This window comes from Pseudarthrobacter sp. GQ63 (genome assembly GCF_059758765.1).
Genome location: NZ_JCAXEF010000004.1, coordinates 230687 through 343111, shown reverse-complemented (window position 1 = coordinate 343111; position 112425 = coordinate 230687). Strand labels below are relative to the sequence as shown.

The following is a 112425-nucleotide window of genomic DNA, read 5'->3' as shown; positions in this document are numbered from 1 at the left end:
CTTGGTGCCGTGATAGAAGGGCCCGGAATCGGTTGGGCCGGTTGGGGTGTTCTTGAGCGGGTGCAGGAAGGCCGCGGCATCCGTTGCCACCCGCTCCGGGCACTCCCACAGGACCAGGTGCCCGGCGTCGGGATAGACCGTCAGCACGGCTCCAGGAATCCGCGATGCCAGAACCTCCTGGTCCTGCCGTGGCAGCAGGTCATCCTGGCCGCCGTAGAGGATCAGCGTAGGCGTCCGGACGGCGCCGGCTTCGGTGGGCGGGGCGGCAGCGGTCAGCCCGGCCAGGATCTTCTTCCACACGTGGGCAGGCATCCGGACGCCGTCGCGCACCCGCTCCTCCAAGTACCAGTTCGGAACAGGCTGGTGCAGGGTGAACCAGGAGAGCGATGACCGGACCCAGTCCTCATCGATGGGATCGGCCAGCCGGTCCACCTCCTCGGCGAAGGCCGGCAGTCCCTGCAGGCTCAGCGGCGACCCCACCAGGACCAGCCCGGCCACCCGCCCGGGATGCGATGCAGCGAGCTGCTGGGCCACGTAACCGCCGCTGGAGGAACCGAGGACAAACGCCGTCTCCACCCCGGCTGCGTCCAGGATGGCCGCCGCGTCCTCCGCCTGTTCCGCCAGGGAGTAGCCGCCCACGGGTTTGTCCGCCTCGCCCTGGCCGCGGAGATCCGGTGCATAGACCCGGAAGCCGGCCAGCCCGGGCAGCAGGCGGTCGAAGCAGCGGCGCGATTCGCCCCACGCATGCAGCAGGAGCAACGGTGCCGCGCCCGCGTCGCCCTGGATCAGGCACGGCACCGTGATGCCGGTGCGGAGGGCCAAGTTCCGGACCTCGGATTCCATGGCATCAGGGTACGCCGGGTGCTTGAAAGGAGCACGAAATCGGCCCACCGCTTAGGCACGCAGGCTTCGAAACCAGCTGGCAATCCGCGGCCTATTGACTGCCTGCAGGCGGAGGAATAGTTTCTGCGATAGCGGGGTCCAACACCCCGTTTCCACGGAATGAAGGGCCGGATCTGGGCCGCTCCTGCACCGCGAATACAGGAGGAAAACATCATGCCGAAGTATTTGTTTGAAGCCACCTACGTTGGCCAGGGAATCAAGGGGCTCATGCAGGAAGGCGGCACCAAGCGGCGTGAGGCGCTGGTGGAGGCCCTCAAGTCCGTGGGCGGAACGCTGGAGAGCTTTTACTACGCCTTTGGCTACTACGACGTCCTTGGCGTTTTTGAGGCGCCGGACGATGCAAGTGCCGCCGCCCTGTCGCTGCTGATCAATTCGAGCGGGAACGTCAACGTCCGTCTGAAGCCGCTCCTGACGGTGGAGGATCTGGACGAAGCCGCCAAGAAGACGCCGACCTACCGGGCGCCTGGACAGTAGGGCGCCGGGACGGTAGGGGAGCCGGGCAGACGAGCCAGCAGGCCGCCGTCGTACATTTACGACGGCGGCTGCCTTAGTGTCCGGAGGAGCGTGTGGCCCTGGTGTGCGGGGGCCTGTCCTTCAAAAGGACAGTCGCGGCGATAACGCCCCCGGCTGCGACGAGGGCCAGCGGGCTTTGCAGGATTGTGCCCAGGATGGCGAGCCCCGAATCGGACACGGGCCTCGACGCCGCAAACAGGCAGGCAACGTCCATCGCGAAGGCGGCCGCGTAGCCGGCGCCGAAGCAGACGAGCAGTGCGGGCGTCCTGTAGTCCTTGGTAAATGTCCTCACGGCTGCGTCGTAGGCAAGGTATTTGAGGCCGACGATCGTGGGGGCGAAGGTCAGAACGAAGAAGACGTCCAGATCCTCCGGGAATTCCCTGAGCGGAACGTTCGCGTCTCCCTGGTAGACACCGGCTGAGTGAAACCACATGCTGCCCACCTGTGCCGAGATCAGCAGGAACGAGACCACGGCGTACCTCAGCGCTGTTCCACCCCGGGTCATCCCTAAAGCCATGGCTTAGTATGGCACTTGGGGCAAGGGCAGTCCGTCACCCGGCCAGCGGGCCGCCGTCGTGAATTGACGACGGCGGCCCGGGCGGCGTGGCCGGCCCGGCGCCAACCTGTTGGTGGGCTCAGGAAACCTGGTCTACCGCAACCACAATCTTGCCGCGGGTGTGCCCTTCCATGTTTGAGCGGAAGGCGTCCGCGGCCTTGTCCAGCGGGAAGACCTCGGCAACTTCCACACGGATATTCCGGCTGTCCACCAGATCGGCCAGTTCCTGAAGGTCGGTTCCCACGGGATTGACCCACATCCAGTCGCCCCCGTGCTGTTCCACTTCACTGTCCGCGATCGAGGCGTGCCGGCCTCCCTCGGCCAGCACCGCCAGTGTGGCGTCGAGATTCCCGCCCACAAAGTCGGCAACAACGTCCACGCCGTCCGGGCGCAGTGCCCGTACGCGGTCCGCGAGCCCGTCCCCGTAGGCAACCGGCTCGGCTCCCAGGGAGCGGAGGAATTCGTGGTTCTTCTCCGAAGCTGTGGCAATAACACTCGCGCCGAGGGCCACCGCGATCTGGATGCCAAGGGAGCCCACGCCTCCGGAACCGCCGTGGATCAGGACGGTTTCGCCTGCTTTCAGGCCCAGCCGGTTGAGGACCTGGTAGGCGGTCAGTCCGGCCAGCGGCAGCCCTGCCGATTCGTTCCACCCGAGCGAGGCCGGCTTCCGGGCCAGGAGCCGCTCCGGCAGCGCGATGTACTCGGCAAAGCTTCCGCCGTGGACGTAGTCCTTGCGGCCGTAGGCGATGACCTCGTCGCCGGGCTGGAACTGCCGGGCATCGATGCCCACCGACTCCACTACCCCTGCCACGTCCCAGCCGGGGATGGCGGGGAACTCCAGGTCCATGACGGCGTCGAGTCCGCCGGCCATGATCTTCCAGTCCACCGGGTTCACCGCGGCAGCCTTGACCTTGACCAGGACCATGCCGGGCCCCACTTTTGGCATTGGCTGATCGCCGAATTCGAGGACGTCCGGGTTTCCGTAAGTGTTGTAAGTAATTGCCTTCATGACTGCCACAACGGCAAGGCTGCGCTTCGGTATTCCGGTTGCCCGCGCAAGGTGGCGAACCGCACGCGGCGATGGACGGGCAGCGGAGCAGGCCTGGGATTCCGTACCGCGGCGAGGGCGCGAGACCGTAAACTCGGGGTCATGTCTTATGGGGGGACGCCGGCTCGGCGCATAGGAGTGTTCGTGGTTGCGGCCGTTCTGGTCATGCCGCTGGCGGGGTGTGAGTACAGCGGCCCGGACGAGCCGCCGGCACCGTCGTCCCCGCCGCCCGCGACGCCGTCGGGCGCGTCCTTCAAGGACAACGTCAGCGAAGTGGCCCGTTTGCTCGAGGCGTCCCCTACGGACCCCGGCATGCCGTCGGAGGCTGAACCCGCGGGGAAGCTGTCCCTTGACCTGGCGCCCGGAGACTATCTGGTCACCGGCGCCTGCGCAGGGGTGTACGGGGCCAAGCTCACCCTGATGAAGGCTGACGGCGTCCCGGAAGCGTCCAGCTTTGAGTGCACCTCCACGCTGGACCGCTTTGTCAGGCACGACGGCGGGCCCCTCACCATCAGCGCCGTGCCGCCCACGGGCAGGCCGGCAGCAACGGGCGTCAAGGTGCAGGCTAACCCTGAACGCAGGCTTTCGGAGCTCGAAGACCTTTCAGACTGGGCAGCGCAGCAGCTGCAACCGCCTGTGCCCGGCGAGCTGCGGGGCACCGGCAGCGGGAATACCACCACCACCGCCGGCGTGGCGGCCGCACCGGGGCAGTACGAACTCCAGCTCGTGTGCGCCGGACTGCCGGTAGCCGAGCTGTCCGTCTCCACCTGGAAGGGAGCGGAAGTCCTCGCCCCCGTGTCAGTCCCTTGCGGCGGGAGCATGTTCAAGGCACCCCTGGTGCTGCCCACCGAGGGGGCCAACCTCACGATGGGACCCGGTGGCCTGGACAGCTGGTTCGCCTACCGGCTCGTCCCCACAGGCCGCCCCTGAACCCAGCTCGGGGGCCGCGGACCGGGCTGGGCGTAGGGTGGGAGGCGGACGAAAGGAGCATTTCATGAAGAAAATCCTCATGGTACTGACCAGCGTTTCTGAGATCGGCGATACGGGAGAGAAGACCGGCTACAACGTGGCCGAGGCTGCGCATCCCTGGAAGGTGTTCAAGGATTCGGGGCATTTCGTCGACTTTGCGTCCATTCAGGGCGGCCAGCCCCCGCGCGACGAGGTGGACACGAAAGATCCCATCCAGGTCGCCTTCACGGAGGATGAGACCACGCGCGCCGGCCTCTACAACACGGCCCGCGTGGACGTCGTTGATCCGGAACAGTACGACGCCGTCTATCTCGTGGGCGGCCACGGCACCATGTGGGACTTCCCGGACAGCGAAGGCCTGCAGAACCTGGTGGCCAGCGTTTACAACAATGGCGGCTTGGTGGGCGCGGTCTGCCATGGGCCGGCCGGCCTGCTGAACGTGGAGCTGGAGAACGGGCTCCGCCTCGTGGAGGGCCGCAAGGTGGCCGCCTTCACCAATGACGAGGAGGTGGCTGCGGGCAAGGACAAGGTCATTCCGTTCTTCCTGGCAGACCGGCTGGAGGAGCAGGGCGCCACGCACGTCTCCGCCGGTGTCTTTGAGGAAAAGGTTGTAGTTGACGAGCGCCTGGTGACCGGCCAGAATCCGGCCTCGGCTGCCGGCGTGGCCAAGGAGATGGAGAAGCTCTTCGCAGTGGTCATCCACCAGGAAAAGGCCGAGGAACAGCACGACGCCGAGGCGCTCCGGGCCGAGAAGGACGCCGTCAAGGCGGCTGCCGCCGCCGAAGCTGAGCAGTAACACCAGCAGGCACTGAAAACTGACGGCCACCCGGATGATGGGGTGGCCGTCAGTTTTACGTCCGGGCGGCGGCAGCCGGGGTGCAGCCCTAGGCTTGGCCTATGTCTACAGATGATGAGAAGGACCCTCCCGTCCCCGCTGACGTTGAGGGCAAGATCCCCAAAAAGGTCCACGACAAGCCAGTCACGAAAGACCGTGAGGCAGCCGCCGACGAACCCGAGGACTAATAAGTCCCGCTGCAGAGCGGATACGGGAGCCCTGGCGCGACGTACCTGCGTGCCAGGGCTTTTCTGTGTTTGGGCGCACGACGGCGGCGCACGGGTTGGGTGCCGCCGAGACAGCGGGCCTGGGGGCTTAGCAACGGGCGGCTGTTACGTCCGTTTGTCCGCTACGAAGGGTCGGCGAACTCGAGTCCGCGCTCTTTCAGCGCGGCTTCGAGGAGTCGAATTGCTCTGGGTCCCACGCCATGCAGGGCGAGCAGCTCACCAGGACCGTGCGACGCCACCTGCGCCAGCGTCGTGATGCCTGCCTGCAGCAGGGCGCTGTTGGCCGGTCGGCCCAGGGGAGGCAGGTCCCCGATCTGTGCCGGCGTGTCTCGGGTGCTCATGGGAAACAGGGTATCGGCGCCGGGATCAGCAGCATCAAAGAGTCCCGCATCAGGCCTTGAGCGGTTGGGGCCGACCGCCCTACAGTGACAGCCAACGACCACTTCAGGAGAGACGCCATGTCCCTTGTCCGCGTACATAACTTCTCGGTCTCCCTCGACGGCTTCGGCACCGGCGAAGGCCAGCAACTGGACGCTCCCTTCGGCCACGCAGGCACGCGGCTGATGGAGTGGGCCTTCGAGACCCGGACCTTCCGCGCCATGGGCATCCATGGGGAATCAGAGGGATCCTTCGGTATCGACGAGGCTTTCGCCAGCCAGTGGGGACCCGGGGTCGGCGTCGAAATCATGGGGCGCAACAAGTTCGGTCCCCAGCGCGGTCCCTGGGAGAACGAGGACTGGAAGGGGTGGTGGGGCGATAACCCCGTGTTCCACACTCCTGTGGTTGTCCTGACACACCATCCCCGGCCGGTCCTCGAAATGGAAGCCGGAACAACCTTCCATTTTGTCGACGCGGACCCTGCCTCCGCCCTGGAACAGGCCCGGGCCCTTGCGCCCGGCATGGACGTCAGGATCGGCGGCGGCGCCAGTACGGTCCGGCAGTTCCTCCAGGCCGGCCTGATAGACCACATGCATATCGTCCTCGTGCCGATCCTTCTGGGCCGGGGTGAACGGCTCTGGGACGGCCTCGAGGGCCTCGAAGAACGCTTTGACATTGAAGCGAGCCCTTCCCCGTCCGGGGTGGTGCATCTGGTCTTCACCCGCCGCGCGGTGGTTTAGGCGGGGCTCGCTTGCTCGGGTGACGTAGCATGCCGTTCAAGCCCAAGCCGGAATAGAGACGGACACAAAGGGATGTTCTGAAGTGATCCGTCAGTCGGCCACGAAGGTTCCTTGGGCGCCGGCGTCGATCCAGTGGTGCAGTGCGGAGAGGTCATCCAGTGAGCGGATGACCGCCCACTCGGCACCGAGTGCGCGGGCAATCCCGCTGGAATCCACTTCGGGATCAGCACTGGCTGGGTGCCGTGGTGGATCACGGCACACCTGTATCCTGACAATGCAGGTTGAACGGCTCCAGCGGCCATCAACCAAGCTCGGTTCGCGGCCGGATGACAGTCCGGAATCCTGGGCCGTCGCCCTCTATGTCGTGGATTACCGCCGCAATCGTCAGTCGCCGATCGGCTCCTCTGACGCATGGAATGGACCTTTATCAGTACCGACACGCCAGCTCCCGTTGGAATCCCGACAGACCCCAATCCCGCGCACACAGCTGCGGTGGAGCAGCCCGCCCTCGTGACCTGGGTCGAGGCTGGTGTGAGCATGACCGCGCGATGGCGTTCGGCGAACGGCAGGCCGGCGCCGGGGCGCGTCGAAGTTGTCTCCGACTCACTTACGGCCGATGATGCGATCCGGATGGCGTCACAGGGGATCGCGATGCTCTGGCACGGCGACTTCCACAACGCACGGCAGATCCTCAACGCGCTGGACCGGCGGATAGGCGCCGGAAAGAAACAGACCGCACAAACTCCGGCCGAAAAGTTCTACCGGCATCGCCAGTCCCGCTCGCATCGTGCACGCATCCTCGGCCTGCTGCTGATTCCCCTTGATCCGGGCCCGGTGGTTCCGCTGCGCCGCGCACCGGACATCCGGCAGGCCGCCGTTGAAGCGTACGGTGATATCGGCGAATCTTCCGTGGTGTCCCTGCATGAGCTCGTCGGGGCAATCGGCGCCCACGAGTGGCGACGGAATGGCGTCTACGTCGATGCCCTGCAGGGCCGCATCCACCCGCACTACGGCACGTTCTTCCCCACCCGAAGCGAGTACGTGGAGCTCGTGGCCGCCGCTCCGCTGCCGTCTGACACGCTGGCGTTCGACGTTGGAACCGGCACGGGGGTGCTCGCTGCCGTCCTCGCACGCCGTGGCGTCCACCGCGTGATCGCGACGGACAATGAGCCGCGTGCCATCGCCTGCGCCGCTGAGAATTTCCGGAACCTCGGCGTCCAGGACCGTGCTGAGGCCGTCCTGACCGACATGTTCCCGCCCGGGCGGGCACCGCTCATCGTGTGCAATCCGCCCTGGATTCCGGCCACGCCGCATTCCAGCCTGGACAGCGCCGTCTATGACCCCGGGAGCAGGATGCTGTTCCGCTACCTGAACGAACTCTCCGACCATCTCGAGCCGGGTGGTGAGGGCTGGCTTGTCCTCTCCGACCTGGCCGAGCACCTTGGCCTGCGGACGCGTGAGGACCTGCTGGCCGCCATCACGGCGGCCGGGCTGAAGGTGGTGGAACGGCTCGACACCAAGCCAACGCATCCGAAGGCGTCAGACCATAACGATCCTCTCTTCGAGGCGCGCGCAGCCGAGGTCACGTCCCTCTGGCGGCTTGTTCCCCGCATGTTTTGAGTAGCCGAACCGGGGCACTTTGACACGGACACGCCGTGGATTGCGCCGTTTCGGGGCCGTGCCAGCGTCAATGTGCCCCACGACGGCGTCCTGCCAGGTGTTCGGCGGCAGGCCGCTGGGGAAGCCCGGGCCTGAGCTGCGGCCTAGTTATCCCGCCACCGCCGCCTTCGCTGCCTGCGAGGCCTGCATCCACTCGCTCAGCCACGGTGCCCGGACACTGGACGTGATACGGCAGTCGGCCACGAAGGTTCCCTTGGCGCCGGCGTCGATCCACTCCTGCAGCGCAGACAAGTCCGCAAGAGACCGGATGATCGCCGACCCCGCACCCAACGCGCGGGCAACACCGCTGAAGTCCACCTCGGGGATCAGCATGGGCTTCTCGGTCAGGCCCTGCGAACCGTACTGGTGGATCTCGGCCCCATAGGCGGCGTCGTTGTAGATCACCACAATCGCACTCCGGGCCGCACCGATGAGGGATTCGAGGTCCGCCAGGCCCATCAGGAAACCGCCGTCGCCGGAGGCGAGCACCAGGGTGCGGCCGTCCTCCAGCGCGCGGGCTGCCCCGACGGCGCTCGCGAGTCCCAGCCCGATGGACTGGAAGGCGGTCCCCACCATCACCAGGTCCTGCGGCCGCGGGATGTTCCAGTACATGGGTGCCCAGCCGATGAAGTGCCCGCCGTCCTGGACCACCGTGCGGCGTTCCGGCAGCACGGCATCCAGGGCCGTGGCCAGGGCGCGCGGGTCCAGCCGCCCGTCCGGGGTCTCCTCAGAGCCCGGGTGGTGCCCCGGGCCGACGGCCAGACGCCGAGAGGCTTCCGCCCGCCAGCCTTCCGCCGCAGCCTCGCCATCCAGCAGTTGGAGCAGACGCGAAGCAGCTGTCTTCGCGTCCGCGCTGACGAACAGGTCCACCCGGGGGTGCGTCGGCTGCAGGCCGGCGTCGATCTGGATCACCGTGCTGTCCGGGCCGAGCAGGTGCCCGAACCGCATGGTGAAGGGGCTCAGGCTCGCCCCGGCCACCAGGACCACGTCCGCCTCGCCCATGAGCCCGGCCGCGGGGTCGGTGCCGAAACCGCCGGCCACGCCCAGGTACCCCTCGCCATTGAGGAGGTTGAGCGCCAGGGCGGTTCCGGCGGTCAGTGCGCCGAGCCGGTCGGCGAGCTCGCGGAGCTCCGGGCCGGCACCGGCGAGGTGCGCACCGCGGCCGGCGAGGATCAGCGGCCGCCTGGCACCGGCGAGCAGGCGGGCTGCCTGCCCAAGGCCGCCGTCGACGTCGTCCGTCACCTTCGGTGCGTGCGTCGCCGGAAGGTCCTCGTCCGCAGCCTCGAGAGCCGCGAGGTCGTAGGGAATGGCAAGGACGACGGCGGTGCGCGTGGTGAGTGCGTACTCCACCGCCTGCCGGGTGATGGCGCCCGCGGCGTCCCGGGTGACCGTGAAGGTGGCCGCGCCAAGGCCCGCGGCGATGGCCGCCTGGTCCACGTCCTGCGGCCGGGCACCGCTGGTGGGGGCGTCGCCGGTGACCAGCACCACGGGGATCTGCGCCTGGACGGCCTCCGCGAGGGCGGTGAGCGCGTTGGTGTAGCCGGGGCCGTAGGTGGAGGTGCCCGCGGCGAGCCGTCCCGACGCACGGTAGTAGGCGTCGGCGGCGGCGATGGCGGCGCCCTCGTGCCGGACGGGAGTGAAGCGGAGGCCCTGCTTCTCCGCGGCGTCCAGGAAGTAGACGTTGCCATTGCCCATGACGCCGAAGACGTCGCTGACATAGCTGCTGAGAACCTGCGCCACGCGGCCGGAGACGGTGAGAGTAGTCATGCAGGAAGCGTGGGGCCTGCATTCCACATTTGCAATACCCACGGATACTGCTGGGACTTTTGGCAGCATGAATCGGGAGAAGTGACAAAATGCCCAAAGATGGTGCACGTCACCCGCGCTTACTCCGACGTGCGTGATTCCTGCTCGGACAGCCGGCTGATGAGCCCGTCGTAGCGGGGCGGCATGAGTTCCATGACGGAGATGGCGGTGCTGGTCCGCTGGATCCCGTCGATCTCCAGAATCTGGTTGGTGATGCGGTAGAGGTCGGCGGTGCCGCGGGCCACTACCTTGGCCATGAGGTCCGCGTCCCCGGTGGTGGCGTGCACCTCGATGACCTCCGGGATGGCGGCGAGCCCGCTTTCCACCGAGCCGAACCGTGTCTGGCTGATTTCGAGCGAGAGGAAGGCCATGAGCTCATAGCCGAGTGCGGCGGGGTCCAGCCTGCGGCTGAAGGAGCGGAGGGCTCCGCTGCGCTCGAGCCGCGCCAGCCGGGCGTGGACGGTGTTGCGTGCGACGCCGAGTGTCCGGGAGAGTGCCAGGGCGCTGGCTTCGGGGTCCTTGTCCAAAGCCAGGATGATGCGGCCGTCGAGCGAATCGAGGGTGCGAGAGTTCGCGATGGTCATATTTTCACCACAGATACTAGAAGTTGAGCAGAAGTCCCAATGGCTAGAGCGTATCTTGCAATGTGGGCCGGGTCACTTCCATAGTCAGTCGTCATGACCGCTGAACAACTCCTGGCCGCTCCCGCCACCGCGCTGCCCACCCTTCGTGGCGCCGTCGCCGGCCTTCCGTCCTACGTCCCCGGCCGGCGCAGCGCCGGCGCGGACGTCGCAGCCCTCGCCAGCAACGAAAGCCACTACGAGCCCCTGCCCGCAGCCGTCACCGCGGTGGCCGAAGCGGCGGGTAGGATGAACCGCTACCCGGACATGGCCGCCGTCGAACTCCGCGAACGGATCGCCCGGCACCTTGACGTCGTCGCAGACGAGGTGGCAGTGGGACCCGGCAGCGTGGGCGTCCTCCAGCAGATCATCACCGGCCTGTGCGACGCCGGGGATGAAGTGATCTTCGCGTGGCGCTCCTTCGAGGCGTACCCCATCCTGGTGGGGCTGGCAGGCGCCCGGCCGGTCCGCATCCCGCTGGACCACCTTGAGGGCCATGACCTGGACGCCATGGCCGCCGCCGTCACCGACCGCACCAAAGTCATCCTGCTCTGCACCCCCAACAATCCCACCGGCGTGCCGATCAGCCACGACCGCATTGAGGCCTTCCTGCGCGCTGTCCGCTCGGACATCCTGGTGGTGATTGACGAGGCCTACGTGGAATACGCCGAAGCGGGCAGCGGCCCCGATTCCCTGGCGCTCTACCGCGAATACCCGAACGTCTGCATCATGCGCACCTTCTCCAAGGCCTACGGGCTGGCCGGCCTGCGGGTGGGCTACGCCGTGGCCGCACCCGCGATCGCCGAGGGGCTGCGCCGGACCGCCCTTCCCTTCGCCGTGAGCGCGCTGGCCCAGAAGGCGGCCGTCGCATCGCTGGACGCGGGGGAGGAGATGGCAGTGCGGGTCGCCGCCGTTCGGCAGGAGCGTGCACGGATGGCCGCTCAGCTGGAGGCCCAGGGCTGGAAGCTGCAGCCGAGCCAGGGCAACTTCCTCTGGATCCGTGCCGATGAGGTCCTCCTGGCGACGCTGGTCGAGGCGTTCGACCGCGCTGGCATCATGGTCCGGGCGTACCAGGGCGACGGCGTGCGGATCACCGTTGCCGATGCCGCCTCCAACGACCGCGTGCTCCGGCTCCTGGCAGCCCACGCGGCCTGAACTTTTCTCCCCAACAGTTACCAACACCTAAGAGGAATCCCCATGGAACAACAGACAAAGACGTCTGCCCGCGCCCTCGGCGCGGCCCTCAAACCCCGCCAGCTCACCATGATGGGCCTCGGCAGCGCCATCGGCGCGGGCCTCTTCATCGGCTCCGGCGCCGGCATCCAGGCCGCTGGCCCGGCCGTGCTGATCTCCTACCTCGTGGCGGGCACGCTCATCATTCTGGTGATGTGGGCACTTGGCGAGATGGCTGCGGCCAACCCGGACAGCGGCGCCTTCTCCGTCTACACCGCCAAGGCTTACGGGCCGGTGGCCGGCGCCACTGTGGGCTGGCTCTGGTGGATCCAGCTCGTGGTGGTCATCGCCGCCGAAGCCCTCGGTGCGGCAGGGCTGCTGGCCACCATCTTCCCCGCGCTGCCGGTATGGCTGATGGCCTTCGTGTTCATCGTGGTGCTCACCGCCGTGAACCTCACCAGTGTGAAAAACTTCGGCGAGTTCGAGTTCTGGTTCGCCCTGCTCAAGGTGGCGGCCATCGTCGCGTTCCTGCTGGTGGGCTTCGCACTGCTCTTCGGCTTGGTGCCCGGCGTGCAGTCGCCGGGCCTGTCCAACTTCATGGGCGACGGCTTCGCGCCGAGCGGTTTTGCCGGGATTGCCACGGCACTGTTCGTGGTGGCGTTCGCGTTTGGCGGCACCGAGATTGTGTCCGTGGCTGCAGCTGAGACAGCCGAGCCGGCCCGGAGCGTGAAGAAGGCAGTGCGCACCGTGCTGTGGCGCATCCTGGTGTTCTACATCGGTGCCATCTTCATCATCGCGGCCGTGGTTCCGGTTGGTTCGGAGGGGCTGAAGAGTCCGTTTGCTGCCGTGCTGGAGGCCGCCGGCATGCCCGGTGCGGCCACGGCCATCACGCTGGTGGCCGTCGCGGCACTGCTGTCAGCACTCAACGCCAACCTCTACGGCGCCTCCCGGATGGCGTACTCCCTTGCAGAGCGGGGTGAAGCACCTCGCGTGCTTGCTGCCGTGTCCAAGGCGCGGGTCCCGGTGGTCGCGGTCTTGGCCAGCGTCGCCTTCGGCGTTGTCACGGTGGTGCTGGAATTGGCTTTCCCCGAGATGGTCCTCGGCGTCCTGCTGAACATCGTGGGGTCGACCTGCCTGCTGGTGTGGACGTCCGCGCTCCTGGCCCAGCTCGCGCTGCGCCTCCGCGCCGACCGTGAGGGGACAGAGCTTCCGCTGCGGATGCCCGGCTTCCCGTGGCTCACGTGCTTTGGCCTGCTCATCCTCGCGGCGATCTTCACGGTGGGCTTCATCGGCGAGGACTCCCGTCCCCAGTTGCTTAGTACTTTCGGGCTCGTGGCTCTGCTGGCGGTGGGGTGCTGGTTGAATCAGCGGTCTACAAAGGTTGCGCTCGTGACTGAGGCGTCGGACGCTCCGACGCGTGTCGAATCTTCTGAGGGGGACAAGCAGCCGGTGCTCATCGACTGATACCAGCTGCCCGAACGGCTTCCTTGCTCGGGTCACATCAAGGGCGCGTCCGGCTTTAGCGGGGCGCGCCCTTCGGTTTCGACCCGACCGGTGGCACTGCCCGAAGAAGCGGGCGTATCCGTCAGCCGGTCCGCTCCAGCCTCCTGGGTCAGGGCGGAGGCCACCGCCACTATGGCAGCCTTCATGTAGCCATTTCGAGAGCAGAAGGCGCCGTGTTACGCGGCTGCTGTACGACGCGGCCGTTGAGCGGGGCTGGAGTGCGTCTGACGTTGGCGAGGTAAGGGCCGGCCATCCATCCGGGGACTGCGAACTCGTACCGGGCACCGGTTCTTCCGTGGCTTGAGTCCTATGCGGGAAGCCTTGATCGGGCCAAGTTAAATCCCGCGACGAATTGGGCGCGGGTATTGCCTAGGGGGAACGAAATTGGCTGGTCTTGCAGGAGTGGAAGGCTGGCGTCTCGCAGTGGCCCGGCAAGCAGTGCGTAGAGGTTCGTTTTCACAACAACGACACCTGCGGGATGAAGCGTGACAGCGCGTCCAATGCATCCTGGAATGGCTTCCTTCAGGACTCGCCGCCGCTCGGCTCTGCCCAAACCATTTACCGGAGATGATGCCAGATCAATGAGGAAAAAGCCGTCATCGCGGAGACGTTCCAGCCAGGGGCGCTTTCCGCTTCGCTGCAGGTCCGCGTTCGACGTTCCGTACATAGCTTCAACCACTCCACGGAACAGGTTATCCGGACCAAGCCGGTCTGCGGCGTAGAAAAAATTCCGGGCCGAGACGTCACCGCCGTCGGCCGGGGCGCTCTCGGCGATCATCAGCAACTTCACGCGGTCAGGCTTCCACTGGCTGCGCAGTTGGGCATACCAAGGCTCTTCATCCGTCACGCATTCTATATTCGGACGGGCATGAGAAAAGTTCAAGGTTTTGCAGTCAAACCGAGAAAGTAGTCAGGACTATTCATCCACCGCTGTCCGTTAGTCGAGCGGGATTTGTCATTTAGGGCATGACTAAAACTGTGGTTCTATATCCAAGTTACATTTCTAGCATTGGGGAATTTTGGACATCGAGTTAGTTTCACTAGTCGTAAACCTGGTAACTGCACTTTCGGCCGTGGCGGGTGTTGTTCTTGCCACTGTGCTTGGCAGTCGGGCAATAGCGATAGCGTCTGAAACAGTAGAACGGGCCTCCTTGGACTACGCGGCCGGGCGGGCGGACCTAATAACGCAATCCAGAGTCGCCTTGTTTGAGGCAATGGCCGAGCTAAAAGCAGCCATGCACGTATTTTGGAAGGAGGATCCGCGGAAGCTGCTGGATGCAGATCCAGGATCTAGTCGGGCCAAGGAGTTGATCCAGCAGCGAAATGCGGCCGAAGTTGAGACGCATCGAGCAATGTACAGGCTGCAGGGCGCTGCTGAAAGGCTCAGGGAGGTGTTGCCGTCGGCAGAAATTATCGAGCGTGAGCGCAGCTGGAAACCCGGCGCAGGTCACGGCACAGTTCAAGGAGTGCGTGCACCGATCGGTGTTGATATGCCGGCCGCATTGGAGCTCGTCAGACTTTACGAGCGCGGCGCTATGGCACTCTACTTGTCGCTAGTCGTAGACAACCGATATGCAGACCCAAAGCGGGATCCAGATGTTTTCATGAAGGACTTCCTCACTGAACTGCACCTGTACGACGCAGATGAGGGACAGGCTTCATGGTTGCCCCGGGTGCAGGCTTGGCTTGCGAAGCAGCTGTCTGTTATTTCAGATCAATGCACTCCTGAGATCATTGCTATCAACTTCGTTGAGTCATTCCTGGACAGAGAACTGGCTGAAGCAGTTCACGCTGTTACTGATTCAGTACTTTCAGAAAGTCGTGCCGGAGTAGTTGTCCGCTCGTAGGAAAGAGAGGACCTTCTTTCATCTGAGGCTGGGGCTATCTGCGGGAGTCGATCCTCTCGGACGCCGCGATGACCCAGCCGTGCGAGGGATAGATGCTGACTCATGTTGCTAGTCGCTGGGGGACGTTTCGGTTCGGCGGGGGATGCGCTCGTTTCTTACTACCTCTGGTTGGTCCATCGCCCCACCTGGTTCGAGAGGTTTCAAGCCGCGGACCCTTGAACAGATTTCCTCAACTTCACAGGTCAGAGATGTCCGCAGGTCTATGAGGTGTTCTTGGTACCGATCCGGCTCGCGTCCGGATTTGCTCAAGTGCCTGTTGCACTCAACGAGCATCTTTGAAAGTAGAGGGCTCGTACTTGAGCGCGGAGGAAGGCTGTTTCGGGCGGTGCGGATTTGCTCACGCACCTCGAGCACGCTGGAACTTGTGTGTTTGTAGTCGTCTAAGTCTGACGCGCCAGCCACAAACTTAGGAGCAGAGGCGCGAAGAGCCCGTCTGTGATGGAGATCGTGAATCAGGTTTGTCAGAACCTGCTTCTCTGTTCGTCTTTGCTGGACCAGAAAGGTGCCGTATGCGATAGCGACAGTTAAGACTGCCCCGATGACAGTAACTAGGACGTCTGGCCAAAAAGTATCCCACATTCCTCAGATTATGCAGTGCGCCAGAGGGGTTCCCCGGTGTGACAGGCCGCGACGGTCTTCAGGATTTGGCTGCAAGGCCTCGTCCCACAAGCTCAAGCTCCTACCTGAGCGCCCGGTTCCCCGGCATCCCCATCGGCGTCTGGATCGTGGGCTTCATCGTCATCACCACGCTGCTAAACATCCTGGGCATCAAGGTGGCGGACAAGGCCAACTACGTGCTGATGGCGTTCCAGCTGCTGGTTCTCGTGTTCTTTGTGGCGCTGGCCATCGGCAGCGTGGTGTCCGTCAACGGCGCCGGGGGACTGGCCAGCGGGCAGCCGTTCTTCAACAGCACCGCCAGCTTCGCCACTATCTCCGCCGGCGCGGCCATCGCCGCGTACTCGTTCCTGGGGTTCGACGCCGTCACCACCCTCACCGAGGAAACCATCAACCCGCGCCGCACCGTGCCGCGCGCCATCATGCTGGTTGCCCTGATCGGCGGCGGCATCTTCGTGGCGGTCTCCTACGTGAGCCAGCTGGTCCACCCCGGCGGCGTGTTCGAGGACTCGGCCTCCGCGGCCAGCTCCCATCGCCCTGCAGATTGGCGGGCAGCTGTTCGGCGCCGTGTTCCTGGCAGGCCTGGTGGTGGCGCAGTTCGCCTCCGGCCTCGCCGCGCAGGCCAGCGCCTCCCGCCTGCTGTATACGACGGGCCGCGATTCCGTCCTGCCCAAGGCGGTCTTCGGCCGGCTCAGTGAGAAGTTCCACACCCCGGTGGCGAACCTGGTGGTCACCGGCGTCGTGGGCCTGATCGCGATCTTCCTGGACGTGGCCACCTCGACGTCGTTCATCAACTTTGGTGCCTTCACCGCCTTTACGCTGGTGAACGCCGCGGTGGTGTTCCACTATGTGCGCCAGCGCCGGGCCGGGCAGCAGCTGAACCCGGTGTCCTACGTGGTGGTCCCGGTGGTCGGCGCCATCATCTGCGCCTACCTGCTCTCCCGGCTGGACAGCAACGCCATTACGCTGGGGGTGTCCTGGCTGGTGCTGGGCGTGGTGGTCCTGGCTCTGATTACCCGCGGCTTCAAGGCCTCGCCGCCGGAGATGACGGCCACGGAGAAGGCGACGGTCGAGGCGGCCGCCTGACCCTGACAGTTTGTAGTGTGGCCGGGCCCGAGGGAAGGAACAGCCGTGAGGATTGCGCTGGGGCAGCTGGAGTCGGGCGCCGACGTCCGGGCTAACCTGGCCGCGATCGAACGGTTCGCCGCCGAGGCAACGCGCGACGGCGCAGAGCTGGTCGCCTGCCCTGAGTACGCCACCTACGAAAAAAAGAAGGTCGACGCGACGTTCCACGGCGTACAACACGCTGGTGGTGTCCGGGCCCGACGGCGGCCGGCTGGCTTCCTACCGGAAAATCCACCTTTTCGACGCGCAGGGCTTCGGGGAGTCCACGTTCATCAAGCCCGGCCCGTCCACCGACCCGGTGTTGTTCGAGCATGGGAGAGTGCGGTTCGGGCTGATGACCTGTTACGACCTGCTGTTCCCGGAGCTGGCAAGGTCACTGGCCGACGCCGACGCGCAGGTCCTGCTGGTGTGCTCGTCCTGGGTGCCGGGGAGCACAAGACCGAGCAGTGGCTGGCGCTGAACGCAGCCCGTGCGATCGAGAACAGCCTGTACGTGGCGGGGGTGTGCCAGGCGCCGCCGGTCTCGGTGGAGCGGAGCGTGCTGGTGGACGGATGGGAGTTAGCGAGGCTGGCCTTGGGCTGGCTGCTGGTGTTCGGATGGTGGGGGTCTCGCCGGAGACGGTGGACCGGGTGCGGGAGTCGTTCCCGATGTTCCGGCAGCGGCGATTGTAAGGGGCGCTTTGCACTTTCCCTGTGACAGCATCTACATCCCCGTGCGGGCGATCAGCGTAAGGATGCAATGGTTAATTCTCAAAAGGACAAGCGCCGTCACTAGTGGTATCTAGATTCTGGGAAGCCTGATTTTCACGTTGACCACGCGACAAATCTCAACGAGATTGTCGAGTCCGTCTCCGGCTCCATATACCTTGACAGCCCCACCGCCATCGTGCAGATCACTCGCACCGCCCACTCGGTCGCCGAACAGCATGTATGCCGATTTTTCGTTATTACGCGCGCTCATCCAGACGATCCCATGGACGCCATCCACGCCATGAGCTGCTTCTGCCCACGGACGGGTCTGGGCGTAGTAACGAGAAGGTGACGCGGTTAGCTGCCCCGGTGATGTTCCCAATCGTGTAAGGCCGAGCCCCTTGAAGGAGACAAGACGCAGGTCACGGCCAATCGTCACACGACTCAATACCTTGTCGACGTAGTCCGTGGAGTCGATCATGCTCCCTCTGACCTTGTCATGGAGGATGGTCTCCGCAATGGCACATTCTTCGTTTTCTCCCAGGTAAAGGACTGGCACGTGGCTGGGACTTCCGAAAAATGAGAACCGTGAGTGCTTGGCGTTCACGCCACCGGGGTGGAAGGCAGCGCCAGGGTACTTGTTGTCATGCACACGCCAAAGTACAGTTCCGGCCGTCAAAGTCTCGATAATTGGGTCAAAAGGGTCCGGTGGTACCCCTGGCCCGCCCCTCACCAGGAGTGCCCTCCGAGGTCGTAGTGCGCCGCGGCGAGGACCCCCTCAGGGTCCGTGCGAAGTCTGTCTACCGGCCGAGCGTCGTCCTCAAGCATTCCGGTAGGGGCGCAAAGCCAGAAGAGCAAGTCTTCATGGGCAACCCCGCGCTCATCTGCGATGCGGATCAATTCAGGAACGACAGCAAGAACCCCCATGCCGTCGAACTGGAACCTGGGGAAGCGGACTGCTTGCTGGCCACGCCGTATGTAGCCCAAAAGCTTCCCCTTGGAACGCAGGTTCGAAGCCAAGGTTCGGCTCCGCTTCTTGCCCAACTGCTCCGCAACACCGCCGCTGTCGAGCCATCCGAACTCATCCTCGATAGCACGGAGATCCTGTTCCTCCTCTGCCAGGGCGTATGCCACCTGAGGGGAGACAGCGGGGCCTTTCTTGGCAGCAAGGGATGGCGCCAACGCAGCCATCGAGACCGAAAGTTGGCTGACTAGCCGACCAGCCGCCTGCGTAGCTTTGACCAAGGCGGGCTCTTCCGCCACAACTTCAATGACTTGGGGAACACCGATAACAGCTCCATCTACGATCTCGGCCTTGAACGCTTTCGCATTTACCGACCTTGCTGCGGCATCGAAACCGCCGGTCTCCGCGAGCCCTGCAAATGCAGATTGGATCGCCCCGTGGAGATGCAGGACGTAGTCACGCCCTGTATTTAGCGGCGACTCGTGCACCGGTTTTAAAACTTCGTCGTGCACAGCGGCCAGGACCTTGGTGCCGTCGGCGAGTGCTGTCTCGGCGGAAACGTCGCCGTCTTCCACAATGAATGCAAGGACGGACCTACGCTCCGGCTCCGACGCGTGCCCCGTACGGCTTTCATCCGGGGGAGTTAGCATACGGTTCATACACGCATACTAGCCGTTTCTTCTGTAGCTGTCGACGGATGTGAGACGACCTGGTAAAGGTGCGTTGCCTTGTCCGTGGTGTGGGGGAGGGGGTGGCCCGCCGTGCGTTCCCCTTGGTGTTATCCAGCCCCCGCAGCCTTCGCCGCCCGCGACGCCGTCAGCCAGGGCGCGGACGCTGGAGGTGATGCGCAGTCGGCCACGAAGGTCCCACGGGCGCCGGCGTCGATCCACGCCTGCAGCACGGAAAGGTCACCTAGCGACCGAATAGCAGCCGACTCCGCGGCCAAAGCCCGGGCAAACCCCCATTGAAGTCCACTTCGGGGATCAGCATCGGCTTCTCGGAAAGACCTTGCGCGCCGCAGCCTCGGGGCGGACATTGCAGCCCTCGCCAGCAACGAAAGCCACTATGACCCGCTGCCCGCAGCCATCACTGCGGTGGCCGAGGCGGCGGGCAGGATGAACCGCTACCCGGACATGGCCGCCGTCGAACTCCGCGAACGGCTCGCCCGTCACCTGGGCGTCACGGCCGAGGAGGTGGCGGTGGGGCCCGGCAGCGTGGGCGTCCTCCAGCAGATCATTACCGGACTGTGCGATGCCGGGGACGAGGTGGTTTTCGCGTGGCGCTCCTTCGAGGCCTATCCCATCCTGGTGGAGCTGGCAGGCGCCCGCCCGGTCCGCGTCCCGCTGGACGCCGCGGAGGGCCATGACCTCGACGCCATGGCCGCCGCCGTCACCGGCCGTACCAAGGTGATCCTGCTCTGCACCCCCAACAACCCTACCAGCGTGCCGATCGGCCACGGCCGCCTCGAGGCCTTCCTGCAGTCCGTCCGTTCTGACGTCCTGGTGGTGATCGACGAGGCCTACGTGGAGTACTCCGACGCCGGCAGCGACCCGATTCCCTGGTGCTCTACCGCCGATACCCGAACGTCTGCATCCTGCCAGTTCTGGAAGCGCCGGAACGTGCCACGGAGCCCGGGTTGATTCACTGAATCTTGGGATACCAACGCGCCTCACGCGTTCGATGCACGAGGAGGGTTGCTCCGGTCTGACCTAGCGCGCCTTCCGCCGTGAGTTGCCGAGATGGACTTGTTGAGCATGGAAGCGGGTGTTTTCGTCGTAGCCCGCCTGTTGGGGAAAGACACGGGAGAAGCTGTGCCGCGCTGCAACTCCTAATAGCTATCATTTTGAGGAAACACACGGACCGGTCCGATGCCGGTGTAGACCAATCAAGTTGCGAACCGCCGCCTCAGCGCTGCGTTCAGAAGCTGTGGCAAGACGCGGGGGATGATGACTTTTTCATTGATCGATATGGGAACTGCCTATCGAAAGGCAAAAGTTGATTTGTATTACTCGACAAATCCTTCCCTCGAACGCGTGGCCGCATATGAGGCCGACCTTGAAGGGAGGCTGACACACTTACTCCTACGGATCAACGGAGAATCAGAGTCATGGGTCCACGAAGCAGATTTTGTTGGCTCCTTTACTTTCCTTCCCAAGTCGGTTCGCTTCACTCAGGACGAAAAGTTTCTGGGTGGCGCGAAGTTCTCCAATCCGAGGGCAGCATGGACAAGGAAATGTAACGAAGCGCGGGCTGCCGGATGGGATCGCCCGGTGGCAGAATTTCGACTTACGGCTGAATGCAGCATTGATTTCCATGTCCTTTCCTCGCTTTGGATTTCAAAGGTGGGGCATAAGTTTGACCAAAAACTATCGTCATCGGCCTATGGAAGTCGGCTGCGCAGAAGACGCGACAAGGAGCTTAATTCGCTATCCTTAGGATCTTTTGCTCCTTACCTTGCGCCATTTCAGAAATGGCGGAATAACGGTCTTCGAGCGATGCGTTCGGCGTTATTGGATGCCAAGAAAGTCGTTGCTCTAACAGCGGACGTCACGTCCTTTTACCATCATCTAGATCCAAGCTTTCTGCTTGGAAGTGATTTTCAAAGAATGCTTAAGATTGAGCTATCACCAGTGGAACATAAGCTCAACAGGCTGTTTGTTTCGGCGCTAAGAGCATGGGCGATGCAGTCGATGTTAGGAAGAGGCTTGCCTGTTGGCCTTCCCGCGTCTGCGGTAGTAGCTAATATGGCCCTAATCGAACTTGATAGGATCGTAGAGAAGGAGCTGGTGCCGCTTTACTACGGCCGTTACGTCGACGACATTATGCTTGTCATGGAGAATAGCTCGGAGTTCGCAAGTTCCGCCGAACTGTGGGAATGGATCTTCAAGCGAGCTGACGGAAAGTTGAAATGGATCGACAATGGAGCACTTGACCATGCGGCGGAGAATAGCGTAGCTTTCGAATCCTCCTATTTGCAGGGTAGCGAAATTCATTTTTCGAATGATAAAAACCGTGTATTTCTGCTCGAAGGCGAGTCAGGCCTGGTCATGGTCGAGTCAATCGCGCGTCAGGCTTATGAGCGAGCAAGCGAATGGAGATCCTTGCCGAGGCTCCCTGAAAAGGCGAGTACCGTGGCCACGGACATGGTTGCTGCAACCCAAACAGATGGCGATATAGCCGACAGTCTGCGGAAGGCTGACTCGTTGACCATGCGGCGGGCGGGGTTCGCACTCAAGCTTCGGACGTTCGAAGCCTATGAACGAGACCTTGAACCGGCCAGTTGGGAGATGCATCGTCAGGCCTTTTATCGCGCCTTTATCGATCACGTGCTGGTTCTGCCTAACTTCTTCGATCTTGCGATATACCTACCGCGAGTGGTTCGGCTGGCTACAATTTCGAAAGACTTTGACTACCTCGCGGAAATCGTCCGCACTCTTGTAGGACTTTACCGCGAGGTGAAATCCGAATGCACTGTGGTAGTTAAAGGCGATCGAGAATCGAAGGCGATTGAAGCTGATGTTCTCACGAGTTGGAGGGGTCATCTTTTTGATTCCGTAAATGAAGCCGTTATCTCTGCCTTCCCGACACGGCTTTCTTCCACTGAAGAAGCGAATTGGATCAATGAGTTTTCTGCGGCGGACTTTGAGAGCTTGGCAATCAAAAACTGGAGTATCACGGACCTTCAGAAGGCCCAGGCGCGGCTGTTTGATCATGATTTAGCCCACGTTCCGCGCCGTTTTGCAAGCCTCCCAGAGGAGTTAGTCTCGCGCAGGGGGATACCTACGGATCCGCCGTGTCATCTGATCGATGCCTCGTTGTTGCTTCAGCCCGAGGTCGCGGACGGCTTGGCGTCAGTCGGCATATGGCTAGGGCTGGAGGGGCGGGAAATGTCGATCGGGCTTGCCTTCGCAACCCGGCCCTATAATCTGGCTGAGATATATATGTTGGCCCCTGATCCATTCGGTGAGAGCTGCCAGCAGGCATTGAATGACGCCGTTCTCGCCATCAGAGGCTTCCAAATTGCGGACAAGATGCCATACAAGTTGGAGGAGACTCTTCCGGCTCATCCCGAGACAATCATAGTTCAAAGTAACCGCCGCTCCGATAAGAAAAAGGTTGCCTTGGGGAGTTGGAAAACTCACTATGACAGCTGGACCGCTTCGGTAATGAAGTTTCCGGATCCAAATTTGGACCGCTACTCCCGTTTGACGGAATTGCTCAACCATGTCATATCTCAATCTAATGGCGTCCATTACCTGGTCCTCCCGGAACTGGCGATGCCGGCGCGATGGTTTGTCCGGATCGCTCAGAAGCTCCAGGCCCGTGGGATATCTCTCATATCCGGGGTGGAATACTTGCATCAGAAACCGGGCCTAGTTCACAACCAGATTTGGGTCTCATTAGTTCACGACGGCCTGGGATTTCCCTCGATGATGATTTACCGCCAGGACAAGCAACGTCCGGCTCGGGGGGAGGAAAAAGAACTCCATCGACTTCGCGAACTAACTCTGGAGGCCAGAACCAGGTGGACCTCGCCACCCGTTATCAGGCATGGGGATTTTTCATTTGCCTTGTTAGTTTGCAGCGAGCTGACAAATATTAAGTATCGCGCGAGTCTGAGTGGACATGTCGATGCTCTTTTCGTTCCCGAGTGGAACAAGGACATTGGTACCTTCGATTCGCTTGTCGAGTCTGCCTCCCTCGACATGCACGCCTACATCATTCAATGTAATGACCGTCAGTACGGTGACAGTCGGATTCGTGCACCCTACAAAGATTCTTGGAGACGGGACATCGTCAGGTTGAAGGGTGGAAGTCGCGACTATTGGGTAGTTGGTGAAATTGATGTTGAGGCACTAAGGCAGTTTCAGTCCAGCCACAGATCACCCGATGTTCCGTACAAGCCTGTTCCGGACGGGTTTGTAATGGCTCCTCACCGCAGTCGCCTACCTATGACTGGAGTACATACCTCACCCATGGGGGATTCACAGGCCGTAGGAACTGGCACCTGGATCTGAGTACCGCTTGGAGAGGTTGCAGCTGCATATTGACCCAACCCGCTCTGAATGGAGATCGGGGACAGGGCATTGGCTAGCAAGACCTGCCAGGATTTGAGGTCCGGTTCATTTCTGTATAGCCATCCGTCGAGACGGCGCACTCTGTCTCTTGTCCTGTGCTGCCTCCGTGCTGATCCTCGAGTCATTCAACTGCCGGTGTTGCCGTTTCCCTTCCAGCGGGACCGAGACATCCGGAAGGCAGTCTCGTGGGCTCCCACCCCGGGGCATGATGCTTGGCCGGTGGAAAGGGGGTGATTCCCCTTCCGCTGGCCGGAAGATCGACGCTGGAAGGCCGACTTAAGGGCGCGGTTTGAGCGTTTGTGGTTGAGCTGCAGCTATTAGACCTTCTGAAGATCACGCTGGCATTCAAGCTTCATGCCGGAGGAATGTCACTCGGCGTAGTCAGTCTCATCAATTACGCTGGCGCAGTGACTAGTTTCTTTGGGGGATTGGCAGCGGAGCGGCTGCCCGAGGGCCTGTATGAACTGCTCAACACGGATGTGCTCGGTGACCACCTGAAGCAAGAGCAAGGACTCCAGCCAGTCTTCGCAGACATAGAGGACGAAGACTCCCCGGACGTGCTCGCCCGCCACGTCGCCGACGCCGTCCGGCGAGCCCTCGCATCAGCTAAACCCACCGATCGCGTCACCCTCGCGAACAAGCTCCTCCAGGAACTGAACAACCGAGACCGCATCGCGCCGGGTCCAACCCAGCTCCAGTCTCTCCATCGCCCAGATGTCCTCAAGCGCCGGCAACTCCGCCGGCCCACCACCAGGTTGTCCGACTCCGCTCTTCTCACCAACAGCAAGGACGACCCCAACCTCGCCGCGGAACTCCGGGCCGAGATGGAGTCCGCCGACACAGTGGACCTTCTCTGCGCCTTTGTCCGCTGGACCGGTCTCAGGCTCCTGGAGTCTGCCCTAGAGCAACTCAAGGAGCGCGGCGCAAAGCTCCGCGTCATCACCACGACATATATGGGTGCCACCGAACGCCGCGCCATTGACGAGCTCGTCAACAGGTACAGGGCCGAGGTGAAGATCAGCTACGAAACCCAGGCCACAAGGCTGCATGCGAAGGCCTGGCTGTTCCGCCGTAACACCGGATTCGACACCGCCTACGTAGGCAGCTCCAACCTGAGTCAGGCAGCGCTGCTCGACGGGCTGGAATGGAACGTCCGCCTCAGTTCCGTCGCAACCCCCGCCCTCCTGCAGAAGTTCGAGGTCACCTTCGACAGCTACTGGGAGCAGCGGGCTTTCCAAAGCTATGACCCGGAGCGCGACGGCGAAAAGCTGGAGGCCGCGTTGGAACGGAACGGCGGCCGCCGCACCGCGGCGCCGAATGCAACTACCGGCCTTGAGGTTCAGCCGTTTTTGCATCAGGAGGAGATGCTGGAGGACCTGGAAGCCGAGCGGCTCAAGGGCTTCAGTCACAACCTCCTGGTCGCGGCCACGGGCACCGGCAAAACGGTGATCGCCGCTCTGGACTACAAACGGCTAAGCGAAACTGCCGGCCGCGACCTCAAACTACTCTTCGTCGCCCACCGACAGGAAATCCTGAAACAAGCGATGCGCACCTACCGCGATGTCATGCAGGACGGCGCCTTCGGTGAACTCTATGTGAGGGAGCTCAAGCCGCAAGAGTGGAAGCACATCTTCGCGTCCGTCCAGTCGCTGTCCTCCCTTGGCATCGAGCAGCTGGAACCGGACTTCTTCGACGTCGTCGTCATCGATGAGTTCCACCACGCCATGGCCCCCACCTACCGCCGCCTTCTCGACCACCTCAAGCCGCAGCAACTCCTCGGCCTCACTGCCACGCCTGAGCGCGGCGACGGCGTCGACGTCGCCAAGCAATTCTTCGACGGCCGTACCGCCAGTGAGCTGCGGCTCTGGGACGCGTTGGATGCTGACCTGCTGGTGCCTTTCCACTACTTCGGCGTCTCGGACGACGTTGACCTTAGCCAGCTGGAATGGAAGCGCGGCAACTATGACACCAGCCAGCTCAGCAACCTCTACACCGGGAATGACGCCCGGGCCGCCAAGGTCATCCGCGAACTCAGGGACAAGGTCACCAGCACCGACCAAATGCGCGCCATCGGCTTCTGCGTCTCCGTGCAGCACGCCCGCTACATGGCCGAGGTCTTTAACCGCGCGGGCATCGCCTCGGTAGCCGTAGACGGCACCACTGACAACGCTGACCGCGAGGAAGCCCTCAGACGCCTGGGTAAGCGGGAGATCAACTGCATCTTCGCCGTCGACCTCTTCAACGAAGGCCTGGACTTGCCGCAGGTGGACACCATTCTGCTGCTCCGGCCCACGCAAAGTGCCACGATCTTCCTCCAGCAGCTGGGACGCGGGCTGCGCCGTGCGGAGGGCAAAGCGGTGCTGACGGTCCTGGACTTCATCGGACAGCAGCGCCGTGAGTTCCGCTTTGATCTGCGCTACCGGACGCTGACGGGTTACGGGCGCAAGGAGCTGGAGAAGGCTGTCGAGGATGAGTTCCCGTACCTGCCGTCCGGCTCCCAGATCGTGTTGGACCGGGTGGCACAGAAGGTGGTGCTGGACAACATTAAGGCACAGCTCCGGTTCAACCGGGCACAGCTGGTCCGGGATATTGCCTCGTCCGCCGAGACCGAGCTGGAAGCCTATTTCGAGCGGTCGGGGAACAACGTTAAGACGATCTACCGTTCCACCAGGGACTCGTGGACCGGCTACCTCCGCCAGGCAGGGTTGATCGAGGGGTTCTCGCCCCTGGAGACCGTGCTTCATGGGAAAATTGAGGAGCTGTCGGACGCGGAGGAAAAGAAGCTGCTGGGCCGCATGGCCGCGCTGATTCACGTGGACGATCCGGAACGTGCCGCCGCCTATTCCATGCTGGTCGCCGCTGACGCCCCCCGCTACGCGGAGCTCGGCATGCGCGAGCAGGCTTTTGCACGCATGCTGTTCTACACCCTGTGGGATGACGGCGGCGGATTCAAAACGTACGACGACGGCCTGGACCACCTGCGAGGCTACCAGTTTGTGTGCCGCGAGATCCGCCAGGTGGTGAACCTGGGAGTGGCCGCATCGAAACACGCAGCGAAGAGTCTTGGCGCAGGGCTGCAGCACGTCCCGTTGCTGTCACATGCAACGTATCGGCGAGAGGAGGTTCTGGCGGCGCTGCAGTACGGTTCGCTGGAGCAGGGCAAGAACGTCCAGCACCGCGAGGGCGTTGCATGGTGTCCTGCAACTTCCACAGACGCCTTCTTTGTCACCCTCAACAAGGACGACAAGAAGCACTCGGCAACCACGATGTACAAGGACTACGCGATCAGCCCCGAACTGTTCCATTGGGAATCGCAGAATGCGACCTCGCCTGGCAGCCCGACGGGGCGCCGCTATCTCGACCGGGCCTCGCACGGATCGAAGATCCTGATATTCACGAGGGACAAAGCCGACGACGAGACCGGACTGACAGTTCCGTATACCTGCCTGGGGCAGGTGGACTATGTGCAGCACGTGGGTGAGAAGCCGATCTCGATAACGTGGAAACTGCATCGGCCGATGCCGTCAGATGTATTCGCGACGGCGGCGGCGGTGGCACTTTAACCGGAGCACTAGACCTGTTATGAGCGAGACGAAGAGTCCGACTAACCGTGCCATGCCAGCTAGGCTTTCGAATGGATCAGTGACAACCACAAGGAGGACGTTATGAGCCCTGAAAATGAATTGCTTGCGGCCTACAGCGCGCAAGCCACGGATGTATCGAAATTTAGGCGTGACGTTGAGGAAATCGTGCGTAGCTACCGGCACAGCTGGGATATTTTCTCGGAGCTGATACAGAACTCGGTAGATGCTGTACGGCGCCAAGCGCCGGCGGGAACGTCAAATTTTGTAGGCACCCTGGACATCAAAGTAGAGACTCAGCTGCAGAAAATAACTGTTTCCGACAATGGGTGTGGTTTGTCGCGTGAAGCGCTGATTGGAGCCTTGGCACCTGGGCGTAGTTTCAAGACTGTCGGGCAAGACTACGGCTATAAGGGGTATGGGCTTACTTTCGTTCTATATGCGTCCTCCTCGTTCTACATCCGGTCAGTACGGGACGGCAAAGCTTCGGCATTGCGCGTCACCGGCGCGATCGACTGGCTGGCGTCCGGTTCTGCCGAAGAGGCAGAACTGCCGCCCGTACAATGGCTCTCCATTGATCAGGAGACAGCTGAAGCAAACGGAACAACGGTTTCGGTGACGTTGAACTGCGGTGCCTATCAATCAAAATTCCGGGCACTTAGTGCCCTTGACCACATGTTCGAGTGGGCGCAAAAGCCCAAGGCCCTTGAATATGTTCTTCGACTGCGTACCGCAGTCGGAAACGCCGCGGGCATATTTAACCGTGTGTCCACGCCCAAAATCAATGTGGCAGCGACAGTAGATACTCATCCACCAACGCAAATACCCTATCTTTACCTGTTGGCAGATGAGTCTGAATACGTCTCAACAAAGTATTACGGCGAAGTAAGTGAATACCTCCAGGCCTACGAGGACGGCTCCCTATCGAGGGAAGCGAAGTATTACCGCGGATTACGGCATACCTACACAAACAGGAGGGTAGGGTCACAAGCACCTATAAATTTCAATGCGGCGGTAATAGTTTGTGGGCGAACCGGTATGAGCAGGCTCGCAAGCGAGTTCGGTGTAACCGCGGAGTTAGAGAATTACAACGAACTTCTTCTCTCTACCGGCGTTCAGCTTGCTCTCGGTGACATGCCCTTGGGAATATCGATTGAAGACTGGCAATCGTACGGTCATGACATGGCAAGATACTTTGTTCTTATTAATGCGGACCTAGGATTGAGTGACCAACTCGACAGTGGAAGAAAAGGCATCAGTCGATATTTTGCGACGGCAATGGTGAAGGATTTGTTGGTGTGTTTCCGGAATAAAGATCTTGGTTCGGGGGAACGCAAGATTAGTCTTCAACGCCTTTCTCAAATGATGACCGAGCCGGATAGTGAGGGAACCGCGAATATCACGCAGCTCGCTGAGCGTGTTGACGAGCGTAGGAGGAGGAATGCGGTACTTGCAGTCGACAGCCTGTTGAAATTTGTGCCAGAAGATGAAAACGAGGTCGTAGTACTCTTTACAGACCTTGTAGCCAGAGGATCCCTGCCAGGTTATGAAGCCGTTGTAGTCAGCCAAGGAACCATGTATGACGCTGCCATGCGGTATGCGCTGCCGCGGGCGCACCCTTTCTTCCATTATTCCGCGCACCCGCTGGGGCTGGGCGACCTTGCCAAGCGGCGAGCGGAGGAATCAGACGAGGACACTTACACCTGGAAAGACACTAAGGGTGCAGACTGGTTCGTTGTCGAATTCAAACCCTATGTACAAGACTTAGTAAGCAACCGTAAACAGCGTCTCGAAGAAATCGATCTACTTATCTGCTGGGACTATGACGAGAATTGGCTGGAGCTGCACGCCGCGTCGATAGATTCAGTTCGAAAGGACGCGAGACTGCTCTATGGCGTTACACATCGACTTAATTATGACGGTAGTACATGTGATGTCATCGTTTTGAAAGCAGTACTGGATAGTCATGGCCCCGTGCCGCAGGCTTGAGCTATCAGTAGCTAGCTCACTGAGGCCGTCGTCTTATTCGGCGAGAACTGACTGAATCGGGGATGTGGGCGGCCAAGACAGCTCACATCCCCGTCAGACAGGCACTTGCAGCTAGGTTTCGTTCAAATTAATTCTTAGAGAACCACTGAAAAGATCCTCGATGTTGCGTATTTCTTGGGACAACAACATGCTCAGCCCCCTATGTATGTGGGCTGAAAGAGCGGCATCGTAGCTCTCAAATCCGTCTTTCAACGTCCGGACCTGAATCAGCGACCTGTAGATTTCCTCATATACACCACCGAATGTTTTCCAGGACATTTCGATATTGGAATCAGTGACAATGGGGGAGCGGGAAGGGGCAGTTTCATCTCTCAGAGAAACACAAAACGCCCATCTGCAAAGCACATTCCAATTTTGTATGCCGGTATGGCGCTTGAGTCGAATAAGCTGATCGCGCCCCGACTGTGATATACGTACGGAATCAAGCGACATCAGATTCCTCCAGGTCCCACCAGTAGCCATCCTCAACAGTCGTTGAACCAGTGCTGGCATTGTTAGAAAGGACGTAGCTCCGGCTTATCGATCCGGACATTCGTCGCATCAAGTGTTCATCAATTTCTTGGTCAGTACTCAGTAGGAGCACTTGGTTGCCAGCAACAGGGAAGTAGCGGTCTACGAGGTTTGTTCGATGCTGGCTGTCGAGCCGGCCCAATGGGGTGTCGATGACCGTGGGCAGCCTGTGGCCTGCGACTCGTGCGAGTCCCCATAGGAGGGCGACAGCTAAGAGCTGACGTTCTCCTGCGCTCAACCGGCTAGATGACATCTCCTCGCCGTCAAAATCAAACAGCACGATTCGGCCACTGGTCGGGTCGATTTTCAGATCTCGTACCAGAGAATCCTTCCGCATGAGCCGCCGTAGACTGTCGAGAGTTGCAACCTCGATCCTGCCCAGGTGCCGCTCCGTCAGGCGTTCAGCAAGGACTACAAGCGTTTGCCTGACGCGCTCCGAATGCTCTAGGACGCGCCTTACGTCGTCGGTTTGCACATTGAGCTCAATTCTTTCCGCCTCGGCAATAGCCAGGCGTGAATCCAAGGAGTCGAGAGCGGCGACGCCCCGTGCATGCTCATCCTGTAGAAAATGCATCTTCGCCTGACTCTTCAGGAGTTCCTCCCGACATGCGTTCACGTCATGAATGCGGGTGGCCATAGTTGCGTCATCAGGGACGCCAGCTAGTTGACCATCTACCTCGTCGAGTTCGCGTTTCAGTCTATCGAGGGCAGCCAGGCGCTCATCGTTTACAGGTCCCGCCTCTAGAAGCCTAGTTTCAAGAGAGGCCAACTGCGCGCGTCCGGAACTAGAGAGCTCTGTGAGTGGAAGGGCATCGGCTTCAACTTGCCGGCTACGGCGGTCGGAGTCGAGGGCCGCCTTGAGAAGTTCCTTGATGTCGGCTGGCATCTTTGAAACGATTTCTCTATCTCGAGTTTCAAGGATGCGAGAGACGCGGGCGGCTAAACGTTGGTCGTCGTCTCTTTCCACCTGCGCCGACAAGTCTCGCAGCTGATGCAACAAGTGGACGAGGGGATAGCTGCCCGCAGCGGTTTCCAGAAGAAGTTGGCGTGCTTGGACTATTTCGCGTTGAAGTCTTTCTTTAGTATCGCCCAGTTCCTTCCTGCGCAGAAACAGCTCGCCGCCATCTGCTTCAAACTTCTGCTCGGCTGCGGCAAGCAGTTTCTGGGCGCTACGTACGTCATTGGATGCGGCGGCGAGGGCTTGGGCGAGGCGGTCTAACTCGGCGCGTCCTACTTCTCGTTCGGTCTCGATCCTTCGCAACGCCGCTTCTGACTCGAGGTTAGAACCGAGAGTGGGTTGGCGTCGCTGCAGGACCTTTAAATCGGCCCGCAGCTGTTTTATTGTGCCGATGCCCAGAAGCGAATCGATCGCAGACCGAACCACAGTCGCAGCGGTGTCAGGATCGGCAAGAGATTCAATTTTCTCGCCGTCGAAAAGAAAGAGGCTTGCTATTTCCAGCGGAAGGATTTCTTCAACATGTTCAGCCCAACTCTCCGACAGCGAGCGGTTGTACTTCCCATCCAGGAATACATTTACGGATTCATCAAGCGACGAGTTGCGAACCCGCCATGACCGTTCGACCCGATACTCCTTTTCAAATCCTTCATGGTCAATCCTGAAAGTAAGGGAGATTTTCGAACCCTGCGATGCTGGGACACCGCGACTGATGCTTTGACGCAAAAATGTATCCCAAGCAAGGTTGCCTCGGTTGGAAAGTCGCGCACGGCGTCCGTAAAGTGCCAGGTGGAGACTGTCAAGCAACGTTGTCTTTCCGCAGCCGTTCATACCCCCAATGAGAATAACGGGCCTAGACTTCTCAGTTCGTAGGTCAAGGGTTTGTCGCCCGCGATACACGCCGACGTTCTCGATGCTGAGTTCACTAAAAAACATGATCTAACCTTGCCTCGCTTTCTGAGGATTCAGCTGGGTGCTCCACGGAAAGCGCGGCGGATGAGCCGTCATCCGTCGTGATCGTAAGTCTGCCCCTACGAATGTCCTTGGCGTGTCTGAGGGCGCGGGCCCTGTCTGTGGCATCTTCCTCACCCTCGTAGAAAGCGCGACGAACGGACTTCTCGAGCTGGTCGTACAACCCCGCTCGTCGGGCCATTGTGCGGTGGCTCCGCTCAACTGCAACGAGCGAACGAGTCATCTCAAAGTGCAGCCTGTCGTCTCCACAGATTTCCTTCAGAATCTCGACGTCGTCACTTGCGAGAACCATATTTTCTTCGAGAGGTCTGCCTGGGAACTCCCGGCCGGTGACTTCCTGGTAGATCCGCGGCAATGAGTCTTCGATCTCGTGTTTCTCGAAGACCCAAATCCGTCGGATTTCGTGGAGCTCGGGAATAGTTATGAGCTCAATGTCCACTGTCGAGTCGGGGCCATGAGTGCGCACCCACTCCTGAGCCTGCAGTAGTTTACGAAGCCAGTTCTCTCTAGCGTCCTGCGTGTATGGGCCAGGCACGGTTGCATCGTGGAATGGCGTCACGTTGCCAGCCATCCGCCGGAAGTCGCGCAGGGGCCGGTCATCGACAACATCCAGTTCGTTGCGGAGCTCGAGGAGAGGAAGCATCCATTCTTTTTCTTCATCGTTCTGGATCATTGCCGTCATCGACTTGTCCTTCTCGACGAGAGTGCATGTCCAGCATCCAAACCGCGAGTCCCCGCAGCTGGGCGTGGAGGAGTCGACGACCAAAGGACATTCACCGTCGGCACTGGCCCCCTGGTACATGGTGAGCAAGTCCTTGTTTGGGTAGCCCCACTGGTTAGCCACCTGCATCAAAAAGAGCCACACGTCGTCGTTCGACCAGTCCTCAACAGGGCTGTAGACGAGGCTGCCGGGCAGACTCCCGTTGGGGGAGAGGCGATCTCTCATCCGGCCCTTTTCGTGTTTCATCATGGATGCTGCACGGGCTGAGCTCTCGGCTTTTCTCGTGCCCAGGACGAGAATGGCCTCGCCATATTGCTTGATCTGACTCTTGATGAATTTGTTAGACGGCTTGATCTTGAGTCTGTCCGTGCACCAGCGGAATTTAGGCCGTGGAGCTGGGTAGCCCTTTCCCGCAAGGTTCACCCAAAAGGTGTCCTTGATCTCTGGGGTTAGTCGGTGGGGCTGGACAGGAATTCCCTGTTCTTGAGCTGCCCGCTCCATTGTTGTAAGCGACGAAGTTACCCACGATGCCACGATTGGATTTTCTACCAGGGTATCGGTGCTGATGACATGGACGGTCTTGGAGCGCTTTTCGATGGGCAATCCCTTTAGGGCGAGCCAAACAAGCTGGAGGACGGCCGTCGAGTCCTTGCCTCCGGAGTAGCCAACCACCCACGGTGTGTTGTCTTCCTGGTAGAGATTCTGAATTTCCGCCACCAAGTGATCCACCGCGGTGTTGAGCGTGCGGCCTCCAAACGGAAGGCTAACGCTGACCTTGCTCATCGAGCTCCTTCTAGATAGTTGTCTTCGGCTCGTTGCTCGTCTGGAGTCAGTGCGATGCCTAATTCGGTCTTAATGAGGTTGGTCGTCAGAATGACGTTGTTCGTTGATTTCGAGACCCGGCCGCCGATCATGGCACGGCCTTCCCACATTCTCGAGTTTGATCGGCGCCAATCGATACCATCTAGCTTTTGGAGTGAGGGGACCCAGTCGTCCTTCTCCCTGCTCTGTTTAAGGAGAACATTCCCAACTTTTCCTAAGGCATGAAGCACAATGCCATGACTATGAAGGTACTCGGTTCGTATTTCGCCAGCTGACACTGATCTATCGCTGACTTGTTGCCATTCTGGAAAATGCCGGGCCACTTCTTCCCAGTACGTCCTGGCCAATGCAGCCGCCGTGTCGATGGAGTCGACCTCCACCCCTGCGAAGAGGCTGAGGGTGGCGTTGTAGAGCGCCGAAAGTGTAAAGAGTTTTCCTGAACGAGGCGAAAGATTGCTTTTTTCCGTTTCGACGACACCGCGAAAAAATGCCGATTTCAAAACCACGAGGCGAACGACCGCAGATTCATCGTCGCGGTGGTCGTAAAGGACCCCGATGCTTTTGGCAGGCCTGATCGCATGCCTGTTCAAGTCCGCGAACATCTGCTGAGACCGGCTCAGGCCTTCATCTCCAAAGATTACGATCGGTATCGTCTCTTCCATAAGGGTCGGATCAATGGCCATTGCATCCTCTATTGCGGCACGCCGGTGTTGTCCGTCGTTGATGAGGAAACGGGCGTCCATTGCAATGCTGAGCACCCCCAGACGGTTTGTGTGACCGGCGTCGTCCTGGACCGCTTCGAATGCCATTTCTCCATCAATGCTGGCTGTCAGCGCGCTGAACACATAGTCATGCCTGTTGTCTACGATGTACTTCGTGAGTCCGGGCACTCTATTCCTGTTGAGCGCACGCTGAGCTCTAAGTTCTGCGGGTACTGGCTCCTCGTCGAAGAGGAAGAGCTTCGGTAAGTGTCGGAGCGGACACATGATGACGTAAAACTCCCTACCCGCCTGGATACCCCTCATCGCAGGGAAGGAAATGCTGAAGCCACCGCCTGTACGGGCTGAGGACGAACGCCTTGAGGAAGCCATGACCCGAGTCTAGTACGTCACCGAGATAACATACAACAACCCAAAATTTAACGTACAAAGCGTTATTGCGGGTAGAATCCAAACATGACAGCTTACCTGGATTATGCCGCGACCACACCTGTGTCGTCTCGAGTGGAAGCGGTTGTGAGCCATTTCATGCGCGAAGAATTTGGTAACGCTGGTTCAAGGACCCACACGTGGGGAAACGTTGCGAAGAAGGCCGTAGCAGATGCCCGGTCCTACATCGCCCAGTCGATAGGCGCGGGGCCCGATGAACTCATCTTTACTTCCGGCGCTACAGAATCAAACAACATAGCTCTCCTAGGGTTGGCGGCTCACGGTCACTCCACGGGACGAACTCACATTGTCTCGTCCGCAACCGAGCACAAGGCTGTATTGGAACCTCTGCAACACTTGGCTAGGAACGGGTTTGAGGTTGAATTCCTCACGCCTCAGCCTGATGGACGCCATCTGGCTGACGACGTTATGGCGGCTGTACGAGAAGATACCCTTGTCGTGTCACTCATGCATGTCAACAACGAAACGGGCGTAGTGCAGCCCGTGTATGAGCTCGCGAAACGATTGAAGGGTACGTCCACGTTCTTCCATGTCGATGCTGCACAAAGCTTCGGAAAAGTGCGACACAACGAGCTGGCGTCCGCCATAGACATGATCAGCTTTAGCGGCCACAAGATCGGTGGGCCTAAGGGCGTTGGCGGTCTCGTGATCCGCAGACGTGGCTGGGCCTCCGTCCCGCTGCAACCGCTCATGTTTGGGGGAGGGCAGGAACGCAAGCTCAGACCAGGCACTCTCCCGGTGCCACTCATAATGGGACTCGCCGAGGCGCTCAAGGAACGCCTCGAAGATGCCGAGGAATGGACTCGTGAGACGCTCCTGTTCCGTGAGCGGCTTACGACCCTGGTCGGCGAACTTAGTGGAGCCGTCAATGGAGCTTCTGAACCTACAGCTCCCCATATATTGAATGTATCGTTTCCCGGAGTGGATAGTGAGGCCTTGGTGTTGACGCTCCAAGATCTCATCGGCATCTCAACCGGTTCCGCCTGCACGAGCGCTAGTTATGCTCCGAGTCATGTTCTTGAAGCCATGTCTATCGGTAGGGAGCAGATCGATGGTTCGATCCGTTTTTCCTGGTGGGGAAATCCCGCTGTTGATCTACATGATCTGCGGAAACGGATCAGGGCCCTCCAGTCCTAGCGACCGAAACAACTCATCATGACGCCGTCAGTCGATCGTGCCCGCACCGCCATGACGAGAGTCAATTTGTCGCGACCGATGGCTGCAGTAATCGGGGACGGCATACTAAGGGACGACGGAACTGTATTCGATTTCGGATGTGGGCGGGGCTATGACGTCCGGACGCTTCGGGCACTTGGTTATACCGCAGAAGGATGGGACCCGCATTTCCGGCCGAATGTACCTCTAAGAGCTGCTGACGTGGTGAATTTGGGGTACGTGGTCAACGTCATCGAGGATCCTGCCGAGCGAGCCAGCACCTTGCGTCGAGCTTGGAACCTTGCAACAAGAGTCCTTGTCGTCTCGGGTCGCTTGATATGGGAGGCCCGCGACCTGGTGGGGAAACGTTTTGGTGATGGAATCCTGACCAAGATAGGTACGTTCCAAAAGTTCTTTGAGCAGGCGGAGCTTGCTAATTGGATTGCTTCGACTCTCGAAGTCCGTCCGCTGGCCGCAGCTCCCGGGATTTTCTATGTCTTCCGGGATTCGGCGGCGGAACAAGACTTTCTAAGTAAGAGGGTCTACAGCTACCGTCCCAGAATCCAGGTAGATCCTCGGACGACGTATGAGCAACATGCTGATGATCTGGCCCCATTGTTGGCCTTCATCACCGCCCATGCGCGTCCGCCCCGACTAGGTGAGCTCCCGCAAGCGGACGCGGACCAAATTTGTGTTGCTATGGGCTCCCTTCGGGCTGCTTCCAGCCTGATTCTGCAGATAATTGCGGAGGCTCAATGGGAGGAATTAGTCAAACGGCGGCGGGAAGAGCTACTCATCTACGTAGCGCTCTCTCGGTTCACTTCCAGGCCCAAGTTCATGGAGCTGGGACGCGAGCTAGCAGGAGATCTCCGTGCTTTGTTCGGATCATACCGTCAGGCGTGTCTACAAGCGGACAAGCTGCTTTTGGCGGCGGGAAACCCGGTAACCGTGTACCTAGCTGCGCGCGGGTCGAGCGTTGGAAAGCAGACGCCGACTGCACTGTATGTTCACGCCTCGGCACTGGGCGAGTTGCCAGCGGTACTGCAAGTCTACGAAGCATGCGCGAGGATTCTTTCTGGAAATGTAGCGACAGCCAACGTTCTCAAGCTGTCAGTGGTCGAGCCCCAAGTGTCTTACCTCTCATACCCGTGCTTCGATAGGGACGCCCACCCCGTTCTCGAAACAGCAGTAACTGTGAACCTGCGCAGTCTGAGCGTTAATTTCCGCGACTATAAGAGGTCGGATAACCCGCCGCTGCTGCACCGAAAAGAGGAGTTCCTCGGATCGGGAGATCACCGGCGAAAGCTCTACAGCCGCCTCACCCGTTCAGAAATTCGCGCAGGACTCTACGACCACCCTGAGCAAATCGGACATCTGAAGGGGTGGGCGGCAACCCTGAGCAAGGCTGATGTGAGGTTAGCCGGACACCGTCTCGTCAGATTGCGCTAGTCGGAACCACGTAAGGCGACCTTTTCCACCCTCGGCCCAAACCCGGCTATCCCCAAGTTACCCCGCTTAACAGCTCGTCGACCGACACCGGTTTGGCACCACTGTCGTCCGCGAACGCCTCAATTACGAGGTCGATAACCACGAGAGCGGCCGGCTGGTGTCGAACATTGACCTGCTCCTGGATATACTCCAACCCACCGTTTGCGTACTCCTCGAAGATCTTGAAACGCTCGTCCATCCGCGAGTCGTCCATGATTTCCGGATCGTCGGTCACCACGTTGGCAGCGATCATGTTGATGAGCGTGTCGCTGAATCCCGGCGCCATAAGTACTTCGCTGCGGATGGGATCTCCTGATGCAGCGGTAAACGGTACCCTCCGTTCTTGACGGAAGCCGACGGCAGCCGCGAAGAGAAGAATGTCGCGGTATGTTGGGAACTTGCCTTCAGTCTGAAGTTCAAGCATGAGAGCCTCGTGCTGTTGCGGCCGGCGGGCCCGGACTTCACTGGGTAAGGTCGTCACTTGATCACCTTTAGCTCGGAGTGGTCGGAATCGGCCGACCGTATATAGGGATACGACATGCCCTCAAGCTCGATGTCATCGGACACGCTGCCTGCCGCCGTGGTGTGCGTCTCTATGACACCAAGATGACTGACATAGGGTAGAAGCTCAGTGACGACCTTACCGAGGCCTTGGCTCTTGCTGACTAGGACGACGAGCTGCGGTGCCATCCTCGCAAGCGCCCGAGAAACCGCCTCCTGATAGTCCTGATCCAGTGATCCGAAGGCCGCATCCATAACAATCGGGAAGGTCCCTGCGTCCTCGGCCGCTGTTCCCTCTGCCCGGCGTTCCTTTCGAATCTCACGCGCGAGCTTCGAGACAGCGGCGACAAAACTCAGGCTCAAGATTTGGTTCTCACCCGTCGACTTCGGCACGGGCAGTTCGACACCGTTGACATTCTTGTGGAGCGTCAGCTCGAAGCCCTCGCTGAGCGTTGGGATATGTGCCTGGTGGGTGATGGTTGCAAACACGGACTTGAGCTCTGCATCGAGACGGAGTCGCATGTCCTCCTCGCGGATCGCAAGGATTTCCTCGAGTGCCCGCTTGACGGACTGCACGAGGTCGGAACGGGAGCGCGCCTTGCTCGCTAACTCGTCTGTGACCTGGGCGCGCGACCGTTCCTTGGTCTTTTGATCGATCTCCTTGCCCAGGCGGGCAAATTCAGTCTCTACGGCACCTTTGCGCTGGTTTTTGATAGCGATACGGCCCTCAAGGTCCATGCGCTTTGTCTCCAGGGCTTGGACATCTTCCTGCCGACTGTCCTTCAGCTTGCCGTCAAGTTCGGATTTTCGCGCTTCGAGTCGCGCGACGCGGTCCCGCTCAATCTCGATGCGGTTAATCAGGTTGGCGAGGCCGTCGCGCAAGCCTTCCCGCGCGTCGGCAAGCGGGGCGATCTGGCCACTGACACGCTGCCATGCGGTCTCAACCGCCTGGAGGCCAGCCCGTTGACGCCACTCCTTCACGTGATTCCACGACTCTGAGTGTTCGGCGAGCGGCGTACCACAGATACAGGCGCCGTCATTGAGCAGCTTATCCACGAACTCGCGCTTCAGGGGTGCCGGCAGGGCGCCCTTCTGATATAGGCTATCCGCCATTGCCTTGGTCTGCAGTCCTAGGGTGTCGGTAAATGCTTGAAACCCTCGCGTCGCCACCAGGGTGGCACGCTCGACCAGTGCGGCTTCGCGTGCGGCTCGGGCATCGGTTAACTCACTGGTGACCGCATCGCGCTCTGCCTGGATGGGTGCCGCTTCCGCATGCTGGCGAAGCAGATCAGTAGTGCGATCGCGCTCCTCATCGAGAGTGGCGAGGTCACCCTCGATGAGTTTGAGCTCGTCCTTAGCCTTCGTCTGCTGATCGGTTAGTTTGTCGATGGCATCTTGGATGGCGCTCGCAGTATCGCCACCGTGCTTCTTGAGCTCGTCGGTAAGCCGCCGGTTCACCTTAGGGAGATGGGCGATGGCACGCTCGACCTGTTCAAGGTCGAGCAACACCTTGATGTCCTTCTGGACTTCCGCATAAGCGCCCTTCTTTACGAGGTTCTCTATGCGCTCACCGTTGAAGAAGAAGAATCTGCTCACCCCGACTGGCAGGATACTAAGGATGGTTTCCTGCGGCGCCTGGCTAGCTTCGGAGGACCCATCAGCTCGAGTTGTCCACAACCGAAGTTCCGTAGTGATCGGTCCTTGATTGTCGGATTCCTTGCGAAGAGTTGCTCTGCGCACGAGACGGTGATCCTGGCCATCATGGTCGAACCACACCTCGACGGCGACGTCTACTGAGTCACCGATTGCCAGCGATCGCCACACGCTGTCCGTAACGATGCGGTCCTGCTGCTCGACGTCATCGGACATATTCCCGTACAGCCCCCAAGTGAAGGCGTTCAACAAAGTTGTCTTGCCGGCACCATTGGCACCGAACAGCAGCGTAACCGGCTTGATAGCGTCCGAGGCTAATGGGAAGGATTGGGTGCCTTTGAACTGACGAAAATTCGTCAGGGTAATCGATTGCAGTTTCACGTAATGATCTCCTTTACTGCGGCCAGCAAATCATCGGTTGCGTCGTAGGCCGTGAGGTGGAGCTTCGCGCGCTCGATCTCCAGGACGCGCTTGAGAAGGGCCCGCTGCTCATTACTCAGTTCTTCCAAAACTTGTTTTTCGGTACGTCCCTGACTCACTGTGACTCTCCCTTATTGCGGTTCTCGTTCATCGCCCCTCCTACATATCCATGAGCTGGTAACGCTCCTTGAGCGGTCGCAGCACCTGCAGTGTCGCTTCGTAGTTTTCGGACAACTTGCCGAACTCGTTGGCCCGCTCGAGCTCTCGGACGAGCAGCGCCCGTTCGACGTTATAGTTGATGCTCGTGCCCGCGGGCGGAACCGCGAGGTAGTCGAGAATCACGGCGCGCTCCTTGCCCTCGGCCAATCGCAGTAAGCGACCTCGGCGCTGGATGAACTGCCGAGGATTGCTGCTGCTGGCAAGGAGGTAGCCGATGCGGGCATCTGGAATGTCAACCCCTTCATCGAGACAGCGCATCGCGACGAGCGCTCGGAGGTCATCGCCCGCACCGAAGCGGCGGAGTAATACGCCGCGCTCCGGTCGCGGCGTCTCGGAGACATAGGAGTGTGCAGACAGGTGCAGCTGATTCCCAACGAGATTCATCACTTCGTCGATCTGCTTCGGACCGGGTGGCTGGCCAGATTCCGCTGGCCGTCGCCCTTCCGCGCAATATATGAGCTGGAACCAGGCGTCGCGCCTTGCGTCAAGGTCAGCGCGAATCGCATTTAGCTTTCCCTCTGCATGGCCTAGCACCCCCGCACGTTGACGCAACAAAAAGCCGAGCGCGGAATCCGGGTCGGCGTCCTTGAGATTATCGCCAGCGCCGATCCGTGTCGCGATCTGCGCCGACAATTCCACGTAGAGGCTCGTTTCGATATCGTTGAGCTCGACCAGACGAGGCAGATATTCGTAGCGCGTCAGTGCACCCATCTCAATGGCCTTGCCGAGCCCCAACTCGAAAACAATCGGACCAAAGTAATCGATCAGGGAATCCGTGCCTTCGTCATCGAACCAACGTTCAGGTGTCGCCGAGAGCGCGAGTCTATAGGTCGCCTTGGGAGGAAGCGACGAGCGGTACGTGGACGACCCCAGGTTGTGCGCCTCGTCCGCGACGATCAGGAGGGGTTGTGTGATGCGCGACAATACAGACTGGAACTTCTCACCCGCGAACGATGCGTTCGTGGCGACGAGGGCTACAACTGGACGCTGTCCCATACGTGCCGCAGCTAGCTGCTCCTCGACTATCGGCAGCCACTTTTGGCTGGACTCGTAGACAGCGATGGGTTTAACGCCGAAGGCTTCGACCTCGATCATCCATTGATCGACGAGGTGAGTCAGCGGCGCTACAATGAGCAGCACCAATGGCTGTTCACGTTGACGGAGCGCGTTCGCGAGTTGTGTAGCGCCGATCATTGCGGTCTTGGTCTTGCCCGTCCCCGTTGCCATCTTGAGGATCCCGCGGCCCTGGCGGCTGAGCCAGCGCGTGACTGCCTCACGCTGGTAGTCACGAACGGTAATCGAACCCGGGATCGCTAGCCGGGAGGCTTCGCTTACCTTTGTAGGCTCTGGTGTCAATGCGTTGTCCGTGCCCGGGAGAGCGCTGCTCGGTCGCTCATTCCCGAGCATAATGAGGCGGTCGCGAGCGACGTCGGAAATGCGCTCCACGGAGAGGTGCGGCGTCTGGTTCGACCACAAGGACTGGAAGTCGGCTTCGAGGCGGAGCGCTCGGGTGCCGTCGCCGGCAACCCAACCGCGATACACCTCGACCGACTCAAAGTTGGCCATGAGGCCGCCATAGGTCTCATTGCTACTACCGGTGAACCCGATGAGGTCACCTAGCTCGTCTCGGAAGATTCCTATTTTCTCGTGGTAGATCCCAACACGGCCTTCCTGCTGTACAAAAGCGAGTTTGATGTCCAGACGCCCTTCGGCGATCAACCGTCCGAGAAGCCCGAGCCCATCGAGAATAGTGTCAGGCTGGTCCTGTTCGAGTTCTCGTAATGTGGCTCGCTCAAGCACGGCCCGCAAGTCGTACCCGCGTTGGATGTCTACAAGATCATCTTCGTTTAGGTGCGGCGAGGCGATGAGCCGCATGGAGCCTCCACGCTGTGCGAAGGCCTCGATGCCGCGGGCGTAGAGCGCAAGGCTGGTCGAGGTGAAGTATCCGACAGCCCGGCTGTAGCTCGACGCCACGGTGAACGAGGGTACGAAGAATGTCTGCACAACATCTTCGTGGTCGCTGCGGTAGCGGTCATTGAGAAGGAGCGACCGGAGGCCCCTGGGCGCACTGGTCACAACAGTCCAAGAATCTCATCGACGTCCGCGCTGTGCCTGGACTCGGTCGGAGTGTACCCGCTCTCCAGATACTCGCGGATGGATAGCAAGAGTTCGGCGACGTCGTTGTCTCCGCGCTCACGGTAGCCGCCTATGAGGCTGGAGACGGGGGAGTCTGCGGGCAATGTGAGAGCTCGGGCAAGGGCAGCACGTGCTTCTTTACGGTCGAGGGTTGGTGGCGCGCCAACGAGCGAGAGCGCGTCCGCGAGTGGATCTGCTATCAACTGCCGAGTTTGCTCGAAGGTGAAGCTGCCATCGTCGTGGATCACGAGGAACACTTCGCTGTCGGCTGCAACGTCCTTCTCCATTAAGAACCGCCGAATGGTGCCGAAGGAGGGTTGCAGGCCAGTCCATGCCACCGCTTGCGGCCCGAGGGGGGAGTCGAGTTGCCGCGTCTCTCCAGCACTCAGGTTCAGGATAGTTGCAATGGCCTGCGGCGCGACTGAGCCGCTACCTCGTAGATGATCAGTTGAGATTCGAACTCGGTATGCCCAGGCGCTGGGGCGGCGGAACAGTCGTCGAGTCCGCTCGGGCGCTCGTCGTGCTCCTTGCTCGACGGTGGCAAGCTGGACGACTCCTCCGGCGGTCACAAAGGGGGCAGCTGCCGCGTACGCAGCAACGCTGCTGCCACTCACGCTGTACCTGGCTGTGATGTATTCAATTACGTCAGCGAGCTTGGCGCGCCCACCTCCCTGAGCGACCAGCTCACGGATGATCGATCGGATCCCTGAGTAGGCGTCCATGCCCCACTCCTTGAGGGCCCACCGGTCCCGGTCGACACGTTCGAAGCGATCATCGCTGGCAAGGGCATTGCTCAGGGAGCGTGCGCTCCGGTCGAACACAAATCGATCGACGATCTGCTGGGCGCCAAGCGGTGATCCCTCGATTGAAAGCAGCGCGGCTGCGTAGTCACCGACCGACTGCGTGCGGGAGAGAACGAATTCACGCTCGACTGTGTAGCCGCAGTGGGTAATCCACGAGGCGGTCAGCTCCGCCAATTGTTCGGGGTGGCTGGACTGGATGAGGTTAAACTCATCGAGCCGAACAACCCCATATTGGTTAGCCCGCTCCTGGAGCAAGGTCTGCGTGATGGCCTCCGCTGCAGTCATCGTCGGCGCGACGCACCAGCCGTCCCTAATCTCATAGGCCTCATCTAGGCGATCGAGGACCCGCCACGCAGGTTGGCTGACAGTCTCAACAATTCTTCCCAACGCGGGGATGAGTTCGAGGAGTTCGTTTAGCGGTCGAATTGTGCCGATCAGGGCGTGTGCGTATGCAGCAGCGGCGGCCAGTTCGCCTCCCTCACTGATGAAGGCAAGCATCGTGCCGCGTGCCTTGGCTTCAATCTGACGGATACGCTCACGGGTGACTTGATGCTCGCGCGCCAGTCGGTCTAGAGTCGCAGGCTCGTCGGCGAAGAGACGTCGAGCCAGAATCCGAGCTGCGCGACCGTCGAGCATGCGCAGAGCATCGTCGAAGCGCCTGGCGATATCTAGTTCGAGCCCGCCCTCAGTAAGTATTTGGTCAGCGGACAGGCTTTCCAGCCGCTTGCGCGCCTTCACCACTTCATCCGGGGTGCCGGGCGGTAGGGAGTTACTGAAGACCGCTTGATCGGGCAACCCAACGGTCGCGAACCATGATGCGACCTGGGTCAGATCGTCGTTGAGCGCCCATATCCAATCAGGCAGACGAAGCTTGTTGTTGGGGAGGACTACCGCGGCCTCGAACCTCTGGTTATCCGCCGGCGCCGTCGCCGAGGGTGTCGCAAAAGATGTGGTCAGGTCTGCCAGCGTCTGCAGGATGACGTCGACCGTGCCGACACCCACTTGGCGCCAGCTCATCACGTCGTCGACGCTTAGCACCATTAGGTCGCCTGATCGCCCGCACTCGAAGCGGGTCAACGCATTGATCGCACGTACTGGCAGGTTTTGTCGCAGCAAGTCAATGTCAGGGGGAAGCCCGGGAAAGATCGATCCGATCGTCCAGTGCGACAGACGTTGCATCGCCAGATCGGCGATCTGCACGAGGTAGTCTCGCCTATCGGCCTGGCCGGTATCATTGATTGCCCGATTGCACCATAGGGAGTCAACGAGCCCAGCTGCGCTGGACAGCCAAGGAAAGGCCTCGCCCCACGTACGCGGTTGTAGGTCGTCGAAATCGATCTCAGTCACCAGTCCTCCCCCTTAACGAATGTCTGTCCTCCATGGAGCGATCGGATCTGACACGACACTTGCCTATCAGGACTGGTGCAATGAGGTTAGACAGCCGGAGCCTGGCCGTGAGGGCCATGCTTTTGTTTATGATCGTCACGAACCGGATTCGAGTCAAATGGTCGAGCCAAATTGTCCGGTTCCTGGACTCGGTGAGTCCAACATGACGCTCGGCGAGGGAACTCGGCGTGTCGACACCCAGTGAAACGGCCTTGAATTCTGCGACTCTTGTGGTGCCCTCGGCAGCTCTTGAGCGGTCCTGTCCTACCGCCAGCGCACTGTGAGTACACCTTCAGCGGTGCCGAGCCGCTAAGCTCACGATGTCTTTATGAGCGAGGAGTCTAATGGGGGGCGGAGAGCCGCATGGTTGACGATGGCGTGCAGTACGAGTTCAAGGAAGTGCGTGCGATACGCGGCACTGAAGGTAGGACCACAAGGAAGTGGCAGGATTCCGGCTGGGAACTTGTTACCCAAGAGCCGGGGCCGCTGTTGCAGTCGAAGTAAACTTTCCGCCGCCCGAAGCCGAAGGTGCAGTGGCGCCTAATGGCGGTGTTGGGCGGTACCGTCCTTCTCCTGGCCATCGTGGGCAGCGTTGTCGGCGCGTTTCAGGGAGGCGGCGATGCGCCCGAGGCAACCTCACCATCGACCGAGGTCGCAGTCGCGCAGAGCCAAAAGCCCTCCGAAGAACCGGTCACGGAACCGAAAGAGTCTGAGCCCGAAGTAGAAAAATATGCATATCAAGGACCGCAATACGAGATCGTCGCTGTAGATAGAAACCAAGGCCCAGCCAAACTGAACCAATACTGGGTCTACACGAGCAAGTTCGATTATTCGACGGATGAGTACAAAGACCAGATCAAAATGATCATCGCGGATATCGCCTATTCCGAGGGCACAGACAAATTCCTCGTGGAGATTGTCACAGACAAAGAAATAGCTCAAGCCGAGTCGCCGTCCATGTACCAAAATTTCATCGAGGAGCATGGGATGGACTACGCCATACATACCATTCCCCAAAAAGAAAAGACCGACTGGGTCGCATCCTATACAGGTGGGTTCGACCCCGACACGGGGGAAGCAAGCGGTTCCGCTAACGCCTATGAGGTTATTTGGTTCATCGCTGCCGGCGCTGAGATCGAGAAGTGGAAACCTGAAATCGCGGTTTGATATCCCCTTGCTCCGGTTTCAACGGAAGCGAGGCGACTCAGCCATAACTAGTAGGTGTGAGAGTTGGGTTACGAAGTTGGGGCAGGACAAGGAGTTGGCCGCAGCCGGGCGGATCCTTTTCCGGGCGAGCCGCGTTATCCATTCTGACCCTGTGCGTGGCTCCGGTTGCCTTACTGATCCTGTCCGCTCACATATCGACCGGGGACCGGACAAGCTACGGGGTAGTGATTCAGTGCGACCCCGAGCTTCGACGCCAATGCCTTGCAGACAGCACAGACATACGCGCATTCGCACAGTCGAGCAACGTCATGCGCACGTCAAGATCGCGGACATTGGGCGGGAACTGCCTCGGCATAGTCACTGACTTTCTCAACGAAGTCGGCGTTTTAAACTCGGAGCGTTTCAGCTTTGCTGATTTCGTCGCCAACGACATGCCAGAAGCGCCAGGAAAATGTCCATGGGCTAGGGAAGGATTGGCCCATGACAACTCGCATCCCCACCGCACTAGCGGAAGCCCTCGATGGCGAAGCCCGGCCGCAGAGCCCATTTCCTTGGACCAAGCAGCCGTGGCTAGACCAAATGCACGACCTCCCGGACGTTCTGTCGCTCCTCGATCGTCTTCCCACCGACGTGAGCCGGCTGTCAACCCGAGATGCGGTCGCAGTAGAACTGGATGCCGGCAGGGTTTTCCCTGCATTCATAGCGGCGATGGTGTGGGGATGGGGCACCACAGCTGGCATGGGTGCGCTGCGGACGCGCTGGATACTCACTCAGACCAAGGCTAAGGGCACGAACGCGGTCTCGGAACCGGTGGATCCCTCAGTCGTAGGCCGGCTGGAAGCAGGAGCCAGGTCTGTGCGCGCAGACGGGGCCACTGAGGCTTTCCGGTTGATGAACAACGAGGGCCGCGTCCTCCACCTAAGGTCTTCCTACTTCACCAAGTGGCTGTACTTTACCTCAGCCGTCGACGGCCCTGATGATCCGAAAGCCGCCGCGATCTTGGACGACCGGATCATCGGGTGGCTCAAGGACCACGCTGGGGTGTCCCTAGAGAAAAACCACACCGATTCCTATGGCGACTACTTAGATTTGCTCGCAAGCTGGGGAGAGTCCCGCGGTCGAACGAGAGCGCAAGTCGAAACCGAGATCTTCAGGCTGGCGACAGGACGCGGGTGAGATGTCTGAGTAAGCCAGCCTACTTACTTCCAGCAGCGGCTCGTGCACATGCCGCGGCCTCTATATGTAGGGTGAGCCGCCAGAAACGCGCCCTCGGCTCAGGTGCAAGCTAAGACTGTTGACGCTTTGGCGTCATATTTATCGCGTACGGAAGGTAAGTCCTTTGGCAATTGATCTAAGGTGTTCCACCTGCCACACCGATGAACACATCGTGCTCGTTGAACGGCTCTCAGGAACGCAGAAGAAGCTTAAGTGCGAGCACTGCGGACACATGTGGCTCCGCGGCGAGCCTGAGCGGAAGAAGGTCCCCCGGCCAACACTCGGAGACATCAAGAAGGGGTTCCCGAAGCCCGGGGACGTCGATCCCGGGAAGCTTGCACGGGTTAACTAACTAGAAGCTGAGTTTCTCAAGAGGGAGCCTGAGCCTGAGCCGAACGTAGCCTCATACTGGGCCAAGTACCAGCAGATCTTCAGCGCCGAGGGCCTGCCCACTGCGCACCCACGGGACCTCAAAGATTTTGCCAACTCCAATGTCGGCGCCAATCCAGGAAACATGTCCGTCTTCAACGAGTCGTGGAATCAGCTGGGGCCGGAAGTTGGCGCTGAACGGGTCCGCAATGTAGTCGAGTATCTGCTTCGCGGCACATCTCCTGTCGAACTGGAGGACCGCCTCAGTATCCTCATCACAGATACCAAGTCCTTTGGGATGAAGGGTTTCAAAGAGTCGCTCCTCACAAAGGTTCTATGCATCGTCTACCCCGACAGCTACCTGACAATTCTCAAGTACACCGGGGAGGCCGGAAAGCGGGAAATCACACGCTTACTTTGGGGCTTGGAGTTGCCCGACCCGGAGAATGTCGATTGGACCATTGGACGCCTCATCCTCTGGAGCAACGACTTGCTGCTTGTACTTCTTGGCGGCGGCTTCCGGCACCAGCAGCACGCTTCCCAATTCCTGTGGTGGGCTAAGGACAAGGCCTAGATGGAACGGCTCTGCCAGCGGATATTTAGCTGGGCTTGGTTTTAATGGCATTCCCGACCTTGAATGCCCGGCCCTGTCCGGACGCTCTGCATTCTCTGACCAATAGTCACCAATTCTGGCGGCAGCGGCATTTGATGAACAGCATCAAGGTGGGGATCAACCACCGGGCAGCACGGCGGCCACCTCAACCCGTACCCCGGCGTCCCGGAACTTCTGCACCTGGACGGGGTTTGCGCCGTCGTCCGTCACCAACGTCCACGGCAGCGCAAGCCGTGCCCAGGCGTGGAAGGGCCGGAGGCCGAGCTTTGATGAGTCAGCCAGCACGTAGACCTCCCGGCCGCGCCGGGCCATGAGTTCCTTGAGTCTGGTTTGGGCGTGGTCGGCTTCGCAGATGCCGTCTTCGGCGGTGACGGCGTCCGCGCCCAGGAACACGCGGTCGAAGCTCATCCGCTCCAGGGCCGCCTCGGCCAGCGGTCCCACGAAGCTTTGCGAAAGGCTGCGCAGCCGGCCTCCGAGGCAGTCCACCTCGATGCCCTCGGACTCGGCGAGTTCCTGCATGGTGTTGATGCCCGGCGTTGTCACGGACAGCTTTTCGAACCCGCGCAGTTCGTGGGCCAGGGCACCCACGGTGGAGCCGGCGTCGAGCAGGATGTTCTCCCCGGGGACGATCACGGACGCCGCCCAGCGGGCGATCGCATGTTTCTGCTCGAACGCCTCGCCGGTGCGCTGCCGCAGCGACGCCTCCGGGTGCGCGCCCAGGGCCATGGCCCCGCCGTAGGTGCGGGCCAGCCGGCCCTGCCCGTTCAGCAAAGCCAGGTCCCGGCGGATGGTGGACGCCGTCACCTCGAACCGGGCGGAGAGTTCCTCAACGGAGGCAAGCCCGGTGGTCACGGCAAGGTGGTAGATCTCCTCGCGCCGCGCGTTTGCGCTCAGCATTCCCGGTCTCCTTCCCGTGGCAGTGGTAACCATGCTAGTTCCGGCCCCCGCCCAGTCCCCGCAGCAACGCCTACACGGCGACGGCGGGCCGGGTGGCCATCTCGGCAGCCTGGTGCAGCGCCTCCACCATGGACCGGGAATCGGCGATCGCCTTGCCGGCGATGTCGAACGCGGTGCCGTGGTCCACGGAGGTGCGGATCACCGGCAGGCCCACCGTGATGTTCACGCCGGCCTCGATGCCCAGCACCTTCACCGGCCCGTGCCCCTGGTCGTGGTACATGGCCACCACCAGGTCGTAATCGCCCCGGCCGGCCAGGAAGAACAGCGTGTCCGCCGGCAGCGGTCCCACCGCGTTGATCCCGTCCGCCTGCGCGGCCTTCACGCCCGGCTCGATCTTCTCCGCTTCCTCGCCCTGGCCGAACAGGCCGTTCTCGCCGGCGTGCGGATTGATGGCGCACACGCCGATCTTCGGGTTCGGGATGCCCGCGCGGACCAGCGCCTCGTGGCCGCGGCGGATGGTGCGCTCCACCAGGTCCGGGTTGATCTTGCGGATCGCATCCATCAGCCCGATGTGGGTGGTCACGTGGATCACCCGGATCTTGGGCGTGGAAAGCATCATGGACACTTCCTCCGTGCCCGTCAGGTGCGCCAGCAGCTCGGTGTGCCCGGGGAAGATGTGCCCGGCGGCATGCAGCGCCTCTTTGTTCAGCGGCGCGGTGCAGATGGCCTGCACCTTCCCGGCCATCGCCAGCTCACTGGCCACCCGGATGTACTCGTACGCGGCGTGCCCGGCCACGGCGGAGAGCTGCCCCCACGGCAGGTCCTCCGGCAGCAACGCCAGGTCGATCACGTTCACCCGGCCCGGCGTGAACACGGCATCCTCCACGTCTTCGATGCTCTGGATATCCGCATGGATGCCCAGAACGTCCGCGGCCTGGCGCAGGCGCAGAGCGTCGCCGATCACCACAGGCCGGCACTCGGCGTTGCTCTGCGGATCCAGCACGGCGGCCACCACCACCTCCGGCCCCACACCGGCGCCGTCGCCCATGGTCACGGCGACGTAGGGGAGGGCGTTCTGCTCGGTCTTGATTGCTTCGGTTGTCATGGGTGCTCCAGAGGGTTGGTCTTGAGGGGAGAAATTGGTGGCGGGAGCCTGCGCGGTCAGGCCGCGGCGCTCCCGGATTTCGTCGTAAAGCTGCAGGAGGGCAAGGTCGTCGCCGAAGCTGCCGGGCTTGGTGCCCACCAGCGTTCCGTCGTCCGCGCGGCTGAGCACGGCCCCGTGCTGCACGGCCGCGAGCGGTACCAGCCGGTGGAGGCCGACGGCGTCCAGGACTTCCCGGGCCGTCTCACCGCCGGTGAGGATCAGGTCTGCTGGTGTCGCGTTCGCTGCCTCGGCGGCAAACCTCGACAGGGCCTGCACGATGCGGGCTGACCCAGACGGGTCCACTTTTGAAGCGGCCAGTGTGACGGCTACGCGGTGGCCTGCCCGCAAATCCGTTGAAACCTGGGCCAGTTGGGGAGCGTAGGCCCCGCTGGCTCCTGCGTACTGCGGGTGCAGCCTGACTACTGTGAAGCCCTGGGCTTCGAGTGTTGCCAGCTGCGCCTGCGCGGTTTTGGATGCGGATCCGACGACGGCGAGCACCGGCGTGGCAGCTGCCTGCGCTTCTGCGGCGGTTGCGCCCGTTTGTGCCCCGGGTTGCGCAGTTCGCGCAAGGCGGGCTGAGAGGCGCTCTGCAAGAACGTCAGCCGTTCCGCCGGTACCCACCAGCACAATGCGCCGGTCGCCGGCCTGGAAGTCCAGCTCCAGCAGGGCGTCCACCACGGACTCCAGGTCCTGGACGGTTTCGCCGTCGGCCACCACCAGCGCGGGCTGGTCCGAGTCCAGCAGCATGGCCAGTCTTGCGGCCGGCGACCCGGACCGCACCTCGGCCAGGCTCACGGTCTGCACCGAGGAGGGATCCTCAGGGCGCAGCAGTGAGGGGATGTCCGCCGGCGGGGCCGACTGCTCTGCCTGCCACAGGTCCGTCTCCGCCAGGGGAGTCCCGGCAACCACAGGGCGGCCGTCAACGACGGACCGCTGCAGCTGGGGGAGTGCGCCCGCAACAACGGCATGGAAGCCAAGCCCTGCCAGCGCGGAGACTTCGGCGCGGACGTTGCCACGCCACTGCGAGTCGATCTTCTTGAACAACACCTGCGCAGTATCGGCGTCGGGGCCGGCGAAGGCTTCCTTGACCAGCGCCTCGGCAGCAGACTCAGCAAGCCCGCGGGAATGCGTATCGCTGACCACAACGTCGGTGCCGGGCCCCGCAAAGGAGGTGCCGGCGTCGTGCGCTTCCGGAACAGTGGAAGTACCCAGCAGGACCTGGGCACTCAGCCCGTGCTGCACAAAGCAGGAGCCAACCTCGGCGGCGCCGGAGAAATCGTCGGCCTGCACAAATACGGAAGCCACGTTGCTCCTCTCGTCGTCGGCTGGGGCCCGCGCTGTGGCGGGATGCATTCATCATGACATGATTGCGCTAATCACGCTAGAAGGGCTGCGCAATTTGCGCAGGAGTGGCAGGTTATACCACCCGGTGAGTGTTCCTTGCGAACCGCCCGACGCCTCGTTTCAGCGTGTGTTTTGGACAAGCATCAATTTCCGGACAGTTCGGGCTTGGTCTTCGTACACTGGGGTTCATGGTCTCCCGTATCAGCGAACTGGTCCTGAATTGTGCCGATCCGGAACTCCTGGCCGGGTTCTGGTGCGGGGTTCTCGGCTATGTAGAGCTCGACCGGGAGGACGGTGCCATCGAGATCGGCCCGCCGGGCGCCGGGTTCGGCGGCCTGCAGCCCACCATCATCCTGAGCCCGAGCAGCAACCCGCGGACCGGACGCCTCCCGTTGCACATTGATGTCAACCCGGTGGACAGGGACCAGGACCCCGAGCTGGAACGCCTGCTTGCCCTTGGGGCCCGCCCGGCCGACGTCGGGCAGGCCGGCAGCGAGCAGTGGCACGTCCTGGCCGACCCTGAAGGCAATGAGTTCTGCCTCCTGCGCAAGCGGCTTGACCCCTGACCGGCTACGGAAGCGGCTGCCTCTCGCCGACGGCAACCGCACCGTCAGGCGGGACGTCGGTCCGCCGTCGCCGTTCCAGCCGCAGCTCCTGTCCCGGCGAAGGGATCCGTGCGCCCTTGGCGCGGTTGCACCGGCTGCAGGCGGCCACAAAATTCTGCAGGCTGGTGGATCCGCCCTTCGACCAGGGATAGAAGTGGTCGCCATGCTCGGCCGGGCCAGAGCAGCGGCGGCCAAAACCCGTCTCCATCTCGCACACGCCGCCGGCCCGCGCCATCCCTGCGCGGCGCTGCTGGCGGGTGAAGCGGCGCACTGGATCCCGCCGTCGAACGTCCCGTGCGTTGATAACGGCTGCGGCAATGATGAGGACGACGGCGGCAGCGCCAGGGAGTGTCACCGCGGCTGTCACGCGGTCCAGCATGGAACGGAGAACCCCGGCCGCCGTAGACACTCCAGACCCGGCGCCGGCATCCGCCTGCGACATGAGCGAGAGAATGGCCGAGCCGAACAACCACAGGGTGACAGCCGTGAACAAGAGGCGGAGGCCCAGCCGTGCCCAGTAGATGCGTTTCAGTTCCGGCATTCGGATGTCCCCCAACTTGTCCGCAGACCATGACACTGTCGTCCCGGGTCTAACGAGATCGTACAGCCGTGATCTTCCAGACGGGCTTATTCGCGGTAGTTCAGGGCGTCGAACTGCTCCTGCCAGTGCGACTTCTCGCCCTCCACGTACCGCCTGTGCGACGTGTTCCATTTGGGCCATATCTCGGACGCAGCCTTGCTGTCGGACTCCGCAACCCCTGGGGCGCGGGTTACCTGCGGTGGGGGTGGCGCCAGGTGTACGTTCCGGTTGGGGCCAGCGGCGGTTTTCCTCTGTACGCTCGGCCGGCTTTTTCCTCCAATGAGCAGGTGCGCGAGGTTCGCAAGCCCTACTACCAGGCCGAACGCCGCCCAGAGGATACCGACCAGGACCAGGGCACCCAGAAGGACGCCAATCCACAGCAGCAGCCCGATCGCAGGAAACAGGAAGACCATGGCCGGTTTCTAAAGCGTCTCGGGGACCGGGCGCCCGGGAAAGAGCGTCGAGTACTGTTTCCGGTACATTCTGCGCCCAATAAGGCGGTAGCCCAGGCGGACCGGCGCGGGGATCTCTTTGAACAGTTCCTTCCGGTCTGCGGGCGGATTCGTGGCCAGCACCATCCCCAGATAAGTGACCAGGAATTTCTTGTCGAACTGCTCAATGCTGTGCTGCCCCAGTCCGTCCATTTCCTTCTCGGTCATCACCCTGTCCACCACGGGCATCACCTCCGTGACCTCCCGGCGCAGGTGCACTTTGAGGATTGCCGAGAGGTCCTCGTAGCGCGCGGCCAGTTCCGCAGCGGAATCTGCATCCGGGGCCGCCATCCAGCGCAGGCGGATGGGCTCGATGCCTTCGAGCCGCTGGGTGACCTGCCGGTGCTGCTCCAGCATCTGCGCCACGTGCAGCGCGCAGGCCGGTGCCCGCTGGCCCAGCTGCGGGTACATCAGCAGGTCCTCGCCCTCGTGGTGGATGTGGAGTACCTTGTCGAAGTTGCCGAGGACTTCCCCCACATAGGCGGAGCGGGCAGTGTCGCCAGGTTCCACGGAGCGCACCAGGCCGGGCGCCTCGTCGTACGCCCACAGGAAAAAGCGGTGTATGCGCCGCATGCCCGCGGTTCCGGTGCACAGGACGGGTCCGGGCGGCAGTGGAGGTGCGGTCTCGCCGGGCTGCATTGTGAAGAAGTCGGTCATTGGAGGGGCCCCTAACGGCGGTCTAGCGAGACCAGGACCTCTCCCCGGGAGCATTTTATCGCTTGCACCAAAGCCGAACAATGGTCCGGACCAACCGCAGGAGCGGCCCCGGCAGGCGTATTCCGGGCGGAGGGGGTGCCCTTGACACCCTGTCCATGCCTGAGAATTATCAAAAGTGCCGGTGCACCTGGTTGTCCCTCGCAGGACGGCCTGCGGGCCGGCTTCATGGAGGGTTACCGAATGCAGCCAGCACTCCCGCGACGCGAGTCCTTGCGGAGCATGGCCGCAGCCGCTGCAACCCTCGTGGCCGTCTCCGTTGCGGGGTGTACCGGCCCTCCACGGCCGCCGGACCAGCCGTCCCCCGCTGTGTCGTCCCCGTCTGCGACCCCCACGGCAGCGCCTCCAACGGCAACCCCGCCACCTTTTGATGGCCAGCCTCCCTTTCCCTTGGGAGATGTTCGGATCGCTGCTGTGGGCGACATGAACGGCGTCAGGACCTATGCGCCCGGCAGCCCGTCCGGCCGGAACGCTGCGGCGATCACGCGGCTGGTGCAAAACAACGAGATTGACGCGTTCCTGGGGATCGGGGACTTCCAGTACGACGCCGCGTACTGCGACGACTATGTGAAGTACTGGACGAGGCTCTGGGGTGGAACGATGCCCAAGCTGTACTGGGCATCCGCCCCGAACCACGACTGGAAACCGGGGCGCAACGAAGACCTCGACGATTTCATGAATGGCCAATGCCCGGGGTCTTCTGCCAAGGCGGCCATCAACCATGAGCGCGGATTTATCGAAAACGGGCAGCCATACTCGAAGGACTTCGGGAACTGGCATTTCGCGTTCCTGTCCTCCGCGCACTGGCGGTACAACCCGGCGCGGGCCCAGGCATTGACAACGTGGCTGGACAGGGACCTTGCTGCTGCCAAGGCTGCGGGCAAGCACCTGGCAGTGGTGCACCACGAGCCGTACTTTACGTCCAGCACGGACACGCATAAGCGGAACCTGGACCATAAGCCGTGGATCGACGTGATGTGGAAGCACAGGGCCCGCCTGACGCTGTCCGGTTCGCAACACAACTACGAACGGTCGTGCCCGGTAAACAACGCCGACCAGTGCGTCAGCGACGGGATGACGGCATTCCAGGTTTCCACGGGAGGCGTCGGGCTCCGCCCCTTCACCAACAGCCCGCGGTACATCGTGAAGCGGTTCAGCGACACCCACGGGTACCTTCGGCTGACACTGAGGGCCGACGGCTCATTTGACTGGGAGTTCGTTCCAACGTCGGGATCGAGCACGGACGCCGGGACGCGTTCCGCACCGCAGTAAACCAGGGAGTACGACGGCGGTGCTGCCGCCGGCTTTGCGCGGGCGGTGACGCCAGTCCTGCCGGCGTGGGACACTTCGGCCATGGGCATCGAACAGTGGTGGACGGAGCTGCAGCCATCGACGCGGCAGTGGCTGATCAACAACAACGGCGATGAGGTGCCGGCGGCAGTGGTGGCCGAGATTGCGGAGGCAGGCGGACCAGCCAGCGACGATTCCTGGTGGGCCGGCCAGGATGAAACCCCGGGGCATTACTTCCCCGACGACGCCATCGACTGGGTTGAGGCGACCGCGAACGGGTAGGAGCCCGGCTAGGATCACGGCCCCTGTTTCGGGACCAACGGCACATCCCTGCCGCCACAGTGTCCATCAGACTGGAGACGGCACGATCGGAGGTTCAGCTATGACTGTTTTAGTTGCCTATGCCAGCGCGATGGGCTCGACGCAGGAGATAGCCCAACACATAGCGGACCGCATGGCGTCTTCGCTGGACGGCGTCGAGTGCCGTTCCGTGGACGAGGTGGAGACCGTCTCCGGCTACGACGCTGTTGTAGTCGGCAGCGCCGTTCACAATCAGTCGTGGCTGCCCGCGGCCGATCAGTTCTTCGCCCGGCATGCGCCTGAGCTCGCTAACCGGCCCGTCTGGGCCTTTAATGTGGGGATGGCTGATGCGCTGCCGAAGCCGTTCCGCAAAAAAGGCGCGGCGCTGCAACAGGCACGACTGGCAGGAGTCCTGCCCCAGGACGTGCCGCTTCGCGGCCACAGAATGTTCTCCGGCGTCTACAAGGCGGACCAGATGTCGACAGCGCTGCGCACCCTGTTCCGGCTCACCGGCGGCCGCTTCGGAGACTTTCGGGACTGGACCGCTATCGACGCCTGGGCCGATGACATCGCGGCCCAGCTCGCCAAGCCTGCCTCGCCCACGTCCCCGGGCAGTGCCAGTGCATAACGACGGCGGGCGGCGCGCCGCCGTCGTGCCCCTTAGGAATGGTGACGTGCGCGCCCGCCTGCGCTCTAGGAAATCTGCAAACCGCCGTTGATGTCGTAGGTGGCCGCGGTGATGAAGCCGGCGTCCTCGCCCATGAGGAATGACATCAGAGCAGCCATGTCGTTCACGGTTCCCACGCGGCCCACCAGGATGTCCTTGGACATCTCCTTCTTCCGCTCGTCCGTCAGCGTGCCGCCCATGATGTCCGTGTCCACGGGCCCCGGAGCGATGCAGTTGACGGTGATGCCGTGCTCGCCCATCTCGCGGGCCAGGGCGCGGGTGAAGCCGATGATGCCGGCCTTGGCGGAGCTGTACGCGACCTTCGAATAGGTGCCGCCGCCGCGCTGGGCGGAGATGGAGGAGATGCTCACCACCCGGCCAAGTTTCCGGTCAATCATCCCGCCCAGGACACGCTGGGTTACCAGGAAGGTCCCGGTCATGTTGATCGCGAAGACCCGCTCCCAGCCTTCCTTGGTTTCCTCCATGAAGGGCCGCGGCGAGCTGATGCCGGCGATGTTGGCCAGCGCCACGATGGGAGGCAGTTCCGCCTCCACGCGGCTGACGGCAGCATCGATGGACGCCTCGTCCGAGACATCCGTCTTCAGTCCCAGCGCCTGCACGCCGTGCTTGTCCCCGATCTCCTTGGCAGCGAGCGCCGCTGCTTCGCCGTCGATGTCCAGGATGGCGATGTTCCAGCCCTCGCGGGCCAGCCTGTCCGCAGTTGCGCGGCCAATGCCGCGCTCCGAGGCGGCGCCGGTCAGGACGGCCGTGCGTGCAGCGGGAAAAGTGGTGGTGTCAGTCATGCTGGTTCAACTCCTGTGTTGGATTCCTTGGCTTTGATGAAGCGCGCGTAGTCGTCGTAGGTCTGGTTGATGTGCTCGTCCATGGCCTTGCGGGCTGTTTCCGGCTCGCCAGTGGCAATCGCCGCCAGGACCAGCCGGTGGTGCTCCAGGGCATGGCGCTGGACTTCTGGGAACGCCGATGTTTCCCGGCGGGTGGTGTAGAGCAGGTGGCCCAGCTGGCCCAGCAGCGCCGGGAGGAACGGGTTCGCCGAAGCCCTGAACACCACGTTGTGGAAGGCTAGGTCCGCCAGGGTCACGGCGTCCAGGTCGCCGGCCTCGTGGGCCGTTTCCAGGTCCGCAATGGCCTTCTCCATGGCGGCAAAATGCTCGGCCGTGGCGTGCCGGGCGGCGAGCTCGGCCGCCCCGGTTTCCATGATGCGGCGGACCTCGAGCAGCTTCAGCGCTGCCTCGTCAATCCCGGTGCCGCGGGCGGCTGCCCGGAGGATGGCCTCCAGCCCCGTCCATTCCTCGGGCGGGTTCACGTAGGTCCCCAGGCCGCGCCGCACCGTCACGATGTTCTGGGCCTGCAGCGTCTTCAGCGCCTCGCGGACCGTCAGCCTGCTGACATCGGCGGCTTTGGCGATCTCCGCCTCCGCCGGCAGCGACGACTGTGGAGGAAGGTCGCCGGAGAGCACGCGTTCAAGGAGCTCGGCGAAGACTGAGTCCGCTAGTGTCTGGCGGCTCACCGGCATCCCTCCTCCATTGGCTTGTCAGATGTCTTATGTCCGGATAGTGTGGCACCCGTCACTCGACGGAGTCAATTCCAACCGGCACTGGCGCCATTCGAGGAGAGCCGGGCAGCGCGCCCGGGCTCTTGTCCCCAAGGAGTACATCAACGTGGATATACAACTACTACTTGCGCTGGTACTGGGCATCGCGACCATCGTCGTGCTCGTACTTCGCACCCGGCTCGACGCGTTCGTCGCGCTGCTCATCGCCGCCCTTGTGACCGGCCTCGTGGCCGGCCAAAGCCCCCTCGACATCGTCAAGGCCATCACCACCGGCTTCGGCAACACCCTTGCCTCGATCGGCATCGTGATCGGCCTGGGTGTGGCCATCGGCAAGATCCTCGAAGTTTCCGGCGCCGCCAACGCTCTGGCCCTGGCCTTCCTGCGGCTGTTCGGCAAGGGCCGGGAGCCCTGGGCCATGGGCACCGTGGGCGCCCTGGTGTCCATCCCGGTCTTCTGCGATTCCGGCTACGTGATCATGAACCCGCTGGCCCGCTCCATCGCACGGGTCAAGCGCGCCGGCTACGTGACGCTGGCCCTGGCACTGGGCGTCGGCATGACCCTGACGCACCACCTGGTCCCGCCCACCCCCGGCCCCCTGGCCGTCACCGGCCTGCTGGGCGCGGACCTGGGTGCTGTCATCCTCACCGGCCTGGTGTTCACCGTCCTGCTCCTTCCCATTGCCGTGACCTACGCCAAGTGGATGGGACCCAAGCTCGAAAGTTCCGTCACCGAGGAGGTCCGCGAGGCCGTCTACGGCCGCGCCGCACTGGTGGGTGCCGCTGAAGGATCCCACCACGGCAGCACCGGAACAATGACCGACGACGCCGCCTCCGCCCCTTCGCAGGAGGACCTGCCGGACGATCCCGAGCTGGACCTTGGCACCCCGCCCGAGGGTGCCAAGCCGCACCGCGTGGGCGCGTTCCTGGCCTCCCTGCCCCTCTTGATCCCGCTGCTGCTGATCGTGCTGAACACGGTCACGGGCGCCATCGACCAGAACGCCCAGGGTGTTGTGGGCGGCACCTACGAGCCGTCCGCCTGGGTTGTTCCCTTCGCCTTCATCGGCAACCCGGTGATCGCGCTGATCATCGGCGTCCTGCTCGCCGTCTATGTTCTGCTGCCGCGGTGGACCCCGCGCAGCCGGGTCCAGGGCTGGTTTGCCGAGGCTGCCGCGTCGGCCGGCCTCATCCTGCTGATCACCGGTGCCGGCGGAGCGCTGGGACAGGTTCTCCGCAGCTCTGGCGTGGGCGACGCCCTGGCTGAAGCTATTGCCGCCACGGCCCTGCCCGCGTTCCTTGTGCCGTTCCTGGTGGCCACGCTGGTCCGGCTGGCTCAGGGCTCGGGCACGGTGGCTATGATCACCGCCGCCTCCGTCACCGCGCCGCTGGTGGGCACGCTGGGCATCGATCCGCTGGTGGCAGCCATGGCCTGCACCGCCGGATCCATGATCCTCAGCTACTTCAACGACTCGTACTTCTGGGTGGTCACCCGGTTCACCGGGCTCGAAGGAACTGCAGCGCTCCGCGGCTGGTCCGGCATCACCACCGCTGTATGGGCCGGATCCATCCCGCTGCTGTTCATCCTGAACCTCATCCTGGGCTGAGCCGCTCCACACAGTAGGACTGGCTGACGAAGAGCCGTGAGGGCCTGGGCCCGGTTGTGAACCGGGCCCAGGCCTTTGGACTCTGGGCCCACGGGGGACTTGCCGGGCACAGTGGAACGTGACCCCATCCGGCCAGGGAAGAAGGCGCCATGCCCCGCACATCTGTCCTCACCGGTGCTGCCTCGGGGATCGGGAAGGCAACCAAGGACCTGCTTGAGCAGCGGGGCGAACGGGTCATTGGGGTGGACATCCACGACGCCGAGGTGGTGGTGGACCTTTCCACCGCTGCAGGACGCGCGGCCCTGGTCCAGGAGGCAGGCAGGATCAGCGGCGGATCCATCGATGCCATCTACGCCGTTGCCGGCCTGGCCGTCCCGGCGCCCGCCACCGTGGCCGTGAACTTCTTCGGGACGGTGGCCACCCTTGAAGGCCTCCGCCCCCTTCTGGCGGGATCGGAGGCTCCACGGGCCGTCCTCGTTTCTTCGATGGCCGCCCTCCTGCCCAGCGACGGAGAGCTCGTTGACCTGCTGACCGAGGGGGATGAGCCCGCTGCCATGGCCCGTGCCGAGGTCCTGGCCAGTGATCCGGCAACTACGGGGCGGCTGATTTATGCTTCGACCAAGCTGGCGCTTTCCCGGTGGGTCCGCCGCGAGGCTGCCACGGCGGCGTGGGCCGGGTCCGATATCCCGCTGAACGCCGCAGCGCCCGGCATCATCGCCACTCCTATGACAGCCGACCTCATCGCCACCGCGGAAGGGCGGGAGCAGCTGCTGCACGTGGTCCCGATGCCGCTGAACGGCATCGCCGAGCCCATCGTCGTGGCACGCCTGCTGGCGTGGCTCAACAGCGAGGAGAACACGCACCTGTGCGGGCAGGTCATCTACGTCGACGGCGGCAGCGACGCCGTCCTGCGGGGCGACTCCGTCTGGTGATCCGGGCGCCCGGTGTCCGGACCTAAGTCCCTGTTCCGGAGGGCAGCTCCGGCGTAGCTTCAAAGTAGGCGCCGGAATCAAGCGTCCGCACCAAGGGAGCATCATGACCAGGCCCATACCAAGGCTTTCGGCATTCAGCGTTTTCACCTTCGGCGCCCTGGTCATCCTCACAGGCTGCTTCGGCCCGCCGGCCCCGGCGCCCACGAGCACCACCGCAGCCCCCACTACGACGGCGGCACCCACCACCAACGCCGCCGCACCAACCACGACGGCGAGCCCCACCGCGGCGACCAGCCCGCCCGTGGCCCCGCCCTCCACAGCCGCGGCCCCGACGTCGTCCGCCCCTGCCAGCCCGCAGCCCACGGAGGAACCTGCCCAGCCCGGACTTCCGGAGCAGGTGGCCCCGCTGACCATCTACTACGTTGCCGTGGACGACAACGGCGTCTCCGGTCCCTTGATCGGCTGCGGCGACAGCCTCGTCGCCACCACCACGGCACCGGTCCGCTTCACGGACCAAGTGCGTCCCAGCATCGAGACCCTGCTCGCGAACAAGAGCCGCAACGTCGGCCTCTCGGGGCTCGTGAACGTCCTATACCAGTCCAACCTCAGCTACACCGGCGGGGAGCTGACCGGCAGCACCATCACCATCTACCTCGCCGGGCAGTTCATGCTGGGCGGTGTGTGCGACATCCCACGTGCGAAGGCGCAGCTGGAGTACACGGCCATGGCCGCGGCCGGGGCTACGAGCGCCCAGGTGTTCGTCAACGGCCGCCCCATCGACGAGGTACTGAGCCTCAAATAGTGCACGCACAGGCGCAGGGAGGTGGCCGTGGTGAGCTGGGACCTGGGCATTGCCGGCCTGGGACTGCTTGCGGGCATGTCCCTGGCATTCGGCCTGATCGCACACTGGATCGTGGGCAAACGCCTGACACGGTGGTTGTGGCTCTTCGCGGCGGTGGCCTATTTCGCCGCGGGAACCCTGGTCAGCGAAGTCTGGTTCGGTTGGGCGACCGAGGTGGAGTTGCAGCCGAACATCGACGGACTGTCCTTCGATGAAGTGCAGCTGGTGACCCTGACGGGCCTGGTGGCCGCCCTCATCACCCGGTTTGTGGTCCGGCGGAGGCCGCCCACCGGGCGGCGGGCGCAGAAGCCTTCACGCTGACTGAACAGAGGAGGCGGGACGGCCAGCAGAAATGCTTGCCGCCCCGCCGTCGTACTTTTGGGACAAGTTACCCCCGTGCCTGCAGCCCCGGAACCCCGTCCTGGATGGTGAAGGAGGCCTTCGTCGAAACCGGTGCGCCCGGCGTCGTGACGTAGTCCAGCGTGCGGAAGTCCGCGGTCATGGCGTCCCGCGTGATCTTGGTGTTCACGTAGCCGCGATTGTCGTTGAAGAACTTCAGGTGCTGATTCCACGCCATCACGGGGTCCGTGGTGGAACCGGTGCCGTTGCCGGTGGAGGTGATGGACGTGCACACCAGCTCCGAGCCCACCACGGGCGAGGCAGGATCCTTGTAGTCCACCTTGAGGTCGTTGGCCCAGTTGCGGTGCACATCGCCGGTGAGCACGACGGCGTTGCGCACCTTCGCGTCCAGCCACCCCTGGGTGATGCGGCGGCGTGATGCGGCGTACCCGTCCCAGCCGTCCATGGAGACGTCGTCGATCTCCAGTGCCTGCGCGCGGTCCCGCTCGGCGAAGAACACCTGCTGGCCCAGGATGTCCCACCGCTGGGTGGAGTTCCGGAACCCGTCCAGCAGCCACTTCTCCTGCTCCGCGCCGGTGATGGTCCGGTTCTCCGCGAGGCGTTCGGCCACGTTCTTCTTCCAGCCGTCGCCGGCGAGCTGGTCGTCCCGGTACTGCCGCGTGTCCATCATGTGGAAGTTGGCCAGCTGGCCCCACTGGATGGTGCGGTAGATCTTCATGTCGAACCCGGCCGGCACGGAGGATCGCCGCAGCGGCATGTTCTCGTAGTACGCCTGGAACGCGGCGGCGCGGCGCTGGCGGAACCGCTCAGTGGTGTCGTTGAGCTGGCCGGCGTCCCTGTTCTCTGGGATTTCGTCCGCCCAATTGTTGTCCACCTCGTGGTCATCCCACACCACCAGCCAAGGCGCCACCGCGTGCGCTGCCTGCAGGTCGGCGTCGGACTTGTACTGCGCGTGCCGCTGCCGGTAACCCTGCAGCGTGGTGGTCTCCGGGCCCTGGTGGTCGCGCGGATTGCCGCCGCCGATCACGTAGCTGTCCTTCTTGTACTCGTAGAGGTAGTCACCCAGGTGCAGCACCAGGTCCGGCTGGTCCTCGGCCAGGCGAGTGTAGGCGGTGAAGTAGCCGTGCTCGTACTGCGAGCAGCTGGCGAACGCCATGGCCAGCGCGGCCGGCGTCTCGTGCGGCGCGGGGCTGGTGAGCGTGCGGCCCACCTGGCTGAGGTGGCGGCCGCTGCGGAAGCGGTAGAAGTATTCGCGGCCGGGCTTGAGGCCCTGGAGCTCCACGTGGACGGAGTGGGCGGTTTCCATCCGGGCGTGCTCGACGCCGCGGGCTACTACGGTGCGCATGCCCGCGTCTTCAGCCACTTCCCATGCCACGGGGACCTGGCGTGCGGGCATGCCGCCGAGGCCGTCCTCGGCCAGCGGGTCCAGCGCGAGGCGCGTCCAGATCACGAAGCCGTCCGGCCACGGTTCGCCCGACGCTATGCCGAGCATGAACGGATCGGTGCGGAGGCCGGCGTCGTCGGCTGTGGAAACGGCGACGGCGGCACCCGGCAGGGCGGCGACGAGCCCGGCACCCAGGCCGGCGGAAATCAGGGATCTGCGGGAGATGTTGTCCATGCGTTCGAACCTAGGGACGCCGGTTGGACAGGTCCTGAGGGGAATATGAATGAGTGGTTAACTGCGTGACAAGAGATGTAATTTGTCCGGAACCACTCGGCTTAGTCCACATCTCCACAAAGGGCCCTATCCAGCCAAGGCTGCGAGGAGCAAACTGACGGGATGAAAAGACTCCTGACGGCCGGTTTCGCGGCGGCGGCGATGGTGCTGGGCGGCATCACCCTGGCAGCCCCCGGTACTGCTGCCGGACCCTCCCACATCGCCGGGCACATCATGGTCAAGTTCCGCGACCACGCCGCGGCGGCTGCGGTGCTGCGCGGGTACGGCCTCAGCGACGGACCCGAAATCGGCGGCACCGGCGCCCGCCTGATCAAGGTTCCGGCCGGGAAGGAACTTCAGCTGATTGAAGCGTTGGACCGCAATCCTGCCGTCGACTACGCGGAGCCGGACGAGGTGGTTACGCCCGCGTCAAACGACCAGTACTTCAGCCGCCAGTACGCCCTCAACAACACAGGCCAGTCGTTCACGAACACCGCCGGCACGCTGACTATCGGCGCGGGCTCGGCGGACGCTGACGTGGATGCCGTGGAAGCGTGGGGCGTCACGCAGGGCGCCGGCGTCAGGGTTGCCGTCCTCGACTCGGGAGTCGCCAGCGACAACCCGGACATCGCACCGAAGGTGGTGGCACGAGCCAACTTCAGCGGTGCCAGGACCGGCGAGGACAATTACGGCCACGGCACGCACGTGTCCGGAACTGTTGCCGCCACCGCCGGCAACACCATCGGCGTCGCCGGGGTGTGCCCGGGGTGCAGCATCCTGGACGGCAAAGTCCTCAATGACAGCGGCGTCGGATCCAGCTCAGGCCTCGCGAACGGGATCAACTGGTCCGTCAATAACGGGGCGAAAGTGATCAACATGAGCCTTGGGGTGCGGGCGTCACGCACTCTCGAAACAGCCGTCAACAACGCGTGGAACAAGGGCGCCGTGCTGGTGGCCGCTGCCGGGAACGGCGGGAACCAGACCAAGATCTATCCGGCCGGGTATTCCAACGTCATGGCCGTCGCCGCCACGGACAACTTCGACGCCAAGGCATCCTTCTCCACCTACGGGGCAAGTTGGGTGGACATCGCCGCCCCCGGCATCAACGTCTACTCCACCTTCCCGAACCACAAGTTCTACCTGGGAACACAGAACAACCGCTCGCTGGGCTACGACGTGGGCAACGGCACCTCGATGTCCTCCCCGATTGTGGCTGCCACCGCCGCGCTCGCCTGGAGCGTCAACCCCGGAGCTGACAACAAGGCCATCCGGGAGAAGGTCCAATCAAGCGCCGACAAGATCTCCGGCACCGGCACCTACTGGGCCAACGGCCGCGTGAACGCGAACAACGCAGTCCAGCTGTCGCAGCCTGCAGGTTGAAAGCTAGAACCCAGTTGTCCGTCCGCGGCGGAGGTTTTTCAGGTGGAGGTAGGCCATCAGCACCAACAGGGGAGTGTGGATGGCCGGCAGGTTGTGGGCGAACCACCGGGGCAGGTAGATGTCCGTGACTGAGCCGGACTCGGCGCCGTACCGCTTGGCCAGGCCAGTGAGGGGGCAGCGGAACCCGTTTCCGGCGAACACCAGGGTTTCGGTGGTGACCACTGCCGCGGCCAGGCCAGCACGCTTGTCGGTGCGCCCGGCCAGGCCGGTGATGAGCAGATAAACAACGCACGACTCAATCGACAGCCACGCCAGGGTGTGGACTGCCTTGATGGCGACGACGGCAGCATGGTTGGTCTTTGTCCCATTGCCGGCAGCCTCACGTTGCTGCAACCGGGGTGTCCTGCTCACCCCTGCAACTTCCCACGTGATCCCTCGGGTGCGGAAGTGCCTTAGGTCCCGCCCATGGCGAGTTTTGCTTCTGCCGCTGCCGCTCCCGCGCTGAATGACAGATACCGTGCATCGCTCCTGCCCACCAGTTTCCCCAACGCCTCCACCGCCTGCATGTCCGCCGAGCCCATGTCCGTGGACAGCCAGCGGATGATCAGCGCGGGGTCTGTGCTGGCACGAACGGCCGCTCCCAGGGCGAGGTCCAGCCGGTCCCGCAGGAGCTGTACCGCCATGTTTCCGGAACGGCTGAGCAGGGGAGCGCGGTAGGCTTCCAGCGCGGCAGCCACGTTGCCCCCGCGGAGCAGCCGCAGGACCCGGCCGGCATCCGATCGCCCAGTGAGCCCCTTATCCATTCGGTAAGGGTTGGACGCTATGGCATCGCCCAGCAGGGACCGGACCCGGAACATTTCCGTCCGGATGGACGCTGCGATACCCGCGTCACCGTGGAGCTCGTAGGCCAGTTCTTCGGCGCTCCAGCCCTGCGTCCGCGAATCCAGCAGCGCCAGGATCTCCGCCCGCCGCAGGGTCAGCGGCACCCGGCTGCCGTTCTGGAACACCGCCGCCGGCTGGTCGCCGAGCAATTCAAGAGACTCAACTGCCGACGTCGGCCGTGCAGCGGGTCCGGTCCGGGAAGACTGCCGGGAAACAGGACCCGGGGAAGGGGCACCCAAAGACGTGCCGGCGTCGGACGTCCTCAACAGCGCCTCCGCCATGCTCACCGCGCACCGCACCATGCGCAGCGTGTCCGCAGTAAGGGACTCCAACGGCCCAGAAACGTCCAGCACGCCCAACAGCCTGCCGGTGGAAGGATCGATGATGGGCGCCGCGGTGCAGGCCCACTCGTGGTGCGTGCGGACCAGGTGCTCGGCGGAGAACAGCTGCACCGGACGGCCGGTGACCAGAGCCTCGCTGATGGCGTTGGTGCCGATTCCCGCCTCGGACCAGTCCGCGCCCTCGGAGAACTCCAGCCGGTCCGCCCGCCGGAGCACCTGGGCGCTGCCCACCCGCCACAGGATCTCGCCGCCGGCGTCCGTCAGCACCAGGAGGTGCCGTCCGTCGCTGGAGTCATCGGCCAGCAGCTCGCTGAGCGCCGGCATGACCTGCTGCAGCCGGTGCTCCCGCCGCAGTTCCAGGACCTCGGACACCTCGTGCAGGTGGCGGGGGCTGTGCTGGTCAGGGCTGATGCCCAGCGCCATGGAGCGGCGCCAGGAGCTGGCCAGCAGTTCCGGGATTTCGGGCCGCGGAACGCCGGAGATCACCAGTTCATGGGCGCGGCGCAGCACCCGCGAATACGCCGCCGGGTCCGAGAACTTCAGGCCGTGGTCCATGGCTCCCTTCCACCGCCGTCGCCTTCGCCCGGCGGTGCTGCATGCAACGCTGCTGTAACCCCCACTGCGTTTCACTGGAGTGACGCAGCTCACGCCCGCCCAGCATATCGCAGGGTGCAGGACGGAAACGGAGCCGCCCCAACACCACGGACCATCACACAAAGGAGTGGACATGACCGAATCACCAACGGCCGCCGCGCAGGCCTGGCTGACGTCACTGGATGAGGCCCTGCAGCGGCGCGACGTGGAGGCGGCGCTGGAGCTTTTCGGGGACGACAGCTACTGGCGGGACTTCGTGGCCTTCACCTGGAACCTCAAGACGCTCGAAGGCAAGGCGGACATCCGGCGGATGCTGGAAGCCACCCTTGACCGGGTCCAGCCCGCCAACTGGGCCCTGGCCGAGGACGCCACGGGCAGTACGGGCGTTGATGGAACCGTGGAAGCCTGGATCACTTTCGAAACCGGCGCTGCCCGCGGCTACGGCCACCTGCGGCTGCGGGACTGCAAATCCTGGACGCTGCTCACCACCATGCAGGAACTCAAGGGCTTCGAGGAGAAGAAGGGCCCCCGCCGGGACCAGGGAGTGGCGCACGAGATCGTGAGGGGCCGCCGGTCCTGGCTGGAGCTCAAGGAAGAGCAGGAGGCGAAACTCGGGTACGAAGAGCAGCCCTACTGCGTGATCGTTGGCGGCGGGCAGGGCGGGATCGGCCTCGCGGCGCGGCTCCGGCGGCTGGGCGTGCCCACCATCATCATCGAGAAGAACCAGAAGCCCGGGGACTCCTGGCGGAACCGCTACAAGTCCCTGCACCTGCACGATCCCGTCTGGTACGACCACCTGCCCTACCTGCAGTTCCCGGACGACTGGCCCGTCTTCGCCGCCAAGGACAAGATCGGCGACTGGCTGGAGCACTACACCCGCATCATGGAGCTGAACTACTGGTCCGGCACCGAGTGCGTAGGCGCGGAGTACGACGACGGCACGCAGGAATGGGCGGTCAGCGTCCTCCGCAACGGCGAACCTGTGACCCTCCGGCCCAAGCAGCTGGTATTCGCCCTGGGCGTCTCCGGCTACCCCAGCATCCCCACGTTCGACGGCGCCGAGAGCTTCCTCGGGGAGCAGCGGCACTCCTCGCAGCACCCCGGCGGCGGGGACTGGACCGGGAAGAAGGCCGTGGTGATCGGCTCCAACAACTCGGCGCACGATATCTGCGCGGACCTCTGGGAGCACGGCGCCGACGTCACCATGGTGCAGCGCTCCTCCACCCACATCGCCCGGAGCGAATCCCTGATGGACCTGGCGTTGGGCGGGCTGTACTCGGAGAAGGCGCTGGCCAATGGGGTCACCACCGAGAAGGCCGACCTCCTGTTCGCCTCACTGCCCATGCGGATCCTGCCGGAAACCCAGGTCCCGGTGTACCAGCAGATGGCCGAACGGGACGCGGAGTTCTACTCGCAGCTGGAGGCCGCCGGGTTCGATCTGGACTTCGGCGTGGACGGCTCCGGGCTCTTCGTGAAGTACCTGCGGCGCGGCTCCGGCTACTACATCGACGTCGGCGCCTCGCAGCTGATCATCGACGGGCGGGTGAAGCTGAAGTCAGGGCAGGTTTCCAAGATCACCGGCAACGCCGTGGTGATGGCGGACGGCACGGAGCTGGAGGCCGACCTGATTGTCTACGCCACCGGCTACGGCTCAATGAACGGGTGGCTGGCTGACCTCGTCTCGCCCGAAGTAGCGGACCAGGTGGGCAAGTGCTGGGGATACGGCTCAGACACGCCAAAAGACCCTGGTCCGTGGGAGGGGGAGCTGCGCAATATGTGGAAACCAACCAACGTCCCCAACCTCTGGATCCACGGCGGCAACCTGCACCAAAGCCGGCACTACTCCTCCTACCTGGCCCTGCAGCTCAAGGCCCGGATGGAAGGGCTGGAGACGCCGGTGTACGAACTGCAGCCCAGCCACCACGCCCGCTGAAAGGTAGAGACCATCATGAAGGCAGCACGTTTCCACGGACGCAAGGACATCCGCATCGAGGACATCCCGGAGCCGCAGCTCCGCGCTGGAGCGGTAAAGATCGACGTCGCGTGGTGCGGCATCTGCGGTTCAGACCTGCACGAGTACCTGGAAGGCCCCATCTTCGTCCCGGCACCGGGCCATCCGCACCCGCTGTCCCACGAGGAGGCGCCGGTGACCATGGGGCACGAATTCTCCGGGACTGTCTCCGAAGTCGGCGAAGGCGTGGAGGGGCTGGCAGTGGGTGACAACGTCGTCGTCGAACCCTACTTTGTGGACGGTGACTGCGACATGTGCCAGGCGGGCAGCTACCATCTGTGCCGGCAGATGGGGTTCATCGGGCTCTCCGGAGGTGGCGGAGGCCTGAGCGAAACCATCGTGGTGGACAAACGGTGGGTGCACCCCATCGGGGACATCCCGCTGGATGAGGCGGCGCTGATTGAGCCGTTGTCCGTGGCGCACCATGCGGTGGAGCGCAGCGGCGTGAAGGCCGGTGATACGGCGCTGGTGGGCGGATCGGGGCCGATCGGGCTGCTGACCGCCGCGGTGCTCAAGGGCATGGGCGTGACCACGATCGTCAGCGAACTGACCCAGGCCCGGAAGGAGAAGGCCACGTCCAGCGGAGTGGCGGACCATGTGCTGGATCCGAGCAAGGAGGACGTCCCGGCGCGGGTTCGGGAGCTCACCGGCGGGACGGGCGCGGACGTCGCCTTCGAGTGCGCGGGCGTGAACGCCGTGCTGGACACCATGCTCGACGCCGTCCGGCCAGGGGGTGTGGTGGTCAACGTGGCCATCTGGGGCGCTCCCGCAACCATCGATATGCAGAAACTGGTGCTCAAGGAGATCGATCTGCGCGGCACCATCGCCTACGTCCGCGACCACCCCGCCGTCATCAGGATGGTGCAGGAGGGCAAGGTGGACCTCAAGCCGTTCATCACTGGGAGGATCGCGCTCGATGACCTGGTGGAGCAGGGGTTCGACACCCTGATCAACCACAAGGACACGGCCGTCAAAATCCTGGTGCATCCGTAGCGGACCCCTGCCGGGGAGGCGGGCGTGGCGGTCACGGCCGCGTCCCCGCCGGGTCCCTAGGATTGCACTCCATGGCGTACACACCGGCAGGCACCTTCACCACCCGGCCCACCCTCCAGGGCACGTTCGGCATGACGGCCTCCACCCACTGGCTGGCCACGGCCTCGGCGCAGGCGGTGCTGGAGCGGGGCGGGAACGCATTCGACGCCGCCGTGGCCGGCGCGTTCGTCCTGCACGTCGTCGAACCCCACCTGAACGGCCCGGGCGGAGACATGACGGGCGTGTTCACCACCGCCGGCAATCCCTCGGAACCGGTTGTGCTGATGGGGCAGGGACCCGCACCGGCGGCGGCAACCCGGGAGCACTACCTGGCCGAAGGGCTGGAGCTGGTGCCCGGGGCCGGTGCGCTCGCCGCCGCCGTGCCCGCCGCCGTCGACGCCTGGCTGCTGCTCCTCCGCGACCACGGCACGTGGGACCTGGCGGACGTGCTCTCCTTCGCCATCGGCTACGCCCGGAACGGGCACCCCGTCCTGGACCGCGTGGCCAGAACCATCGCCTCGGTCGCAGCGCTCTTCACAGAGCACTGGCCGACGTCGGCCGCCCTCTGGATGCCGGACGGGAACGTTCCGGCAGGCGGAGACATCGTGAAGAACGTGGCCTACGCGGACGTCCTGGAGCGGCTTATTTCCGCCGGCCAGGGTGTGGAGGACGACGGCGGCACGCCAGCGCAGCGGTCAGCGCGGATCGACGCCGCGCGGCGGGAGTGGCGGGAGGGTTTCGTGGCCAAGGCGGCAGTTGCGTTCCTCGCCACACCGCACCGCCACTCCTCCGGCACGGACCACGCCGGCGTGATGACGGAAGCTGACTTCGCGGGATTTTCGGCCGGATACGAGCCCGCCGCCACCCTGGAGTTCCGCGGCCACACCATCGCCAAGACTGGTCCGTGGGGCCAGGGACCGGCGCTGCTGCAGACGCTCGCGATCCTGGACGGGTTCGACGACGAGTACCTGGATCCGTCCACCGAGCTCGGCGCGCACACCATCCTGGAGGCGCAGAAGCTGGCCATCGCGGACCGCGAGGCGTACTACGGCGACGCCGCGGTGCCCCTGGACTACCTGTTGAGCAGGGAGTATGCCGCGGAGCGCCGGCAGCTGATCGGGGAGAAGGCCTCGCACGCGTTCCGGCCCGGCGAGGTTCCCGGCCACACGCCTTTCCTGCCGCCGCTGCGCACGGAGTACCTCCCGCCGTCGCTCGCTGCCCGCGGGGAAGATGCGTTCGCCGGGGTGGGTGAGCCGACGGTGCAGCCCACCGGGGAGACCCGCGGCGATACCTGCCATATCGACGTGGTGGACCGGTGGGGAAACATGGTCTCAGCCACCCCGTCCGGCGGCTGGCTGCAGTCCTCCCCGGCGATCCCCGAACTGGGCTTCTGCCTGGGCTCGAGGCTGCAGATGACGTGGCTTGAGGATGGCGCCCCGTCCACGCTGACCCCCGGCAAGCGACCGCGCACCACGCTGACGCCTACGCTCGTGCTCCGGGACGGCCGGGCGGTGGCGGCTCTCGGGTCACCGGGCGGCGACCAGCAGGACCAGTGGCAGCTGTTGTACCTGCTGCGGACGATCGTGGGCGGGTATGAGCCCCAGCAGGCCATCGACGCGCCCGCCTTCCACACCACGTCCATCCCGGGTTCCTTCTGGCCCCGCACCTGGACGCCGGGCGGGGCGGTTGTCGAGGACAGGATCGGGGAGGATGTCATCGCCGGACTCGAGGCGCGCGGCCACGTGGTGTCCCGGGCGGGGGACTGGTCCCTCGGACGCCTGTCGGCTGTGGTTCGCTGTCCAGAGACCGGCGTGCTGAAGGCTGCGGCCAACCCCCGGGGCGGGCAGGGCTACGCGGCCGGGCGGTAGCTCATGGCGGTACCCGGCGCCGTGGGTTGGCGCCTGGCTCAGCGGACCTCAATGACTCCCATCATGCCCTGGTCCTCGTGGTCCAGGATGTGGCAGTGGTACACGGAGCGGCCGGTGAAACCCGTGAAACTGACCCGGACCTTCACCTGGCCATTGGCGGGGATATTCACCACATCCCGCCAGGTCACCGAGTCCGGGGCGGTCCCTGCCTCCTCAACCACCTGCATGGGCCAGACATGCAGGTGGAAGGGGTGGTCCATGGGGCTGGGGTTGAGCAGCGTCCACTCTTCCACCGTCCCTGCAGCCACAACGGTGTCTGTCCGGTCCGGATCGAAGGTCCGCGCGTTGATGGTGAATGTCATCATTCCCCTGCCCATCCCCATACCCGTGCCTGTGGCGAGGGTCAGTTGCCTGCGGGCTGCGACCACCGCGTTCCGCAGGTCTTCCGGTGCCGGCCGGGCGGGCGGCGGCGCCGGCGGCGTGGGCGGTGTGGTGGCCGGGGCTCCGGACGCCGAGAACGTTGCCAGCACCAGGTCCCCGGTGCCTCCGGCATCCGGTCCGCGGCCGGCCCGTCCCATCATGCCTGCCATGCTTCCCCGGTTGTAGTAGCCGGACCTGAGGGCGGACACACCAGCGGTGGCTGTGACCAGGACATCGGCACGGTTGCCCGGCGCAAGCAGCACCTCGTCCACCGTCTGCGGTTTGGGGAAACGGGCCAGGTCAATGCCCAGCAGCTCCCACTGATGTCCGTCCAGCCGGAGCCGCAGGTAGCGGGCAACGCACGTGTTCACGATCCGCCACCGCTCGCGCTCGCCTGGCCGGGCGGAAAGCTCCGGGCTGCTGTGGCCGTTCACCAGGACCAGCCGGCCTTCGCGCCCGAGCATCCGATCCATTGGTGTGGCCTCCGCCAAGGCACCTGAGCCGTCCACGGTTAGGTCCGAAACCACCAGGATGCGTTCCCGGCTGACGGCGGGCGCATCCTCCTCTTCAACGATGATGGCGCCGAAAAGGCCGGCGGAAACCTGGTCTGCCACCATGCCGTGGTGGTGGGGGTGGTACCAGTACGTTCCGGGAGGGTGGTCCGCGGGGAGGCGGTGCTCATAGCTGAACGACTGGCCCGGCGGGACCATGACGAAGACATTGTCACCATTGCCCTGGGGCGAGACGTGGAGGCCGTGGACGTGCAGGTTGGTGGGGACACCCAGGTTGTTGACCAGCTCGATCTGGAGTGCGTCTCCGCCCCGCACCCGCAGTGTGGGGCCGGGGACGCTTCCGTTGTAGCCCAGGATGGATGCCTGCAGGCCGCCGAGGGGCACCGATACGGGCGAAGCCTCGAGCCGGACCTTCAGTTGTCCGTCAGTGCTGCGCAGCTCCTCCGGCTCGGTGAACCCACCGCCGGCTTCGGGGGAGAAACGGGACGTGGCCGTCCACCAGAGCCCGGCTCCGCCGGCCACCGTGGCCGCCGCTCCCAGGCCTCCCAGCAGCAGCGCCCGCCGCCGGCTGATGGCACGCATCAGCGGCCCTCGCCGAGGACCCTCAGCCGTTCGCGGTATTCCTCCTCCGCGATTTCACCCCGGGCAAAGCGTTCATCGAGGATCTGCTGCGCCCGGGTCCGGCCGGCATCAGGTCCGGGCAACCGCGGCGGTCCAGGATGGCGTTCTGACGTCCTCCCGGTGCCTGACAACCGCACGGCCACCAGCACCAGCAGGGCGATGCCCACCAGCAGGAGGAGGCCCCAGAGCCACATCATCCAGCCCATGTTCGAGCCGTAACCCCACATCATGACCGGCGCCCTTTCGCCCGCAAACCGCTGATAGGGCGATCCTCCGCCGGTACACAGCCGGCCGCCAGAGTCCGAAGTCCTTTCAGGCGCGGTTTGTCTAAAGTCCCGGTCAACCCAATCCCGGTTAACCCGACAGGCGTGCCAGCACCCAGTCCCAGCGGAAGCTACACGGAGCCGCCGACAATTGCGGAGGAGGAGGGGTGAGTCACGTCCTCGTTACGGCCCGGTCCGCATTCCCGGGGACAGGACGTTGATGCCGGCATCAACCGCTGCGGTGAGGAGTTCGACGTCGTACGAGACAAGAACGTCAACCTGCAGACGGATAGCAGTGGCCAGGTGAATGGCATCCGCGCTGCGAAGCCTGCCCGGCAGAGCCGCTGCGTACATGAGGTCCGAACGTACAAGATCGACCAGGTTGATGCCGCCGAGGGCTGCATTGACCAGTTCGCCGTGTATCGCACGGCGGCGCGCTGCGCAGTGGAGTTCTGTGTAGAGGAGCATGGAGGCAACCAGGCTGTGGGTCTGGGACGCTGTTGACAGGTACGCCGCCAAGGTGGGCGATTCCTGCTCCTCCACCACGAGTTTGAGGACTGCCGATGTATCCGCGTAAATGATCAACGGTCACCGCGAAGGTCGTCCAGAATCTCCTCCGTGCTGGATTCCAGACTGACCCGGTGCAGGGCGGTGAAGTCGACGGGTCCAGTTGCGGGGCGTACCTGGCCTGCCAGCAGCAACCGTTCAAGGGGGGAAGCTGACGGCGGGATGAGTGTAGCGGCGATTTCGCCATTGTTGGTGACGTCGATTGTCTCCCCGTTCTTCACGCGTTCGAGGATCTTGCTGCTCTCGTTGCGCAATTCACGGTGTGGAATAGTTGTCATACCGCACCTCCGTAGCAAGTGTAGCAACCCATGCGGTCCGGGGGAAGGTTCAGCCGCGGCCTTCCGCCTGTTCCCAGTGCCGCCGCAGCATCTCCGCCAGTCGAACGGGCTCCATCCGGTGGGGCGGGTCGAAGTGGTGGCGTTTGGGGAAGACTTCAAGATGGAAGTCCGGGAAGAAGACCCGCGCCAGCCGGCCGGCAATCTCGCCGTAGTCATCCGGGTTGCTCAGGCCGCCGAGGGCGCAAAACACGGGCGGGCGGAACGCCGCCAGGCGTTCCCGGTTCAGGTCATAGCTCCGGAAGGTGCGCAGGAATGCCGTGATCCCTGCCGGCCGGCTGGCCATCCACGGCGGCGGGGGACCCGGCGGTGGTGGCGGCAGGACGACGTCGGGCTTAACTCCCAGCCTCATGAAGGCGGGCATGAGCTGCTCTGGAGGGAGGGTCTCCAGCATTTCGTACTTCTTCCAGACCTCCGCGTGGGCGGGGCTCCAGTCCCAGGTCCCGGCCCAGGCCGGCTCAAGCAGGGCAAGGCTGAGCAGCCGTTCGGGGTGTTTCGCGGCGAAGGCCAGTGCCGCAGCCCCGCCGCCGGAATAGCCCACAAGGTGGAACGTTTCCCATCCGCGTGCATCTGCCTCGCGCAGCACGCCGCCCACCTCCGTGTCAAGGCTCCAGCCGGGCGGAGGCTCCTCGTCCGCATAAAGCTCCAGGTCCTTGGCCACTGCCTGGACATCCGCTCCCAGGGCTTCAATCAGAGCGCCGTACGCATCCTGCGCGGGGAGGACTGCGCCAGGAAGGAGGATGGCCCGCATCGGTTCCATGGCAGAACCATACGCCTGGTGCCGCTGCTCCTGACAGGCCTGCGGAAGGGGACTGGGGGAACCGTGGAGGCCGGTTGGTAATTGCTGTCCGCAATCTCCTGTAGAGTAAATCCTGTTGTTGTGTTTATGCAGTTCGTAGTTCAGGCAGTACGCACGGTCGAAAGCCCGTGTTCTTCTGAAGCAGCGGTTTTGAGCACCCCAAACAGGAGGACCCGAAAGTCGGGACAGTTCCTCCACCTTCACGAAGGACAAAAATAATGGCTACTGGTACCGTCAAATGGTTTAACGCTGAAAAGGGCTTCGGCTTCATTTCCCCCGATGACTCCTCACAGGACGTTTTCGCACACTACTCTGCGATCGCCTCCTCCGGCTTCCGCTCACTCGAAGAGAACCAGAAGGTCTCCTTCGAAACCGAGCAGGGCCCCAAGGGTCCCCAGGCCGTAAACATCCAGTCCCTCTAATTCCTTAGAGAAACTGGGGCCTTAGGGTTTCAAAGTTTGAAAGCATGGCCGGTCACTGACCGGCCATGCTTTTGTTTAACCCGCGTGTGCCAGCACACCGCACGACGCCCTGGCGCCGGGGCCTGGCGTGAACGTTTGTGCAGCCGACATGAACCACTGGCCCAGGCCCGGTCACTGCCCGGGCATTCCGCGCGCACCCGGCAATTAGCTACTGACCAGTAACAACACGTGCCGAGCGCGCCAGGCGGTCCACGTCCCGCCGCCTTGCAGTCTGCTCCGCAAGTGGCGCACGTCCGTGCACTTCATGCCGGTGCCGCACCCGGCGTGCCTAGCATGGAAACCGGGCCCACAGCCTGGCTTCCGGCCCTGCACCCGCTGACACAAAACAAAGAGGTTTCCATGTCGCTGCTTACCAGAACCCTGTCCCTTGCCGCCTCCGCTGTCCTGGCCTCATCCCTGGCCGTGGCACCCGCCCAGGCGGGCGTCGTCGAAATTCCCCCTCCCGGCGCGAACGACTGGTCCTGCAAGCCAACCGCCGAACACCCCTATCCGGTGGTCCTGGTGCCCGGAACCTTCGAGAGCATGGTGAAGAACTGGTCCACCCTCTCGCCCTACCTCAAGAGCCAGGGCTACTGCGTGTTTGCCCTGAACTACGGCGAGACGAACGGCGTCTACGCCACCGCCCCCGTCGCGGACTCCGCCCAGGAACTCGCCCCATTCGTTGACGCGGTCCTGGCTGCCACCGGCGCCAGGAAGGTGAACCTCGTTGGCCACAGCCAGGGCGGCATGATGCCGCGCTACTATATGGGCTTCCTCGGCGGGGCCAAGAACGTCAACCATCTCATCGGCATCGCCCCCTCCAATCACGGGACCGAGGGCGTGATCATTCCGCCGCCCGAAGTCCTGGAAGACCCGGACTTTACCGCGCTCGGGTGTGCCGCGTGCGCCGACCAGCAGGCCGGCTCCGCGTTCATGCAGAAGCTCAACTCCATCGGTGACACCGTGGCCGGACCGTCCTACACGGTGATCTCCACCGTCTACGACGAAGTGGTGATCCCGTACAACAGCCAGTTCCTCGCCGGCCCGGCGCGGCAGGTCACCAACATCACCATCCAGGACAAGTGCCCGTTGGACGTCTTCGAACATGACCAGACACCCAACGACCCCGTGGTCCACCAGATCGTGGCCCACGCCTTGGGCAGGAGCTCAGGCCCGGCCGACCCGGCCTACCAGCCCCGCTGCATCTAGCCTTTTTGTCACTCGTCCGGACTCGGGCTGCGGACGTCCTTCTGGCCGATGTCGGCTGCGCCCAGGGCCGCCGCCGCGGGGCTGTGCGTGGTGTCGTGCTCGCGGACCCGGAGCTCCGGGTGGTGCAGGTCCAGGGCCGGCCGCTCCGAACGGATCCGGGGCAGGGAGGTGAAGTTGTGCCGCGGCGGCGGGCAGGACGTGGCCCACTCCAGCGAGGCGCCGAATCCCCATGGATCGTCCACGGTGACCTTCTTCCCGGTCCGCCAGGTGATGTAGACGTTCCAGAAGAACGGAAGCAGGGAGGCCCCCAGGAGGAAGGACGACATGGTGGAGAACTGGTTCATCCACGTGAAGTTGTCCTCCACCAGGTAGTCGGCGTAGCGGCGGGGCATGCCCATGACGCCCAGCCAGTGCTGGATCAGGAAGGTGCCGTGGAAGCCCAGGAACAGCATCCAGAAATGGATCTTTCCAAGGCGCTCGTTGAGCATGGTGCCGGTGAACTTGGGCCACCAGAAATAGAACCCGGCGAACATCGCAAACACCACGGTTCCGAACACCACGTAGTGGAAGTGGGCCACCACGAAGTAGGTGTCCGACACGTGGAAGTCCAGCGGCGGGGACGCCAGGATGATGCCGGTCAGGCCGCCGAACAGGAACGTGACCAGGAAGCCGATGCTCCAGAGCATGGGGGTCTCGAAGGTCAGCGAACCGCCCCACATGGTGCCGATCCAGTTGAAGAACTTCACGCCGGTGGGCACCGCGATCAGCATGGTCATAAACGCGAAGAACGGCAGCAGCACCGAGCCTGTCACGTACATGTGGTGCGCCCAGACTGTCATGGACAGTGCGGCAATGGCGATGGTGGCGTAGACCAGGCCCTTGTAGCCGAAGATCGGCTTGCGGCTGAACACCGGGAAGATCTCGGAGACGATGCCGAAGAACGGCAGGGCGATGATGTACACCTCGGGGTGGCCGAAGAACCAGAACAGGTGCTGCCAGAGGACTGCGCCGCCGTTCTCCGGATCGAAGATGTGGGCACCGAAGCGCCGGTCGGCACCGAGCGCGAACAGGGCTGCGGCCAGCGGCGGGAAGGCCATGATCACCAGGATTGAGGTGACCAGGGTGTTCCAGGTGAAGATCGGCATCCGCCACATGGTCAGTCCCGGGGCGCGCATGCAGATGATGGTGGTGATGAAGTTGACCGCACCCAGGATGGTCCCGAAGCCGGAGAGCGCCAGGCCGAACACCCAGAGGTCACCGCCGATGCCGGGGCTGAAGGTGGTATCCGAGAGCGGCGCATAGGCGAACCAACCAAAGGACGCGGCGCCCTGGGGCGTGATGAAGCCGGACATCGCAATGGTGGAGCCGAAAAGGAAGAACCAGAAAGCCAGAGCATTGAGCCGCGGGAAGGCCACGTCCGGAGCACCGATCTGCAGGGGCATGATGAAATTGGCGAACCCGGCGAACAGCGGGGTGGCGAACATGAGCAGCATCGCAATGCCGTGCATCGTGAAGAGCTGGTTGTACTGCTCCTTGGTCTGCAGGATCTGCATGCCCGGCTCGAACAGCTCAGCGCGGATGAGCAGGGCCATCACCCCGGCCAGGCAGAAGAAGGCAAACGACGTGATCAGGTACATGTACCCGATGGTCTTGTGGTCGGTGGTGGTGATCCAATTGACCACCAGGCTGCCTTTGCGGCGCTTCGTGACAGCCGGCGCGGCGGTAGCGGCGAGCCCTTCAGTTGAATGTTCCGCAGTGGCCATCTTCCACCTCACAGAGTCTTCCGTATGGCGTGGCAGGTCCTTCATGGGCCCTACTTTGAAGGCTACTCAGGATCATGGCCTCCGGGAAGGGGCCCGGACAGCCGCTGCGGCCTACCGCCCTCCTGCACGGCCCCGCTTTGCTCAGTGCGGCAGTGCCTGCCGCAGCGGGCCCACCCGGTTGCGCTCCGCCAGGAACGCCACCAGCGCGGGATTGTCGATCTCCTTTGCCAGCCAGGGAACTGCCTGTGCCGCAGCTTCGTCGCCGAGGACAGCCCGGTGGGACTGCCCCCGCACCACGAATTCCCGCATCCCGCTCCGGCTCGCCAGCTCTACCAGCTGCTCCACGAACGCGGCCGCACGGGGGGACATGCTGGCAATGGAAACCTCCGCCGCCGTATCCAGAAGCCGGGCGGAGTACCAGAGGTACCAGGGTGTGGGTTCGAGGCCCCGGTCTATCCAGTGCTCCGCTGCCGCCAGATCGCCGTGCACCATCAAGAGCCGTGCTTCGGCTCCGGCGGCCAGGGCCATGTAGCAGTGATCGCCGGCGAGCTCCGCCATCACCCATGACCGGTCAATCAGGGCCGCAGCCTTCTCCACCTGCCCTGCGGCAAGGTACGTCTCTCCCCGCACGCCGGCAACAAACGGTTCAAACGCCGTCCAGTGTTCCTCCGCAATCCACGCCTGCGCCCGGTCCAGGGAGTCAGCCGCCTGCTCCAGTTCCCCGCGGAGCAGCCGTACCCTGCCCAGCAGTGCCTCGCTGAAGGCCTGCTGCCGGCGGTTCCGCACGGCCTTCGCCAGCTTTCCGGACTCTGTCAGGGCCGTCACGGCGTCCCCGTACCGTGCGGTGTCTGAGGCCAGCATGCCCTGGATGGCCAGGATTCTCGCCTGTTCGTCGGGGAATCCCCTGGCCGCCAGCATGGCCCGGTCCAGCCACCCGGCAGCCCGGTCCGGCACACCCCTTTGGACAGACAGGTAGCCCAGCTCGCGGTATGCGGCGGCGGCCGTCCGGGAGGCGCCGTCGGGCCCTTCCGCCTGGAGTGCACGGTGCAGGAAGTCCGCCACCTCGGCGCCGCGGCCGCCCGCCTGGTGGATCAGGGCGCCGGACAAGGTGACCAGGGACTCTGCGATCAGGTGACTATCGTCAATGCGCTGCGCCAGCACCACCGCGAGCCGCAGCTGGTCCAGCCCCCGGTCCACCGCACCCGCCCACAATGACGCGCCGCCGGCGTCAAGGTAGGAACGCACAGTCGCCGCGGTGGCCGGCATTCCCGGATCTGCTTCCGGCGCAGCATCGGAGAGGGCACGCCGAATTTCCGCGGGCAGCGGCAACCCCAGCTCCTGCCGGTAGAGGGCGCCGCACGCGGTGACGTGCCTGCGGGCCCGGCGGTGCTCACCCAAAGCCACCAGCGCCTTGACCAGGACAGCGTTACAGTCCGCGTGGAAGGGATCCCGGTGCAGCGCCAGGGTGGCCAGCTCAGCGGCCTCGCCCGGAGCACCTGAGGCCAAGGCAGCCAGCGCGGCCTCGTACAGCAGGGACTGGACCACGTTATCCAGCCGGAAGCGCTGGTCCGCCAGCCAGGAATCGAAGACGGGGCAATCGGCGAAGGACAGTCCCTCCAGCAACTGGCCGGTGAAGCCGCGGGGGTCCAGGCCGGGCCTGGCTGCAGAGCCCACCACTTCGAGTGCGTCGCAGCGCCACGGCGGCCGAAGCACCAGCCGCAATGGATCGCCGGCCACCGTGACGCCGTCGAGGGTCCGCCGCAGCTCGGACAGGTTCCAGCGCAGGGCACCGAGCGGGTCGGCGGCATCCGGAAACAAGAGCGACGCCGTGCGGGACCGGCCGGTGCCCTCGGCCTGCAGCGCGAGGTATGCCAGCACCGCCCAGGCCTTGCGGCCTCTGGGCTGCAGGGGAGTTGCGTCGGGGGACTCGACCGCGGGCGGACCAAGGAGCCGAATCAAATACTCGGCCATACGGCCCATGGTACGCCGCCGGAACAGCGGCGTCTGCGGGCCTCACACGCTTGGTCACACGCGGCCCGCACACACTGAAATCGCCCAACCGGCACACCACCACGAGAGGTACAAAACCATGGAATTGCTCGGCATCCTGCTCTTTGGACTCTGGGTTCTGATTGTCACTGTCTGCGTTGTCCTGACCGACGGCCGGGGCCACACGCCCGAGATCCGGTCCACGGATCCGTGGTCCGTAGGCAACCTTCCCAGTGAGCCATACGCGTCGCTGCGGATGTAGGTTCCACAGCCCCAGCCACCGGGACGAACGAGCGGCCCTACACCACCAGGGCGCTCACATTCGCGGCCCTGGTCCGCATGGACGGTGCTGGCAAGCGCCGCTTGTGCGGGCCAGGGCCGTCCTTGTGGGAAGTCACCCCACACAGCGCCGGCGCAGGGAGTTAACCCAGGCCCATCGCTTCCCGCACTTCGTCCAGGATGTGGTGCATCGCCGATTCAGCCACGGCCGTATCGCCGCGCGCCACTGCTGCCGCCACGTCCTCGTGCGCCTGCAGTGCCTCATCCCGGGGCTTGAACGGCATGAGCCCCTGCTGGGTCCGGCTGGTCAGCACTTCCGCCACCATGCCTTCCAGCGCCTGGAACATCTCGTTTCCGCAGCTTCGCAGGAGCAGCTGGTGGAACTCGATGTCCGCGGCCAGGAACCCCTGGAGGTCGCCGGCTTCACCCAGCCGCCGCAGCTGAGCCCCGAGGGCAACGAGCTGGGCCCTTTCCGCGGCACTGGCACGCCGGGCGGCACCGGCGGCGGCGATGGGTTCGACGGCGATGCGCAGCTCGGTGAGGCTGCTGTACTGGAGCTCACGGCGGTCTGACGCCAGCCGCCAGCGCACCAGCTTCGGATCAAAAACGTTCCACAGGGACCGGTCCTGCACCACAATGCCCACGCGCCGCCGCGAGTAGACCAGGTTCATGGATTCCAGGACCTTCATGGTGTCCCGGGCTACGGTCCGCGATATCCCGTACTCCTGCTGCAGCCCCTCGAGGGTGAGCCGGCTGCCGGGGGCCAGATTGCCGGAAGCGATGGCAACCCCCACCGCCTCCAGGACCCGCTCATGCATCGCGGGGGAGGCCCCGCCGTCGTGCGCTTTATCCGCGCCCTCACCTGTCGCCGTCGACATTCTGTCCGCCTCTCCTGCGCCGCAGCGCCTTCCCAGAATACCGGGAAAAAGAAGAAAGGTATGACCTGTAACACGAAAAGATAGTATCTTTCCAGCAAAAAGGTGATACCTTATGGCGTAGCCCACTTCTTGACGGGCCCACAGCGAGCTTCTTCGAAAGCCAAAGACGTCTTCTCCGGAGGTATGACATGCAGTATCCCCCCACGCACCTTGTGGTCATGGGCGTTGCCGGCTCAGGCAAAACCACCCTCGCGGCCGCCCTGTCCTCGCAGCTGGGCTGGGCCTGCGCCGAAGCGGACGAGTTCCACCCTGAGGCCAACATCACCAAGATGACGCAGGGCATTGCGCTCCAGGACGAGGACCGCTGGCCCTGGCTGCAGGAAATCCGCACCTGGATGACCGCCCAGGCGCAGGCCGGCTGCAGCACCGTCCTGACATGTTCCGCCCTCAAGAAGAGCTACCGCAAGCTCCTCTCCGAAGCGGAAGGCCGCGTGGTCTTCCTCCACCTCGACGGCGGCGCGGACCTGATCGGCCAGCGCATGCAGGGCCGGGCGGGTCACTTCATGCCGCCCACCCTGCTGCCCAGCCAGCTTGCCACCCTGGAGCCGCTCAGCCAGGAAGAGCTCGACGCCGGCAGCCTCCGCCTCGACATCTCGCAGTCGCCCGAGCAGCTGGTCGCCGCCGTCGTGCAGGCTCTGCAGCTTCCCACCGGCCAGGCGCCCTGCGCGCCCTGACCGCCCCCTAAACCCCCAAAGTACTGTTTCAAAGGAGAACCATGACCATCGAAGGATGGACCCAAACACTGGGCGCAGGACCCCTGCTGCTCATTGCCGGAGCAGCGATCCTCGTCCTGCTGTTCCTGATCATCAAGCTGCGTATGCACGCCCTGATCGCCCTGATCCTCATCAGCCTCGCCACCGCCTTCGCCACCGGCATTCCCGCCAACCAGGTGGTGCCGGTGCTGATCAACGGTTTCGGCACCACGCTCGGCACGGTGGCACTCCTGGTGGGCCTGGGTGCCATGCTCGGCCGCATCGTGGAAACCAGCGGCGGCGCCAAGGTGCTGGCCGACTACCTCATCGGCGTCTTCGGCGAAAAGCGTGCCCCCTTCGCGCTTGGCCTGGCCTCCCTGATCTTCGGCTTCCCCATCTTCTTCGACGCCGGCCTGGTGGTCATGCTGCCGGTCGTCTTCGCAGTGGCCCACCGCCTGGGCGGGGGAGTGCTCCGCTACGGCCTGCCTGCCGCGGGCGCGTTCTCCGTGATGCACATCTTCCTGCCCCCTCACCCGGGTCCGGTGTCCGCGTCCGCGTTCTTCGATGCCAACATCGGCCTGGTCACCCTCGCCGGCCTGATCGTCGCCATCCCCACCTGGTACGTCACCGCCTACCTCTTCGGCCTCTACACCGGCAAGAAGCTGGTCCTTCCCGTACCAGAAATCCTGGGCCACGCCTCCGCCGAAGCGGAATCCAACCCGCCGCGTTTCCGCACCGTGGTGGGCCTGCTGCTCCTGCCGCTGGTCCTGATCTTCATGAACACCGGGCTGAACACCCTGGCCTCCTCCGGCGTGCTCGCCGAAGGCGTCAAGGATGAGCAGTGGTACCAGGTCCTGCGGACGCTGGGTGAAACCCCGGTGGCGCTGCTGATCTCGGTGCTGGTAGCCCTGTTCGTGCTGGGCAGCAAGCGCGGCAAGGACGCCGGAGCCCTTGAGAAGCTCCTGGAATCCTCGCTCGGCCCGGTCTGCTCCGTCATCCTGATCACCGGCGCCGGCGGCATGTTCGGCGGCGTCCTGCGCACCTCCGGCATCGGCCAGGCACTCGCCGACGTCCTGGGCGACCTGGGCATCCCGCTCATCCTGGCCGGCTTCCTGATCTCCAGCATCCTGCGCATCGCCCAGGGATCCGCGACCGTTGCACTGACCACCACCGCAGGCCTGATCGCCCCGGCCGTGGCCCTGGCCGGACTGAACGGCATGCAGGTGGCCGCCATGGTGATCGCCGTGGCCGCCGGCTCCGTGGTGGTCTCCCACGTGAACGACTCCGGCTTCTGGCTGGTGGGCCGCTTCTTCGGCATGGACGTCAAGACCACGCTGAAGACCTGGACCGTTATGGAAACCCTCATCGGTGTGATGGGCTTCGCCATCGCGGCCGTGATCTTCCTGGTGGCCGGAATGGCAGGCTAGCACCCTTCACCCCCACGGCTGACTGGACAACAGCGGCGGGGCGGGCAGCAGACATGCTGGCCGCCCCGCCGTCGTCGTACCCGGGGACTTTAAGCCGAGCCGCCCGGGGCGGGGTGGACCGGGGAAGGTGGGCCCGGCGGGTGGCCGGTGCTAGGTGCGTGCGTCGATGTCCTTCTGGACCACCGCGGCAAGTGTTCGCAGCACCTGCTGGTCGGACGGGGAGAAGGTCCTGGGCTGCTGGTCGATAACGCAGAGCGTTCCGATGTTCCAGCCCCGCGGCCCGTGCAGGGGGTAGCCGGCATAGAAGCGGATGTAAGGCTCACCCGTGACCAGCGGATTGGAGGCGAAGCGGTCATCGGCAAGGGTGTCGTTGATGACCAGCATCGAGTTCCGCTCCACCGTTTCCGCGCAGAGCGCGATGACGCGGGGAGCCTCCTCGCGCAGCGGCCCGACGGCCGACTTGAAAAACTGGGCATCCTCGGCGATCAGGGACAGCGACGCTGCACCCACGCCGAAGAACTTCCAGGCGGCAGCGACAACGCGGTCGTACACTTCCTCCGGGCCGGTGTACAGAAGGTCCGTCTCGTGCAGTGACTTCAGGCGTTCCGCTTCTGCCCGCTCCGGGGACAGCAGGGATTTGCCGGCGGCACCCAGGGCGGCAAGCGCATCTTCTTTGCCCGGTTTCTGGCCGTCCAGCGGGTGTCCGGGGCCGCCGCTCTTCGGCTTCACGGACCGGAACCGCCGCTGTCCTGCCTTGAGTTCCTTCACTGCATCAGGCCCGCGTTCGATCGCCGGCAGGGCCAGGGCTTCATGAAGATAGGCGTCCAGCTCGAACGCGGAACAGTGCGACCTGCCGAAGTAGGAAGGCCAGAGTTTCTGTGGATCCAGGCCGATTGTGGCAGCGAGTTCGAGCCGCCGCTTCACCTCTTTGTCGATTGCGTCCACCTCCCAGATGACGCGTTGCTGGGGTCCGCGTACTCTGTAGTTGCAAAAGCCATGTTGATAAGCTTACTTAGTAATTCGGTCCCCGGCTACCTGGCCGGTTCGGAGGCTTTCGGGGTGCCGCCGCCCATGGCCGCGTTGCAGGACTACGTGCCGGCGGTACGGGTCTTGCTTTTGGGTTCTTTCGGCGGCAGGCCCGCCACGTGTTCATAGGCTTTGTGGATCCATGCTTTGGCGCGGGCGTCGTCGCCATCGCCTTCCTCGTTCCACATTTCCGGCAGGCCGGAGTACTCGCGCATCGGCCGGTCCGCCGGGCCGAACGGGACGGTCCGCTCACCGCTTTCGAGCTGCTGCCTGTCCTCCGGGGAGAGCCGGATGCCGATGGTAGGCCCGAAAAGCCCCGCAAACATGTTGCCGTTGACGAACGCGCCCAGGTTGCCGAACATCGGCTTCACCGACACGTCCGGGACGTCCGGGACCAGCGACCGGAAGCGCTCCTTGTCAGCCTCCGTCGCTTTAGGCATCTCCACTGCTTCCCCCTGGGATCGGACGGCTGGTGTGTGCAGGATATGCCCTGCGGGGTGGGCTGGGGAACACCCGCCGGTCCGCCGTCGTTGTGCCGGTAGGCAGCGCGCCCACGCCGGGCGCCGGACGTTCCCCAACCAAAGGATACCCCTTGACCCCTCGCACCATCGTGATCACTGGCGCCAGCGACGGCATCGGCGCAGCAGCCGCGCGTACCCTGGCCAAGGCGGGGGACCAGGTGGTCGTCGTCGGCCGCTCTGAGGAAAAGACGCGGGCCATCGCCAAGGAGCTGGACGCCGACTACTTTGTCAGCGACTTCTCCGAGCTCGCCCAGGTCCGCACCCTGGCCGCGCAGCTGGAGTCCGACTACCCGCGCATCGACGTCCTGGCCAACAACGCCGGCGGCATCATGGGCAAGCGCACCCTCACCGTGGACGGCAACGAGGCAACGTTCCAGATCAACCACCTGGCCCCGTTCCTCCTCACCACGCTGCTGATGGAGACCCTCGTTGCCAGCAACGCCAAGGTGATCAACACGTCCAGCGGCGCCAACAGTTTCGGCAAGCTGGACCTGTTCGACCTCAACGCCGAGCACGGCTACTCCACCAACCGCGCCTACGGCACCGGCAAGCTCGCCAACATCCTCTTCACCTCCGAGCTGCACCGCCGCTTTGGCGGGCAGGGAATCACGACGGCGGCGTTCCACCCGGGCGTTGTGCGCACCAACTTCGCGGCGGACTCCACCAGCCCGTTCCGGCACGCCTACAAGACCCTGCTAAACCGCTTCATGCTGACCCCGGACCAGGGTGCCGACACCCTGCTGTGGCTGATCAACGGCACTGCGGGCAAGGACTGGATTTCCGGGGCGTACTACTACAAGCGCGCCCTGGCCAAGGCCAACCCCCAGGCCTACGACGCAGAGCTGGCCCGCCGCCTGTGGGAGCAGAGCGAGGAGCTGGTCAAGGCCGCCTAGGGTCCGGGGGCGGTGACGTCACGGAGGTGCGGGGATAAAAACTGGGTAGCGCTAAGTGTCGTTATGGGCCGTCAAAACGACACTTAGCGCTACCTAGTTGGGCCGGCGGGCGCGCTCCACATCCGCAGCGGCCCCTGACTGACCGCGGGCTATCAGGCCCGCCACGACGCCGTCCACGTCCGCTTCCGGCCGGTTCTGGCTCAGCTTGGCCTTGGCCTCGATCCGGGTAATGACCAGTTCCACGCCCACGATTGCCCGCAACTGCCCGGCAATGAAACGCTCCGGTGCGTCGTCCACGTCCCAGGGGTGGTCGAAGCCGGACTCGTGCACGCCGGTGAGCCGCCGGACCTGCCGGTCCAGCCACGCCGGATCGTCATGGATCACGAGCCGCCCGTACACGTGCGCCGTGGTGTAGTTCCAGGTCGGGACAACCCGCCCGTGCTCGGCCTTGGAGGCGTACCAGGATGGGGAAATGTAGGCGTCGGCACCCTGGATGATGGCAAGGGCCTCCCCGACGGCGGGCGCGGACCACTGTGTGTTGTTCCGCGCCAGGTGCCCCTGCAGCGCGCCGAACTCCCCGGCGTCGGGGTCGTAGACAAACGGCAGCAGTGTCGCCACGAGGCCTTCCGGGGTCATGGTGACCAGGTTCGCCGCACCCGGCCTGGTGAGCAGGTGCTGGACGGTTTCAGGAACAGCGGCGAAGTGGGCTGGAATGTACATGGGGTTAGTCCTTTACCGGCTGGAGTGATGCGGGATGAAGTTGGGAGGACGGGGCCGGGGCCGGTTTGAGCCGAACCCGGACGGCGGCCGCGGCGCACAGGATGACGGCCAGCCCGCCCAGGGCCGTGGACCAGGTCAGGGCCTCACCCAGCAGGAGCGCCGCCCAGCAGATGGTGAGGACGGGCTGGATGAGCTGGATCTGGCTGACCCGGGCGATGGGGCCGATGGCCAGGCCGCGGTACCAGGCGAAGAATCCCAGGAACATGCTCACCACGGCGAGGTATCCGAACGCTGCCCACTGCACGGGAGTCGCTGACGGCGGCTGCTGGGCAGCGGAGGCGGCGGCCAGGACCAGCATCAACGGTGAGGCCAAGACGAGCGCCCACGAAATGGTCTGCCAGGAGCCCAGTTCCCGGGCCAACAGGCCCCCTTCCGCATAGCCGATCGCGGCGGCCACCACGGAACCGAGGAGTAGCAGGTCCGCCCAGTGGAGGACGCCAAAGCCGCCCGACTGGACGGATGCGAAGACGGTCACAGCAAGGGCGCCCACAGCGCTGACGAGCCAGAAGGCCACGGGCGGGCGTTCCCGCCCGCGAATGACGGCAGCGGTGGCCGTCGCGGCAGGGAGCAGGGCGATGACAACGGCGCCGTGGCTTGCCGCGGTGCTGGTCAGGGCAAAGGAGGTGAGTAGCGGAAAGCCAATGACGACGCCGGCAGCCACTACCGCCACACGGAACCATTGCGTCCCGCGGGGGAGCGCCTGCCGGGTAAGTGCCAGTGCCGCACCCGCCAAGGCGGCCGCCACTACTGCCCTGCCTGACCCGATAAAGAGCGGCGCCAGGCCTGCGACCGCCACTTTGGTGAACGGGACGGTAAGCGAGAATGCCGCCACTCCAACGAAGCCGAGCCACAAACCGGCCGGGCTGGAGTGGGATAACGCTGTGCGCCGCTGAAGAGTAGCGCTACTATTGTCTCTCATGAATAACGATAGCAGTTCGCGGATTGTGGCGCATCTGAAAACGTGGATGGCCACTGCGGCGCCGGGCGCGAAACTGCCCTCCACTCGGTCCTTGGTGTCCGACTACCAGGCAAGTCCCGTCACGGTGCAGAAGGCTCTGCAGACCCTCACGGCGCAGGGGCTCATCGAGAGCAGGCCGGGCGTGGGGACCTTCGTGCGGGCAGTCCGGACGGCACGCCCATCCGATTACGGCTGGCAGACGGCGGCCCTCCGCTCCCCGCTGGCGGCCCTGCCACCAGCCTCCTCCACCATGCGGGAGGTGCCGCAGGACGCGATTTCCTTCCATTCGGGCTACCCTGCCAGGGAGCTCCTGCCCGAGCGGCTGGTCCGGGCAGCACTCACCCGAGCCGCCCGCGGAGACGCGGCGCTTTCCCGGCCTCCCGCTGCGGGGATGCCGGAGCTGCAAACGTGGTTCGCGCATGAGCTCGGCGCGTCCACGCCCGCTGGGATAACCCCGCCCAACCCGAGCGACGTCGTCGTACTTCCTGGCAGCCAGAGCGGACTGAGCTCCATCTTCAGTGCCCTGGTGGGCAGGGGGCAGCCGCTGCTGATGGAGTCACCCTCCTACTGGGGTGCCATCCTGGCGGCGGCGCAGGCTGGTGTCCGTGTTGTGCCGGTGCCCAGCGGACCGGACGGGCCGGAACCGGGGGAGCTGGCCCGCGCCTTCGACGAATCAGGTGCCAGGGTTTTCTACGCACAGCCCAACTACGCCAACCCCACGGGCGCGCAGTGGTCAGTGGAGACGCGCAACCAGGTCCTCGACGTGATCCGTGCCAAAGGTGCGTTCCTTGTGGAGGACGACTGGGCGCACGATTTTGGCATCAGCTCCCACCCCGTGCCGGTCGCCTCCCGCGACGACTCCGGGCACGTCGTGTACTTGCGCTCGCTGACCAAGAGCGTCTCCACTTCCGTCCGGGTGGCAGCACTGATTGCACGCGGCCCGGCGCGGGAGCGCATCCTCGCTGACAGGGCCGCGGAATCGATGTACGTCAGCGGGCTTCTGCAGGCGGCAGCGCTCGACGTCGTCACGCACCCAGGGTGGCAGACGCACCTGCGCAGCCTGCGGCACCAGCTGGAGTCACGCCGGGACCTGCTGGTCACCAGCGTCCGGGAACACATTCCCCAGGCGCACATTGAACAGGTGCCGAAAGGCGGACTTAACCTGTGGCTGCGCCTGCCCGACGGGACGGACCTGCAGCGGCTGGTCCGGGACTGCGAGACCTCCGGCGTCATCGTCGCCCGCGGGGACGAATGGTTTCCGGCGGAACCGGCGGGTCCTTTTATCCGGCTCAACTTTTCGGGCACGAATCCGGGCGCCTTCCCCGAAGGCGCCCGGATCGTGGGGGAGATGCTGGAGCGGAACCTGGGCTAGCAGTCAGCCCGCCAGTTGGACCGTCGCCCAGCGTAACAGCGTGCAATATAAGCATGACATCATGTATTTGATGACTAAAAATTCGGCTGCCGTGCTACTTTCAACACTGCCGCCGCGCATATCTTCGTTACCAAGGACCGGGACCAGGGGACTGCGCGCGCTCCCATTGCTGAGTCCGACCCTTGGAGACGCCCGTGGAACCCACAACAGACGTGAAGCTGGATGCCCAGCCGGCCAGGCCCGCCGTGGCCGACTCCGGACTCCGCCGGTCCATGGGCCCGCGCCACCTGGTGATGATCGCCATGGGCGGCGTGATCGGCTCCGGACTGTTCCTCAGCTCCGGCTACACCATCTCCCAGGCCGGACCGCTCGGCGCGGTCATCGCCTACCTCATCGGCGCCTTCGTGGTGTACCTGGTGATGGCGTGCCTGGGCGAACTCGCCATCGCCTACCCGGTGTCCGGTGCGTTCCACATCTACGCCGCCCGCTCCATCGGCCCCGCCACGGGCTTCGCCACCGCCTGGTTGTACTGGCTGTGCTGGGCAGTGGCAATCGGCTCCGAGTTCACCGCCTCCGGCTTGCTCATGCAGCGCTGGTTCCCGGACGTGGAGGTCTGGGTCTGGTGCCTGGTGTTCGCGGCCGTCCTCTTCGGCTTCAACGCCGTGTCCTCCAAGTTCTTCGGCGAGTCCGAGTTCTGGTTCGCCATCGTCAAGGTCGCCGCGATCATCGGCCTCATTGTCCTGGGCGGCGCGGCCCTGTTCGGTTTCCGGCCGCTCGGCGGCGGTGGCGAGCACCCCTTCCTGTTCGAGAACTTCGCCACCGAGGGCGGGCTGTTCCCCAACGGATTCACCGGTGTCCTGGTCACCGTTCTCGCGGTCTTCTACGCCTTCTCCGGCTCGGAACTCATCGGCGTGGCCGCCGGTGAAACCAAGGACCCGGCCACCAGCATCCCCAGGGCCCTGCGCACCACGGTGATCCGCCTGCTGATCTTCTTCGTCGGAGCCATTGCGGTCATCGCCGCCACCATCCCGTACAACGAGGTGGGCTTGGACGAAAGCCCGTTCGTGACGGTCTTCTCAGCAATCGGACTCCCGTTCGCCGCCGACATCATGAACTTCGTCATCATCACCGCACTGCTCTCCGCCGGCAACAGCGGCCTGTTCTCCTGCGCCCGCATGCTCTACTCCCTGGCCGACGAAGGCCACGCCCCCCGCGCATTCAGGAAGCTGACCCGCCGCGGCATTCCCCTTATCGCGCTCTCGGTGAGCATGGTGGGCGGGGTAGCATCCCTGGTCAGCAGCGTGGTGGCCCCGGAGACCGTCTACCTGGTGCTCGTGTCCGTGGCCGGGTTCGCCGTGGTGGGCGTCTGGATGTCCATCACCGCCTCGCACTTCTTCCACCGCCGCGCGTTCGTCCGCAACGGAGGCGACGTCTCCACCCTCGCCTACAAGGCCCCGCTCTTCCCCCTGGTGCCCATCCTGGCGTTCTCGCTGTGCGTCATCTCCCTGGTGGGCATCGCCCTGGACCCCACCCAGGCCGCCGCGCTCTACTTCGGCATTCCCTTTGTGGCCGCCTGCTACGCCTGGTTCCACTTCCGCTACGGCCGCAAGGCCGTGACAGCCGGGTAACAAGGAAGCAAGAAGCGGACGACGGCGGCTGCCGGCAAGGTGCGTTGGGGCACCTTGCCGGGCGGGCGCCGTCGTCCTTTCCGGCTAAGTGCGTGACCCGCCCAAGGAGGGCACGGCCCATGGAACAATGGGGCGTGGTGACCGGCCGGGAGGGGCAGATAAGCGTGGATTCGTCCGCTGAGGCGTCGTCAATGGCGCAGGGGCTCCGAATTGTCCGGCTGGTAGCTGACAGGGAGAAGCTGGGACGCCAGCTGCTGGGCGTTTCACAGCTGGCGGCCGAACTGGCCATGGAGCAGAGCCGCGTCTCCCGCCTGGCGCAGGAACTGTGCGATCTCGGACTGCTGGAGCGCGTGGACCGCGGGCCGTTCCGGACAGGTCCGCGCTTCTTCAGCCTGGCCGCGGCACTGAACACCGGCTGGGTCCGGGAGGCAAGAACCGAACTTGAGGCGCTGGTCGCGGCGCTGGGACTGCGCGCGCGGCTCTCCGTCCGGGACGGCTACCGCGTGACCCTGGTCCGGGCTTCCAGCAACGACGCCGTCCCCGGCAGCTTCGTCAAGCCGGGCATGGTGACTCCGGCCTGGTGCACCGGCGCGGGCCGGGCGCTGCTGTGGGACCTTGACCGGCCGGCACTGGATGCCCTGCTGCAGGACGTGAACTACATCGGCATCGGGGGACCGGGGGCCGCCCACTCCACCGATGGGGTCTGGGACCTCATGGTCCGCGACCGTGGCGCCGGCTTCATCACCGCAGCCGAGGAATTCGAACACGACGTGCTGGAACTCGCGGTTCCTGTCCGCGACGCCGGCGGTGCCATCCTTGCCTCGCTGAGTGTGCTGGGCAGCCGCGCCGGGATCGGTCCGGATGCGGCTGCTGTGCTCAGCAGCGCTGCGGAACGGCTCGGATCCCGCGCGGGTGGCCGCTAGGGCTGCGGCCGGTACCCCAGCCGCTGCTCGAGCCATGCTCCCTGGGCCACCAGTGCGTCCGCGCACGCTTCCCGGCGCGGTTCCAGGCGGTCCCTGATGCCAACGATCTGCAGCGCAGCCACAACGTCGCCCTTGAAATCGCGGACGGGGACGGCCAGGGAATAGAGTCCCGGCTCTGCCTCCTCATCCACGATCGAATAACCCCGCTTCCGGGCAGATCCACGCCGCGCCAGGAAATCGTCCACGTCGGCCGGCGTATTGGGGCCGTGCCGCACAAAAGCCACATCCGCGAAGACGGTCCGCACTTCTGCTTCGGAGGCCTCCCACAGCACGGCCTGCCCGGCGTCGCTGCAGTACGCCGGGTAGGGCCGGCCCAGCCAGGAGCCCACCAGGTTGCTGCTGGCCGGGACGCTTTCGCCGATGGTCACCGTGCTGTCCCCGTGAAGGACGCCCAGGAAACATGCCTCATCCGTTTCTTCCGCCAGCGTGTCCAGGGCGGTGCCGCCGTCGGACTGTAAACGGCGCTCGGTGAGCAGCTGCGCGTCAGTAAGGACGGACCAGTCCAGGCTGTAGGTGCGCTGGCTCGTTTTGCGGAGGAAGCCCTCCTGTTCAGCGCTGCGGAGGCTGCGCGAAACCTGGCTGCGGTCCTTGCCAAGATCGGCGGCGGTGTCCGCCACTGTGCCTCCGGGATGCCCCGCTGCATGGCGTGCGCCCACAGCAAAGAGGGCCATGATTCCGCGGCCCATGCTGGAGGTATTTGGCATGGAGTCGAGTCTAGTGGAGGTGCTTTCCCTGGCCGGGCTGCCGGGTGCTTCGCCGCTGGAGCGCCGGAATCGCCGGAAGAGTGCCGGGACGCCGGAACGTTACGGCGACCGTGCACTTTTCCGGCGACTTCGGTGCAGGCCTGCGACCTCGGCTGAGGCGGACGCAGGGCAGGGGTGCAAAGTAGCGTCAGCAGATGGCAAACACCCGCGCCGGGAAGCCGCTGCCGCCTAGGGGCTTTGGCCAGGAAGCGACGACGGCGGCGCCGGATTCCGGGAGTCCGTCCAGGTTGGCCATCAGTTCGATCTGCCAGCGGCCCTGGTCCAGGACATACGTTTCCAGGCTGAAGTCCTGCCGGGACGTGGCCAGGCCGGGGTCGGTGTCCGTCTGCTCGTGCCCGATGGCGGCCACGGCACGCTGCTCAACCAGCAAGGAGAGCACTTCCCGGGACCAGCCGGGCGTGTGGCTCAGGCCCTCGCTGTCCCGGTTGGCCATTGCCTCTGGATCCGGCCAGCGGCGGCTCCAGCCGGTACGGAGGGCAACAAAGGAACCCGCCGGGACGGTGCCGTTCCGGAGTTCCCAGTCCTGTATGTCCTGCAGGGTGGGGGTGGCGTCCGGGTTGCCGGCCACCCGATGGCTGATGTCCAGGACCACCAGCGGGAGGATCATCTCCTCCACCGGAATCTGGTCCAACGTCCTGCCGCCGCGGATGAAATGCGAGGGCGGGTCCACGTGGGTTCCCCACTGGCCCACGATCGTATAGCGGTGGGCGGTGAAGCCGTCACCCCTGTCCAGGTCGAAGAGGGCTTCGCGCTGCTCATCCGGAAAAGCGGCGAAGTGCGGCTGGCCCGGGTGGAAGGCGTGCGTCAGGTCCACGAACTGCCGGCCCGCGATCACGGACTGCAGGCCCTCCCAGAGCGACGTGGTGCTGGTGTCCGTCATGATGCGGCTGTTCCTTCTGCCATGGGTACTTCTGCCGTTGGGGCCAGTGCGGTGCTGGAGACGCTGATGGGGCCGGTCACTTCGATGACCGGGACTTCCCAGGGATGGATTTCCACGAGGTGGCGCATGAAACGCTCGACGGCGGCGTCCTCCAGTGAGGCGTCGAAATAGGTGGTGAAAACGAAGGTTGGCGAGAGGGTCTGCTCACCCACGCGTCCCAGGGTGGGGTTGGCGCCCTCGGCAGTAGTGAAGCCCTCGAAACCCAGGCTGGACTCAAACACGTGCTTGTAGTTGCCGAAGTCGCCGAGTTCCCGGAATTCGGCCAGGGCCTGCAGCAGGTGCGCGATTCCCGGATCATCCCGGAAGGCGTCCGGCTCGCCCTTGGACAGTTGCCCGAAGGTGGTGCCGCTGATGGGCCAGTGCACGCGCAGCTTGCGTACCGGGTGAAGTTGAACGTCCAAGAACCTTGCCTCTTTCCTCCGCCGGGTGACGGCTGCCAGCCATCGTGACAGAAAGAAATAATCATTACAAGCATAGGTAAATGCGTATTATGACTACTATGCCTTCGACCATGCAGCTCTCGTCCTTGCTGGAATCCGGGGAACACCTCGTGACCGACGGCGCCCTGGCCACGGAGCTCGAGGCCCGCGGCTGCAACCTCGACGATCCCCTGTGGTCGGCCAAAGTCCTGCTAGAAGACCCGCACCTCATCAGGGACGTCCACCGCGACTACTTCTCCGCCGGTGCCAGGATTGCCACCACGGCCAGCTACCAGGCAACGCCGCAGGGCTTCGCGCGGCGGGGAATGAACGGGCAGGATGCGCTGGAGCTGGTGGCGTTGTCGGTCCGGCTGGCGGACGAAGCCCGCCGCGCCCATCTGGCTGCCACCCCGGGCGCGGACGCACTGCTCATCGCCGGGTCCGTGGGCCCTTATGGCGCCTACCTGGCAGACGGCTCCGAATACCGCGGCGACTACACGCTGGGGAAAGAGGAGTTCATGGACTTCCACCGGCCAAGGGTCGCCGCACTCGTCGCTGCCGGTGTGGACTTCCTGGCCTGCGAGACGCTCCCGTCGTTCGCCGAAGCCGAGGCGCTGGCGGCACTCATGGACGAGTTCGGCGTCGAATCCTGGTTCTCCTTCTCGCTGCGGGACGGCGCACATGTCAGCGACGGCACGCCGCTCACGGCAGTGGCAGCGCTCCTTGACGCGAACCCCCTGGTGGCAGCGATCGGTGTGAACTGCGTGCCGCTGCACCTGGTCACCCCCGCGCTCGCCGCCCTCCACAGCTCGACGGACAAACCGCTGGTGGCCTACCCCAACTCAGGCGAAACCTATGATCCCGTCACCAAAACCTGGGGCCCAACCACGGCACCCGGAGAGGGAAGCGGGGACGCGCACCCCGTGGACCCCGCAGGCGGGGCCGCCACCTGGCTGGACCACGGCGCCCGCATCATCGGCGGATGCTGCCGCACGACGCCAGCCGACATCGCCGCCGTCGGACAGGCCATTGCCGCGCAGCGCTGAATCCGAAGGCGCTGAACCTGAAGGCGCTGGACCTGACGGTTACTAGCTGCCCTCCTCCCTGGTGTCCTTTTGATTGGTGTCCGTGTCCGGGGTGTCCTGTTCCTCCGCGTGGTCAGCCTTCTCCCGGGCTTCCTGCTGGTGCTGCTCAAGTTTCGCTTCGGCGTCCCTGCGCCGGTACCCGATGGACCGGGCCTGCTCCGGGGTGGGATGCCGGTGCTCCCGCTCCCAGGCATGGTCATTGACGCCAGTGCCGGGCACAGCCTCATCGTCAGGCCCGATATTGTCTTCACCCATATCCAAACCCTGTCACAGTCGAGGGACGGTGAGTAGGGCCCTACGCCCCAAGCCGCCCGTAGGTGGTGATCACGTTGCCCTTGCTGGTCCGGGACTGGTCCAGGAGGACCAGCCGGGTGGTGGGGTCGCCGTCCTGGAAGAGGTGCCGGCCGCTCCCTGCCACCACCGGATGGGTCATGAGCGTCAGGGAATCCAGCAGCCCGGCGAACAGCAGCTGCCGCGTGACCGAGATGCTGCCGCACACGGCAATTTCGCCGCCGTCGCGCTCCTTGAGCCCTGCTACGAATTCCTCCAGCGGCGCGTCCATGAGGCGCGAGTTTTGCCACTCGAGAGGTTCCGCCAGAGTCCGCGACGCCACGAACTTTTCCACCGGGTTGATGAAGGCGGCAAAGTCCTCGTCCACCGGCGCGGTGGGCCAGTACCCGGCCCACTCTTGGTAGCTCACCCGGCCCAGCACCACCGTGTCCACGGTTTCCATCATGGTGGTCAGGCCGGCTCCCAGTTCGTCGTCAAAGCTGTCGAACTGGAACTTATATGGGTCGGACACCACGCCGTCCACGGAGTGGAACAGGCCAGCAGTGACTTTGCGCATGGGGACCTCCTGCAGGGCTTTGTGAGCGGACACGCTTCACGCTAGTGCGCCCCTTGGGCCAGCGGAAGATCCCTGCAGCAGCGGACGACGGCGGCCGCGCCAGTAACGTTCATCACTCGCCGAGGCGTCTTGCACGGTTTGGCTGATCCTGAGCCGCATACTTGTGGTGAGCGGCTGTTGCCGTACCCCGGCCAGGCAGGAGGAAAGTGCATGGAAACCCTGAAAAAGATCGTGAGCAACCAGTATTTTCCGGCCGCTGCAGTCCTTACCGCCGTGCTGCTGTTCTGGGCCGTGGGACTCCTGGGCGGGCTGTCCCTCCTGCACAACAACCAGCCCCCGCTGACCACCCTGACCTGGATGCTGTTTGTCTACACGGCCGCGGTCCTCTCCCCGCTGGCAGGCATCCTGGCCGCCGCCGACCTGCTCCGCCGCTGGCGCCGCAACCGCGACGCCCAGACGGCCTACGCCGGGTACCCGGAAGACCAGCATTCAATGGTCCAGCAGATGCCCGAGCATGCAACAGAAGCGGGGTCAGCGGAAGCACAGACGGTGGCCCAGCAGGTGGTGCCCGAGCATGCAGCCGAAGAACCGGCAGTCCAGCACGCAGCGCCCACTGCCCCCGCAGCATCCCAGCCGACGAAATCCCCGAAGCAGGCAGGACGCAAGCAGGCTGCTTAGCAGGCCTCCCGCCGTCGTCCTTCCTACCGATCCTTCAGCGCCGTGAGGGCTTCCTCCGCCTGCTGCAGCGCCTTCTCCATCCGCCGGCCCGGCTGCGGCAGCGAAAACAGGTATCCCTGCAGCGAATCGCACTCCAGGGCCGCCAAGTAATCCGCCTGCGCTGCCGTTTCCACACCTTCCGCGGTAACGGTCAAACCCAGGCTGTGGGCCATGTTGATCATGGAGCTGAGGATGGGCAGCCGCTCGCTTCCCGTGCGCACCATGGAGATGAACGTCTTGTCGATCTTCACCGTGTCCACCGGCAGGTCCTGCAGCCTGCCCAGGGAGGAGTAGCCGGTGCCGAAGTCGTCCAGGGCAACCCTGGCTCCCTCCTCCCGCAGCGTGCTGAGCTGTTTGATGAGGCTGCAGTCGGCGTCGAAAAACACGCTCTCGGTGACCTCAAGGACCAGCTGGTAGGCGGCGACGCCGCTGGCCTCCGCAAGCTGGAGGACCGTCTGGGCAAACAGGGGTTCCTGCAGCTGGACCCCCGAAACGTTCACGGCGAGCGACCGGGAAGGATCCTCGTTCAGCCACGGTGCCAGCTGCACCATCCCCAGCGCCATCACTTCAGCGCCGATTTCGTTGATCAGCCCCGTGCGTTCGGCCAGCGGAATAAAGACCGACGGCGGGACGCGCCCGCCGTCCCTGTCCCACCGGGCCAGTGCCTCGAACGTGACCACCTGCCCCATGCGGTGGGAAACGATGGGCTGGAAATCCACCGTGATTTCGCCCCGGGCCACGGCCAGCTGCAGGCCGGCTTCCATGTGGGTCCGCTGCACCAGGGCCGTCATCATGTCCGGATGGAACCGCAGGAACCGGTTCTTGCCGGCGGCCTTTGCCGCATACATTGAGATGTCCGCCTGCCGGAGCAGCTCTGAGGCGCCCACGCTGTCCCGGCCCAGGGAAGCGAGCCCCAGGCTGAGGCTCGGCCGCAGGACCGTGCCCTGGATGGTCACGGGGACATGCAGGCACCGGACGATGCATTCGGCGATCGCGTCCGCGTCGGGGCAGGCGGTCAGGAGCACCACAAACTCGTCTCCGCCCAGCCGGGCCACCACATCGGCAGTGGGGGTGCAGCCACGGAGCCTCCGGGCCACCTCAACCAACATGTCATCACCGGCCTGGTGGCCAAGGATGTCATTGACTTCCTTGAAGTCGTCCAGGTCCAGGAGCAGGACGTCAACGGCCTTGAGCCGCGGTTCCCGCAAGGCATTAGCCAGGGCGTCGTTGAACACGGCCCTGTTGGCCAACCCCGTCAGCGGGTCCTGGAACGCCATCGCCCGCAGCTTCTCGGCCTGCGCCGCCAGGTCCAGCATTGCCTGGTGGGCCTGCTCCTGGGCCTGGCGCCGTGGCGTGACGTCCCGGAAACTCCACACCCGTCCAACGATTTTGTCGCCTACCCGCTGCGGCCGCGAATACCGTTCAAAGGTGCGCCCGTCCGTAAAATCCAGGACGTCATGGCTTTCTGCTGCCGGGTCTTCCTCCAGCGCGCTGATCCGTGCCAGGAAGCCCGCGGGATCTGCAACCTGCGCGATGATGAGCCGCATGACGGGCTCTTCACTGGTCCCCTCAAGGAGATCCGGCGGGATACCCCACATGGTGAGGAACTGGTCATTGAAACCGGCCACCCTGCCCCCAGAGCTCATCACCAGGATGCCGTCCGCGGTTGATTCCAGCGTGGCGGTCAGCAGGGACATCGCTTCCCGCAGGTCGGCGTCCGCGGCCTGGCGGTGGGAAGTGTCCCGGACCGAGAGCAGGAGCAGCGGGTGCGCGCGGCCGCCGTCGCCCGGTCCCGGCGTCCCGTCCGGAGCCACCGGAGGTACTAAAGGGAAAAGCGGTGCCGCATCCCATGGCAGCAATGATCCCGTTGCCTCGGCCGGGAATTCCGTTCCGTTGCTGTGGAGCCCATAGATTTCCCGCGGCGGCGGATGGTCCCCGGGCAGGGCTCGGAGCCGGGCGAAAAGATGGTCCGCTTCGCCGCGGAAGCCTTCAGCGAGGAGTGAGCGGTGGTCCCGCCCCGTGAGGTCACCGGCCGAATAGCCGAACAGCCTCCCGGCTGCAGCATTGGCCAAAGCGATGCTGCCATCCGCGGCTATGGCCAGCAGCGCGTCCGGGCTGGCATCCAGGACAGTTCCGAAAGTTCGTGCTGACGCACCCGTGCTGTGGTTCCAAGAATCAGTCAAGACACCACCCCCCTCGGACATCATAGAGCGCAGGAGCTGAAATGTGGCGGGCTGCCCGGAACCGGTTCCGGGTGGACTGCTCCGGCCCCTTGGCCGTCCTTGCAGTGCCAACGCAAAAGCGCTGCCCCCGCATGGAGGACAGCGCTTTTTGGGTTGTCTGAGTAAAGGGGCCGCTATGCCCGGCGGGAACTGCGGTTGGTGATCGCACCGTAAACGAGCAGCACGATGATTGCACCAAGAATTGCCAGCAGCCAGGTGCGGAGGTCGAAGAATTCCGCCAGGCCACCACCGAAAATCAACGAACCGATCCAGCCGCCCAGGAGGGCGCCGACAACGCCGAGGACCAGGGTAACCACCCAGCCTCCGCCTTGACGGCCGGGCAGGATGGCCTTTGCAATGGCTCCGGCGATCAGGCCCAAAATGAGAAATCCGAGAATGCCCATGGTGTCACTCCTTGTCAGTAAGTTGTGCCGGGCCCCCATTTCCGGTTCCATAATTCAATCAGCGTGCTTACTGCTCTGCAAGACTTTGATTATCACGGGATGACTATCAGTTTTCACGGCAGTAATGCGCCTCTTCGCTATTTGACCGTGTCCGCCGCCCCGAGCTACCGGCAGCCGCTTCGATAGGATTGACTGTCCCCGCAACAAACCAAGGAGTTCCGGCATGTGCAGCCAGCAGACCACTCGGCCACGTGCCATCTTCCTCGACATCGACGGCACCTACGCGGACCACGGACTGGCGCCTGCCGCGCACGTCGACGCGGTCCGGACAGCACGCCGGCTGGGACACCTGGTTTTCGTCTGCACCGGGCGGCCGCTGTCCATGGTCCCAACCCACATCCTGGAAGCCGGTTTCGACGGCAGCATCACCGGCGCCGGCGCCCGGGTGGAGCTCGGGGGAGAAGTCCTGAAGGACACCCGCTTCGACCCGGACCTGGCAGCCCTCATCGTGGAAACACTGGACGCACATGGTGCCGCCTACATCCTGGAAGCACCCGAGGCGCTGCACGGCCGGACGGGCGTGGACCAGAGGCTGCGGGAGGTGCTCGGCCCTATCTTCGCCGGGCGCCCGCAGCACGACGGAGTCCTCAGCACCGATGTTGACCCCCTGGAGGACATCCTGGGACCCATGCAGTACAGCGACGACCTCCGCTCCACGTCCTACGCCAAAATATCCTGCTTTGATTCCCCGGTTCCGCTGACGCAGCTGGTGGCGGGGCTCGGGCCGCAGGTGGGCCTGATCCCCAGTTCCCTCTCCGCTTTGGGCGACCGGGCCGGCGAGATCTTCATGGCCGGAACGCACAAGGCCGTGGGCATCCAGGTGGTGGAGGAGCACCTGGGCCTTGACCGCGCGGACATTGTGGCCATTGGGGACAGCGCCAACGACATTGAGATGCTGGAGTACGCAGGTGTGGGCATCGCCGTGGAAGGCGGGCACCCTGCGGTGCTGGCCGTCGCGGACCGGACCACCGCCGGGCCGGCCGGCAACGGCGTGGCACTCGCTTTTGAAGAGCTGGGACTGCTGGGCTGACCGGGCTTCCTGGCGCGGGCCGTCAGGAAGTGAGCGGTGCGGGTGCGTGCACGGGCGTGTGTGCCGCAGCGTCGCCGGTGCCCAGGCCGCGCACCGACCAGCCGGTGGCCTGCCAGGCCGCGGCGTCCAGCACGTTGCGCGCGTCCAGCACCACCCGCCGTCGTACCCGTGCCCCGGCAGCGGCGGGGCAGAGGCGGCGGTATTCATCCCATTCGGTAAGCAGCAGCACCAGCTCGGCGCCCTCGAGCGCCCGTTCCGTTGACGCTTCGAACCGCAGGCGCGGGTAACGCCGCCAGGCGTTGTTTACTGCCTTGGGATCCGTGACGGTCACATGCGCCCCGGCCGCCGCGAGCCGGTCGGCGACGTCCAGGGCGGGGGAGTCCCGGATGTCGTCGGTGTCGGGTTTGAAGGATGCACCCAGGACAGTGATGGAGCGGCCGGCCACGCTGCCCCCTGAAAGGTCCGCAGCCAGGGCAACGGTGCGTTCACGCTGGCCAAGGTTGACCGAATCCACCAGCCGCATCCAGTCATCCAGGGCTGTGACCCCTGCATGGACGGCCTGTGTCCGGAAGCTGCGGATGTCCTTGGGGAGGCAGCCGCCGCCGAAACCCAGGCCGGCGTGCAGGTACCGCCCGCCGATGCGCGGGTCCATGCCCATGGCCTCGGCCAGCTCCGCCACGTCCGCTCCCGACGCGTCGCACAGCCCGGCCACCGCGTTGATGAAACTCACTTTGGTGGCAAGGTAGGCGTTCGCCGCCGACTTGATGAGCTCCGCCGTGGCGAAGTTGCAGACCATGCGGGGAATGCCGGCCCGGAGAAGCGGTTCGTAGACGGCGTCCAGCGCCGCCGTGACGCCGAGCGGGGCGCCGCTGCGGGGATGGAACGCGGCTCCGCGCCCGCCGTCCACGCCGTACACCAGCCTGTCCGGCACCAGCGAGTCCTTCACCGCGGTCCCCTGGCGGAGGAACTCCGGGTTCCACCCCAGCAGCACGTCCGGCCGCCGGGCCAGGACACCGCGCAGCATCTCCACCGTGCCCACGGGCACCGTGGATTTACCCACGACGACGGCGCCCGCGGCCAGGTGCGGAAGCAGCGTTTCGATGGCGGAGACCAGGAAGGTGAGGTCGGCGGCGTCGGACGTTTTGTCCTGCGGGGTGCCTACGCACAGGAAGTGGACCTGCGCGTCCTTCGCGCTGGCGGCGTCGGTGGAGAAGGTGAGCCGGCCGGTGCTCCGGCCGTCCCGCAGGAGTTCGTCCAGTCCGGGTTCGTGGAACGGGGCGGCACCGCGTGCCAGCTGGTCCACTTTGCCGGGGTCGACGTCGACCCCCACCACGGTATGGCCCATGGAGGCGAGCGTGGCCGCATGGACGGCGCCAAGGTAGCCACAGCCGATCACCGAGACCTTCACTGTCCGCACCCGCGCCCTAACCTCGCAGGCCCGGCCAGGGAACCCGGCGGGCGTGGGCCCACGGCAACTACCGGCTCACCACTGATCACTGAGTGGTAATGCCCGACGAGTTGTTCACAGAGCGCCGGCCACGTCCTGTCCTGCACGGAAGCATGGGCTGCAGCAGCGAACGCCCGGCGTTTGGCGTCGTCGCCCATCAGGTCGAGCACGTGGCCGCGCAGGCCGGACAGGTCGCCAGGTTCGTAGAGCCAGCCTGTCCGTGAGTTTTCCACCAGATCGAGCGGCCCGCCCCGGCCGGTGGCCACCACCGGGACACCCGATGCCATGGCCTCCTGGATGGTCTGGCAGAAGGTCTCGAACTCACCCGGATGCACAAAGAGGTCGAACGATGCGACGGCCCGGGCCAGCTCCTCGCCGCCCAGGAAGCCGGTGAAAAGGGCGTCGGGCAAGGCGTCTTGGAGGGCAGCACGCTGGGGTCCGTCACCAACAACCACGAGCCTGGTGTTGGGAATCCCGGCCAGGGCAGCCAGGTCCTCCACCTGTTTCTCCACGGCCAGCCGTCCCACGTAGCCGATGATCCGCTGCCCGCCGGGAGCCACGGAAGCCCGCCATCCGTCGTCGCGCTTTTCCGGCGAGAACCGGGCCGTATCCACTCCCCGGCGCCACATCTGCACCCGTGGGATGCCACGGCCGCGCAACTGGTTCAGCGCGAACGTGGACGGCACCAGGGTGCGGGTGGCGAGCAGATGGATGTTTTCAACCCGGTTCCAGGCCCAGTTCTCCAGGAACGGCACACCGTACCTCGCCGCATAGCTGGGGACTTCGGTCTGATAAATGGCCACGCTGGGAATGCCCAGCTGGTGCGCCGCCTGTGCCGCCCGCCAGCCCAGGACGAACGGCGAGGCGAGGTGGACAACGTCCGGTGCGTAGTCGGCAAGGATTCGCTTGACCCGGTACACACCGCCCATCGCCACCCGGACGTTCGTGTAGCCAGCCAGCGGCACGGCGGGCAGCCGGAGGATCTCCGCGCCCCGGACATGGTCCGGCGCTTCCCCGTCCAGCGTGGAAGGCGCGATCACCAGGACGTCGTCGCCCCGGTTCTCGAGGTGTTCCAGCACGCGCAGGATGGAGTGCGTCACGCCGTTCATCAGCGGCAGGAATGATTCAGCAACAATTGCGATCCTCACCCCTCCACGGTGGGCGGGCGGCGTTGCCGCGCGGGAGATTGGATATGACTGCGGGGGAAAGGCTGTGTGAACAGCAGGGCGCATCACTGAAAAAATTACTAAGTAAGCTTTGCAATTGATGCTAAGCATGCTTAGTGTAGAAGTGCAGCCAACGCAGAGCCTCAAGCAACGGGGCGGAGGCCAGCGCCGGGAACTCCCGGTGCCGGGACATCCACAATGTTGGCAAAGCCCAGCGCAACGACACATCCAAGGAGACGTCATGCTCAACAGGGAAAACATTGAAAACCTGCTCACCAAGGGTGGCAACGTCATCGGTTCAGATGGCGAGAAGATCGGCTCCATCGGCCAGCTGTACGCGGATGACGACACGGGCGAGCCCACTTGGGTCACCGTCAAGACGGGCCTCTTTGGCACCTCGCAGTCCTTCATTCCTGTCGAGGGAGCGCACAGCCAGGGCGACGACCTGGTGGTTCCCTACACGAAGGAACACGTCAAGGATGCGCCGCGCGTCGATGTTGACGGCCACCTCACCCCCGAGGAAGAGGACCGCCTGTACACCTACTACGAGCGTGGTGCCCGCACCTACTCGGACACCCGGAACGACGACGTGGACACCCGGAACGATGTCGACTTCCAAGGCGATGCAGACCTGAACGCCGGCACCCCCACCGCTGGTGTGAGTGGAAACCGGGACCGCGACTTGGACCGGGACGCCACCGAGCGCCACACGGTTGGCCATGACACCTCCGGCCCCACCACGGACGACGCTATGACGCGCTCCGAGGAAAAGCTTCATGTTGGCACCGAGCGCCAGGAGACCAGCCGCGCCCGGCTGCGTAAGTACGTCACCACGGAAAACGTCACCAAGACTGTCCCCGTGCAGCGTGAAGAGGTCCGCCTGGAGCGCGAGCCCATTACGGACGCCAACCGCGGCGAGGCCCTGGGCGGCCCGGACATCAGCGAAGAGGAGCACGAGGTGATCCTGCATGAGGAGCGCCCCGTCGTGGAGAAGGAAACCGTTCCGGTGGAACGGGTCCGCCTCGACAAGGACGTTGTCCAGGACGACGTCACGGTTAACGAGGAAGTCCGCAAGGAGCACATTGACGCGGACGGCGTGGACCGCGACGCGCGCCGCTAAGCTTCACAGCTAACGTTTGGTGCACCGCTGAGGCGGCCTTGGCCGGACAGCCGCGGAGGCAAGCGCACAGCACACGACGCCGGGAGTCCATAGACGGACTCCCGGCGTCGTTGTGCATGCGGAACTTTCTTGAACGCTGGTGCAGTCCCCGCGTACGGCGGCAACTGCACCAGCCAGTAGGACGAATATCTTCAGAACTTAGGGTTCTTCTTCATTCGCGGCTCCTGTTTCCCGGTTTACGGATTCCGGGCTATGGCCTGCGGGCCGCCGTCCTGGAGAACAGCCAGCCGGCAACAATCATGACGATGCCCAGCACCAGGTGTGCCCAGTTGTCCATCATGTTCAGGGCCAGGAAGTTCGCCGCCGAATCTACTCCGACGATCAGCCCGAAGATGGCCAGGACGATGTACAGCGCGCCGGCCCCCAGGAGGAAATTCCGTGCTCCGTGTTCTGTCCGGGACATGGCCCAGCCGGTGGCACCGATGGCCAACTGCACGATATTGAGCAGCATGGACACCTGGAACAGCCCCAGGAACATGGCGTGCGACGCCGGTCCTAGGAGCATCAGTTCGCTGTATTGCGTGGTGACACCCGGGATGAAGCCGAGCACACCGACCAGCATCAAAAGAATTCCCACTCCCATGCCAGCGTTTTGGACGTCTGCCCGGCCAAAATGAACGCCGTGTGCATGTGGGGATGCGGTAGTCATTTCTTCCCTCCAATCCACTCGTTGTGGACAGTTAAATTTTACGGCGGACCACCTCGAAAAGCGCCGGAACAGTGTGCGCCGGACTTTCCGCCGATCCGGCGGATGAGCCTGTCGTTCCCGGCCCGGGCGCCCCTGCCGTGACACCATGGGGCACGATGAAAATGCGTGCTGACCAGACCGGAGACCGTGGCCTTCCCATGCCCTTGTGGCTGCAGGGTGCCCTCGAAACGGCGCAGGCAGCCATCATTTCCGCGCTGGTGGTGATTGCCCCGATCATCGCAGTGTGGGCCACTGCCGGCTTCCAGGACAGCTCCTTCGACGTCCTGGCCCGGTTGGCGGGACAGTCCTGGCTGCTGGTCCATGGAGTTCCGCTGGAACTCAGCGCCGCGGGCTCCGACGCTGCCGGCAACGGGGAATCCGGCGTCCTGTCGCTGATTCCGCTGGGCCTGACGCTGCTGCCTTTCCTCCTTGCGTGGCGGGCCGGACGGCGCCTTGCCCGCGCTTCCTACACAGACCAGCTCTGGCAGGCATTGCTCGGCTCATGGGTTGTCTACGCCGCCTTCGGAACGGCCACCGGCTTCGTCTGTCGTACCCCGGATGTGGGCATTAATCCCTGGTTTGCCATGCTGATTCCTCTCATTCCCTACGCGCTCGGCATGGTGATCGGCGCGCGGCGTGAAGCCGGTTCCTGGAGCCGGCTCATCGGCGTCGACGCCGTGGACTGGATTTCCCGCACCAGCCAGCATTCGCGGTGGGCGGGCTCCTACCTCGCTTCCGCCGGCAAGGCCGGTTTTGTGGCCACCGTTTCCGCGCTGGCCTTGGCTGGCGTGCTGCTGGCGGTTGACCTGTTCATCCACTGGAACCTTGTGGTTGCCGTCTATGAGGCGCTCGACGCCGGCGCCGTAGGGGGTGCCGCCCTGACCATCGCACAGCTCGGCTTCCTTCCCAACCTTGCGGTCTTCGCCCTGGCCTGGACGTCGGGGGCCGGCTTTGCCATGGGGGTCGGTTCACAGGTGGGTCCCCTGGGAACCGCCGTCGGACCGCTGCCCTCCATCCCGGTGCTGGCCGCTATCCCGTCCGGGCCGCTGGACTACGCCTTCGTGGCCCTGATCGTCCCGGTGCTGGCGGGCGTGTTGGCCGGCTGGTGGTTCCTGCGCGAAGGCGAAAACCACTTCGATGAGTGGCTTTCCATCAAGGTCCGTGCCCGCTGGTGCACGGCAACAGTCTCCACCCTGGTGCTGGGGGTCCTCGCGGGACTGGCAGCCGGGCTCCTGTCCTTTGGCCTGGCGTGGCTGGCCCGCGGCTCGGCGGGAATCGGCCGCCTGACGGACATTGGTCCGGACCCGCTCTGGACCGCGGTGTGGCTGGCTGCGGAAGTGGCTGTCGGCGTCGTGATCGGTTACGCGGCCGGGCCGTGGCTGGAACGTGAGCAGGCGGTGTCGGACGAGGACGCGGAACTGGTTTCCCGGGCTTAGCGGCAGCGCCCCTGCGCGAGGGTGGCGCGGCCGGCTAGGGGAGCTGCCGGGGCAGTGAGCTTTCCAGCTGGACCCGGCACGCCGACTGTGCCTGGTCCGTGAGAGCCCGGCCCATGCATGCCTGGTACTGGCGCACTTCGTCGAAGAACACTGCGGTCACCAGGATCAGCAGCGCCATGATGGCGGACACCACCAGGCCGGAGATGGTGCCGATCAGGACGAGCTTGGATTCCTTCAGCTTCGCGGCCCGCACCAGGAGGACAACGCCCAGGGCCACACTGGCCACCGTGAGGATCCCGGTCAGCCAGAGGTAGTTGACGTCCAGCTGGTAGACGAAGAAGGAGCCGATCACGGAGATGACGAACATCCGGAACAGGGTATGGGTCTTGGACAGCGAGGCTTTGGCTGCCTCGCTGAGCGGCGGCCTGGTCCGCTGCTGCCCAGCCGGTTCGGGGGAGGTGTTCATGTTTTCCAGCCTACGCGAGCCTGCCCATAAGCTAGAGCCATGCGCATAGTAGTCCTCGTTTCCGGTACCGGGTCCAACCTCCAGGCTGTCATCGACGCGGTCAGGGCGGGGGAGCTGGACGTGGAAATCGCGGCTGTGGGTGCCGACCGTCAGGGGACCTTCGGGGTGGAACGGTCCGGGGCCGCAGGCATCCCCACGTTCGTGGTTGACTTCAAGGCGTACCCGGACCGCGCTGCCTGGAATGCCGCGCTGACCGGCGCCGTGGCCCGGTTCCAGCCCGATGTGGTGGTCTCCTCCGGGTTCATGCGCATCGTCAGCCCGGAGTTCATCGATGCCTTCAACGGCAAGTACCTGAACACCCACCCGGCACTGCTTCCGGCGTTCCCGGGCGCCCACGGGGTGCGGGATGCGATGGCCTACGGCGTTAAGGTCACCGGCTGCACCGTGCATTGGGCTGACGCCGGCGTGGACACCGGCCCCATCATCGCGCAGGAGGCCGTGGCCATCGAGGATTCCGACACCGAGGAAACCCTGCATGAGCGCATCAAAGTCGTGGAGCGCCGCCTGCTGGTGTCCACCCTGGCCTCCCTCGCCGCCGGCCACCGCGCCGGCGCCTCGAACCTCCCCGCCTGACCCCTCCGCCCCACCCAACTAGGTAGCAGCAGATGTCGGAATAGGGGCCCAAACCGACATCTGCTGCTACCTACTTGGGGAGCAGGGGCGCTCCTGTGGATAACTTCGGCGGTCCCGGCCGGAAATTTGCCACGATGAGCCATGAGAACTCCGCGGCCAATGCCAGAACTGCTTCCATTCGGCGCCTTTACTTTCCGGGAAGCGGCCGACGCCGGAGTTACAGTAGGGCGGCTGCGGCACCATTCTCTGGACACTCCGAGCCGCGGGATCAGGCAGACGTTTCACCCTCGGCTTTTTGACCGGGAGTCGATTGTCCGGCCGTTGACACTGGTCACCGGATTCTCTGCAGCCTCCCATGCGACGGCCTTCACGCTGTGGTCCTTCCCAGGGTTCCTCCCTGGGAAGGACGACCCCATTACCCACATCTCCAGGCCGGACACTAAAGCCATTCCGCGCCGAAGCGGAGTCCGGGGACACCGCGGCCAGTTTTTTGCTGACGAGATCGTGACCCATAACGGCCTTCTGATCACCTCTCGGGCGAGGACCTGGTTGGACTGTTCCCGCAAGATGAGCATCGAAGAATTGACTGTTGTTGCCGATCACCTGCTGCGGATTCCGCGGCCGGACTTCGAGGGCAGGTCCGAGCCCCATGCAACCCGGGAGGATCTTGAGGAAATGCTCGACCGGCACAAAGGGACGCCCGGTATCAGGAAGGCCCGGGTTGCGGTTGACCGGTCCCGGGTAGGGGCGGACTCCGCGCAGGAAACCAGGCTGCGGCTTGCGCTGGAGGACGCCGGATTGCCCGAACCTCTGCTGAACATGGTCAGGGACCTGGGTTCCGGCGTCGTCCGCCAACCCGACCTGAGCTATCCGGAACAGAAAGTAGCGGTGGAGTACGACGGCGAAGGGCATTCCGAGGCTGCTCAGATCGTCCGCGATATTGCCCGTGAAGAGGACTTTGCCCGGGCAGACTGGCTGCTTGTGAGGATCTCGAAGCGGCACATGGAGAACGAGGCGCGGTCCGCCGTCGCCAAAGTCCGTTCGGCACTGCTGAACCGAGGCTGGTCGCCCAACTAGGTAGCAGCAGATGCCGGAATACGGGCTCAAAGCGACATCTGCTGCTACCTAGTTGGGGTGGGGGAGGGGGTTACTCGAGGCGGCGCTGCTTGGTCTCCGGGGAGAAGAACGCCATCCACAGCACCGCAATCAGCACCAGCCCGCCGGCGAGGGCGAAGGACGTGGCCAGCCCCAGCTCGGGCCAGAAGTAGTTGGCGAAAATCAGCGGCCCGAAGCCGGCACCCAGGCGGGAGAACGTGGACGCCCAGCCGAAGCCGGTGCCGCGCAGCTCGGTGGGGTAGAGCTCGGACACGTAGGCGTACAGCACCGGGATGGCCACCTGCACCACGAACCCGAACACCAGCAGCCAGAACACCGCCGCCGTGGGGATGTCCACCACAAAAGCCACGATCACCAAGGTCAGCGCGGACAACGGGCCGGTGATGGCCAGGATCCATTTGCGCCCAACCCGTTCCACCAGGAGGGCGGCCACAACCACACCCAAAAGCCCCACGGCTGCCATGGACGCCGTGGTGACAAAGGCCTTGTACTCCGCGAACCCGGCGCCGATCAGGATCCTGGGCATCCAGGTCAATGACAGGTAGTAGACCAGCAGGATGCTGAAGAACAGGGCCCAGGCCGTGGCCGTAATCTTCCAGTTGAACTGCCAGACCAGCCGCAGCTGGTGCCAGGCGCTGCCGGCCGAGAGCCGCGGCACTTCCTTGGCATCGGGCAGGCTGTAGGCGCGGGGTTCCGCACCGGTCGCGGCCACCAGCCCGTCGATCACCTTGGCCGCCTCTTCACGCCGGCCCTTGCGGATCAGGAACAACGGGGACTCGGGAACGCTGCGCCGGACCCAGAACACCAGCAGGGCGGGCAGGACCATCACCAGCATGGTCAGCCGCCAGTCGCCGTAGAGGGCCACAAGCCCGGCGGACACAAAGCCCGCCAGGGCTGCCCCCACCGGCCACCAGCCGTCCATCGCCGTGAGGACCTTGCCGCGCTGCTTGCGGGGGGTGAACTCACCCACCAGTGCGTAATCCACCGGGATGCAGCCGCCCAGGCCAAACCCGGCCATAAAGCGGAACACACAGAACCAGATGAAGTCGGGGGAAAAGGCGCCCAGGACAGTGAAGAGCGAGAAGATCAGCAGCGTGGCTGTGAAGGCCTTTTTGCGTCCGATGGTGTCGGCGATGGTGCCCCATACAAACGCGCCCACGGCCATGCCGATGAGGTTCGAGGTGCCCACCCAGGCCACCTCGCCCGGGGAAAGCGCCCAGTGGGTGGAGAGCAAGGGAATGAGGATGCCGTTGAGGGTCACATCCCAGGCATCGAACATGAAGCCGAGGCCGCCGATCAAGAAGATCTTGCCCTGGACTTTCCATCGCCAGGGCAGTTCCTGGACCACCTGTTCGCCGCTCGGCACAGTGGTGTAAGTATTCATCGCAGCCTCCTGGGAAAACTTTAGCCGGGCGCACGGGGGTTCACACTCCGGCCGACTCGCGGGGCAACCACCGCTTCGGGATAAACTGGGCCGTATCCCCACCAACCGCGGCACTGTTCCGCGACATAAGACGGAGACATTTGTGAGCTTCACGCAGCATGAGCGCGTATCCATCGACCGTGTTCCCATCCGCCGGGCACTGATCTCGGTTTACGACAAGACCGGTCTGGAGGAGCTCGCGCAGGGCCTGCATGCAGCGGGGGTGAAGCTCGTGTCCACCGGCTCCACGGCCAAGAAGATCGCCGCCGCAGGCATCCCGGTCCAGGAAGTCGAGGAAGTCACGGGTTCCCCGGAGATGCTGGACGGCCGGGTCAAGACCCTGCACCCGCGCGTGCACGGCGGCATCCTGGCGGACCGCCGCGTGGCAGCCCACATGGACACCCTCACGCAGATGGAGATCGAACCCTTCGACCTCGTGGTGGTGAACCTCTACCCGTTCGTGGAAACCGTCAAGTCCGGCGCCGGCCAGGACGACGTCGTCGAACAGATCGACATCGGAGGCCCCGCCATGGTGCGCTCCGCCGCGAAGAACCACGCCGCCGTCGCCATTGTGGTGGACCCGTCCTTCTACGGCCAGGTGGTCACCGCGGCCGCTGAGGGCGGCTTTGATTTGAAGACACGACGCCGGCTGGCCGCCAAGGCGTTCGCCCACACGGCTTCCTACGACAACGCCGTGGCCACCTGGACCGCGAGCCAGTTCCTGGATGAAGACGGCGACGGCGTCATCGACTGGCCCGCCTACGCCGGTCTGTCCCTGGAGCGCTCCGAGGTGCTGCGTTACGGCGAGAACCCGCACCAGCAGGCTGCCCTGTACGTGGACAAGGCTGCCCCGGTGGGCATTGCCCAGGCAGACCAGCTGCACGGCAAGGCCATGAGCTACAACAACTTCGTTGACGCGGACGCCGCCCTCCGCGCCGCCTACGATTTCAGCGAGCCGGCCGTGGCCATCATCAAGCACGCCAACCCCTGCGGCGTTGCCGTCGGGTCCGCGGATGCCGCGGACCCGATCGCCGACGCCCACGCCAAGGCCCACGCCTGCGATCCCGTCTCGGCTTTCGGCGGCGTGATCGCAGCCAACCGCCCGGTCACCGCGGCCATGGCCAATACCGTCAAGGACATCTTCACCGAGGTGGTCATCGCGCCGGGCTTCGAACCGGAGGCCGTGGAGATCCTGTCCAAGAAGAAGAACATCCGCCTGCTCGCCCTGCCGGAAGGCTACGGCCGCTACCCCACGGAGTTCCGCCAGGTCTCGGGCGGCATGCTGGTCCAGGTCAGCGACAAGGTGGACGCCGACGGCGACAACCCCGCCAACTGGACCCTGGCTGCGGGTGAAGCCGCCGACGAGAAGACGCTCGCGGACCTCGCCTTCGCCTGGACCGCCTGCCGCGCAGCGAAGTCCAACGCCATCCTCCTCGCCCAGGACGGCGCTGCCGTGGGCATCGGCATGGGCCAGGTCAACCGCCTGGACTCCTGCCGCCTGGCCGTCGAGCGGGCCAACACGCTGGGCGTACAGGTAGAGTCCGACGTCGAAGGTGCGGGCGGTGCCTCGAACGCCAGCGGTGCCGGCGCACCTGAGCGCGCCCGCGAAGCCGTTGCAGCTTCCGACGCGTTCTTCCCGTTTGCCGACGGCCTGCAGATCCTGATCGACGCCGGCGTCCGCGCCGTGGTCCAGCCCGGCGGTTCCGTCCGGGACGAGGAAGTCATCGCCGCGGCCAACGCCGCCGGCATCACCATGTACTTCACCGGGGCACGCCACTTCTTCCACTAGTCCCACCCATTGCTCCCCACCGGCACCCTAGCCTCGCTGCATCCGCACCGGCTCCCTGCCCTCGCAAGCTCGGGCCGGGGCCCTCGCCGGAGCGGCTCCACGGCCAGGGAACCCTGCCGGCGTGGGCCCACGTACCTGACGTTTTCGCATCCGATAACGGCAGGTATGGAGCAATCGATGAGTTAACGACGACGGCGCCCGCCCCCCGAAGGGGACGGGCGCCGTCGTCGTTGCCAGGCTTTGTCCTACCCAGGGGTTCCGGCCCCCTGCCCATCAGCGTCCGCGCCCCTCTGCTTGAGGCGCGGACCCTCCTCCGGAAGCCGCAGCTCCCGGGGCTTGGCCTCCGCCATCCGTTCCGCTGTCCAGTACTCGAGGATCTCCTCGTGCGTCTGGCCCAGTTCGGCGTGGCTGACGGGATCCTGGCCGGACGGGGTGTCTCTAGGAGGCTGCTGCACTGGCGTAGGTCTGCTGGATGACGGATCCCCAGTACGGGCCGTACATCACTGCGGAGCGGTTGTAGCCGTAGCTGTTGACGGAGTTCTGGACGCCCGCGGAGCTGGTGCCGATGAACCACGGGCCGCCGGAGGAACCGCCAGTCATGTCGCAGGGGATGCCCTGGGTTTCAAACTGCGGGTTGTTGGGATCGTTCGTGGCCGTTCCGGTGCAGCTCTTGAGGGTCTGGCCGTTGAAGGGCGATGCCGCGGGGTAGCCGAAGGACTTGTAGGTGAGGCCGCGGGCCTCGTTGAACGCCACACCGGATCCGCCCACGACGTCCGTAAGGGTCTGGCCGTTCAGCGTGTTCATGACGGCAAAGCCGGTGTCGTAGGCCATGTCCCCGTTGGCGCTCCACTGGGTGGGGGCGTGGAGGGATTTGGCGGTCCACTTGCCATAGGGCTCGGCGCCGTTCTCGTAGGCCGGCACAAAGGCGAAGTTGGTGGCGAAGGCTCCCGGCCCCTCGTTGAGGCAGTGGCCCGCCGTGGACACGGTGCTTTCATTGGCGGAGGTTACGGCGTTGCCGGAGCAGACGTAGTTCGAGCCAGCCAGGGTGAAGAAGACCTTGCCGATGTGCTTGACCGGCGCCTCGCTCTGGGCGATGGTGGGCTTGCCCTTGGTGGCCTTGACCTCAGACTTCTTGCCCTTTTCCACGAGCCCGGCGTTGGAGCGGTTGCCCCGTTCCAGCGCCTTTCCGGCGAGGACGTCTCCGGGGATGGCGCTCTGCATCCGGTCGGCCGTCCAGTAGTCGGCCACGCCCGCGGCATCCACGACAGTGCTGGTGACGGAAGGGCTTGCCTTGTCCTCCGCCGGAGCAGCGGTGGCTCCGCCGGCGGAGGTGAGTGCCAGAACGGCAGCGGCTGAGAGGCTCAGGAAGCCGGTAGCCAGAGACCTGGTGCGAGTCATTATTGTCCTGTCGTAACGGGGAGATAGCCCCGGAAAGGGGCGGAGTGACCCTGCGAATTTATCGCCATATGACAAGTTTGTAAATAGTAGTGACGTATCATGTATGGCCGTCAGCGGCCTGCCGGGATGCCCAGGTGAGGAAAGCGCGACGGCGGATGGGCGCCCCAGGTGCGTGCCGGCGTCGTCCGTTCTCCATCGCTGTAATCCTGCCCGTGCCGGGGGTAACGCTGCAGTCCCGGTAGGGGTGAAATCCCTGCGCTCGGGTAAGTTGTACATGGTGAAATAGACCGAATTTTCACAACCAAGCCGACCCACAGGGAGACGCCCGCGCATGTCCAAGATTATCTACACCCACACCGACGAAGCGCCGATGCTGGCTACCTATTCGTTCCTGCCCATCATCGAGGCGTTCGCCTCGACAGCAGGTGTGGAGGTAGAGACCCG

At 64.2% G+C, this 112425-nt stretch carries 107 protein-coding genes and 2 pseudogenes (2 of these 109 only partly in view); 52 read left to right on the top strand and 57 right to left on the bottom strand.

The window, feature by feature from the left end; genetic code table 11:
* Together arr and AC6CHP_RS10460 are read right to left on the bottom strand one after the other, a co-directional pair.
* Positions 1-66, bottom strand: the start of a protein-coding gene (arr, locus tag AC6CHP_RS10465; RefSeq protein WP_229675378.1) for an NAD(+)--rifampin ADP-ribosyltransferase. Its footprint begins 363 nt before the window's first position; only the first 66 of its 429 coding nucleotides appear in the window; its start codon is at positions 64-66; the stop codon falls past the left edge of the window.
* Positions 67-96: 30 nt separating this feature from the next.
* Positions 97-843, bottom strand: a pseudogene (locus tag AC6CHP_RS10460) (alpha/beta fold hydrolase); the annotation flags it as partial.
* Positions 844-1056: 213 nt separating this feature from the next.
* Here AC6CHP_RS10460 and AC6CHP_RS10455 point away from each other — a divergent pair.
* The gene (locus AC6CHP_RS10455) at positions 1057-1377 is read left to right on the top strand and encodes a GYD domain-containing protein (protein ID WP_104186321.1); all 321 of its coding nucleotides are present in this window, start codon (positions 1057-1059) and stop codon (positions 1375-1377) included.
* A gap of 73 nt (positions 1378-1450) precedes the next feature.
* Here the strand turns inward: AC6CHP_RS10455 and AC6CHP_RS10450 are convergent, their stop codons facing one another.
* On the bottom strand, positions 1451-1921 hold the full coding sequence (locus tag AC6CHP_RS10450) for a hypothetical protein (protein ID WP_498229671.1): 471 nt from the start codon (positions 1919-1921) through the stop codon (positions 1451-1453).
* 130 nt (positions 1922-2051) lie between these two features.
* On the bottom strand, positions 2052-2981 hold the full coding sequence (locus AC6CHP_RS10445) for an NADP-dependent oxidoreductase (protein WP_498229669.1): 930 nt from the start codon (positions 2979-2981) through the stop codon (positions 2052-2054).
* 183 nt (positions 2982-3164) lie between these two features.
* On the opposite strand from AC6CHP_RS10445, the gene AC6CHP_RS10440 reads away from it, so the two are divergent.
* The 3 genes from AC6CHP_RS10440 to AC6CHP_RS10430 all read left to right on the top strand — a co-directional run bounded on the left by AC6CHP_RS10440 (position 3165) and on the right by AC6CHP_RS10430 (position 5012).
* Entirely contained in the window at positions 3165-3950 is a 786-nt protein-coding gene (locus AC6CHP_RS10440) for a hypothetical protein (RefSeq protein WP_498229667.1), read from the top strand.
* Positions 3951-4014: 64 nt separating this feature from the next.
* The gene (locus AC6CHP_RS10435; protein WP_174175751.1) at positions 4015-4785 is read left to right on the top strand and encodes a type 1 glutamine amidotransferase domain-containing protein; all 771 of its coding nucleotides are present in this window, start codon (positions 4015-4017) and stop codon (positions 4783-4785) included.
* Positions 4786-4886: 101 nt separating this feature from the next.
* Positions 4887-5012, top strand: coding sequence for a hypothetical protein (locus tag AC6CHP_RS10430; protein ID WP_377195855.1), 126 nt, complete (start codon positions 4887-4889; stop codon positions 5010-5012).
* A 161-nt stretch (positions 5013-5173) separates the two neighbouring features.
* Here AC6CHP_RS10430 and AC6CHP_RS10425 read toward each other — a convergent pair whose 3' ends face one another.
* On the bottom strand, positions 5174-5392 hold the full coding sequence (locus AC6CHP_RS10425) for a helix-hairpin-helix domain-containing protein (RefSeq protein WP_377195854.1): 219 nt from the start codon (positions 5390-5392) through the stop codon (positions 5174-5176).
* Between the two features lie 117 nt (positions 5393-5509).
* On the opposite strand from AC6CHP_RS10425, the gene AC6CHP_RS10420 reads away from it, so the two are divergent.
* On the top strand, positions 5510-6169 hold the full coding sequence (locus tag AC6CHP_RS10420) for a dihydrofolate reductase family protein (RefSeq protein ID WP_498229664.1): 660 nt from the start codon (positions 5510-5512) through the stop codon (positions 6167-6169).
* Between the two features lie 90 nt (positions 6170-6259).
* On the opposite strand, the gene AC6CHP_RS10415 is transcribed toward AC6CHP_RS10420, so the two are convergent.
* Complete coding sequence (locus tag AC6CHP_RS10415; RefSeq protein WP_498229662.1) at positions 6260-6430, bottom strand: hypothetical protein; 171 nt, start codon at positions 6428-6430, stop codon at positions 6260-6262.
* 276 nt (positions 6431-6706) lie between these two features.
* On the opposite strand from AC6CHP_RS10415, the gene AC6CHP_RS10410 reads away from it, so the two are divergent.
* On the top strand, positions 6707-7789 hold the full coding sequence (locus AC6CHP_RS10410) for a methyltransferase (RefSeq protein ID WP_498229660.1): 1083 nt from the start codon (positions 6707-6709) through the stop codon (positions 7787-7789).
* Positions 7790-7936: 147 nt separating this feature from the next.
* Here AC6CHP_RS10410 and AC6CHP_RS10405 read toward each other — a convergent pair whose 3' ends face one another.
* Both AC6CHP_RS10405 and AC6CHP_RS10400 read right to left on the bottom strand, forming a co-directional pair.
* Positions 7937-9595, bottom strand: coding sequence for a thiamine pyrophosphate-binding protein (locus AC6CHP_RS10405; RefSeq protein WP_498229658.1), 1659 nt, complete (start codon positions 9593-9595; stop codon positions 7937-7939).
* A 119-nt stretch (positions 9596-9714) separates the two neighbouring features.
* Positions 9715-10218, bottom strand: coding sequence for an Lrp/AsnC family transcriptional regulator (locus AC6CHP_RS10400; protein ID WP_188813887.1), 504 nt, complete (start codon positions 10216-10218; stop codon positions 9715-9717).
* Between the two features lie 93 nt (positions 10219-10311).
* Between AC6CHP_RS10400 and hisC the strand changes: the two genes are divergently transcribed.
* On the top strand, positions 10312-11409 hold the full coding sequence (hisC, locus tag AC6CHP_RS10395; RefSeq protein WP_498229655.1) for a histidinol-phosphate transaminase: 1098 nt from the start codon (positions 10312-10314) through the stop codon (positions 11407-11409).
* A gap of 42 nt (positions 11410-11451) precedes the next feature.
* Positions 11452-12891, top strand: coding sequence for an amino acid permease (locus AC6CHP_RS10390; RefSeq protein ID WP_498229653.1), 1440 nt, complete (start codon positions 11452-11454; stop codon positions 12889-12891).
* Between the two features lie 346 nt (positions 12892-13237).
* Here AC6CHP_RS10390 and AC6CHP_RS10385 read toward each other — a convergent pair whose 3' ends face one another.
* Positions 13238-13777: a hypothetical protein gene (locus AC6CHP_RS10385; protein ID WP_498229651.1), complete on the bottom strand. Its 540-nt coding sequence runs from the start codon at positions 13775-13777 to the stop codon at positions 13238-13240.
* A 172-nt stretch (positions 13778-13949) separates the two neighbouring features.
* Between AC6CHP_RS10385 and AC6CHP_RS10380 the strand changes: the two genes are divergently transcribed.
* The gene (locus AC6CHP_RS10380) at positions 13950-14777 is read left to right on the top strand and encodes a hypothetical protein (RefSeq protein WP_498229649.1); all 828 of its coding nucleotides are present in this window, start codon (positions 13950-13952) and stop codon (positions 14775-14777) included.
* A 108-nt stretch (positions 14778-14885) separates the two neighbouring features.
* On the opposite strand, the gene AC6CHP_RS10375 is transcribed toward AC6CHP_RS10380, so the two are convergent.
* On the bottom strand, positions 14886-15416 hold the full coding sequence (locus tag AC6CHP_RS10375; RefSeq protein ID WP_498229647.1) for a DUF6650 family protein: 531 nt from the start codon (positions 15414-15416) through the stop codon (positions 14886-14888).
* 65 nt (positions 15417-15481) lie between these two features.
* On the opposite strand from AC6CHP_RS10375, the gene AC6CHP_RS10370 reads away from it, so the two are divergent.
* From AC6CHP_RS10370 to AC6CHP_RS10360, 3 genes are read left to right on the top strand one after another with little or no spacing between them, the layout of a single operon-like run.
* Positions 15482-16150 (top strand): APC family permease, encoded by a 669-nt coding sequence (locus AC6CHP_RS10370; RefSeq protein WP_498229645.1) that lies wholly within the window; start codon positions 15482-15484, stop codon positions 16148-16150.
* Positions 16038-16538: an amino acid permease gene (locus AC6CHP_RS10365; RefSeq protein ID WP_498229643.1), complete on the top strand. Its 501-nt coding sequence runs from the start codon at positions 16038-16040 to the stop codon at positions 16536-16538. The genes AC6CHP_RS10370 and AC6CHP_RS10365 overlap by 113 nt, the downstream gene beginning before the upstream one ends.
* Positions 16539-16590: 52 nt before the next feature.
* Complete coding sequence (locus AC6CHP_RS10360; RefSeq protein WP_498229641.1) at positions 16591-17037, top strand: nitrilase-related carbon-nitrogen hydrolase; 447 nt, start codon at positions 16591-16593, stop codon at positions 17035-17037.
* A gap of 320 nt (positions 17038-17357) precedes the next feature.
* On the opposite strand, the gene AC6CHP_RS10355 is transcribed toward AC6CHP_RS10360, so the two are convergent.
* Both AC6CHP_RS10355 and AC6CHP_RS10350 read right to left on the bottom strand, forming a co-directional pair.
* A complete protein-coding gene (locus AC6CHP_RS10355) occupies positions 17358-17918 on the bottom strand; it encodes an RES family NAD+ phosphorylase (RefSeq protein ID WP_498229639.1) in 561 nt (186 codons plus the stop codon).
* 77 nt (positions 17919-17995) lie between these two features.
* Positions 17996-18805 carry a hypothetical protein gene (locus AC6CHP_RS10350; protein WP_498229637.1) on the bottom strand — a complete coding sequence of 270 codons (810 nt, stop codon included), beginning with the start codon at positions 18803-18805 and terminating at the stop codon, positions 17996-17998.
* 438 nt (positions 18806-19243) lie between these two features.
* On the opposite strand from AC6CHP_RS10350, the pseudogene AC6CHP_RS10345 reads away from it, so the two are divergent.
* The 4 genes and pseudogenes from AC6CHP_RS10345 to AC6CHP_RS10330 form a co-directional block, all read left to right on the top strand.
* Positions 19244-19827, top strand: a pseudogene (locus AC6CHP_RS10345) (aminotransferase class I/II-fold pyridoxal phosphate-dependent enzyme); the annotation flags it as partial.
* A gap of 346 nt (positions 19828-20173) precedes the next feature.
* Positions 20174-23248, top strand: a complete 3075-nt coding sequence (locus tag AC6CHP_RS10340; protein ID WP_498229635.1) for a reverse transcriptase domain-containing protein — start codon at positions 20174-20176, stop codon at positions 23246-23248.
* A gap of 503 nt (positions 23249-23751) precedes the next feature.
* Positions 23752-26871, top strand: coding sequence for a DEAD/DEAH box helicase (locus tag AC6CHP_RS10335; RefSeq protein ID WP_498229717.1), 3120 nt, complete (start codon positions 23752-23754; stop codon positions 26869-26871).
* Positions 26872-26973: 102 nt separating this feature from the next.
* Positions 26974-28878 carry an ATP-binding protein gene (locus AC6CHP_RS10330; protein ID WP_498229633.1) on the top strand — a complete coding sequence of 635 codons (1905 nt, stop codon included), beginning with the start codon at positions 26974-26976 and terminating at the stop codon, positions 28876-28878.
* A gap of 111 nt (positions 28879-28989) precedes the next feature.
* Here AC6CHP_RS10330 and dndE read toward each other — a convergent pair whose 3' ends face one another.
* Genes dndE through dndB form a run of 4 tightly spaced genes read right to left on the bottom strand, consistent with a single transcriptional unit; the run spans position 28990 to position 34009 of the window.
* Positions 28990-29370: a DNA sulfur modification protein DndE gene (gene dndE / locus AC6CHP_RS10325; RefSeq protein WP_498229631.1), complete on the bottom strand. Its 381-nt coding sequence runs from the start codon at positions 29368-29370 to the stop codon at positions 28990-28992.
* Positions 29360-31339: a DNA sulfur modification protein DndD gene (gene dndD, locus AC6CHP_RS10320; RefSeq protein ID WP_498229629.1), complete on the bottom strand. Its 1980-nt coding sequence runs from the start codon at positions 31337-31339 to the stop codon at positions 29360-29362. Before dndD ends, dndE begins: the two co-directional genes overlap by 11 nt.
* The gene (gene dndC / locus AC6CHP_RS10315) at positions 31329-32879 is read right to left on the bottom strand and encodes a DNA phosphorothioation system sulfurtransferase DndC (protein ID WP_498229627.1); all 1551 of its coding nucleotides are present in this window, start codon (positions 32877-32879) and stop codon (positions 31329-31331) included. The genes dndD and dndC overlap by 11 nt, the downstream gene beginning before the upstream one ends.
* A complete protein-coding gene (dndB, locus tag AC6CHP_RS10310; RefSeq protein WP_498229625.1) occupies positions 32876-34009 on the bottom strand; it encodes a DNA sulfur modification protein DndB in 1134 nt (377 codons plus the stop codon). The genes dndC and dndB overlap by 4 nt, the downstream gene beginning before the upstream one ends.
* An 84-nt stretch (positions 34010-34093) precedes the next feature.
* Between dndB and AC6CHP_RS10305 the strand changes: the two genes are divergently transcribed.
* The gene (locus AC6CHP_RS10305) at positions 34094-35224 is read left to right on the top strand and encodes an aminotransferase class V-fold PLP-dependent enzyme (protein ID WP_498229623.1); all 1131 of its coding nucleotides are present in this window, start codon (positions 34094-34096) and stop codon (positions 35222-35224) included.
* 18 nt (positions 35225-35242) lie between these two features.
* On the top strand, positions 35243-36691 hold the full coding sequence (locus AC6CHP_RS10300) for a DNA phosphorothioation-associated putative methyltransferase (RefSeq protein WP_498229621.1): 1449 nt from the start codon (positions 35243-35245) through the stop codon (positions 36689-36691).
* Positions 36692-36737: 46 nt separating this feature from the next.
* On the opposite strand, the gene AC6CHP_RS10295 is transcribed toward AC6CHP_RS10300, so the two are convergent.
* From AC6CHP_RS10295 to AC6CHP_RS10275, 5 genes are all read right to left on the bottom strand, one after another.
* Positions 36738-37211, bottom strand: a complete 474-nt coding sequence (locus AC6CHP_RS10295) for a DNA phosphorothioation-associated protein 4 (protein ID WP_498229619.1) — start codon at positions 37209-37211, stop codon at positions 36738-36740.
* Positions 37208-39265 carry an AAA family ATPase gene (locus tag AC6CHP_RS10290; RefSeq protein ID WP_498229617.1) on the bottom strand — a complete coding sequence of 686 codons (2058 nt, stop codon included), beginning with the start codon at positions 39263-39265 and terminating at the stop codon, positions 37208-37210. Before AC6CHP_RS10290 ends, AC6CHP_RS10295 begins: the two co-directional genes overlap by 4 nt.
* A complete protein-coding gene (locus AC6CHP_RS10285; protein ID WP_498229615.1) occupies positions 39262-39393 on the bottom strand; it encodes a hypothetical protein in 132 nt (43 codons plus the stop codon). Before AC6CHP_RS10285 ends, AC6CHP_RS10290 begins: the two co-directional genes overlap by 4 nt.
* Positions 39394-39463: 70 nt before the next feature.
* Positions 39464-41527, bottom strand: coding sequence for a DEAD/DEAH box helicase family protein (locus AC6CHP_RS10280; protein ID WP_498229613.1), 2064 nt, complete (start codon positions 41525-41527; stop codon positions 39464-39466).
* Between the two features lie 68 nt (positions 41528-41595).
* The gene (locus AC6CHP_RS10275) at positions 41596-43809 is read right to left on the bottom strand and encodes a sigma factor-like helix-turn-helix DNA-binding protein (protein ID WP_498229611.1); all 2214 of its coding nucleotides are present in this window, start codon (positions 43807-43809) and stop codon (positions 41596-41598) included.
* A 582-nt stretch (positions 43810-44391) separates the two neighbouring features.
* Here AC6CHP_RS10275 and AC6CHP_RS10270 point away from each other — a divergent pair.
* The 4 genes from AC6CHP_RS10270 (at position 44392) to AC6CHP_RS10255 (ending at position 47173) form a co-directional block, all read left to right on the top strand.
* The gene (locus tag AC6CHP_RS10270; RefSeq protein ID WP_498229609.1) at positions 44392-45015 is read left to right on the top strand and encodes a hypothetical protein; all 624 of its coding nucleotides are present in this window, start codon (positions 44392-44394) and stop codon (positions 45013-45015) included.
* 480 nt (positions 45016-45495) lie between these two features.
* Complete coding sequence (locus tag AC6CHP_RS10265; protein ID WP_498229607.1) at positions 45496-46191, top strand: 8-oxoguanine DNA glycosylase OGG fold protein; 696 nt, start codon at positions 45496-45498, stop codon at positions 46189-46191.
* A 163-nt stretch (positions 46192-46354) separates the two neighbouring features.
* Positions 46355-46582 (top strand): hypothetical protein, encoded by a 228-nt coding sequence (locus AC6CHP_RS10260; RefSeq protein WP_498229605.1) that lies wholly within the window; start codon positions 46355-46357, stop codon positions 46580-46582.
* Between the two features lie 162 nt (positions 46583-46744).
* Positions 46745-47173 (top strand): hypothetical protein, encoded by a 429-nt coding sequence (locus AC6CHP_RS10255; RefSeq protein ID WP_498229603.1) that lies wholly within the window; start codon positions 46745-46747, stop codon positions 47171-47173.
* A gap of 156 nt (positions 47174-47329) precedes the next feature.
* Here the strand turns inward: AC6CHP_RS10255 and AC6CHP_RS10250 are convergent, their stop codons facing one another.
* Both AC6CHP_RS10250 and pdxA read right to left on the bottom strand, forming a co-directional pair.
* Positions 47330-48109 carry a DeoR/GlpR family DNA-binding transcription regulator gene (locus AC6CHP_RS10250; RefSeq protein WP_498229601.1) on the bottom strand — a complete coding sequence of 260 codons (780 nt, stop codon included), beginning with the start codon at positions 48107-48109 and terminating at the stop codon, positions 47330-47332.
* Between the two features lie 70 nt (positions 48110-48179).
* Positions 48180-50558 (bottom strand): 4-hydroxythreonine-4-phosphate dehydrogenase PdxA, encoded by a 2379-nt coding sequence (pdxA, locus tag AC6CHP_RS10245; RefSeq protein WP_498229599.1) that lies wholly within the window; start codon positions 50556-50558, stop codon positions 48180-48182.
* A gap of 227 nt (positions 50559-50785) precedes the next feature.
* On the opposite strand from pdxA, the gene AC6CHP_RS10240 reads away from it, so the two are divergent.
* Complete coding sequence (locus AC6CHP_RS10240; protein ID WP_498229597.1) at positions 50786-51163, top strand: VOC family protein; 378 nt, start codon at positions 50786-50788, stop codon at positions 51161-51163.
* 4 nt (positions 51164-51167) lie between these two features.
* On the opposite strand, the gene AC6CHP_RS10235 is transcribed toward AC6CHP_RS10240, so the two are convergent.
* From AC6CHP_RS10235 to AC6CHP_RS10225, 3 genes are all read right to left on the bottom strand, one after another.
* Positions 51168-51743 carry an HNH endonuclease gene (locus AC6CHP_RS10235; RefSeq protein ID WP_498229595.1) on the bottom strand — a complete coding sequence of 192 codons (576 nt, stop codon included), beginning with the start codon at positions 51741-51743 and terminating at the stop codon, positions 51168-51170.
* Positions 51744-51829: 86 nt separating this feature from the next.
* Positions 51830-52195, bottom strand: coding sequence for a hypothetical protein (locus AC6CHP_RS10230; protein WP_498229593.1), 366 nt, complete (start codon positions 52193-52195; stop codon positions 51830-51832).
* A gap of 9 nt (positions 52196-52204) precedes the next feature.
* Entirely contained in the window at positions 52205-52930 is a 726-nt protein-coding gene (locus AC6CHP_RS10225; RefSeq protein ID WP_498229591.1) for a hemerythrin domain-containing protein, read from the bottom strand.
* Between the two features lie 471 nt (positions 52931-53401).
* Here AC6CHP_RS10225 and AC6CHP_RS10220 point away from each other — a divergent pair, with 471 nt between their 5' ends.
* The 3 genes from AC6CHP_RS10220 (at position 53402) to AC6CHP_RS10210 (ending at position 55205) form a co-directional block, all read left to right on the top strand.
* A complete protein-coding gene (locus AC6CHP_RS10220; protein ID WP_498229589.1) occupies positions 53402-54259 on the top strand; it encodes a metallophosphoesterase family protein in 858 nt (285 codons plus the stop codon).
* An 81-nt stretch (positions 54260-54340) separates the two neighbouring features.
* Positions 54341-54559, top strand: coding sequence for a hypothetical protein (locus AC6CHP_RS10215; RefSeq protein ID WP_498229587.1), 219 nt, complete (start codon positions 54341-54343; stop codon positions 54557-54559).
* Positions 54560-54659: 100 nt separating this feature from the next.
* Positions 54660-55205, top strand: a complete 546-nt coding sequence (locus AC6CHP_RS10210; RefSeq protein ID WP_498229585.1) for a flavodoxin domain-containing protein — start codon at positions 54660-54662, stop codon at positions 55203-55205.
* 65 nt (positions 55206-55270) lie between these two features.
* On the opposite strand, the gene AC6CHP_RS10205 is transcribed toward AC6CHP_RS10210, so the two are convergent.
* Positions 55271-56047, bottom strand: coding sequence for an SDR family NAD(P)-dependent oxidoreductase (locus AC6CHP_RS10205; protein ID WP_188730541.1), 777 nt, complete (start codon positions 56045-56047; stop codon positions 55271-55273).
* Positions 56044-56778, bottom strand: coding sequence for a FadR/GntR family transcriptional regulator (locus AC6CHP_RS10200; RefSeq protein ID WP_377195311.1), 735 nt, complete (start codon positions 56776-56778; stop codon positions 56044-56046). The genes AC6CHP_RS10205 and AC6CHP_RS10200 overlap by 4 nt, the downstream gene beginning before the upstream one ends.
* Positions 56779-56923: 145 nt before the next feature.
* On the opposite strand from AC6CHP_RS10200, the gene AC6CHP_RS10195 reads away from it, so the two are divergent.
* From AC6CHP_RS10195 to AC6CHP_RS10180, 4 genes are all read left to right on the top strand, one after another.
* A complete protein-coding gene (locus tag AC6CHP_RS10195; protein ID WP_377195310.1) occupies positions 56924-58417 on the top strand; it encodes a GntP family permease in 1494 nt (497 codons plus the stop codon).
* A 149-nt stretch (positions 58418-58566) separates the two neighbouring features.
* Positions 58567-59349, top strand: a complete 783-nt coding sequence (locus AC6CHP_RS10190; RefSeq protein ID WP_498229581.1) for an SDR family oxidoreductase — start codon at positions 58567-58569, stop codon at positions 59347-59349.
* A gap of 103 nt (positions 59350-59452) precedes the next feature.
* Positions 59453-60151, top strand: coding sequence for a hypothetical protein (locus tag AC6CHP_RS10185; RefSeq protein WP_498229579.1), 699 nt, complete (start codon positions 59453-59455; stop codon positions 60149-60151).
* Positions 60152-60178: 27 nt separating this feature from the next.
* A complete protein-coding gene (locus tag AC6CHP_RS10180) occupies positions 60179-60511 on the top strand; it encodes a hypothetical protein (protein ID WP_377195307.1) in 333 nt (110 codons plus the stop codon).
* 67 nt (positions 60512-60578) lie between these two features.
* Here the strand turns inward: AC6CHP_RS10180 and AC6CHP_RS10175 are convergent, their stop codons facing one another.
* A complete protein-coding gene (locus tag AC6CHP_RS10175; protein ID WP_498229577.1) occupies positions 60579-62168 on the bottom strand; it encodes an alkaline phosphatase D family protein in 1590 nt (529 codons plus the stop codon).
* Between the two features lie 162 nt (positions 62169-62330).
* Here AC6CHP_RS10175 and AC6CHP_RS10170 point away from each other — a divergent pair, with 162 nt between their 5' ends.
* Complete coding sequence (locus AC6CHP_RS10170; protein ID WP_498229575.1) at positions 62331-63587, top strand: S8 family serine peptidase; 1257 nt, start codon at positions 62331-62333, stop codon at positions 63585-63587.
* A gap of 3 nt (positions 63588-63590) precedes the next feature.
* Here AC6CHP_RS10170 and AC6CHP_RS10165 read toward each other — a convergent pair whose 3' ends face one another.
* Both AC6CHP_RS10165 and AC6CHP_RS10160 read right to left on the bottom strand, forming a co-directional pair.
* Positions 63591-63998: a hypothetical protein gene (locus AC6CHP_RS10165; RefSeq protein ID WP_498229573.1), complete on the bottom strand. Its 408-nt coding sequence runs from the start codon at positions 63996-63998 to the stop codon at positions 63591-63593.
* Between the two features lie 41 nt (positions 63999-64039).
* Positions 64040-65365 (bottom strand): GAF domain-containing protein, encoded by a 1326-nt coding sequence (locus AC6CHP_RS10160; RefSeq protein WP_498229571.1) that lies wholly within the window; start codon positions 65363-65365, stop codon positions 64040-64042.
* Between the two features lie 172 nt (positions 65366-65537).
* Here AC6CHP_RS10160 and AC6CHP_RS10155 point away from each other — a divergent pair, with 172 nt between their 5' ends.
* The 3 genes from AC6CHP_RS10155 (at position 65538) to AC6CHP_RS10145 (ending at position 70315) form a co-directional block, all read left to right on the top strand.
* The gene (locus AC6CHP_RS10155; protein ID WP_498229569.1) at positions 65538-67337 is read left to right on the top strand and encodes an NAD(P)/FAD-dependent oxidoreductase; all 1800 of its coding nucleotides are present in this window, start codon (positions 65538-65540) and stop codon (positions 67335-67337) included.
* 15 nt (positions 67338-67352) lie between these two features.
* The gene (locus AC6CHP_RS10150; protein WP_498229567.1) at positions 67353-68408 is read left to right on the top strand and encodes a 2,3-butanediol dehydrogenase; all 1056 of its coding nucleotides are present in this window, start codon (positions 67353-67355) and stop codon (positions 68406-68408) included.
* Positions 68409-68479: 71 nt separating this feature from the next.
* A complete protein-coding gene (locus tag AC6CHP_RS10145; protein WP_498229565.1) occupies positions 68480-70315 on the top strand; it encodes a gamma-glutamyltransferase family protein in 1836 nt (611 codons plus the stop codon).
* Between the two features lie 38 nt (positions 70316-70353).
* On the opposite strand, the gene AC6CHP_RS10140 is transcribed toward AC6CHP_RS10145, so the two are convergent.
* From AC6CHP_RS10140 to AC6CHP_RS10120, 5 genes are all read right to left on the bottom strand, one after another.
* Positions 70354-71829, bottom strand: coding sequence for a multicopper oxidase family protein (locus AC6CHP_RS10140; protein ID WP_188730522.1), 1476 nt, complete (start codon positions 71827-71829; stop codon positions 70354-70356).
* Positions 71829-72098, bottom strand: a complete 270-nt coding sequence (locus AC6CHP_RS10135) for an SHOCT domain-containing protein (RefSeq protein ID WP_188730520.1) — start codon at positions 72096-72098, stop codon at positions 71829-71831. The genes AC6CHP_RS10140 and AC6CHP_RS10135 overlap by 1 nt, the downstream gene beginning before the upstream one ends.
* A 216-nt stretch (positions 72099-72314) precedes the next feature.
* Positions 72315-72716 (bottom strand): type II toxin-antitoxin system VapC family toxin, encoded by a 402-nt coding sequence (locus AC6CHP_RS10130; protein WP_188730513.1) that lies wholly within the window; start codon positions 72714-72716, stop codon positions 72315-72317.
* A complete protein-coding gene (locus AC6CHP_RS10125; RefSeq protein ID WP_377195294.1) occupies positions 72713-72976 on the bottom strand; it encodes a type II toxin-antitoxin system Phd/YefM family antitoxin in 264 nt (87 codons plus the stop codon). The genes AC6CHP_RS10130 and AC6CHP_RS10125 overlap by 4 nt, the downstream gene beginning before the upstream one ends.
* 49 nt (positions 72977-73025) lie before the next feature.
* A complete protein-coding gene (locus tag AC6CHP_RS10120) occupies positions 73026-73793 on the bottom strand; it encodes an alpha/beta fold hydrolase (RefSeq protein ID WP_498229562.1) in 768 nt (255 codons plus the stop codon).
* Positions 73794-74050: 257 nt separating this feature from the next.
* Here AC6CHP_RS10120 and AC6CHP_RS10115 point away from each other — a divergent pair, with 257 nt between their 5' ends.
* Together AC6CHP_RS10115 and AC6CHP_RS10110 are read left to right on the top strand one after the other, a co-directional pair.
* Positions 74051-74254, top strand: coding sequence for a cold-shock protein (locus tag AC6CHP_RS10115; RefSeq protein WP_066274236.1), 204 nt, complete (start codon positions 74051-74053; stop codon positions 74252-74254).
* A gap of 399 nt (positions 74255-74653) precedes the next feature.
* Entirely contained in the window at positions 74654-75502 is an 849-nt protein-coding gene (locus tag AC6CHP_RS10110; protein ID WP_498229559.1) for an esterase/lipase family protein, read from the top strand.
* An 8-nt stretch (positions 75503-75510) separates the two neighbouring features.
* On the opposite strand, the gene ctaD is transcribed toward AC6CHP_RS10110, so the two are convergent.
* Together ctaD and AC6CHP_RS10100 are read right to left on the bottom strand one after the other, a co-directional pair.
* Complete coding sequence (ctaD, locus tag AC6CHP_RS10105) at positions 75511-77265, bottom strand: aa3-type cytochrome oxidase subunit I (RefSeq protein ID WP_498229715.1); 1755 nt, start codon at positions 77263-77265, stop codon at positions 75511-75513.
* Between the two features lie 141 nt (positions 77266-77406).
* Positions 77407-79236, bottom strand: a complete 1830-nt coding sequence (locus AC6CHP_RS10100) for an AfsR/SARP family transcriptional regulator (protein ID WP_498229557.1) — start codon at positions 79234-79236, stop codon at positions 77407-77409.
* A 118-nt stretch (positions 79237-79354) separates the two neighbouring features.
* On the opposite strand from AC6CHP_RS10100, the gene AC6CHP_RS10095 reads away from it, so the two are divergent.
* Complete coding sequence (locus AC6CHP_RS10095) at positions 79355-79516, top strand: hypothetical protein (protein WP_188730503.1); 162 nt, start codon at positions 79355-79357, stop codon at positions 79514-79516.
* A gap of 160 nt (positions 79517-79676) precedes the next feature.
* On the opposite strand, the gene AC6CHP_RS10090 is transcribed toward AC6CHP_RS10095, so the two are convergent.
* Positions 79677-80411 (bottom strand): FadR/GntR family transcriptional regulator, encoded by a 735-nt coding sequence (locus AC6CHP_RS10090; protein ID WP_498229555.1) that lies wholly within the window; start codon positions 80409-80411, stop codon positions 79677-79679.
* Positions 80412-80599: 188 nt separating this feature from the next.
* Between AC6CHP_RS10090 and AC6CHP_RS10085 the strand changes: the two genes are divergently transcribed.
* Both AC6CHP_RS10085 and AC6CHP_RS10080 read left to right on the top strand, forming a co-directional pair.
* A complete protein-coding gene (locus tag AC6CHP_RS10085; RefSeq protein WP_188730499.1) occupies positions 80600-81145 on the top strand; it encodes a gluconokinase in 546 nt (181 codons plus the stop codon).
* A 41-nt stretch (positions 81146-81186) separates the two neighbouring features.
* Positions 81187-82590, top strand: coding sequence for a GntP family permease (locus AC6CHP_RS10080; protein WP_498229552.1), 1404 nt, complete (start codon positions 81187-81189; stop codon positions 82588-82590).
* Between the two features lie 150 nt (positions 82591-82740).
* Here AC6CHP_RS10080 and AC6CHP_RS10075 read toward each other — a convergent pair whose 3' ends face one another.
* Positions 82741-83535 (bottom strand): GAF domain-containing protein, encoded by a 795-nt coding sequence (locus AC6CHP_RS10075; protein ID WP_498229550.1) that lies wholly within the window; start codon positions 83533-83535, stop codon positions 82741-82743.
* 143 nt (positions 83536-83678) lie between these two features.
* Positions 83679-84062, bottom strand: coding sequence for a TfoX/Sxy family protein (locus tag AC6CHP_RS10070; protein ID WP_498229548.1), 384 nt, complete (start codon positions 84060-84062; stop codon positions 83679-83681).
* A 146-nt stretch (positions 84063-84208) separates the two neighbouring features.
* Here AC6CHP_RS10070 and AC6CHP_RS10065 point away from each other — a divergent pair, with 146 nt between their 5' ends.
* Positions 84209-85030: an SDR family NAD(P)-dependent oxidoreductase gene (locus AC6CHP_RS10065; protein ID WP_377195286.1), complete on the top strand. Its 822-nt coding sequence runs from the start codon at positions 84209-84211 to the stop codon at positions 85028-85030.
* A 93-nt stretch (positions 85031-85123) separates the two neighbouring features.
* On the opposite strand, the gene AC6CHP_RS10060 is transcribed toward AC6CHP_RS10065, so the two are convergent.
* Both AC6CHP_RS10060 and AC6CHP_RS10055 read right to left on the bottom strand, forming a co-directional pair.
* Positions 85124-85750 (bottom strand): FMN-binding negative transcriptional regulator, encoded by a 627-nt coding sequence (locus AC6CHP_RS10060; protein ID WP_188730490.1) that lies wholly within the window; start codon positions 85748-85750, stop codon positions 85124-85126.
* Positions 85751-85754: 4 nt separating this feature from the next.
* The gene (locus AC6CHP_RS10055; protein WP_498229545.1) at positions 85755-86729 is read right to left on the bottom strand and encodes a DMT family transporter; all 975 of its coding nucleotides are present in this window, start codon (positions 86727-86729) and stop codon (positions 85755-85757) included.
* Between AC6CHP_RS10055 and AC6CHP_RS10050 the strand changes: the two genes are divergently transcribed.
* The 3 genes from AC6CHP_RS10050 to AC6CHP_RS10040 all read left to right on the top strand — a co-directional run bounded on the left by AC6CHP_RS10050 (position 86728) and on the right by AC6CHP_RS10040 (position 90691).
* Complete coding sequence (locus tag AC6CHP_RS10050; protein ID WP_498229543.1) at positions 86728-88140, top strand: aminotransferase-like domain-containing protein; 1413 nt, start codon at positions 86728-86730, stop codon at positions 88138-88140. The two genes, AC6CHP_RS10055 and AC6CHP_RS10050, sit on opposite strands and share 2 nt — an antisense overlap.
* Positions 88141-88334: 194 nt before the next feature.
* Positions 88335-89768: an amino acid permease gene (locus AC6CHP_RS10045; protein WP_498229541.1), complete on the top strand. Its 1434-nt coding sequence runs from the start codon at positions 88335-88337 to the stop codon at positions 89766-89768.
* Positions 89769-89932: 164 nt separating this feature from the next.
* A complete protein-coding gene (locus AC6CHP_RS10040; protein WP_498229713.1) occupies positions 89933-90691 on the top strand; it encodes an IclR family transcriptional regulator in 759 nt (252 codons plus the stop codon).
* On the opposite strand, the gene AC6CHP_RS10035 is transcribed toward AC6CHP_RS10040, so the two are convergent.
* The 3 genes from AC6CHP_RS10035 to AC6CHP_RS10025 form a co-directional block, all read right to left on the bottom strand.
* Positions 90688-91455 carry an IclR family transcriptional regulator gene (locus AC6CHP_RS10035; RefSeq protein WP_498229539.1) on the bottom strand — a complete coding sequence of 256 codons (768 nt, stop codon included), beginning with the start codon at positions 91453-91455 and terminating at the stop codon, positions 90688-90690. The two genes, AC6CHP_RS10040 and AC6CHP_RS10035, sit on opposite strands and share 4 nt — an antisense overlap.
* Before the next feature lie 187 nt (positions 91456-91642).
* A complete protein-coding gene (locus AC6CHP_RS10030) occupies positions 91643-92395 on the bottom strand; it encodes a cyclase family protein (protein WP_427115382.1) in 753 nt (250 codons plus the stop codon).
* Positions 92392-92856, bottom strand: a complete 465-nt coding sequence (locus AC6CHP_RS10025) for a hypothetical protein (protein ID WP_498229537.1) — start codon at positions 92854-92856, stop codon at positions 92392-92394. The genes AC6CHP_RS10030 and AC6CHP_RS10025 overlap by 4 nt, the downstream gene beginning before the upstream one ends.
* 98 nt (positions 92857-92954) lie before the next feature.
* Between AC6CHP_RS10025 and mmuM the strand changes: the two genes are divergently transcribed.
* Positions 92955-93920, top strand: a complete 966-nt coding sequence (gene mmuM, locus AC6CHP_RS10020) for a homocysteine S-methyltransferase (protein WP_498229711.1) — start codon at positions 92955-92957, stop codon at positions 93918-93920.
* Between the two features lie 42 nt (positions 93921-93962).
* On the opposite strand, the gene AC6CHP_RS10015 is transcribed toward mmuM, so the two are convergent.
* Positions 93963-94214, bottom strand: a complete 252-nt coding sequence (locus AC6CHP_RS10015) for a hypothetical protein (RefSeq protein WP_498229535.1) — start codon at positions 94212-94214, stop codon at positions 93963-93965.
* Positions 94215-94254: 40 nt separating this feature from the next.
* Entirely contained in the window at positions 94255-94806 is a 552-nt protein-coding gene (locus tag AC6CHP_RS10010; protein ID WP_498229533.1) for a dihydrofolate reductase family protein, read from the bottom strand.
* 210 nt (positions 94807-95016) lie between these two features.
* On the opposite strand from AC6CHP_RS10010, the gene AC6CHP_RS10005 reads away from it, so the two are divergent.
* Positions 95017-95484 (top strand): hypothetical protein, encoded by a 468-nt coding sequence (locus tag AC6CHP_RS10005; RefSeq protein ID WP_498229531.1) that lies wholly within the window; start codon positions 95017-95019, stop codon positions 95482-95484.
* A 23-nt stretch (positions 95485-95507) separates the two neighbouring features.
* Here AC6CHP_RS10005 and AC6CHP_RS10000 read toward each other — a convergent pair whose 3' ends face one another.
* Complete coding sequence (locus AC6CHP_RS10000) at positions 95508-97706, bottom strand: putative bifunctional diguanylate cyclase/phosphodiesterase (protein WP_498229529.1); 2199 nt, start codon at positions 97704-97706, stop codon at positions 95508-95510.
* Between the two features lie 173 nt (positions 97707-97879).
* The gene (locus AC6CHP_RS09995) at positions 97880-98149 is read right to left on the bottom strand and encodes a GlsB/YeaQ/YmgE family stress response membrane protein (RefSeq protein ID WP_104185449.1); all 270 of its coding nucleotides are present in this window, start codon (positions 98147-98149) and stop codon (positions 97880-97882) included.
* 223 nt (positions 98150-98372) lie between these two features.
* Here AC6CHP_RS09995 and AC6CHP_RS09990 point away from each other — a divergent pair, with 223 nt between their 5' ends.
* Positions 98373-99239 carry an HAD hydrolase family protein gene (locus AC6CHP_RS09990; RefSeq protein WP_188730466.1) on the top strand — a complete coding sequence of 289 codons (867 nt, stop codon included), beginning with the start codon at positions 98373-98375 and terminating at the stop codon, positions 99237-99239.
* A 22-nt stretch (positions 99240-99261) separates the two neighbouring features.
* Here AC6CHP_RS09990 and AC6CHP_RS09985 read toward each other — a convergent pair whose 3' ends face one another.
* Together AC6CHP_RS09985 and AC6CHP_RS09980 are read right to left on the bottom strand one after the other, a co-directional pair.
* Positions 99262-100647: a UDP-glucose dehydrogenase family protein gene (locus AC6CHP_RS09985; protein ID WP_498229709.1), complete on the bottom strand. Its 1386-nt coding sequence runs from the start codon at positions 100645-100647 to the stop codon at positions 99262-99264.
* Complete coding sequence (locus AC6CHP_RS09980; RefSeq protein WP_498229526.1) at positions 100644-101834, bottom strand: glycosyltransferase family 4 protein; 1191 nt, start codon at positions 101832-101834, stop codon at positions 100644-100646. Before AC6CHP_RS09980 ends, AC6CHP_RS09985 begins: the two co-directional genes overlap by 4 nt.
* Before the next feature lie 259 nt (positions 101835-102093).
* On the opposite strand from AC6CHP_RS09980, the gene AC6CHP_RS09975 reads away from it, so the two are divergent.
* Positions 102094-102972 carry a DUF2382 domain-containing protein gene (locus tag AC6CHP_RS09975; RefSeq protein ID WP_377195273.1) on the top strand — a complete coding sequence of 293 codons (879 nt, stop codon included), beginning with the start codon at positions 102094-102096 and terminating at the stop codon, positions 102970-102972.
* 250 nt (positions 102973-103222) lie between these two features.
* Here AC6CHP_RS09975 and AC6CHP_RS09970 read toward each other — a convergent pair whose 3' ends face one another.
* Positions 103223-103681, bottom strand: a complete 459-nt coding sequence (locus tag AC6CHP_RS09970) for a DUF4383 domain-containing protein (protein WP_104185445.1) — start codon at positions 103679-103681, stop codon at positions 103223-103225.
* 155 nt (positions 103682-103836) lie between these two features.
* Here AC6CHP_RS09970 and AC6CHP_RS09965 point away from each other — a divergent pair, with 155 nt between their 5' ends.
* Complete coding sequence (locus tag AC6CHP_RS09965; protein ID WP_498229523.1) at positions 103837-105156, top strand: cell division protein PerM; 1320 nt, start codon at positions 103837-103839, stop codon at positions 105154-105156.
* A gap of 34 nt (positions 105157-105190) precedes the next feature.
* Here AC6CHP_RS09965 and AC6CHP_RS09960 read toward each other — a convergent pair whose 3' ends face one another.
* Positions 105191-105622: a hypothetical protein gene (locus AC6CHP_RS09960; RefSeq protein WP_377195270.1), complete on the bottom strand. Its 432-nt coding sequence runs from the start codon at positions 105620-105622 to the stop codon at positions 105191-105193.
* A 39-nt stretch (positions 105623-105661) separates the two neighbouring features.
* Between AC6CHP_RS09960 and purN the strand changes: the two genes are divergently transcribed.
* Entirely contained in the window at positions 105662-106255 is a 594-nt protein-coding gene (purN, locus tag AC6CHP_RS09955; RefSeq protein WP_498229520.1) for a phosphoribosylglycinamide formyltransferase, read from the top strand.
* 567 nt (positions 106256-106822) lie between these two features.
* Complete coding sequence (locus tag AC6CHP_RS09950; protein ID WP_498229518.1) at positions 106823-107332, top strand: putative endonuclease domain-containing protein; 510 nt, start codon at positions 106823-106825, stop codon at positions 107330-107332.
* A 70-nt stretch (positions 107333-107402) separates the two neighbouring features.
* Here the strand turns inward: AC6CHP_RS09950 and AC6CHP_RS09945 are convergent, their stop codons facing one another.
* Positions 107403-108755 (bottom strand): MFS transporter, encoded by a 1353-nt coding sequence (locus AC6CHP_RS09945; RefSeq protein ID WP_104185440.1) that lies wholly within the window; start codon positions 108753-108755, stop codon positions 107403-107405.
* 142 nt (positions 108756-108897) lie between these two features.
* Between AC6CHP_RS09945 and purH the strand changes: the two genes are divergently transcribed.
* Positions 108898-110583, top strand: a complete 1686-nt coding sequence (purH, locus tag AC6CHP_RS09940) for a bifunctional phosphoribosylaminoimidazolecarboxamide formyltransferase/IMP cyclohydrolase (RefSeq protein WP_498229516.1) — start codon at positions 108898-108900, stop codon at positions 110581-110583.
* A gap of 245 nt (positions 110584-110828) precedes the next feature.
* Here the strand turns inward: purH and AC6CHP_RS09935 are convergent, their stop codons facing one another.
* On the bottom strand, positions 110829-111038 hold the full coding sequence (locus AC6CHP_RS09935; RefSeq protein WP_498229514.1) for a hypothetical protein: 210 nt from the start codon (positions 111036-111038) through the stop codon (positions 110829-110831).
* Positions 111022-111981 (bottom strand): trypsin-like serine peptidase, encoded by a 960-nt coding sequence (locus AC6CHP_RS09930; protein ID WP_498229512.1) that lies wholly within the window; start codon positions 111979-111981, stop codon positions 111022-111024. The genes AC6CHP_RS09935 and AC6CHP_RS09930 overlap by 17 nt, the downstream gene beginning before the upstream one ends.
* A 331-nt stretch (positions 111982-112312) precedes the next feature.
* On the opposite strand from AC6CHP_RS09930, the gene AC6CHP_RS09925 reads away from it, so the two are divergent.
* Positions 112313-112425, top strand: the start of a protein-coding gene (locus AC6CHP_RS09925; protein ID WP_498229510.1) for an NADP-dependent isocitrate dehydrogenase. 2107 nt of this gene lie beyond the right edge of the window; the window shows 113 of its 2220 coding nt (coding positions 1-113); it begins with the start codon at positions 112313-112315; its stop codon lies off the right edge, out of view.

Coding starts and splice junctions, on each gene's coding strand:
- mmuM (WP_498229711.1), top strand. CDS start 92,955: ATGCCTTCGACCATGCAGCTCTCGTCCTTGCTGGAATCCGGGGAACAC.
- AC6CHP_RS10085 (WP_188730499.1), top strand. CDS start 80,600: ATGCAGTATCCCCCCACGCACCTTGTGGTCATGGGCGTTGCCGGCTCA.
- AC6CHP_RS10095 (WP_188730503.1), top strand. CDS start 79,355: ATGGAATTGCTCGGCATCCTGCTCTTTGGACTCTGGGTTCTGATTGTC.
- AC6CHP_RS10060 (WP_188730490.1), bottom strand. CDS start 85,750: ATGTACATTCCAGCCCACTTCGCCGCTGTTCCTGAAACCGTCCAGCAC.
- AC6CHP_RS10305 (WP_498229623.1), top strand. CDS start 34,094: ATGACAGCTTACCTGGATTATGCCGCGACCACACCTGTGTCGTCTCGA.
- AC6CHP_RS10115 (WP_066274236.1), top strand. CDS start 74,051: ATGGCTACTGGTACCGTCAAATGGTTTAACGCTGAAAAGGGCTTCGGC.
- AC6CHP_RS09930 (WP_498229512.1), bottom strand. CDS start 111,981: ATGACTCGCACCAGGTCTCTGGCTACCGGCTTCCTGAGCCTCTCAGCC.
- AC6CHP_RS10155 (WP_498229569.1), top strand. CDS start 65,538: ATGACCGAATCACCAACGGCCGCCGCGCAGGCCTGGCTGACGTCACTG.
- AC6CHP_RS10390 (WP_498229653.1), top strand. CDS start 11,452: ATGGAACAACAGACAAAGACGTCTGCCCGCGCCCTCGGCGCGGCCCTC.
- AC6CHP_RS10265 (WP_498229607.1), top strand. CDS start 45,496: ATGACAACTCGCATCCCCACCGCACTAGCGGAAGCCCTCGATGGCGAA.
- AC6CHP_RS10100 (WP_498229557.1), bottom strand. CDS start 79,236: ATGGCCGAGTATTTGATTCGGCTCCTTGGTCCGCCCGCGGTCGAGTCC.
- AC6CHP_RS10015 (WP_498229535.1), bottom strand. CDS start 94,214: ATGGGTGAAGACAATATCGGGCCTGACGATGAGGCTGTGCCCGGCACT.
- AC6CHP_RS10135 (WP_188730520.1), bottom strand. CDS start 72,098: ATGATGTGGGGTTACGGCTCGAACATGGGCTGGATGATGTGGCTCTGG.
- purN (WP_498229520.1), top strand. CDS start 105,662: ATGCGCATAGTAGTCCTCGTTTCCGGTACCGGGTCCAACCTCCAGGCT.
- AC6CHP_RS10150 (WP_498229567.1), top strand. CDS start 67,353: ATGAAGGCAGCACGTTTCCACGGACGCAAGGACATCCGCATCGAGGAC.
- AC6CHP_RS09960 (WP_377195270.1), bottom strand. CDS start 105,622: ATGAACACCTCCCCCGAACCGGCTGGGCAGCAGCGGACCAGGCCGCCG.
- AC6CHP_RS10190 (WP_498229581.1), top strand. CDS start 58,567: ATGCCCCGCACATCTGTCCTCACCGGTGCTGCCTCGGGGATCGGGAAG.
- AC6CHP_RS10300 (WP_498229621.1), top strand. CDS start 35,243: ATGACGCCGTCAGTCGATCGTGCCCGCACCGCCATGACGAGAGTCAAT.
- AC6CHP_RS10120 (WP_498229562.1), bottom strand. CDS start 73,793: ATGGAACCGATGCGGGCCATCCTCCTTCCTGGCGCAGTCCTCCCCGCG.
- AC6CHP_RS09990 (WP_188730466.1), top strand. CDS start 98,373: ATGTGCAGCCAGCAGACCACTCGGCCACGTGCCATCTTCCTCGACATC.
- AC6CHP_RS10450 (WP_498229671.1), bottom strand. CDS start 1,921: ATGACCCGGGGTGGAACAGCGCTGAGGTACGCCGTGGTCTCGTTCCTG.
- AC6CHP_RS10050 (WP_498229543.1), top strand. CDS start 86,728: ATGAATAACGATAGCAGTTCGCGGATTGTGGCGCATCTGAAAACGTGG.
- AC6CHP_RS10405 (WP_498229658.1), bottom strand. CDS start 9,595: ATGACTACTCTCACCGTCTCCGGCCGCGTGGCGCAGGTTCTCAGCAGC.
- AC6CHP_RS10090 (WP_498229555.1), bottom strand. CDS start 80,411: ATGTCGACGGCGACAGGTGAGGGCGCGGATAAAGCGCACGACGGCGGG.
- dndD (WP_498229629.1), bottom strand. CDS start 31,339: ATGTTTTTTAGTGAACTCAGCATCGAGAACGTCGGCGTGTATCGCGGG.
- AC6CHP_RS10435 (WP_174175751.1), top strand. CDS start 4,015: ATGAAGAAAATCCTCATGGTACTGACCAGCGTTTCTGAGATCGGCGAT.
- AC6CHP_RS10270 (WP_498229609.1), top strand. CDS start 44,392: ATGGCGGTGTTGGGCGGTACCGTCCTTCTCCTGGCCATCGTGGGCAGC.
- AC6CHP_RS10005 (WP_498229531.1), top strand. CDS start 95,017: ATGGAAACCCTGAAAAAGATCGTGAGCAACCAGTATTTTCCGGCCGCT.
- dndC (WP_498229627.1), bottom strand. CDS start 32,879: ATGAGCAAGGTCAGCGTTAGCCTTCCGTTTGGAGGCCGCACGCTCAAC.
- AC6CHP_RS10160 (WP_498229571.1), bottom strand. CDS start 65,365: ATGGACCACGGCCTGAAGTTCTCGGACCCGGCGGCGTATTCGCGGGTG.
- AC6CHP_RS09965 (WP_498229523.1), top strand. CDS start 103,837: ATGAAAATGCGTGCTGACCAGACCGGAGACCGTGGCCTTCCCATGCCC.
- AC6CHP_RS10400 (WP_188813887.1), bottom strand. CDS start 10,218: ATGACCATCGCGAACTCTCGCACCCTCGATTCGCTCGACGGCCGCATC.
- AC6CHP_RS10330 (WP_498229633.1), top strand. CDS start 26,974: ATGAGCCCTGAAAATGAATTGCTTGCGGCCTACAGCGCGCAAGCCACG.
- AC6CHP_RS10170 (WP_498229575.1), top strand. CDS start 62,331: ATGAAAAGACTCCTGACGGCCGGTTTCGCGGCGGCGGCGATGGTGCTG.
- AC6CHP_RS09970 (WP_104185445.1), bottom strand. CDS start 103,681: ATGACTACCGCATCCCCACATGCACACGGCGTTCATTTTGGCCGGGCA.
- AC6CHP_RS10205 (WP_188730541.1), bottom strand. CDS start 56,047: ATGACTGACACCACCACTTTTCCCGCTGCACGCACGGCCGTCCTGACC.
- AC6CHP_RS09995 (WP_104185449.1), bottom strand. CDS start 98,149: ATGGGCATTCTCGGATTTCTCATTTTGGGCCTGATCGCCGGAGCCATT.
- AC6CHP_RS10010 (WP_498229533.1), bottom strand. CDS start 94,806: ATGCGCAAAGTCACTGCTGGCCTGTTCCACTCCGTGGACGGCGTGGTG.
- dndB (WP_498229625.1), bottom strand. CDS start 34,009: ATGGCTTCCTCAAGGCGTTCGTCCTCAGCCCGTACAGGCGGTGGCTTC.
- AC6CHP_RS10225 (WP_498229591.1), bottom strand. CDS start 52,930: ATGACCGACTTCTTCACAATGCAGCCCGGCGAGACCGCACCTCCACTG.
- AC6CHP_RS10430 (WP_377195855.1), top strand. CDS start 4,887: ATGTCTACAGATGATGAGAAGGACCCTCCCGTCCCCGCTGACGTTGAG.
- AC6CHP_RS10145 (WP_498229565.1), top strand. CDS start 68,480: ATGGCGTACACACCGGCAGGCACCTTCACCACCCGGCCCACCCTCCAG.
- AC6CHP_RS10080 (WP_498229552.1), top strand. CDS start 81,187: ATGACCATCGAAGGATGGACCCAAACACTGGGCGCAGGACCCCTGCTG.
- AC6CHP_RS10055 (WP_498229545.1), bottom strand. CDS start 86,729: ATGAGAGACAATAGTAGCGCTACTCTTCAGCGGCGCACAGCGTTATCC.
- AC6CHP_RS10420 (WP_498229664.1), top strand. CDS start 5,510: ATGTCCCTTGTCCGCGTACATAACTTCTCGGTCTCCCTCGACGGCTTC.
- AC6CHP_RS09950 (WP_498229518.1), top strand. CDS start 106,823: ATGAGCATCGAAGAATTGACTGTTGTTGCCGATCACCTGCTGCGGATT.
- AC6CHP_RS10215 (WP_498229587.1), top strand. CDS start 54,341: ATGGGCATCGAACAGTGGTGGACGGAGCTGCAGCCATCGACGCGGCAG.
- AC6CHP_RS10410 (WP_498229660.1), top strand. CDS start 6,707: ATGACCGCGCGATGGCGTTCGGCGAACGGCAGGCCGGCGCCGGGGCGC.
- AC6CHP_RS10455 (WP_104186321.1), top strand. CDS start 1,057: ATGCCGAAGTATTTGTTTGAAGCCACCTACGTTGGCCAGGGAATCAAG.
- AC6CHP_RS10230 (WP_498229593.1), bottom strand. CDS start 52,195: ATGGTCTTCCTGTTTCCTGCGATCGGGCTGCTGCTGTGGATTGGCGTC.
- hisC (WP_498229655.1), top strand. CDS start 10,312: ATGACCGCTGAACAACTCCTGGCCGCTCCCGCCACCGCGCTGCCCACC.
- AC6CHP_RS10340 (WP_498229635.1), top strand. CDS start 20,174: ATGATGACTTTTTCATTGATCGATATGGGAACTGCCTATCGAAAGGCA.
- AC6CHP_RS10255 (WP_498229603.1), top strand. CDS start 46,745: ATGTCCGTCTTCAACGAGTCGTGGAATCAGCTGGGGCCGGAAGTTGGC.
- AC6CHP_RS10140 (WP_188730522.1), bottom strand. CDS start 71,829: ATGCGTGCCATCAGCCGGCGGCGGGCGCTGCTGCTGGGAGGCCTGGGA.
- AC6CHP_RS09945 (WP_104185440.1), bottom strand. CDS start 108,755: ATGAATACTTACACCACTGTGCCGAGCGGCGAACAGGTGGTCCAGGAA.
- ctaD (WP_498229715.1), bottom strand. CDS start 77,265: ATGGCCACTGCGGAACATTCAACTGAAGGGCTCGCCGCTACCGCCGCG.
- AC6CHP_RS10175 (WP_498229577.1), bottom strand. CDS start 62,168: ATGGACAACATCTCCCGCAGATCCCTGATTTCCGCCGGCCTGGGTGCC.
- AC6CHP_RS10240 (WP_498229597.1), top strand. CDS start 50,786: ATGGTCTCCCGTATCAGCGAACTGGTCCTGAATTGTGCCGATCCGGAA.
- dndE (WP_498229631.1), bottom strand. CDS start 29,370: ATGTCGCTTGATTCCGTACGTATATCACAGTCGGGGCGCGATCAGCTT.
- AC6CHP_RS10250 (WP_498229601.1), bottom strand. CDS start 48,109: ATGCTGAGCGCAAACGCGCGGCGCGAGGAGATCTACCACCTTGCCGTG.
- AC6CHP_RS10030 (WP_427115382.1), bottom strand. CDS start 92,395: ATGACGGACACCAGCACCACGTCGCTCTGGGAGGGCCTGCAGTCCGTG.
- AC6CHP_RS10425 (WP_377195854.1), bottom strand. CDS start 5,392: ATGAGCACCCGAGACACGCCGGCACAGATCGGGGACCTGCCTCCCCTG.
- AC6CHP_RS10445 (WP_498229669.1), bottom strand. CDS start 2,981: ATGAAGGCAATTACTTACAACACTTACGGAAACCCGGACGTCCTCGAA.
- AC6CHP_RS10210 (WP_498229585.1), top strand. CDS start 54,660: ATGACTGTTTTAGTTGCCTATGCCAGCGCGATGGGCTCGACGCAGGAG.
- AC6CHP_RS10185 (WP_498229579.1), top strand. CDS start 59,453: ATGACCAGGCCCATACCAAGGCTTTCGGCATTCAGCGTTTTCACCTTC.
- AC6CHP_RS10200 (WP_377195311.1), bottom strand. CDS start 56,778: ATGCCGGTGAGCCGCCAGACACTAGCGGACTCAGTCTTCGCCGAGCTC.
- AC6CHP_RS10375 (WP_498229647.1), bottom strand. CDS start 15,416: ATGTGGGATACTTTTTGGCCAGACGTCCTAGTTACTGTCATCGGGGCA.
- AC6CHP_RS10110 (WP_498229559.1), top strand. CDS start 74,654: ATGTCGCTGCTTACCAGAACCCTGTCCCTTGCCGCCTCCGCTGTCCTG.
- AC6CHP_RS10035 (WP_498229539.1), bottom strand. CDS start 91,455: ATGCCAAATACCTCCAGCATGGGCCGCGGAATCATGGCCCTCTTTGCT.
- AC6CHP_RS09975 (WP_377195273.1), top strand. CDS start 102,094: ATGCTCAACAGGGAAAACATTGAAAACCTGCTCACCAAGGGTGGCAAC.
- AC6CHP_RS10125 (WP_377195294.1), bottom strand. CDS start 72,976: ATGACAACTATTCCACACCGTGAATTGCGCAACGAGAGCAGCAAGATC.
- AC6CHP_RS10235 (WP_498229595.1), bottom strand. CDS start 51,743: ATGCCGGAACTGAAACGCATCTACTGGGCACGGCTGGGCCTCCGCCTC.